We start from the raw sequence: 114283 nt of genomic DNA on the forward strand, positions 1-114283 counted from the left end.
TGGTTCGGCCTCCCGCCGGTCAGCGATCTGGCGAACTGGACCTATGGCGCCACGGACAACGTGGTGGGCTTCCACCTGCCCAGCTTCTCGTTCGCGGCCATCATCGTGGCGCTGCCCGTCGTGATCGCGCTCATCGCGGAGAACACGGGACACGTCAAGGCGGTCGCCGAGATGACCGGCGAGGACCTGGACCCCGTCATGGGCCGGGCCATCGCGGCAGACGGCGCGGGTTCGATGATCGCCACCCTCGTCGGCGCCGGCCCCACCACCACCTACGCGGAGAACATCGGCGTCATGGCCGCCACCCGCGTCTACTCCACAGCCGCCTACGTGGTGGCTGCCCTGGTGGCCATCCTGTTCGGCTTCTCCCCGAAGTTCGGCGCCGTCATCTCCGCCACCCCGAGCGCAGTGCTGGGCGGCATCACCGTCGTCCTCTACGGCATGATCGGCCTCCTCGGCGCGAAGATCTGGAAGGAGAACGGGGTCGACTTCGGCAACCCGCTCAACCTGATCCCTGCCGCGGCGGGCATCATCATCGGTGTCGGCGACGTGCAGCTGCCGTTGGGTGACGACTTCAGCATCGGAGGCATCGCACTCGGCACCATCGTGACGATCGGGATCTACCACCTGGCCCGGGTCATCGCGCCGCGAGAGATGCGTGAGAGCGCCGACGGCGCCTCGCTCATCTACGACGCCCCCGGCATCTACGTCGACGAGGACGACGACTCGCCCCGCTGAGGCTCGGACGGCCCCGCGGCCCTTTGCCGCGGGGCGATACCGTGGGGGCCGTGGATGACCTGCAGAGCACCTTCCGCGACGCCATGGCTCGCGTGGCGGCGCCCGTGACCGTGATCACCACCACAGTCGACGGCGTCCCCACCGGCACCACGGTCTCGGCATTCTCGTCGCTGTCCATCTCCCCGCCCATGGTGCTCCTCGCGTTGGACAACCGGGGCGGAATGATCGGGAGAGTGCGGGCGTCCGGGCGGATCGGCGTCAACGTGCTCGGCGAGGACCAGGCTGAGCTGGCTCTCCGGTTCGCCCGCAACGATCTCCCCGACCGGTTCTCAGGCCTCGTCTGGCACGACGACCACGGCCTCCCGCGCCTCGACGGCGCCGTCGCCTGGTTGCGCTGCGACGAACTGTCGTTCGAGCCGGGCGGTGACCACACCATCATCCTGGGCACCGTGGCAGCGGCATCGTTCCAGGGTGACGCGTCCCTGGCCTACCACATGCGCCAGTTCCAGGCCCTCGTCCCCACCCGGCACCCGTGACCGACGCTGAGGCGTCAGTGGTCTGAGACGTCCCGCGCGTCGCGGATCGGGGCGCTGTCCATGTCCGGAATGCCGTCCAGGTTCATGTCACGGGTGCGGAGCTTCTTGGCGTCCCAGCGGAGGAAGACCGCGGCCAGACCTGCCGCGAGGAACGAGGCGAGGAGGATCGCGAGCTTCGCCCCTGCAGTGTGTTCGGCATCCGGGAACGACAGTTCGGCGATGAGCAGGGACACGGTGAACCCGATGCCGGTGAGGAAGCCGACCGGCAGCAGGTCGCGCAGGCCGATGCTGTCCGGCAGCCGCAGCGGCGTGAACTTCGTGACCAGTGCCGTCACCCCGAGCACGCCGACCAGCTTGCCGACGATGAGTCCGAGGACGATCGCCAGCACCACCGGCTGCGCAAGCACGCTGGCGGGGCCGTCGCCGTCGACGAGCGAGACGCCCGCCGAGAAGAATGCGAAGAGGGGCAGTGCGATGCCGGACGAGAATGGCCGCACGGCGTGCTCGTAATGGTGGGTGCGCGTCTCCGTCTCGCCGTGCACGGCGATGGCCGGGACCACGAAACCGAGCAGCACGCCTGCGATGGTGGCGTGGACGCCGGAGGCGTGCATGAGGGCCCATGCGGTGAGCGCCAGGATGAGCAGCAGCCAGGGCGCCGGCTTGCGCGAGCGCACCACGAGCGCGAACAGAGCGATGACCGCCAGCGATGCGCCCAGCCAGAGGAGGTTGAGGCCTGAGGTGTAGAAGACGGCGATGACGATGATGGCCAGCAGGTCGTCGACGACGGCCAGCGTCAGGAGGAAGGTGCGCAGCGCGCGAGGCAGGCCCCGACCGAAGATGGCCAGCACCGCGATGGCGAACGCGATGTCGGTCGCGGTGGGGATGGCCCAGCCCTGGAGCGCCGTCGGGTCCTGGAGCAGCGTGACGACGGCCACGTAGATGAGGGCCGGCACCGCCATCCCGCCGATCGCGGCGAACACCGGCACGGCCGCCTCCTTCGGGCGGCGGAGGCTGCCGGCGACGATCTCGTGCTTGAGCTCAACTCCCACGATGAAGAAGAACACGGCCAGCAGGCCATCGGCGGCCCACTTGGACAGCGAGAGGTCCAGGTGGAGCGCCTTGGGGCCGACGACGAGCCCGGAGAGCGCCTGGTAGGCCTCGCGCCAGGGGGAGTTGGCCCAGATCAGGGCCACGACGGCGGCGATGAGAAGCAGCACACCGCTCGTGGTCTCCAGGGTCACCCAGTGCCGCAGCCGGCTTCGACGGTTCTGCTCTGTTGGGGGGGTCATGCGTCTCCTTCGGTAGGCCGTGATGACAGCGCGCCGATGACAGCGCGCCAGCCACGACGTCGACCAGACTTCCCGACACTCCGGGGCCCAAGACTAGCGAAGCACCCGCCTGAAACCCGCACGAGGTCCACGACGGATGTCCGCAGTATGAGACGAGAGGGTGGGGTGCCGAGCCGGGAGCGCCTCTCGGCGCGGGGCCGCTCAAAGCGGCTAAGTGTGGAGCCCGGGGCTACCGCAGCTCGGCACCCGTCTGGAGAATACCCGGCGCGGCTCCCAGGACAAACCTGCTACTCCAATTCGCCGCGACGCCATAGCCGGGCGCTGGCCGCAAGATCCTCCGCCAGGTGCATCAGGCGGTCGGCGTGCACGTCGTCGTGCGGCTGCAGGTTCCCCCGCCCGGCGGAGACGACGCGGGCGAACGCCCCGGCCCGCTCCAACGCGAGCGCCAGGTCACCCTCGAACACGCCGCGGAGAATGTCGTCCGCCACCCGCAGGACCTCGTCCGGTCCGGTGGGATCTGCGCCTGCGATGGCGTGGTTGGACTCTGAGAGGTGGGTGCCGGCGGAGTACTGGCGGGCGGCGATGTCCGCGTCGCGCCGCACCCACTCGCGCAGGACGTAGAGCCGGTACAGCGCCCCGGGAAGCGAGCGGGCCGGACGCGAGGCCCACAGGTCTGCCAGCGTGGTGATTCCCACCTCGTCGACCACACCGATGAGGCGCGCCGTGAGCTCCGGATCCCTGCCCTGGCGGCCCGCTCCGACGAGCGTGGCCGCGGTGGCGTGGGCGGCGTGCAGCTCGGCGACGGGGTCCACGCTCTCGCCCATCTCATCGAGCACCGATGGTGCGCGGAGGGCGGGACGGCGAGGCTTGCGGGGCTCGGACACCCCACCAGGCTACGCGACGGGGCAGCAGCGTCGGGCGCCCGCGGGAGGTGGCACTCTTGAGAGGGTCCCACTAGTCAGGAGCCCCCATGAACTGGATCCTCGAAGCCGCCATCGTCCTGATGCTCCTCAGCTACGGCGCGCGCGGCTGGCGCACCGGGCTGGTCGCGGGCGCCTTCTCCCTGGCGGGCACGGTGGCGGGCATCCTGGCCGGCCTGTGGGCGGGGCCGCGGCTGGTGGCGGCGTTCGGCTCCGACTGGCCGGTCCTGGGCCAGACGATGGCCCTTGTCGGGGCAGCCATGGCGGGCGCGGCGCTCGGCGACGCCGTGATCGGCTCGATCGGCCGCCGCTTCCGGGGGCCGGGCAGGCCGAACCCCGTCGACGCGATCCTCGGGGCCGGCGGGGCCGTGGTGGTCTCCGCCCTGGTGCTGGGCGTGCTCGCCGCAGCGATCAAGCCCATCGCCCCGCCCGCGTGGGTGCGCACCATCGACTCGTCGGTCAGCCTCGGTGTCATCGGGCGCGCGATGCCCGAGGAGGCGGCCCGGCAGGCATCGCGACTGACGGTGATGCTCGACGCCGCGGGCCTCCCGCGCGTCTTCAGCGGGCTCTTCCCCGAGCCCGAGCTGCCGGTCCCAGCCCCGGACGACGCCACGGCGCAATCCCCCGGGGTGCAGGCGGCAGCCGACAGCGTGCTGAAGATCGCGGCCGCAGTGCCCGAGTGTCGCGGCCCGCTGGCCGCCAACAGCGGCAGCGGGTGGGTGAGCGCCCCGGAACGGGTGGTCACCAACGCCCATGTGGTGGCCGGCTCCGACGCCGTGGCGGTCGAGGTGGGTGGACGCACACTCGCCGCCACCGTCGTCACGTTCGCCCCGGACATCGATATCGCTGTCCTCCACGTGCCGGGGCTGGAGGCCGAGCCGCTGACCCGGAGCGGCCCGCTGCCTGCCGAGACGCCGGTGGCGGTGGCCGGCTTCCCCGGAGGGGGCCCGTACACGGTCACCTCGGGGCGCGTCCGGGGCACGATCGACGCCCGCGGCGACGACATCTACGGCTCGACGGTGGTGTCGCGGGAGGTCCTGTCGCTTCGCGCCCACGCCGAGCAGGGAAACTCCGGGGGTCCGGTGCTCAACGAGAACGGCGAGGTGGCCGGGACGGTCTTCGCCATCTCGCTCGTCGATGCAGAGACCACCTATGCACTCACCAACGCTCAGACCAACGCCCTGATCGACGGGGCGGCCTCGGCCACGCAGGAGGTCAGCACCCAGGCGTGCACGCAGTGAACCACAAGGGGTGAAACCAGAAAGGCCGGTCCCGGGGGACCGACCTTGGTGGAGCTAGGGGGATTCGAACCCCCGGCCTTCTCATTGCGAACGAGACGCGCTACCAACTGCGCCATAGCCCCTTGAAGCATCACGAAGCCTAGCACCGAGCCGAGCGGGGCTCCAAGTCAGTCCCCGACCGCCCGTGGCCGGTAATCGGAGACCTCCCGGGCCTCGCCTGCCGGGTTGTCCGCCGTCGGAATCTGCGCCGGCTGTTGGCTCACCGGAGCCGACAGGTCGATGGTGCGCACCGTCCGGGGCAGCAGCGGCTGCTGCACGTAGGTGGCCGGAGCGACGGGGATGGGATCCCACAGCGCGCCGATGGTGGTGGGCATCGACAGATCGATCGAGATCTCGATGTTCTCGGTGGCCTCGCGGTCCGACAGGTCGATGACGACGGTGTCCTCGTCCTCATCGAACCCCGCCTTCACCGCGGCCGAGCGGGCGTCCAGGCTGCGGTGCATCGACACCACAGACACCCGCGCCACGGCGAAGAACGCCACCAGGAGCCCTGCGGGGATGAGCAGGCTCCACCAGTGGACGATACCCAGCCCGGCCAGCACCGCCAGCGTCACCAGCGCCGCACCCAGCACCGCCGCGACAATGAGCCGACGGCGGGCCGCCTGCCGGGCGATGAGGCGAAGCTCGAGAAGGTCGGTCCGGCGCGTCAACGGCGTCGACACCTGCGCCGCGTCGTCGTCCTCGACATGCTCGACGACGTCGCGGTGGAGAATCCGCACCGAGTCCGAGAACCGCTGCGAGGGATCCCCGTCGAGATCGGCGTCCAGTTCCCGGGCGTTCCTCACCCAGGGCAGCCCAAGGGCCAGACCGACGACGACGACGATGGCGATGAGGATTCCGGCGAGCACGCCGCCTACGTTAAACAACAACGCTGTGATTTGGTCCCCCGGCTGCGGCGAGTCGGCGGATCACCGTCGCTTATTTCGAGTTCTCACTCCTCGTCGAGCAACCAGACCTTGACGGCCTCGCCGGCGTTGACATGCTCGACGTGCTCATCCAACACGATCAGCGCGTTGGAATGAGCCAGCTCACCCAAGGCGTAGTTCTCCGTCACCTGCGCCACGTGGCGGATGCTGCCCTCGGTGGTGACCCGGCCCCGCAGGAGATGCATCTGCCCGCGGTGCGAGCGGAGCCCACCCGAGGCGATGGCGCGGACGCTCCGGTGTCCGGCGCGGGCGCCCATGAGCTGCCGGATCAGCGGGCGTGCGAAGGCGTGGAAGGACACGTAGGCGCTCACGGGGTTGCCCGGCAGCATCAGCATCGGCACATGGTCCTCGCCGATCAGCCCGAAGGTCTGGGTCCGTCCGGGCGACATGGCCACGTTGACCGAGTCCACCAGGCCGAGCCGCTCCATCACCGACGCCACCGCCTCGTAATCCTCGCGGCGTCCGCCGGTGGTGGAGATCACCAGGTCAGCCCGGATCAGTTGATCCGTGACCGCCTCTTCGATGGCGGAGGGATCGTTGGAGTGCACGGCCACCCTGAAGACGGTCGCGCCCGCCGCCTTGGCCGCCGCCGCGACCATGAACGAGTTGGCGTCTGTGACCTCGCCGTGTTGCACGCTGCTGGTGGGATCCACGAGGTGATCCCCGGAACTGACCACCACCACCCGGGGGCGGGGCCGGACCATCACCTTGTCGATGCCCGCGCTGGCGAGGAGGCCGATGCCCCGATCGTCGAGCAGGTCTCCCTCGCTGAGCAGGCGTGTGCCGAGCTTGAGGTGCTCGCCGGCGGCGCGCACGTACTCCCCCTCGCCGACGCGCTCGATGAGCCGGACCTTGCCGTCCTCGACGGTGCCGAAGGTGGCAGGCAGCACCGCCGTGGCGCCGCGGGGCAGCACGTCTCCGGGCGCCACCGAGGCGGCCGCCCGCTCGGGCAGCCTGGCGACGGTGAGGTCCACGATCTCCATCGGTGCGGCGAGGTGCCCCTCGTCGTCCAGCAACTCCTTGGCGCGGACGGCGTAGCCGGCCACCTTGGAGGTGCTGTTGGGTGGCACCGCGATCATCGAGTCGATGTCCTCGCAGAGGACCTGGTTCCACGCCTCCAGCAACGACATCCCGAACGGCCGCAGAGGCTCGACCAGGCGGAGCAGGTAGGCGGTGTGATCAGTCACGCTCCGCAGCCCGGAGGCGTCCAGGGTTGGCGGATCGGGGAGCCGCGGCTCCTCCTCGACCGACTCTTCCTCACCGGGGACGTCGTCCTGCTTCTTCCGGGCAAACCAAGCCATGCTGCCTACGATAGGCCAATGACCCTCTCGGCCCGGAAGGACGCGCTGCGCGCCCGGATCTCCGCGGCCCGCGCCCGGGTCTCAGCCCAACAATGGGCCGCTGACAACGCCGCACGCGCTCGTTTCCTCCTCGCCCTGGCGGAGGGGTTCCCCGTAGGCACCGTCGCCGCGTACGTATCCCGCGACGGTGAGCCGGGCACCGTCGAAGCCATCGACGCGCTTGCCGCCCGCGGCTGGGGCCTCCTGCTGCCGAGGATCACCGGCCGCGGGGTGGCGTGGGCGCGCTTCGAGGGGTGGGACGCGATGGCCACGGGGTGGGGAGGCATCGCGCAACCCACCGGGCCCGTCCTCCCTCCCGAGGCGCTGGCAGAGGCCGGCCTCGTGGTGGCGCCGTGCCTTGCCGTGGGGACCGACGGCGCGCGCCTCGGTACCGGCGGCGGTTGGTACGACCGGGCGCTGCCCCACCGCGACCCGCTGTCCTTCGTGGTTGCACTGGCGCGCCACGAGGAGATCCGCGACGATCTGGGGCCCCTCACGCTCCCCCACGACATCCCGGTCGACGGCTACGTCACAGAGCGCGAATCGGTCAGATTGACGCTCTGAACTACCATGGGTGGCGTCGTCTCCCACGGAGGATCCTGTATGCCCACCTACCAGTACCGTTGCACAGACTGCGGCACCGATCTCGAGGCCGTGCAGAAGTTCACGGACCCCGCCCTGACGGACTGCCCCGAGTGCGACGGCGGACTGCGGAAGGTGTTCAGCGCCGTCGGCGTGGTGTTCAAGGGCTCCGGCTTCTACGCCACGGATTCGCGCGCCGCGAAGAAGGCCGCCTCCTCCCCCGCCAAGTCCGGGGCCAAGACGGAGCCGGCCAAGTCCGAGCCGGCCAAGTCCGAGCCGGTCAAGGCCGCGTCGGCGCCCAAGGTGGAGGCCAAGTCCGCCTGAACCTGTGGACAGCGGGAAATCGGGCTCTCCACCTGCGATCAAGGGGGTATGAGACGCATCCTCACCCCCGTCGCCTCGTTCGTGTCCTGGCATCGCCGTGCCGTCGCCGCACTGCTGGCCGCGCTGTCGGTGCTGCTCGTGGCGCAGTGGCTCGCCGAGCCGGGTGGGCCGACGGTGTCGGCGCCGGTCCTCGCTGGGCCGCTGGCCGCGGGCCACACGCTGACCTCGGCGGACGTGACGCTCACTGACCTCCCTGCCCACCTCGTGTTCTCGGGCGCCCCGCCCGCCCTCGAGGACGTCATCGGTCAGGTGACAGCGGTGGATCTCGCCGCGGGCACCCTGCTCCAGGCCGGGCTCCTGGCCACAGGCCAGGGCGTTTCCCCAGGCCGCGCCGTCGTGCCCATCACCCTGCCGGACCAGGCTCTACGGTCCCTGCTGCGCCCAGGGGATCCCGTCACGCTCGTGGTCACCTCCGCGGAGTCCGCGGAGGTACTGAGCCGGGACGCCAGGGTCGCGGCGCTGCCGGCCGCGCCAGGCGGGTCCGCACTGGCGGTCGCGGGGGCCGGGGATGACGGCCTCGTACTCATGGACGTCCCGGCTGAGGAGGCCGCCATGGTGGCCGCCCTCGGACAGACCGGCCAGCTCAGCGTGGTGCTGGGCGCCTTGTGAGACGCGTGTAGCCGCGCCGGTTTGCCATCCTCGCGACATGCCCGCTAGCGTCATTGACGGCTCAACGCCCAGATCCGGACGGCCTCTCGTGTGGCCTCCCCCACGGATCGCCCCCGTCGCTGCATCGCGTGACGGGTCGTCTCCCGCTTCAGCGGAACACAGAAAAGAGACCTGATTCCCATGAAGGGCTTCAAGGAATTCCTCATGCGCGGCAACCTCGTCGAGCTTGCCGTCGCGTTCGTCGTCGGCGCCTCGTTCGCCACGGTCGTCACCGCGTTCACCGCCATGTTCATGGACCTGCTGGGCAAGCTCGGCGGCACCCCGGACTTCTCGTCCTACTCGCCGGGCGGGGTGTCGGTGGGCGCGTTCCTCACCGCACTGGTCGCGTTCATCATCGTGGCCTTCGTCGTGTACTTCGGCGTGGTGCTCCCCTACACCAAGGCCAAGGAGCGCTTCGCCAAGACCGAAGCCGAGGCCCCCTCGCTGACCAAGTCGGAGCAGCTGCTCGAAGAGATCCGCGACTCGCTGGTCAACAACCGCGTCTGAGCCCCGCTCGTCGTTCTCACAGGGGCGTCACCCACTGGGTGGCGTCCCTGTGGCGTCACCTCACCAGTGGGGTGGCCGGTCGTCAGCGAGGCGCTGCTCGTGGCGGTCAAGCGGCCGCGAAGCCGGCGCCGACGGCGTGAGGCCCGTGAGGCCCAGTTCCCGGCGGGCCTCCGCCAGCGCGGCGTCGAACCGTGCGAACCCGAGAGCGCGCCGTTCCTCCAGCGGCACAGGAAACGGCCACGGCTCGCGGGCGAGCTGGCGCTCCCTGCGGAGCGCCTGGAGCGCGTCGGGGTGGAACCCTTGCAGAGCGAGCTCCTCGGCCAGCGCGGACGAGGAGCACAGCTGCAGCCGGTCCCCCGTCAGCGCCAGACCGAGCGCGGCCCACAGGTCGCGGTCACCCACCGAGGGTGGCGCCGTCGGGGACCTGCTGAGGGGACCCCTCATCGCCGAGTTCCGCATCCCCCACCACGGTAACCCCCGCGCCGAAGGTCCAATCGCCGTCCACCTTCAGTGAGGTGGCCTGCCGCAGGGACGGCGCAACCGGGATCCGGGCCAGGAACTTGTCCACCTTCTTGTAGAACCGGGAGTCGAGGCTGATCTCCGGGGAACTCGAGGTGGTGGCCACCAGACGGCCCTCGTCGGTCAGGTCGTAGACGTCAGAGCGCAGCAGGAGCAGCTCGTTGGTGGTCTTGACCGGCAGGAAGCGGTCGCGGCCCACGCAGATGGCCGTGGCCCCCTCGAACACCTCGATGGCGGCCCCCATCGCGGACTCCACCTGGATGACGGGCGTGGAGTCGCCGTCGGACGGGTCGACGGTCTTCTCGTTGCGGATGAGGGGAAGGCCGAGGACGGAGTTGCGCTCGGTGAGGGTGTCGCGGAGGACCTGGAGGTCGAACCAGAGGTTGTTGGTGTGGAAGAACGGGTGGCGGTGCTCGTCGGTGAAGAAGTCCATCTCCTCCGGCGCGGTCTGGGCGGTGTCGCGCAGGATGAGCTGATTGTCCGCCTTCCGGACGGCCAGGTGTCCGCCCTTCTTGTCGTTGATGGTGCGGCGGCACACCTCGGCGGCGTACGGGGCGCCGGACCGGGCGAACCAGCCGGCGATGGTGGCGTTGGGCGCGGCGCCGAGGTTGTCCCCGTTGGAGACGCACGCGTAGCGGAAGCCGTGCTCGAGGAGCTGGTCCAGCACGCCGGAGCCCTCCAGCGCCGGGTAGAGGTCGCCGTGGCCGGGCGGGCACCATTCCAGGGAGGGATCCGCGGGCCACTCGACGGGGGTGAGGTCATCTGCGCGGAGCTTCGGCTCCTGGTTCTGCGTGAAGCTGAGCGGCAGCCCCTCCACCGGAAGCTCCTCGTAGCGCTCGAGGTGGGCCAACGTGTCGTCCTCGGTGCGGAACGAGTTCATCAGCAGCAGCGGAAGGCGGGCGTGGTAGCGGTCGCGGGCGGCCAGGACCTGCTGGGTGATGAGATCAAGGAAGTTGAGCCCGTCGCGCACCTCCAGCAGGGTCTTGGCCTTGTCCAGGCCCATCGACGTGCCGAGGCCGCCGTTGAGCTTGATGATGACGGTCTTGCCGATCGCCTCGCGGGCCTCCGCCTCGGAGATGTCCACATCGGTCAGCATCGGTGGATCGAGCAGCGGCTCGATGGTGTCCTCCCGGATCACCCCGGTGGCACCGGATTCGAGGAGCTCGTAGAAGCGGGAGAAGACCTCGATCGCGGGGGCCGCGACCCCGGCGTCGATCATCTTCTGGCGGGCGGCGTTGAGGCCGGCTTCGGACACAGCTGTTCCCTTCGTTGCGGTTCTCGACACCGATCCTAGGCCAGCGGTCGCCCGGGGCGCGCCCTCGCGATCAGGACACCGCGACAATCCCGTGCGCCCCGCGCTCGGCGTCCACCATCACGTGGCTGACGACGGGGTATCGCCCGGGCTCCGGGAACTCCAACTCCACGAACCCGCCCTCCGCCGGCGCCAGCGCCAGTGCCTGGGCGCCACCGCCGCTGCCGCCGAAGGCGTCCACGCCGTCCTTGAGCAGGTACCCGCCCTCCCGGTACACGGTGTCGAACTGCCCGCCCACGATGTGGAAGCTCGTGGCACGGTTCGGCCCGGCGTCGAGCACCCAGAAGCGCACCCGCTCCCCCACGCGTGCGACGAACGGCTCCTGGTCGTACTGGTTGGCCACGCCGTTGAACACCACCCGGTCCGGCTGCTCGGCGGAGACGGCATCCGCGTCCACCTCGGTGGCGGCCTCGGCGGTGGCGGCGTCGTCGGCGACGAAGACCTCGGACTGGACCACCACGTACTCGCGGTCCACCTCCGGCAGGCCACCCTCGGGTTCGATGATCACGGCGCCGTGCATGCCGGCGGCGATGTGCGCGCTCATGGGCATCGTCGAGCAGTGATACATCCAGACGCCGGCGCGCCCGGCCGTGAACCGGTAGACGAGCCGCTCGCCGGGCGCGATCGTGCGCATGGGCCCCTCGGGGTTCAGAGCGCCGGCGTGGAAGTCGATCGAGTGGCCCATGGAGCCGTCGTTGATGAGCGTGATCTCGAAGTTGTCGCCCACCCGTCCGCGCAGCGTTGGGCCCACGCTGCCGCCGTTGAAGGTCCACCGCCGCTGCCACACGCCCGGGGCCACCTCCAGGGGCACCTCGGTGACCCGGAACTCGTAGCGGCGGACGGTCTCGTCGGTCAGCGGCGGGGCCACGGGGTCGACCACGGCGCTGAGCGTCGCGTCCGGGTCCCCGGCCGCGTGACCGTGCTCTGGCTCGGCGGCCTCCTCGTCGGGGGCTGCGGCGGGCGCGCCCGCCACCACCACGTCGAACGTCATGCCCATCTGACGGTGCCCCACGACGGTGCACCAGCCCTCGATGGACCGGCCCACGATGCCGAGGTCGAGCTCGGCGCTCTCCCCCGGCGCGAGCCGTGGAGTGCGCAGAGTTCCGATGAGGAGGTCGTGCACGGTGGTGGGGTCCTCGTTGACCAGCTCGACGATGACGCGGTCGCCCGGCTGGGCCTCCACGCTGTCGGGCACGAACTCCATGTCGCGTGCCGCCACCTTCACCCGGACCGTCTCGCCGGTGGCCGCAACCGACGCGGCCGGGGCGGTGGTCGAGGCCACGCCGGCCGCCGCCGGATCCAGGCCGACGCCGACGCTGAGCGCGATCGCCAGCGCCGCGACGCCCGCGACCAGACCGTCGCCGGTGAAGACGCTGCGCCGTTCCTTCAACTCAGGGGCAGGTTCGCCGGCCGCGGCGCGGCGGCGCTCCGCCACGGAGGCTCGGATGCCGCGCACCATGAGCGGGAGAAATGTCACGAGCGCGGCGAGCACCAGCACGGACACGGTCACCTTGACCCAGCTGGGCAGTGGGGCCACCCAGGCCAGCAGCCCGCCGTTGATGACGACGAGCCGCACGGTGGCGAACCGGTCGAACTCGGCGGCGCCGGCGCGCACCACGCGCGGCCCGCCGCCGATCACCGACGGCAACAGGTAGGACAGCGCGCCGGTGACCAGCTGCAGCAGAAAGCCCACCACCCACAGCGAGGCCAGCATCGGGTATCCGGAGGCCAGCTCGAGGTCGTCGGAGCGTCCGACGTGGACGGCGGTGGCGAGGACCGCCACGCACGCCCACACGGCCCCGGCAAGGATCGACGCGGCGGCGAACTCGCGCGGCGGACGCTTCCTCAACGGCACGATGAGGCAGCGCCCCCACCATCCCAGCGCGGCGGCGTAGAGGACCAGCCCGGCCACCGAGACCGGCCGGAGGCCCGTGAGGGAACCCCCGATCACGACGGCGATGGCGGCCAGCAGCACCGGCAGCACCTGCTTGGCGAGGCGCTCGGACCGGTCGTCCATCCGGGTGCGCAGCACCGTGGGCCAGAAGGTCACGAAGGTGCCCACCACCGTGAGCCCGATCCAGCCGAGCAGCATGGTCATGGTGTGGGCCACGAGGAGGGCGGCGTGCCAGCGGTCGTCGAGCCCCCAGGCCAGCGTCGCGCCGAACCCGGCCCCCACGGGCAGGCAGGCCGCCGCCGCGATGTAGTAGCGGATGCAGATCCGGAACCGCCCCGGCAGGGCACGCCTGAGGTCGCGCACCAGGACGGCGCCGTGCCACAGCACGGCGGCTGATACGACGGTGGCGCCGGTGACCGCGAGCCACCACTGCGCCGTCGGGACGCCGAGGAAGACCAGCAGGGAGCCGGCCCCCAGCACGCCCAGCCGCACGTCTGCCAGGCGGCGGGTAGCGTCGTCGTCGCGGGTCTTGAGCAGCGCCGCGGTGAAGTGGGCGCTCCACACCATCACCGAGTGCGTCAGAGCGCCGAGCGCCACCAGGTGCACCATGAGCCAGGTGGACTCGGGGATCCAGCGATGCGCGAGAGCAACCACGACGGCGGCCGCCAGCCACACCACCAGCGCGAAGTCGCGGAGCCCGCGGCGGCGCCTCATCCCCTCACCGCCGAGGCGATCACGGTCAGGGCGAACACGAGCATCGCGATCACGGTCAGGGTTCCTCCGGTTCGATACAGGTCACCGACGGCGAGAAGGTCGCCGAGGATCCGCGCGGTCATGCCGGCGTGAAGCAGCCCGAGCGGGAGCCACATCGACCGACGATACGGCAGGGGGCGGCCGATGACGGCCGGGAAGATGGTGGGGGCGTGCGCCATGATCATGGACACACCGAAGCCGAGGAAGACGCCGTGGATGGTGGCATCGTGGTGGCCCGCGGCGACCGGCTGCCCGACCACGAGCCACACAGCGCCCGCCACGGCAAGCCATCCGTTGCCGGCCAGCAGCGCGGCGGCGTTGAAGCGGCGGAACCCGGTGCCGCGGATCATGCGGCGGCCCACGTCGTCGCGGAGCAGCCAGGCGGCCACGAGCAGGCAGCCCAACCCCAGCACCCGATAGCCGACGGCGGGGAGGGCGGTCGCGAGGGCGGCGCCGAGCGCCACCACGGTCGCCAGGGCGAGCAGCATGGGCACCGCACGGGCGCCCATGGTGAGCTGCGCCAATTCGGCGCGCTCCGCGGCGATGGTGATCACCACGAAGGCGGCAAGCAGCGGAAGGGCGGCCGGGATGTCGGCCAGCAGGATCGCGGCCGCCGCCAGCGGGACGAAGAGCGTGCCGAGCGCCTGGGCGGCCACCAGAGGCAGCGGGGCCCGGAGCCACAGGGCCACGGCCACGGCCAGGAATGCCAGCCCGCCGTCGAGGAGGAGAAGTTCGCCGAGCAGGGGCGGGGCGCCGGCGATCAACGCCAGCGACCCCGCGCCCAGCAGGGCGGGCGCCAGGTATGCGAGGGGGGAACGCAGTGCCTGGGCCCGTTCAAGGGAGATGAGGGTGCCCATGAAGCCGAGCGTCATGGCGGGGCCGTGGAGGTCCGCCAGCCGGTCGGAATCCACGGGCGCCCACATCCCGAGACGGAGCAACGCCGCGTTGAGGCCCGTCAGCAGCGAGACCCCGGCCAGCGCGATGAGCGCGACGCGGAGGGGGCGCGTGCGCGCCCCTGGGTCAGTGATGGTGCGGGGTGCCGGCAGCGTGGTCGTGCTCATGGGTGGTGGTATCGATCTCGGCCCATTCGTCGCCGTCGAGCCCGAGGGCAGCGGCCGGGAACAATCCGTTGTCTTCCTTGTCGATGTGGTCACGTAGGGCGTCCTCGAAGACGTCCATGAGCGAGTGGTCGCCTGCGGCGATGGCAGCCAGCAGTTCGTCGAGCGAGCGGTGCTCGCCGCACAGAATGCTGACGTGGTCAGCGAACTCGTCGCGGCGCTTCATCACCGTGAAGAGACCCACCTCCTCGGACTGCGTGTGCGGCCCGAGGAGGAGGGCGAGGGCGCGGGCATGCTCAGGCACGTCTCCACCGTCGACGACGGCGCGGCGCAACTGTCCGCACGCGTTGACGATCTCGACGTGCTCATTCATGAACCGACCGATCACCGTGATCGAGTCACACCCGCAGTAGCTGCACATCAGAGGCGCGCCAGCTTCAGCTTCCAGGCCTCGGGGCCCTCCTGCACGTAGCTGATTGCAATCGACTCGCCGTGGCGCTCTGTGATCTGGCGGAGCAGCGGCACCGGGTCATGCGGGGCCACCAGGACGAAGGCCGCGCCCGGCTGGAGGCCGTCGACGACGCCGTGAATGGCGGCGTGGCGAACGGCGTGCGGGATGATGCGCGCGTCGAGTTCGGGAAGGGACTCGTCATGACCGCCGCAACCGCAGCCTGACTTGGGGGTGAGGGAGATCTCTGTCATGCCCCACAGATTACTACAAGAAACTTGTATCTAATCTCCGGGGTAGCCCCCATGGACTCCGACGGATCAGCCGAGCTGACCCGCGCCCGCTCGGTAACGGTCGACAACCACCGAGACCAGGCCGGGATGCGCGCCGAGGGGTTGGGCGACCACGTCTCCACCGGCCCTGGAGAGCCTGCGCTGGAAGAAGCCGGGCCCGATCAGGTAGGACGCCACAGCAACTGGGCCAGATCCGCCCGCCTCCGCGACAGCCTCAGGGACCCTGGGCTCGGCCGCTGAGAGGAACCCCACCGTGACGGGCCCGGCCCACCGATCCTGCACGGCGCGCGCCACACCGCGACCCACCTCCGCCGCCTCCGGGCGCGACGAACCGGCCACGGCCACCACCACCGCCGACCCTTCAGGGGCGCCGGCCTCGCGAAGGCGTTCCACGAGAGCGTCCTCCAGCCGGGGATCCGGACCCAGCGGGCCCGTGGACACCACCCGCCCCGGGTGGCCGGCGATCGCCTCTGCCACGTCCACCTCCGTGTGGAAGCCCAGCGTCAACAGCACGGGGACCACCACCACGCGGTGCCCCGCGTCGACGAGCCGGTCCACGACCGTGTCGAGCTTGGGTTCCTGAACGTCGACGTAGGCCACCTCGACGGTGACGTCGGGGAGGCGCTCCGCAGCGGCCGCGGCGATCGCCAGGACGGCGGCCTGTCCGTCGGGATCGTCTGTGCCGTGTGCGCACACCACGAGTGCCGGCGTCATGGGCTCACCTCCAAGCGGTAGCCGCGCCGGGGCACGGTGCGCACCAGCGATCGGTCACCCATACTGTCACGCAGTCGCGCCACGGCGACCTCGGCCGCGTGCGGGTCGTTGGAGCTGCCGGGGAGCACGGCCAGGATCTCCTCCCGCGACACCACGCCGCCCTTGGCCTCGACGAGGGAGCGCAACACGGAGAACTGCACCTGGCTGAGCGGGAGCGCGCGCCCACCCAGGCTCGCGGCGGACCGCCGGAGCCACAGCACCCCCGCCGGTGTGGCGACCTCGGCCACGCCGCGGGCGGACAGCGCAGCGGTGAGCTCCCGCACCAGCGCGCCGAGCCGGAACCGGTCCGGAATCAACGGGTCCAGGCCCAGCTCGATGAGGGGCGCGGCGGTGACGGGCCCCACGGTCGCGGGAAGGACGGGCCCCGCCATCGCCGCGATCGCGGCATCCCTCAACCCCTCCCGCTCGCAGGCGGCGAGGAACTCCACCACGCCGTGCGCGGACGTGAAGGCCACCGAGTCGACCTCGGCGGCCGCCACCAGAGCGACGGCGCGGCTCACCGCCTCGGGGTCCGGGGAGGGCCCCCACCGGTACACCACCAGCGACGTCACTCGGGCGCCCAGATCGACGAGGAGCTCGTCGATGCCGTCGCTGCCCGCGCCGTGGTGCTGCACGGCCACGTGCAGGCCCGCGACGCCCTCGGTCTCGAAGAGTTCCTTGATCTCGGCGGCCGTCTCCGAGTCCGCCACCCAGTCGGCCGTGAGGCCCGCGCCGTGGACCGCGCCCTGCGCCTTGGGTCCGCGCGCGATGATCCGGGCTCCCCGCAGCACCTCCAGCAGCTCCCCGGCGCACCCTGCGGCGTCCGCGGCCTCCATCCAGCCGCGGAACCCCACACCGGTGGTGGCCACCACCGCGTCCGGGGGATCGGCGATCAGCGCCCTGGTGTGGGCGATCAGCTGCTCGTCGTCGGCGTGGGGCACGATCGAGAGGATGGGTGCCCGGATGATCTCCACCCCTCGGCGCTCGAGCGCCGAGGCCAGTTCGGAGGCCCGTCGTTTCGCCGTCAGCACGACGCGGCAGCCGGCGAGCGAGTGCGCGCCGGCTGCCGCGGTGGAGCCGATGGCGGTCACCGTCGCGTCCATTCAGCCCGCCCTGGCCAGGCCCTCGGCGGGCCGACGCAGCGGAGCCTCCTCGGTGACCTGAGACCCGACGAACACCCGGCCGTCGAGCACCGCCACCGCCCACGTGCCGAGCGCCTTCGCAGGGTCCGACAGGCACACGCCCGTGCGGAGGTCGAAGGCCTGCTTGTACATGGGAGAGAAGAGTACGGGCACATCCTCCCCGTCCACCAGGGACGAACCCACCAGCCCACGGGCCATCACGTTGGCGCGCGCGAAGGGGTCCCACATGCCCACGGCGACCACGCGGTCGTCGTGGAGCCTGACGATGGCCACCTGCCGGCCGTCGATCATGGCGGCGACAGGCCTCTCGGGCAGCAGGTCGTCAAGGCGGCAGACGGGTTCGGTGGTGGTGATCATCGCGCTCCTCCAATGGGGATGGTGGGTCCGGCGACCAGGACCGGCCGCCGCTCGGAATCGACCAGTTCGACGCCGGACTCGCGGTCGGCGTCGGTGGCGGGGCGGGCCTGGCCACGCTCGCCCACGTACTGGAGGTTGTCGTCGACGGCGTCGGCCGCGTTGACGAAGCCCGCGAACCGGGCCAGCTTGACCGGGTCCTCCAGCACGTCGCGCCACTCGTCGCGGTAGCCGTCGACGTGGCCGGCCATGGCGGCGTCGAGGTCCGCGGCGATGCCGAGGGAGTCCTCCATGATGACCGTGCGGACGTGGTCCAGGCCGCCCTCGATCGACTCCAGCCACACGGCGGTGCGCTGCAGCCGGTCCGCCGTCCTCACGTAGTACATGAGGAAGCGGTCGATGGTGCGCACGAGCTCCTCGGTGGTGAGGTCCTCGGCCAGCAGGACGGCGTGGCGGGGGGTGAAGCCGCCGTTGCCGCCCACGTAGACGTTCCATCCCTTGTCCGTGGCGATGATGCCGACGTCCTTGCCACGGGCCTCGGCGCACTCACGCGCGCAGCCGGAGACGCCCAGCTTGAGCTTGTGCGGCGAGCGGAGCCCGCGATAGCGCAGCTCCAGGTCGATCGCAAGGCCCACGGAGTCCTGGACGCCGTAGCGGCACCAGGTGGACCCGACGCAGGACTTCACGGTGCGCAGCGACTTGCCGTAGGCGTGTCCGGACTCGAACCCGGCGTCGACGAGCCGCCGCCAGATGTCGGGCAGCTGGTCGATCCGGGCGCCGAACATGTCGATCCGCTGGCCTCCGGTGATCTTGGTGTAGAGCCCGAAGTCGCGGGCGATCTGGCCGATCACGATGAGCCCGTCCGGGGTGATCTCGCCGCCGGGCACGCGGGGCACGACCGAGTAGGTGCCGTCCTTCTGGATGTTGGCCAGCACGTGGTCGTTGGTGTCCTGGATCGCGGCCTGTTCGCCGGCGAGGATGTGCCCGTTGCCCAGGCTGGCCAGGATCGAGGCGACGACGGGCTTGCAGATGTCGCACCCGCGGCCGCGGCCGTGCCGGCCGATGATCTCGGAGAAGGTGGTGAGCCCGGTGATCCGGACCACGTCGAACAGCTGGGCCCGGGAGAGCTCGAAGTGCTCGCACAGGGCGTTGCTGACCACAGTCCCGGACTTCTCGAGCTCGGCCACCATCAGCTTGCGCACCAGCGGCAGGCAGGAGCCACAGCTGGTGCCCGCCTTGGTGCAGGCCTTGACGCCCGCGAGGTCGGTGCATCCGCCCTCTGTGACAGAGCACCGGATGGCGCCGGCCGTCACGTTGTTGCAGGAGCAGACGGGGGCGTCGTCGGGCAGCTCGCCCTGGACGGGGGCGCCATCCGCGCCGGCGGGCACCAGGTAGGCGGCGGGGTCCACGCCCAGCGGCCGGCCCAGCAGGGGCCGGAGGCCGGCGTAGGCCGAGGCGTCGCCCACCAGGATGCCGCCCAGCAGGGTGCGGGCGTCGTCGGAGAGCACCAGCTTCTTGTAGACGCCGGCGATCGGGTCGGTGTAGACCACGGACAGGGCGCCCTCGGTGGCGCCGAAGGCGTCGCCGAAGCTGGCCACGTCCACGCCGAGCAGCTTCAGCTTGGTGGAGAGGTCGCCGCCGGTGAAGGTGCCGGAGCGGCCGAGCATCTGGTCCACCGCCACCTCCGCCATGGTGTAGCCGGGGCCGACGAGGCCCCAGACGCGGCCCTGGATGCAGGCCACCTCGCCGATGGCGAAGATGTCGGGGTCCGCGGTGCGGCAGGAGTCGTCGACGACGATGCCGCCGCGCTCCCCCACCTCGAGGCCGGCATCGCGGGCGAGCTCGTCGCGGGGACGGACGCCGGTGGCGAAGATCACCACGTCCACGTCGATGGAGGAGCCGTCGTTGAAGACCATCTTCTCCACGGCGATCCGGCCCTTGATGGCCGAGGTGGCGGTGCCGACGCGCACGTCGACGTCCATGGCCTCGATGAGGCGCTTGAGCGACTCGCCGCCGCCCTCGTCCACCTGGAGGGGCATCAGCCTGGGCGCGAACTCGACCACCGTGGTGTCGGCGCCGAGCTTCTTCAGCGCTCCGGCAGCCTCGAGGCCCAGCAGTCCGCCGCCGATGACGGCGCCACGGACGCGGCGCTTCGGGTTGCGCTCCTGCAGGGTCTCGACGTAGCCGCGCAGGGCCGCCACGTCGTCGATGGTGCGGTAGACGAAGCAGCCGGGCAGCTCACGGCCGGGCACAGGCGGCATGAACGCGTAGGAGCCGGTGGCCAGCACCAGGGAGTCGTAGGCGTGCGACATGCCGTTCTCGGTGATGACGGTGTGCGCCGCCGGGTCCACGGAGACCACCTTGGCGCCGCGGCGCAGCTTGACGTTCGGGTCCTGCCAGAGGTGCGCCTCGCCGAGGTTGAGCAGCTCGGGGTCGCGGTTCTCGAAGTAGCTGGTCAGGGCCACCCGGTCGTAGGGCGGGCGAGGCTCCTCGGCCAGCACGGTCACGCGCCACTCGCCGGCCTCGTCGCGCGAACGCAGCGCCTCGACGAATCGGTGGGCGACCATGCCACCCCCGACCACCACACACAGCTTGCTCATATCGGCCTCCAGGGGTCTTGTCGGTTGGGCTCCTCGGTATCTACGACGCTAGGCGGCGCAGTTTCCGGGGCTGGATCATTCACGTTTCGGCTGTGCAACAAGCCACTCACGCGACGGTGACCCGCTCGAGTGAGGTTCGCGGGCTGCCGGCTGCGCCGAGGGCGGCGACCAGGCTGCAGACGTCGGAGGTGCAGCTTCCGCATCCGGTGGAGGCGCGCGTCGCCGACGCGACGGCCTCAGGAGTGTCGGCGCCTGCCTTGACGGCATCGGTGATGGCCGCCTTGGTCACGGCGTTGCAGCGACACACGACAGCCGCGTCGGGCAGGTCGACCACCGACATCGCCGGGGCAGCGCCGGCGAGCGGGCGGGCCAACAGCGCGGCCGGGTCGTCGGGGACGGGCGTGCGGGAGTCGAAGGCCACCGTCAGGTCGGCCGCGACCTGGGCATCGCCTACGCAGGTGGCGCCCACGAGCAGGCCGTCGGCGACGGCGACGCGCACGCGTCGGCGGCCGACGGGGTCGGTGAGGCTGAGCACCCGCGGGGCGCCGGGCGCGAACTCGTCGTCAGGAAACTCGCCCATGGTGACGGCATCGAGACCCTCGGCCTTCACCCGGAACACGCCGGCGTCTGCGCCGAGCACGGGGCGGGGACCGGAGCGGCCGCTGATCTTCTCTGCGAGGTGGTGCGCCAGGACACGTGCCTGCTCCCAGCCGGGACCCACCAGCCCGGGACAGCCACGGGGGGTGCGGGCACAGTCGCCGATGGCGTAGATGGCCGGATCGTCGGTGCGGCAGGTGTCGCTGACGAGGATGCCGTTGCGGACCCAGATGTCGGCCGCCTCGGCGAGCCGGGTGCGGGGCCTGACCCCGATCGCCACCAGCAGCATGTCCGCGGGGATGTGCCGGTCGTTGGTGAGACGCACGGAGGTGAGGGCGCCGTCGCGACGACGCTCCACTCCCGCGACACGCACGTCGACGAGCGTGGTGATGCCCCGGTCGGCCAGCCCGGCCCGGACAACGGCGCCACTCGCGGGATCGAACTGCCTGTCCAGGGGCGCCGAGCCGCGATGGACGATGGTGACCGCGCTACCTGCCTCGGCGAGCGCGACGGCGGCCTCGATGCCCAGCACCCCGCCCCCCATGACCACCACCTTGGAGCCCTCGACGGCGGCCGCACGGACGCGGTCCGCGTCGTCCCAGGTGCGCAACGCGGCCACGCCCGGCATCGGGGAGCCGTCTGCCCGGACCACTCCGTCGAGGGTGGGGAAGACCGGATCGGCTCCGGTGGCCAGCACGAGCGTGTCGAAGGGGTGTTCCTCCCCCGTAGCGTCGACGACCGTGCGGTTGCGGCGGTCGATCCCGGTGGCCTTGCGGGCGCGCAGCATCCGCACGCCACGGCTCTCGGGCAGCGTGAGCCCCGGCAGGTCCGCCCGGCCGAGGATGACATCGGGTAGGAGGATCCGGTTGTAGGCGGCGTGCCCCTCCTCGCCCAGGACGGTGACCTCGACGTCGTCGAGGTGGTGGGAGGCCAGGTCGGCGAGGAAGCGGTGCCCCACCATGCCGTGGCCCACGACGACGATCCGGTGGCTCATGCAACTGCTCCGATCCGCGTCAGCCGCACGGCCGCGACCTTGAGCTCGGGCATGCCCGAGATGGGGTCGGTGGCGGCGTTGGTGACCCGGTTGACCGCGCCGGCGTCCGGGTAGTGGAAGGGCATGAAGACCGTGTCGTGGCGGATGCCCTCGGTGAGCCTGGCCACCGCCTCGCAGCTGCCTCGACGCGAATGCACCGCCACCCGGTCACCCGCCGCGACACCCAACCTCTGCGCGAGGAGAGGGTGCAGCTCGATATAGGCCTCGGGCTCCACGCTGTTGAGGGCCGGGACGCGCCGCGTCTGCGCGCCGGACTGGTAGTGCTGCAGGACCCGGCCGGTCACGAGGTAGAGCGGCAGCTCCGGGGTGAGCTCGTCGTCGGGTGGGGTCTGGTCGACGGGGTGGAGGACCGCGCGCCCGTCCGGGGTCTCGAACCGGTCCAGGAACACCCGCGGCGTGCCGGGGTGGTCTGGGGCGGGGCATGGCCAGTAGAGGGCGTCGCCGTCGCGGAGCCGCTGGTGGCTGAATCCGGCGTAGTCGGCCACTCCGCCAGCGCTGGCCCGGGCCAGCTCGTCGAACACGACGGCTGGGTCGGCGCTGAACGGGATGGGGCTTCCGAGGCGCTCGGCCAGGTCGCTCCACACCTCCAGCTCGGTCCGCACACCGACGGGGGGCAGGGTGGCGCGGGCGCGCAGCAGCAGGCGCCCCTCGAGGTTGGTCATGGTTCCGGTCTCCTCGGCCCACTGGGTGACGGGGAGGACGACGTCGGCCATGGCGGCGGTCTCGGACAGGAAGAAGTCGGCCACCACGAGGAGGTCGAGGGCCTGGATCCGCTCGGTGAGGCGCAGTACGTCGGGCAGGCTGACCACCGGGTTGGATCCGTGGATGAGCATCGCCCGCGGGCCGCCGGGGGTGGCGAGCGACTCGAACAGCGCGACAGCCGGCTTCCCGGGGCCTGGGAGGGAGTCGGGATTCACCCCCCAGACGGCGGCGACGTGCCCGCGGGCGGCGGGGTCGGTGATCGAGCGGTACCCGGGCAGTTGGTCCGCCTTGAGGCCGTGCTCGCGGCCGCCCTGGCCGTTGCCCTGGCCGGTGAGGCACCCGTAGCCGGAGCCCACCCGTCCGGGCAGGCCGAGGCACAGCGCGAGGTTCACGGCGGCGGTGACGGTGTCGGTGCCGTGGGCGTGCTGCTCGGCCCCGCGGCCGGTCAGCACGTAGGCGCCGCGGCCGCCGCGCGCCGGGCTGGCCTCGGCGAGCAGGCGGGCGGCCCTGCGGAGTTCGGTCACCGGGACGCCCGTGACGCGTTCCACCCGCTCCGGCCACCACGCGGCCAGGCTGGCGCGCAGCTCGTCGACGCCGTTGGCGCGCTCGGCCAGGTAGTCGCGGTCGATCAGGCCCTCGGTCCACAGGATCTGGGTGAGGCCGAGGAGAAGGACCAGGTCCGTGCCGGGCAGCGGGCTGAGGTGCAGGCCCCGGCCGTCGCCGGTGAGGGCCGCCGTCGGCGTGCGGCGGGGGTCGACGACGATCAGCCCGCCCGCCTCCTGCGCCCCAGACAGGTGGGTGCAGAACGGAGGCATCGTCTCGGCGGGGTTGGAGCCCACCAACAGGATCGCGCCGGCGCCGTCGAGATCGGTGAGCGGGAAGGGCAGCCCCCTGTCGAGCCCGAAGGCCCTCCGGCCGCCGGCCGCGGCCGACGACATGCAGAACCTGCCGTTGTAATCGATGTTGGGCGTCTGCAGCGCCACCCGGGCGAACTTGCCGAGCTGGTAGGCCTTCTCGTTGGTGAGCCCGCCGCCCCCGAACACCGCCACCGACTCCGGCCCGTGCTCCACCCGTAGGCGGATCAGCGTGTCGGCGACCAGCGTCAGCGCGGTGTCCCAGTCCGTGGGCACCAGCTCACCGTCGCGGCGCACCAGGGGGCTGGTGAGCCGGTCGGGGGTGGTGAGCACCTCGGCGGACGTCCACCCCTTCTGGCAGAGCCGGCCCCGGTTGGTGGGGAAGTCCAGCGGGGTCACCGTCGGGGTCACCACCGGGTCTGACGGCGCCACGTTCATCGCGCACTGGAGCGCGCAGTAGGGGCAGTGGGTGGCGGTCATGGGTCAGACCTTCAGCGCGGCCATGCGTGAGCCGCGGCGCAGGTAGGTGAACCAGGTGACACCCAGCATGAGGAGGTAGGCGCCCACCATGGCCCAGAGGGCCGCCTGCAGGTCCCCGGTCAGGGTCCTGGAGAGGGCGAATCCCTGCGGGATGAGGAAGCCGCCGAAGGCACCGATCGCGCCGGCGATGCCGATGCAGCCGGCGGCCGCGCGGCCAGCCGCCATCAAGGATCCGGTGCTGTTGTCGCGGACGGTGCCGGCGAAGACCGCAGGGATCATCCGGTAGACGGAGCCGTTTCCGATACCGGTGAAGACGAACAGCCAGAGAAAGGAGATGAAGAAGATCGCGAACGATTCGAGCCGAAGCCCGATGATCGCACCGACCGCCCCCACCGCCATCGCGACGAAGGATGCGCAGGTGACCAGCGCGCCGCCCACCCGGTCTGCGAGGAATCCACCGAAGGGGCGCGAGACCGAGCCCACCAGCGCGCCCATGAAGGCGAGCGAGAGGGTCACCGCCGGGAAGAGGTTCTTCAGCAGCGTCGGGAAGGTGGCGGAGTAGCCGATGAACGAGCCGAAGGTGCCGATGTAGATGAACGACAGGATCCAGGTGTGCGGGTTGCGCAGCGCGGCCGCGTAGGCGCGTGGGTCGGACTTGGCGTTGGACAGGTTGTCCATCCCGCGCCAGGCCAGCACTGCTGCCAGGAGTGCGAGCGGGATAAACATCAGGCCAGCCCGGTCCAGGCTGACCCCGGCCCCGATGGTGATGACGATCGGGACGGCGAGCTGCACGGCGGCGGTGCCGAGGTTTCCACCTGCGGCGTTCAGGCCGAGCGCGGCGCCCTTCTCCTTGGCTGGGAAGAAGAAGGAGATGTTGGCCATCGACGAGGCGAAGTTGCCGCCGCCGAAGCCCGCGAGGGCCGCGATCCCCATCAGCGCCATGAATGGCAGCTCGGGGTGGTTGACGGCCCACGCCAGCGCGCCAGCGGGGAGGAGTAGCAGGAGGGCCGAGACGACGGTCCAGTTGCGGCCGCCGAAGCGGGGCACTGCGAACGTGTAGGGAAGGCGGAGCGTGGCGCCGACAAGGGCCGGCGTCGAGACCAGCCAGAACATTTCGTTGATGCTGAGGTTGAAGCCCACGCCGTTGAGCTGCGGGACGACGATGCTCCACAGCGCCCAGACGGCGAAGCCGAGAAACTCGGCGAAGATCGACAGCGTGAGGTTGCGGCGCGCGATGGGCCGGCCCACACTCCCCCACTGTTCCGGGTTCTCGGGGTCCCAGCCGTCGATCCAGCGACCGGGACGGTACGTGAGGCCTCCAGCGGCGGGAAGCGCCCGGGCGGCGACCTGGTCAGCCGTCAGGGTGTCGTCGACCATCCCCTCCGGCTCGTTCGACGGATGTGTCTGGGTGGTAGTCATGGTCGCTCCTTCGGCTCTTTCTCGGTCACGGGATACCTGAGCGACGCTGCTCCCCACAGAAACTACGTAGAGGATGTGACGGGCGATGAGCCGCCCGGTAACGGGCCTGTGACCTCTTCCTCACGCGGATTCCCCGCCGAGCGTGAGGAGAACGCGGGGCCGATCAGGCCGAGAGCCCGCGTCAGGTGACCCTAATGGTGTCGTCGTCGACGAGGGGTCTGCAACTTGCGATCCATAGAGCGGCTTCTGCATATATGCGCAGATGCCGCTCTATGGATAGGAAGTTGCAGACACACAAACAGTGGGACCGTCTTTTCCTCGCAGGAGGGGTGGGTTCGACCGGGATCCCCCTCCGGCCTTGACGGAGCACCCGGGCTGAGCGCACGGACCTGCCGCTCCTGGTGTGATCTGGATGGCGAAGATCGACCGATGTAGGCTTGACGGTGGTACTGCTCGCGGTACCATATCTCTGTGGCGACCGTGGACAAGCTCGTGGCAGCGATGCGTAAGAATCCACGGAACGTGCGCTTCGACGACCTCCACCAGGTCTGCGAGCACTACTTCGGTCCGCCCCGCAGAACCGGCGGATCACACGCGGTGTTCAAGACCCCTTGGCCCGGTGATCCCCGGGTGAATATCCTCCAACAGCAACGGCCAGGCCAAGCCGTACCAGGTGCGGCAGGTGCTGGCCGCGATCGACGAGAAGGAGGCGAAGTGATGTCCCACACCGAAACGGCCGACGTGTCCCGTTATACCTACCGGGTGACGTGGTCGGTCGAAGACGACGAGTTCGTCGCCACCTGCGCCGAGTTCCCCTCGCTGTCGTGGCTCGCCGACTCCCAGCCGGCTGCCCTCCAGGGGCTGGTTGACCTGGTCGCCGACACCGTGGCCGACCTCTTGGCAGAGGGTGAGGCCGTCCGCGAACCGCTGTCGGAGCGGAGCTATTCGGGCAAGTTCAACCTCCGTGTCGGTGAAAGCCTGCACCGCCGCCTCGCGATCCAAGCTGCCGAAGAGCACCTCAGCCTCAACCAGTACGTCGTGCAACGCCTCTCAGAGGCCTCCTGAGCCACCTCTGGAACATCCGCAATTGCCGCAGCCAGCGCGTTCGATCCTGCCGAGAGTCGCGCTTTCGGCGCACAGCAACCGCGGGCGCTGAGTTGTACGTTTCAGCTGTTCCAGCGGCTATCATGGGTGGCATGACTGAGATGACTGTGAGCGACGCCCGGGCCCGCCTCGCTGATGTCGTGGACGCGGCCCGCGTGGGGCACGACCCGGTGTACCTGACCCGTCGGGGCCAGCGGGTGGCAGCCGTCATCGACGCCGACGACCTGGACCGGTTGATCGCGGCCGCGGAAGACCTGGCCGATCTCGAGGCTGGCCGTGTGGCACGTACCGAGATGGCCGATGGTGAGTCGGCGATCCCCTGGGAGCAGGTCAAGGCCGACCTCGGCCTGGCATGAGCTACCGGATCGAGGTCGCGCCCGCTGCGGTCCGACAGCTACGCAACCTGGACCGGGTCGCCCAGCGGCGGGTCCAGGCGGCGATCGAGTTGCTGGCGGGCGAACCGCGCCCGAGCGGGGCCACGAAGCTGGTTGGCGGCGACGGTGAGTGGCGTGTCCGGACCGGCGACTACAGGATCGTCTACGAGATCCACGACAACGTGCTGCTCGTCCTGGCGGGCTAGCAAGAGTGCATCCGCGGGACGCGGCAGCAGGATCGGCTCAATCTGCGAGGCATGCATGGGGGACGGATGTCGTGTTCGCTCCTCGCCACCAGAAGGGGATGTCCCGGTTCTGCGGTATAGAAGAAGCCCGGTATCCTGTCCGGGTTGACTCCGCCTCAGGGGTCGCGTGGCCCCGTAGCTCAGGGGATAGAGCAGAGGTTTCCTAAACCTTGTGTCGGAAGTTCGAATCTTCCCGGGGTCGCCAGCATCATCCCTGTCCCGTGTGCGGGTCGGTTTCGACGCAGCCGGTGGCGCTACGCCCACGGCTGGCTCAACCAGCGGGAGCTGGTCGGGATCGGCGAAGCTGGACCTCTTCCCACACCGTCACCGCGCCCACCACGAGCAGCAGCGGCAGCACGAACGCCACCATCACCAGCGAGAACCCGCGCAGCGCGTCGTGCTCCGCGGAGGCCAGCACCATGTAACCCAGGTACGCCGCGTACAGGGCGACGAACACGCCGCCCTCGAGCCGCACCACCCGATGCCCTGTGAACGCGACGGTGCCGAGCGCCAACGCGGCCGCGATCATCAGCGGCAGGTCCAGCGCCACGGACGACGCCGGCACCGGCAGTCCACCGGGCGAGAACAGTGCGGGAAGACCCAGGATGAGACCGATGTTGGCGATGTTGCTCCCCACGACGTTGCCCACCGCGATGTCGACCTCGCCGCGGCGCACGGCCGCGACCGTTGCGGCCAGCTCCGGCAGCGACGTCCCCAGGGCCACGATGGTCAGGCCGATAATCAGTTCCGAGACCCCCAGTCCGAAGGCGATGGACACCGCCCCCCGGACCAGCAGCTGTGCGCCGAACACCAGCGCCGCGACCCCCACCGCGACGAACGCCACCGACACCCACACCGGGGAGGGGGCCTCAACCTCCGCGTCGTCGCCGCCGGAGGCTGCCTCCCGGGCCACCGCCCTCCTGCCGAGGATGACGGTGGTCACCATGATGGTGACGAAGGCAGCCATCAGGATCACGCCGTCGATCAGGCCGAGGGAACCGTCGAGGCTGAGCAGCAGCAGCACGAAGGACAGGCCCACCATGGCGGGGAGGTCGAAGCGCAGCAGTTGGCGCTGCACGCTGAGCGCCGCCATCAGCGCGCCGACGCCGAGGATGAGCAGCACGTTGCCGGTGTTGCTGCCGATCACGTTGCCGACGGCCAGTTCCGGGGCGCCCGCCAGCACCGAGTCGACGGTGACCGCCAGCTCGGGCGCCGACGTCGCGACTGAGACCACGGTGAGACCGACCACCAGCGGCGACATTCCCAGGCGCCTGGCCAGCGACCCCGCTCCCCTGACCATCAGTTCGCCGCCGAGGACGAGCAGCACGAGACCGCCGAGGATGAGGAGGACGTCTGTCAGCACGCCCCTATCGTAGGGACGTCAGCGCAGCGAACCGTAGGTGTGCTGCGCCTTCTGCAGTGCCGACACGTAGCCCTCGCGCTCGTAGGCGTCCGGCGCGGCCTCCGCGGGCACCGCCAGGAGCCCGCGGGCCTTGGACAGCGTCAGGCCCTTAGCGGTCAGCCACTGGCCGAGGCCGTCGACGAGCACCTGCGCATAGGCAGGCCCGCGTCGGATGAGCGACGAGGTGGTCATCACGACGTCCGCGCCGGCGAGAATGTACTTGACCACGTCGTCGGCGGTGTCCACGCCGGTGGTGGCGGCCAGCGAGGCCTCCACCGTGCCGTGCAGCACCGAGATCCACGTGCGCGGCAGCCGCGCCTCCACCGGGGACGACAGCGTCACCCCGGACTCCACAGTCATGCGGTCCAGGTCGATGTCCGGCTGGAGGAACCGGTTGAACAGAACCAGCCCGTCCGCCCCCGCCGCGTCGAGGCGGACCGCCATGTTGCCCACCGAGGAGAAGTAGGGGCTGAGCTTCACCGCCACGGGAATGCCGACGGCGCCCTTGACCGCGGCGAGGATGGCCAGGTGCCGCTCCTCCACCGAGTGGCCCGACATCATCACGTCGCCGGGCACGAAGTAGATGTTGAGCTCGATGGCGGCGGCTCCGGCCTCCTCCAGCTGGCGCGCCGTCTGCGTCCAGCCGCCCACCGAGGCCCCGTTGAGCGAGGCGATGAGGGGTACGTCGACGGCCGCGGCCGCCTGTTCCACCAGGGTGAGGTAGGCGTGGCTGGCGTCGTGGGCCGCCCTCGGTACCGTCGGGAAGTAGGACAGCGCCTCCGCGTGTGAGTCCTCGTACATCTCCTCCAGCGCCGCGACCGCCTCAGCCTCGCGGCGCAGCTGCTCCTCGAACAGCGAGTACAGCACGACGGCACCGACGCCGCCGTCGGCCAGCGCCCTCACGCCGGCCACCGTCTGCGACAGCGGCCCTGCGGACGCGACGACCGGGTTGCGCAGGGTGAGCCCCAGGTAGGTGGTGGCGAGATCGGTCATCATCGGTTCCTCGGATCGGCTGCGAACTGGTGAGCGCCCCGGCCGGCGAGCTCTTCGTACTCGGACCACTTGCGGTCCACCTGCTCCTGCGCCAGGGCAAGGAGGCGGTCCGCCTCCACGGGATCCGCCGCGCGAAGCACCTTGTAGCGCAGCTCGGCGGACTGGTACTTCTGCAGCGACATCCGCGGCCGCGGCGAATCCAGCAGGAACGGGTTGCCGCCCGAGTCGCGGATGACGGGGTTGTAGCGCATCAGCGGCCAGTGTCCGGAGTTGACGGCCCGGTACTGCTGCTCGAGGCCCTTGCGGATGTCGTAGCCGTGCGCGATGCAGTGGCTGTAGGCGATGATCAGGCTGGGGCCGTCGTAGGCCTCGGCCTCCCTGAACGCCTTGAGCGTCTGCTGCGGGTCCGCGCCCATCGCCACGCGGGCCACGTAGACCGACCCGTAGGCCATCGCCTGCATGGCCAGGTCCTTCTTGTTGGTCAGCTTCCCGCCGGAGGCGAACTTCGCGACGGCGCCCAGCGGCGTGGACTTCGAGGCCTGGCCTCCGGTGTTGGAGTACACCTCGGTGTCCAGGACAAGGATGTTGACGTTGCGGCCGGAGGCCAGGACGTGGTCCACGCCACCCGAGCCGATGTCGTAGGCCCACCCGTCGCCGCCGACGATCCACACCGAGCGGCGCATCAGGTGATCCGCGACGCTGCGCAGGTCTTCCGCGGCGATCCCCTTGAGCCCGACGAGCTTCTCCTTGAGCCGGTTGACCCGCTCCAGCTGCGCGGTCAGTTCGGAGCCCTGGCGTTGGGGCGCGCCCAGGATTCCGTCGACCAGAGCGTCATCGCCGATCTCGTCGCGGAGCTCGGCAAGCCTCGTGCGGGCGAGGTTCTCGTGCAGGTCCGCGGCCAGGCGGATGCCCAGGCCGAACTCGGCGTTGTCCTCGAACAGGGAGTTGGACCAGGCCGGCCCGCGGCCCGCGGCGTTCTTGGCCCAGGGCGTCGTCGGCAGGTTGCCGCCATAGATCGAGGAGCAGCCGGTGGCGTTGGCGATGGTGGCGCGGTCGCCGAACAGTTGGCTGAGCAGCTTGAGGTAGGGCGTCTCACCGCAGCCGGAGCAGGCGCCCGAGAACTCGAACAGAGGCTCCAGGAACTGGGTGCCGCGGATGGTGCCGAAGTCCACCCGTGAGCGGTCGTTCTGCGGGATGGTCTCGAAGTACTCGACCGCCTCCTTCTCCTTCTCCCGTTCCAGCAGGGGAACCAGGTTGATCGCACGCCGCGACGGCTGGTCCACCGGCTTGACCGGACAGGCCTCCACGCACAGCCCGCAGCCGGTGCAGTCCTCCACGTAGACCTGAAGGGTGTAGCGGGTCTGCGGCAGGCCGGCGGCGTTCAGCGGCGCCGACTGGAACCCCTCCGGCGCGTCGCCGATGGCATCGGCCGGGTAGCTCTTGGCGCGCAACACCGAGTGGGGACAGACGAACGCGCAGTTGCCGCACTGGATGCAGGACTCGGCGTCCCACTCGGCCACGATCTCGGAGATGTTGCGCTTCTCGAACTTGGTGGTGCCCGACGGGTAGGTCCCGTCCACTGGGAGCGAGGAGACCGGCAGGTCGTCGCCGCGACCCGTCAGCATGGTCGCGGTGACGGTGCGCACGAACTTGGGCGCATTGGCGGGCACGGGCGGGATGAACCCGTGATCCGAGGAGGCGAAGTCCGGCACCACCACCTCGTGCAGCTCGGCCAGCGCCGCATCCACGGCCTCGTGGTTCTTGCGCACCACCTCGGCGGACTTGCGGGCGTAGGTCTTGGTGATCGCATCCTTGATCTTGTCGATGGCCTTGTCGCGTGGCAGGACGCCGGAGATGGCGAAGAAGCAGGTCTGCAGGATGGTGTTGGTGCGGCTGCCCAGCCCGGCGGCGCGCGCGACCTTCCCGGCGTCGATGACGTAGACCTTGATCCCCAGCTCGATGATCCGGCGCTGAACCGGGAGGGGAAGCTGATGCCAGGTCCCCTCCGGGCCGTAGGGGGCGTTGAGCAGCAGCACGGTGCCGGGCCTGGCGAACTCGAGCACGTCGACCCGCTCCAGGATGGACCAGTGGTGGCAGCCGATGAAGCCCGCCTGGTTGATCAGGTACGGCGCGTGGATGGGGTGAGGCCCGAAGCGCAGGTGCGACACCGTCCTCGACCCCGACTTCTTCGAGTCGTAGACGAAGTAGCCCTGCGCGAAGGTGTCCTCGGAGGAGCCGAGGATCTTGATGGTGTTCTTGTTGGCGCCGACGGTGCCGTCCGAGCCGAGGCCGTAGAAGACGGCGCGCAGGGTCTCGGGGTTCTCCAGGTCCAGCGTCGGGTCGTAGTCCAACGAGAGATGGGTGACGTCGTCGTGGATGCCGACGGTGAACCGCGGCCTGGGCGAATCGAGACCGAGCTCCTCGTAGATCGCCTGCACCATGGCGGGCGTGAACTCCTTCGACGACAGGCCGTAGCGGCCGCCGATGGTGATCGGCAGCTCGTCGCGCAGCCCGCCCGCGACAGCCTCCGCCAACAGCGAGGTCACGTCCAGGAACATCGGTTCGCCGGAGGCGCCCGACTCCTTGGTGCGGTCCAGCACCGCGACCCTCTTCGCGGTGGCCGGAAGGGCGGCCAGGAACGCGTCGGTGGGGAACGGCCGGTAGAGACGGATCTGGATGACGCCGACGCGCCCCCCTGCCTCGTTGATGCGGTCCACGACGGGGGTGACGGCCTCCACGCCGGAGCCCATGATCACCACGACGCGGTCCGCATCCGGCGCGCCGTGATACTCGACGAGCCCATAGCGGCGGCCGGTGAGTTCGGCGAACTTGTCCATCTCGTTGGCGATCACCTTCGGCGCCCACTGGTAGTACAGGTTGGCCGTCTCGCGGGACTGGAAGTAGGTGTCGGGGTTCTGCGCGGTGCCGCGGATGAACGGGTTGGCGGGGCTCAACGCACGGGCGCGGTGCTCCATCACCAGCTCGCGGGGGATGAACTGGCGCAGCTCGTCGTCGGTGAGCTTGGTCAGGGTGTTGAGTTCGTGGGAGGTGCGGAACCCGTCGAAGAAGTGCACGATCGGCAGCCGGGTGCGCAGCGTGGCCGAGTGCGCCACCGCGGCCATGTCGTGGGCCTCCTGCACGGAGGCCGAGCTCAGGAGGCACACCCCGGTCTGCCGGACGGCCATCACGTCCTGGTGGTCGCCGAAGATGGACAGGCCCTGCGTGGCCAGGGATCGCGCGGCCACGTGGAACACCGTCGAGGTGAGCTCGCCGGCGATCCGGTACATGTTGGGGATCATCAGGAGCAGGCCCTGCGACGCCGTGAACGTGGTGGACAGCGCACCGCCCTGGAGGGCGCCGTGCATGGCTCCGGCCGCGCCGCCCTCGGACTGCATCTCGATGACGGTGGGAACCTGGCCGTAGATGTTGGCCCGGCCGTGCGCGGACCACTCGTCGGCCAGCTCCGCCATCGTCGACGACGGGGTGATGGGGTAGATCGAGCACAGCTCGCTGACGCGGTAGGCGACGTCGGCCGCTGCCTCGTTGCCGTCAATGATGGCCTTGGTGCTCATCGGGGGCCCTCCTGGATCATCTCGATGGCGTGGACGGGGCACTGCTCGAAGCAGCTGGCACAGCCGGTGCACTTCTCGTAGTCGAAGCGGTACCGGTTGCCCTTGCCGAGCTTGATCACCGCGTCCTCGGGGCAGGCGCCCAGGCAGCCGTCGCATTCGAAACAGTTGCCGCAGCTCAGGCACCGGTCGGCCTCGTAGGCGGCCTCTGCGTCGGTGAGGCCCGCTACCACCTCGCCGAAGCCTTCGAGCCGCTCCTCGATGTCGGTCTCGGCCTGGACACGGCGCTCGTGGTCACCGAAATACCACAGGTTCATCATCGGGAGGGTGACCACCGGGTGCTTCTCCACCGGCACCCATTCCTCCTTGTTGAGCCAGGCGTCGATCCGCCGGGCCGCCTTCTTGCCGTGGCCCACGCCGATGGTGACGGTGCGGTCCGACGGCACGGCGTCGCCGCCGGCGAAGATGCCCGGCACCGCCGTCATCAGGCTGTGCGGGTCCACCTCCACCACGTCGTCGTTGAAGCTCATCCCGGGGATGGCGCGCAGGAAGTGGGTGTCGGCGCGCTGGCCGAGGGCGAGGATGACGGTGTCCGCCTCCAGCTTCTCGAACACCCCGGTGCCGCGGGCCTTGCCGTCCTCGTCGAGCTCCATGATCTCGACGGTGAGGTCCTCGTCGTTCATCGAGGTGATGGTGCGCAGCCAGTTCATCTGCACGCCCTCCGCCTGGGCCCCCTCCAACTCGTCGGCGTGGGCGGGCATCTGCGCCATGCTGCGGCGGTACACCACCACCGATTCCTCGGCGCCGAGCCGGCGCGCGACGCGGGCCACGTCCATCGCGGTGTTGCCGCCGCCGTAGATCGCCACCTTGCGCCCGATGATGGGGCGCTCGCCGGAGGCGACGTCGCGCAGGAAGCTGACGGCGTCCAGCACTCGGGTGGCGTCTGCTGCAGGGATGTCGACGCGCTTGGAGATGTGGGCACCCACTGCCACGAAGACCGCGTCGAACGCGCCATCGCGCTGGGTGGCGAGAAGATCCTTGATGGGGGTGTTCTGCCGGAACACCACGCCGAGCTCCACCAACCGCAGCAGCTCGGCGTCCAGCACGTCGCGCGGAAGCCGGTACTCGGGGATGCCGTAGCGCATCATCCCGCCGGGTTTGTCGCCCGCGTCGAAGATCTCCACGGCGTGGCCGAGCCGGGCAAGGTGGTAGGCGGCGGAGAGGCCGGCCGGGCCGGAGCCCACCACCATCACGCGCCTGCCGGAGCGGCGTCGGGGCTGCGGGACGCGCCAGCCTTTCTCAATCGCCAGGTCTCCGAGATAGCGCTCGACGGAGTGGATGGAGACCGCCTCGTCGAGGTCCTTGCGGTTGCAGTCCGTCTCGCACGGGTGGTAGCAGACGCGGCCGTGGATGGCCGGAAACGGGTTGTCGGCGACGAGCTGACGCCACGCCGCCTCCGCCTCGCCCGCTTTGATCAGCCGCAGCCACTCCTGGATGTTCTCCCCGGCAGGGCAGCCCGCGTTGCACGGCGGAAGCATGTCCAGATAGATCGGCTTCCGTGATCTCACCGGGGCCACCCGCCCCGCTGTGTGACTGAGATCCGGCTGGACTGTCATGTCCCTGCGCTCGGCGGCCATCGTTGCCCCTTTTCGTAGCTACTACCAAGCATCGTAGGGGGGCGGGGTATGCCGGGAGACCTGGGGGCAGACAAAGGCCCGCTTGTGAAAGCGGGCCTTTCGCGTCAGCTGTCGCTCACGCTCACGGCTTGGCTTGCGCCTCCTCGACGAGGGTGTCGATATCCAGGGCCTTGATCTGCTCGATGAGCGAATCCACCTGCTTGCCGTTGAGCAGGCCGGCCTGGCGGAAGACCAGGTTGCCGCGGCGGAAGGCCATGATGGTGGGAATGGACTGGATCTCCCACGCGGCGGCCACGTCACGGGCGTCCTCGGTGTCCACCTTGGCGAACACAACGTCGTCGTGACGGGCCGAGGCATCCTCATAGATCGGCGCGAAGCGCTTGCACGGGCCGCACCAGTCGGCCCAGAAGTCGATCAGCACGACCTCGTTCTCGTTGACGGTGTCGTTGAAGTTCTCTGCGGTCAGGGCTGTGGTCGCCATGGGCGATCCCCTTTCTTCCTTGTGTCGTTCGTCGCGGGGTACAACACGCGACTGCGGCGCGGTATTCCCGCAGTGGGACACCCCGTGGGGTATGGCCCAGCGTAGCCGACCTTCGGATCGGCTACTTGATGGCGATCAGCCGGCGCATGGGCAGCGGCACCCGGACCGGTCCTGATTGCTCGGCGCGGGCCGCGAGAAAGTCGACGGCGGCCATGGTGCGGTTCCGGGTCGTCGCCCCGCGGAGCCCTGCGAAGAGCCGCTCCGCGTCCTCGCGGTTCGCGATCTCCACGTAGTACTTCGCCCGACGGTCCTCGGCCTTGGTGAGGCCGGCGGCGAGGAGCGCGTCGCGCGCCCGGAACTCCGTGATCCCGGGCAGCAGCGGCGCCACCCGAAGGATCTGGGCCAGCCGGGTGACCAGCCGCAGGTCCTGGGTGTTGGCGGGGCGCAGCGACGGCGTCAGCGCGGCGAACACGCCGCCCGGGCGGAGCACCCGCGACACCTCGGACATCAGCCGCGGCCGGTCCGCCACGACGGCGATGCCCAGCGACGAGACCACGGCGTCGAAGCTGTTGTCCGAGAAGGGCAGGTACGACGCGTGGCCCAGCACCAGCGGTCCGCGGTGACGATGCGCCGCCTCGACCAGCTCCGCCTCCGAGCGGTCCAGCCCGATCACCGTCCGGCCGGGCCGCTGCAGCCGCTCGATCATCGCACCGGCGCCGCAGGCCAGGTCCAGCACCGTCGACGCCGAGGCCGACACCGAGCGCGCCAACCACTCGTAGGGCGTCCGATCACCGCCGTAGGCGCGGCTCAGCACGTCCTCCATGGCGCCCGGGCCGCTCGTCCCGAGCCACCTCAGCTCCTCATGGTTCTCACTCATCGCGACTCACGAACAGCAGTTCGGAGGCGAACAGGCCCACATCCGTGGTGACTCCGTCGATGTCCACCCGCACCACGTCCACATCGCGGTGGGCCAGGAGCGAGACGCCCGGCCTGAACCCGGCGGCAGCGAGCGCGGGCAGCATGCCGTGATCGGCCTGCAGATTCTCGCTCATCCGCTGCAGCACGAAGCGCTGCGGTTGATCGGTGACGAGGTCAGCAAGCGGGTCCGCGTGCTCCCGGAACGGCGTGTGCTCGACGTCCACGCCCAGTTCCTTGAGCCCCGGGATGGGGTTGCCGTAGGGCGAGCGGGTGGGCGAATCCAGGATGGCCACCAGCCGCTTCTCGACGTCGATGGAGATGACGTGCTCCCAGCGGCAGGCCTCGTCGTGCACCTTCTCCCACTCCAGCCCGATCACTTCGGTCAGCAGGCACTCGGCCAGGCGGTGCTTCCGCATCACGTCGCGGGCGAGCGTGGCCCCGGTGCGGGTGAGGCGGATCGTTCGGTCGGTGTCGACGTGCAGGAGGCCGTCGCGCTCCATGCGGGCGACGGTCTGGGACACGGTGGGGCCGGACTGGTGCAGCCGCTCGGCAATCCGGGCACGGAGGGGCTGCACCCCCTCTTCCAACAGCTCGTAGACGGTGCGGAGATACATCTCCGTGGTGTCGATCAGGTCGCTCATCCGGTTGCCCCCTTCGCCACCCATCCTAGTGTCGCGGGGTGGGTGCATCAGGGCCGAGGCGGGACCACCCATTCGCCGCGACGCATCACGGCGTGCAGGCGCCCATCGTCGTCGACGAGGCAGACGTCGGCCAGGCGGCCGGGCGCGAGGCGGCCCACGTCGTCGAGCCGGTGCCAGGCCGCGGGCGTGGTGGCCGCCATCAGGGCCGCGTCGGGGATACTCACCCCCACCTCCTGCACCACGAACTCGAACGCCTTGTCCATCGTCAAGGTCGAGCCCGCGATCGCGCCGGGTGCTCCGTCGGCGGTGACCAGCCGCGCGGTGCCGTCGGAGACCTCCACCTCGAGCTCACCCAGGATGTAGCGCCCGTCGCCCTTGCCGGTGGCGCTCATGGCGTCGGTGACCAGGGCGACGCGGCGGGGTGTCGCGGCGTCGATGCTCATCGCGGCGATCACGGGCTTGTGGTGGACACCGTCGCAGATCAGCTCCACCATCACGCGCTGGTCGGCCAGCAGGACCGGCACCGGGCCGGGGTCGCGGTGGTGGATCGAGCGCATCGCTGAGAACAGGTGGGTGGCGACGGTGGCGCCCCACTCGATGGACTCCGCGGTCCGGATGTCGTCCGCGTCGGAGTGCCCGAACGCCACCGCCACACCCGCCTCCGTGAAGCGACGGGTCGCGGCCTCGGCATGCTCGAGCTCCACGGCGAGGGTGATCATCCGCAGCGCCGGGCCGCCCGCGGCGATGAGCCGTTCGACCGAGGCCGGGTCCGGGACCCGCAGGAGCGCCTCGTCGTGGGCGCCCTTGCGCTCCGGGGCCAGGAACGGGCCCTCGAGGTGGATGCCCGCGAGATCGCCCGCATCATGCAGGGCGCGGAGGACCGCCAACTGCGCCTCCAGCTTCTCCAACGGCTCGGTGACGGTGCTGGCGAACATCGTGGTGGTGCCGTGCGTCCGGTGGTGCGCGATGGCCTCGAGGTTGCGGGCCGGGTCCGGGTCGCCGAAGCTGACGCCGACAGCGCCGTGGCAGTGGGTGTCGACGAACCCCGGCACCGCCCACAGCCGGCCCCCTCCCCCGCCTGGCTGGACGGACACGATGCGCCCGCCCTCGATCAGGATCGTGGCGTTCTCCACCACCCCTTCCGGAGTGACGGCATGGGCGACGGTGAGCTGATGGGCCATGGCCTCATCCAATCAGGTGCGGACGAGGAAGGTCACCGCGCCGGCGATCAGGGCGACGAGGCCGGCGAGCAGCAGCGCGATCGTCGTGCCGGTGCGCGCCGGGGCCGACTCCGGCCCGGGAACCTCCGCCTCGGCGCTGGCCGACGGCGACGCGGACGCCGAGGCGTCCGGCGAGGGGGATGCCGATGCCGATGGATCCACCGGGGGCGCGACCGTCGTGGTGACGTCCGACGACGGAACCTCGACCTCGCGGATCAGAGGGTTGCCGCCGACGAAGATCTGGTCATCCGGCCCCACTGCAAGCGACTCGCCCTCAGGGGCCCCGATGATGGTGTCGGTGGCCAACGGCTCCCACGTCAGCGCGTCGATGTACTCAATGCCCACGCCCGTTCGGAGCGCCAGGGTGGTGCCGTCGGAGAGGAACACCCCGTCCGTGACTCCCTCCGGAGCGTCGACGACGCGGGTCAAGGTGTTCATCTCCTGACGCGACGGTTCGAGCTCGGCGCGGTAGATGCCGGGGTCCGCCCCTGCGGTGGCGATGTAGATGCGGCCGCGGCCCGAGATCATCATGGCCTGCGCGTCGTGCGGTCCGTCCTCGTAGACGAAGTCGTAGGCGAAGTAGGTCAGCCGCGACTCGGTCAGCTCACTGAGCCGGAACACCACCACGAAGTCACGGGACGCGTCCGGATCACCGATGTCGCCCACCCACAACCGGTCTCCCCGCCAGGCGAGCGCCTGGACCGATTCAGGGTCACCCCCGAACGAGATCTCCCTGCCGTCCTCCGCGGACACGACCACCCCGTCGTCGGCCGACGGACCGGCCAGCCACAGCGTCGACGAGCCCGAGCCGTAGGCCATGCCCACCACCGGCGTGGAACCCTCCGGCGGCTCGACGTCCTCGGCCCAGGCAGGCAGGATGGCGCCGATCACCGCGATGAGAACAAGCGCCACCAGGACGCCCGTGACGATGATGCGGCGAGTTCTCGGATTCACTGTGCCGATGGTACGCCCACGGTTACCGTTGGATGCATGCAACAGCTCGTCGCGTGCGCCATCGCCATCGACGATGTGCGCGACATCTTCGGCGCCTCCCCCGCCCTCGCCGAACGGCTTCGGGCCTCGGCGGCCGCTTACTTTGCCCGCCCCGCCCCCGCACACCGCAGCTGGCTGCGTCCCCTCCTTCGCCGCGACCCCTCCACGGCCGTCGATCCCGCCGCGCCCTCGAGCGCGGACGTGGACGCGCTGCTCGACGGCGCCTACATCGCCCCGGACCGGGTGGCCCCGTCGTGGCGGGTGCTGATCGCGTGGCTGGAGGAGTTGGCCGCCGCCACCAGGAGGGTGGTCTGGGACGAGGCCGCCTTCGAGCGCACCGAATGGAACCTCGCCCGGGCCGGGCTCAACAGCGACTACTCGCTGCGCAGCCTCGCGGACCGCGACCTGGGCATCGCCCTGCGCATCCAGCCGGGACAGGTTGCCGGCTACGCCAAGCACGTGCACGCCGTCGAGACACTGGCCGGGTTGCGCGCGGCGTTCGACCACCCCGAGCTGACCGACGAGGACCGGAGGTTCCTCACCCCCCTCATCGAGGTACTCACCGTTGCCTCAGGGCAGCCGCACCTCGACGTGGTGGTGGTGGGAACCACCGCCTAGCCCCGCCGATCATTCGGGATCGATCACCAGCACCAGGTCGCCGCCCTCGAGCTGCGTGGTGCCGGTCAGGACGACTCGCTTGACCACGCCCGCGACGGGGGCGTTGATGGCGGCCTCCATCTTCATGGCCTCGATGGTGGCCACCTGATCCCCCACCGCGACCCTCGCGCCCTCATCGGCCGTCGGCGTGACTGCACCGCTGAACGGCGCCGCGACATGGCCCTTGTTCTTCGAATCGGCGCGCTCCGCCGTCGCCACCTCGGACTTGATCTTCAGGTCGCGCACCCGCACCGGGCGGATCTGTCCGTTGAGCAGGCACATCACGCTCCGCTTGCCGCGCTTGTCCGGCTCCGAGATCGCCTCGATGCCCACCAGCAGCGTGACGCCCTTCTCCAGCGTGATGGGGTACTCCTTGCCCCGCTCCATGCCGTACAGGTACGGCACGGTGGGCAGCACGGAGATGTCCCCGAAGTCCTCACGCTGCTGCTGGAACTCCTTCGTGGGGCCGGGGAACAGGAGCCGGTTGAGGGTCTCCTGACGGGTGCGGCCGGGCTGGGCGAGGAGGGCGAGGTCGTCGTCGGCCACCTCGGTCACGCGCGCTGGCGTGCGGCGGCCCTCGATTGCCTTGCTCCGGAACGGCTCGGGCCAGCCGCCGGCGGGCTCGCCCAGCTCGCCGTTGAGGAATCCGATCACCGAGTCCGGGATGTCGAAGCGTTGCGGGTCCGCCTCGAATGCGGCGGCCTCCGCGCCCACCGCCACCAGATGCAGGGCGAGGTCTCCCACCACCTTCGACGACGGGGTGACCTTCGTGGGCCGGCCGAGGATCTTGTCGGCCGCCTCGTACATGTCCTCGATGGCCTCGAACTTCTCCCCCAGGCCCAGCGCGATCGCCTGCTGGCGAAGGTTGGACAGCTGCCCCCCGGGGATCTCGTGGCTGTACACGCGGCCCGTCGGGGCGGGAAGCCCGGACTCGAACGGCCGGTACATCTTGCGCACCGCCTCCCAGTACGGCTCCAGGTCCAGCACAGCCTGTGGGTCCAGCTCGGACTGGCGCTCGGTCTGGTCCAGCGCCGCCACCAGTGCGGACATCGGGGGCTGCGACGTCGTCGAGCTCATCGCCGAGTTGGCCACGTCCACCGCGTCGACGCCGGCGTCGATGGCCGCCATCAGCGTGGCGAGCTGGCCGCCGGTGGTGTCGTGGGTGTGCAGGTGGACGGGCAGGTCGAACCGGTCACGCAGCGCTGTGACGAGCCGGCGGGCCGCCTCGGGACGCAGCAGGCCGGCCATGTCCTTGATGGCGATGATGTGCGCGCCGGCGTCGACGATCTGCTCGGCCAGCCGCAGGTAGTAGTCCAGCGTGTAGATCTTCTCGGCCGGGTCCAGGAGGTTGGAGGTGTAGCAGAGCGCCACCTCCGCCACCGACGGGGTGCCGCGCACGGCCTCGATCGCCGGGCGCATCTGCTCGACGTCGTTGAGGGCGTCGAAGATCCGGAAGATGTCCACGCCCGTGGCGGCCGCCTCCGCGACGAAGGCATTGGTCACCTCCGTGGGGTACGGGGTGTAGCCGACGGTGTTGCGGCCGCGCAGCAGCATCTGCAGGTTCTGGTTGGGCATGGCCTCGCGGAGCGTGGCGAGGCGCTCCCACGGGTCCTCACCGAGGAACCGCAGCGCCACATCGTAGGTGGCCCCACCCCAGCACTCCACCGAGAACATCTGCGGCAGCAGCCGCGCCTGGGTGGGGGCGACGGCGAGCAGGTCCCGCGTGCGCACCCGGGTGGCCAGCAGCGACTGGTGGGCGTCGCGGTAGGTGGTGTCGGTGATCCGCACGGGCACCGCCTCGCGCAGTTCCCGAGCGAAGCCCTCGGCGCCCAGCGCCAGCAACCGCTGGCGGGCGCCGTCGGGCGCGGGGGTGGCGAGGTCCACCTTCGGCAGCTTCGTCAGCGGCTCGAGCGTGGTGGGCGCCTCGCCGTTGGGCCGGTTGACCGTCACCTCGGCGAGGTGCCGCAGCAGCTTCGTGGCCCGGTCCGCCGGGGTGCGCGCGTGGAGGAGATAGGGCCGCTGGTCGATGAAAGCCGTCGTGACAGCGCCCTCTGCGAAGTCCGGATCATCCAGGACGGCGCGCAGGAAGGGGATGTTGGTGGCCACGCCACGGACGCGGAACTCCGCCAGCGCCCGGCGGGCGCGCGCGACGGCCATAGGGAAGTCGCGGCCCCGGGCGGTGAGCTTGACCAGCAGCGAATCGAAGTGGGGGCTGATCTCGACACCGGTCCCAGTGGTGCCGCCGTCGAGCCGGATGCCGGCCCCTGAAGCGGAGCGGTAGGCGGTGATGAGGCCGGTATCGGGGCGGAACGAGTTCTGCGGGTCCTCGGTGGTGATGCGGCACTGGAGCGCGGCCCCCCGGATCTGCAGCTCGTCCTGGCGTACGCCGATCTCATCCAGGGACTCGCCGGCGGCGATGCGCATCTGCGCCTGCACCAGATCGACGTCGGTGATCTCCTCGGTGACGGTGTGCTCCACCTGGATGCGTGGGTTCATCTCGATGAACACGTGACGCCCGGCGCGCTCGCCCTCGGTCTCCACGAGGAACTCGACGGTGCCGGCGCACGTGTAGTTGATGGCACGAGCGAACTTCACCGCGTCCGCAGTGAGAGCGTCGCGCAGCTCCTGCGAGATGTGGGGCGCGGGCGCGATCTCGATCACCTTCTGGTGCCGGCGCTGGATGGAGCAGTCCCGCTCGAAGAGGTGCACCACGTTGCCCTGGGTATCTGCCAGGATCTGGACCTCGATGTGTCGCGGTGCCGCGACGGCCTGCTCGATGAAGACGGTGGCGTCTCCGAACGCGGCCTCGGCCTCGCGCATGGCCGCGCCCAGTTCGTCGGCCAGCCTGGAGGGGTCGTCCACGCGGCGCATCCCGCGGCCCCCGCCGCCGGCGACCGCCTTGACGAAGACCGGGAATCCGATCTCCTCGGCGGCCTTGATCAGCTCGTCGGTGTCCGTGGACGGCGGGCAGGAGGCGAGGGTGGGGACGCCCACGCGGCGCGCCTCGGTGATGGCGCGCACCTTGTTGCCGGCCAGCGTCAATACGTCGGCGGAGGGGCCGATGAACGTGATGCCGTTGGCCGCGCAGGCCGAGGCGAGGTCCGGGTTCTCCGAGAGGAAGCCGTATCCGGGGTAGATGGCGTCCGAGCCGGACTCCTTGGCCGCGCGGATGATCTCGTCGATGTCCAGGTAGGCGCGGACCGGATGGCCCTCCTCCCCGATGAGGTAGGACTCCTGCGCCTTGATCCGGTGGTCCGCGTTGCGATCCTCGTACGGGAAGACGGCGACGGTGCGGAAGCCGAGTTCGTAGGCCGCGCGGAAGGCGCGGACGGCGATCTCGCCTCGATTGGCTACCAATACCTTCTGGAACATGGGCGACAGACTACCGGCCCACGCGGACGCGACACTGACGCTTCCATCGCCATCCGTGGTTGCTTGACGGATCCCGATGGGCTGTGTCGCGGCCGCGTGGGCCGGGAGGTTGGGCTCAGTTGATCAGGCCGATGAGGGCGCCTTGGATGAAGTAGATGACGAACAGCGCCGCCACCACGTACATCAGCGGGTGCACCTGCTTGGCGTGCCCCTTGACGAGCTTGATGAACACGTAGGCGAGGAAGCCGGCGCCGATGCCCGTGGTGATCGAGTAGGAGAACGGCATCAGGATGATGGTCAGGAACGCGGGGATGCCCACCTCGGCGTCGTTCCAGTCCACGTCCACCACCTGGGCGATCATGAGGAACCCGACGAAGACGAGGACCGGTGCGGCGGCCTCGGAGGGCACCATGTTGATCAGCGGCGCCAGGAAGATCGCCGCCAGGAAGGCAGCGCCGGTCACCACCGACGCGAGGCCCGTGCGGGCACCCTCGCCGACGCCAGCCGTCGACTCGATGTAGCAGGTGTTCGACGACACGGAGCCCAAGCCACCGGCCGCGGCGGCCACGGAGTCCACGAGCAGGATCTCGGTGGTGCGCGGCGGCATGCCGTGCTCGTCCAGCAGCCCACCCTCGCTGCCCACGGCCACGACGGTGCCCATGGTGTCGAAGAAGTCGGCCAGCAACAGGGAGAACACGAGGATGGCCAGCGCGAGGAAGTTGGTGATCGAGAACTCGCCCTCGGGGAAGAAGGCGCCGATCATGTCGACGCGGCCGATCAGGCCCAGGTCCGGCAGCAGGGCGAGGTTGGAGAGCTGCGGCACGTTGAGCGACCACCCGACGGGGTTGAGTCCGTCAGCGGTGAACTGCGGCCCGATCTTCGCGATGGCCTCGATGATCACCGCGGCGACCGTCGCCACGAGGATGGAGATGAGCATCGCGCCCTTGACGTTCAGCACGTGCAGCGCGATGAGCACCATGATGCCGAGGAAGAACACGGCGATGGGCCAGCCCATGAGCGAGCCGTTGATGCCTAGCTCGACGGGGGGCGCGCCGGCGGGCTTGCGCACGATGCCGGCGTTGATCAGGCCGACGAAGGCGATGAACAGGCCGATGCCGACGGAGATGGCCGTGCGCAGCGTCCGTGGGATGGCCTTGAAGACCGCCGTGCGGAAGCCGGTCAACACCAGGATGAAGATGAGGATGCCCTCCCACACCACCAGACCCATGGCCTGCGGCCAGGTCATCTGGGGCGCCAGGACGTAGGCGACCAGCGCATTGAGGCCCAGGCCGGTGGCCAGGCCCATCGGGAACCGGCCGATGACACCCATCGCGAGCGTGAGGAGGCCCGCGATCAGCGCCGTGGCCGCCGCGACCATGCCGATCGACTGGCCGACCGCCGCGTCGTTGACCACCGTCATGGCGGCGTCGGTGAACTTCGGCTGCCCCGAGATGAGGTTGCCGCTCTTGTCGACGGCGGTGCCGATGATGAGTGGGTTGAGGGCGATGATGTAGGCCATCGCGAAGAACGTCACCAGGCCGCCGCGGATCTCCCGACCGACGGTGGAGTGGCGCTTGGTGATCTCGAAGAATCCGTCGAGGCCGGATCGCGGGGGCTCGGTTTCTGGGTGCAGCCGTGCTGCCTTGGGAGTATTGGTAACCACGGACGGTTATCGTACGGCCTCGCGGCGCCGCGTCAGCACCAGCCCCGGGTTGTGGGCGGTGCCAGGCTCAGTCGAACAGGTTCTCGTCGATGGTGATGGTGTCGAACGACGGGGCCGGCAGCTCCCTGGCGCGCTCGGCGTCCACGACGTCCGAGTGCCCTCCGCAGCCGTGCTCCAACGACACCACGTGCGCGTCCCAGGGCGAGTACTGGTTGGTGCAGGCCCCGAACAGCGTGCCCAGTGAGCCTCGGAGCGCGACGAAGTAGCCGCAGGTCATGCACGGGGCGGGCGCCTCTCGGGAGCCCTCGTCGTCGGGCCCGGGCGGGCCTTCGAGCCAGCGTTCAGCCGCCTCGTCGCGGCCGAACCTGCTGAGCACCCGCGGGCGGCCCAGGCCGAGCTCGGCCACAGTGGTGCGCAGCTGCACCCATTCGGAGGTGTCCGCGTCCGCGGGCAGGTCCGTGGCAGCGAAGCCGGGCTCGAGCCTCGGATCATCGTCGGGGGTGGGCATCAGCGTGCCGGGGGTGATGTCCCCAGGCCCGATCCGATCGGCCCACGGCACCCACGCCGGCGCCTGGAGGGCACCGGGCAGCGGCAGCAGCACCACCTCGTTGACGGTGGCCTCCTTGGCGCGCGAGGCCCTCACAAGCGTGACCGCCCAATGCCAGTCCCGGTAGCCGGGGTGGAGGCTCTCGAACGAGTGGGTGACCACCCTGTCGCCGTCCTCCGCCAGCACGCCGAGGTGCTCGCCGACCGAGTCCCCGCCGCCCACCTCGACGGCGGCGGCGCGGGCCAGATCCACGGCCGAGGCCGCCACGACATCAAGCTTGGGCTTGGGCATCTGTCTTACAGCTCCAGTTCGTCGGCGACGCGGCGCAGCAGTTCGGCCACGCGCGTGGCGTGCTTGGTGTCCGGGTGCCTGCGATGGCGATAGTCGTTACCGATGCCGTCGAGCATCTTGATCAGGTCCTCGACGATCACCGCCATCTGCTCCGGGTCCTTGCGGGAGGCCTTGGACAGCGACGGCGGCAGCTCCAGCACCCGCAGGCTCAGCGCCTGCTCGCCCTTGCGGCCCTCGATCACGCCGAACTCGACGCGCTGCCCCGCCTTGAGCGCCTCGACGCCGGCGGGAAGCGCATTGGAGCGCACGTAGACATCGCCGCCGTCGTCCTTGGTGATGAACCCAAAGCCCTTCTCAGCGTCGAAGAATCGCACTTTACCGGTAGGCACGTCGCCCTCACTTGCACTAGGAGTAGTCAGAACGCGCAGTCTATCCGCTCCGGAGCGCCGAACCCCAATGGAGCCGCAGCCGCGTCAGCGCCCGCCGAGACCGGGGAGCGTGCGCTCTGTTTCGGCGATCTCCCGGAAGTACCCGGCGTTCCTCAGCCTGGACCCAGCCGCCTCGTCGACGATAATCACCGCCCGCGGATGGAACTGCAGGATCGAGGCCGGGCAGGAGGCCGCGACGGGGCCCTCGACCATCGCCGCGACAGCTGCCGCCTTGTGCTCTCCGGTGACCACCATGAGCGCCACGCGGGCCTCCATGATGGTACCCAGGCCCTGGGTGACGCAGTGCGACGGGACCTGTTCGGTGGCGTCGAAGAAGCGGGCATTGTCGCGGCGGGTCTCGGGAGTGAGCGTCTTGATCCGCGTGCGGGAGGCGAACGACGAGAAGGGCTCGTTGAAGCCGATGTGCCCGTTGGTGCCGATGCCGAGGATCTGGACGTCGACGCCCCCGACAGCCGCGATGGCCGCGTCGTAGCGGTCCGCCGCCGCCTGCAGGTCTGTCGCGGTGCCGTCGGGCACGCTCACCCTGGCGGGGTCCATCCGCAGAGGCTCGACGACGGTGCGGGTGATCACGCTGCGGTAGCTCTCGGGGTGCCCGGGGTCGATGCCCACGTACTCGTCCAGCGCGAACCCGAGGCCGTGCGACACGTCGAGCGTCCCGGCCTGGACGCGGCGGGCCAGCTCCTCGTAGAGGCGCAGCGGCGAGCTGCCCGTGGCCAGGCCGAGCACCGGGGTGGGGATTCCCTGCAGATACTGGGTCACCCGGTCCGCCGCCAGCTCACCCACGGCCTGCGCATCCGCGCACAGCACCACTTCCATCTTCCGGACCTCCGCCTCAACCGTGCGCAGCCAGGTCTGGCAGCGCGTCACGATGACAGTAGGCCCGGGCCAGCCAGAACGCGCGTTTTCTGATCACATGAGCGGAACATGAGCATCTTGAGTGCGCAGTCGCCTGCCCGCGTCAGGTGCCGGAGGCGTCGGTAGCATGGGGGCATGGCGAGTTGGAAGGACGGCGCGGCCTACGCGCCCACGGAGCGGCCCGAGGGCTTCGCCACCCCCCGCGTCGAGCCACTGCCCTCCGGGGACCAGTGGAAGTCCGCCACGCCCGGCCCGATCGCGGCGCCCTCGGGATTCGACGCGGCCCCCCAGGCTCCACTCGCACAACTGTCCAGCGGCCCGAAGCAGGCCAGGGACCCTCGGGACTCCTTCGCCGTCGCGGCGTCCGCGCTGACGCCGGGCCCGGGTGTCGCGGTGAAGCGGGACCCGCGCGACCCCATCGTCACCTCCGCACCCCAGCCCCTAGGGCGGGAATGGGCGAGCGCCATGGGGGACCAATTGCCGCCGCCCACCGGCCCAAGGCTCCCGCCGCCGGGCGAGTTGGCGCCCTCGCCGCCCCCGGCTGTTCCCCAACCCCTCGCGGAGGCGGCCCCCAGGCGCGCACAGCCACCCGCGCCATACCCGGCCCCGACGCCCACCGGCTACCCGACCCCCACTGGGTATCCGCCGCCCCCACCCGTCGGCCCGCCTCAACGCCCACTGGCCGCGCAGAAGCAGTTGGCCTTCATCGCCGGCGGGCTGTGCTTCCTCGGCTTCGTGCTGCCGTCGTTGTCGCCGTTCGTGCTGACGGCCGCCGGAGGACTCGGGATGCGCACCGAGGCGCTCACCGGCCGCGCGGGCCGCTCGGCGCTGGCGATCGGCCTGGCCACGCTTGGCTGGCAGCTGCTCATGGACACCCTCGGCAGAGACTCGCTGGTGGGAATGCTCGCCTCGCTGGTGTTCACGATCGTGTTCGTCGTCGGCGCCCTGCGCGCCTAGAGGTCCCCGGCTTCGATCGGCACCGTCGACTCCTCCACGTCACCCAGCTCCACGGGTTCCGGCCCGTCCCATCGCGCCAGGGCCGCGATCTGCGGCGGCCAGGTGTTCTCGGGCAGGTCGTCGAGGGGAAACCACCGCGTGGCCACGTGGCGGGAGCGTTCGCGCTCCGTGAGGCCCGCAGCCACCGGCTCGAACCACTGCGTGCGGTAGAGGAAGAACGTCTCGTCCTGAACCAGGATGCGGTCCGAGTAGCCACGGAACAGGCGCCGCACCGCGACGGGGCCGAGGAGCGCGCGCTCGTCGACGACCAGGCCGGTCTCCTCGTCGAGCTCACGCGCCGCAGCGGAACGGATCCTTTCGCGGGCCTCCACTCCCCCGCCCGGCGCCTGCCAGAATCGGGAGCCGGGAACCCCTGGGTCCACGTCGCCCATGAGGAGCACCTGATCCTCAGCGAGCACGATCACGCGCGCGGCCAGCCGGCGATGGACCGGGCGATCACCCATGGGGATGCCTGGTGTGGGCCACCTCGTCGTCAATGAGGTCGCGCCAGCTGGCCACCAGCTCCGAGTCGACGTATGCCTTGAAGGAGCGTCCCGGGCGGGCCGGGGAGCCGATGTGGAAGGATCTGACGCCGGCCCGGACCAGCCACGGCACGTGCTCGGGGGTCAGCCCGCCGCCGGCCATGATGAGGCGGGCCACGTCCGCATCAGCGCGGGCCCTGCGCACCAGGTCGTCGAGTCCGTGCTCGACACCGCGGGCGGACCCGGCGGTGAGGACCTGGTCCAGGCGGGCAAGCGTGCGCAGGTCGGCCCAGGCGCGATCGGGGTCCAGGCAGTGGTCGATGGCGCGATGAAAGGTCCACGGGAACGCGCCGTCGCCGACGAGCTCGCTGACCACTTCCTTGTCGATCCGGTTGAGGCCATTGAGGAAGCCCAGCACCACCCCGTCGGCGCCGGCGTCCAGGTAGCCGGCGATCAGGCCCTTCAGCCGGGTGACCTCGCCGCCGTCGGTGCCGAAGCCCGCGCGGAGACGCACCATGGGCCGGATCTGGATCGACGTGGCGCGGCGCACCTTCTCGACTGCTCGCGGCTCCGGGGAGAGCCCGTCGTCGTCCATGGTGCCGAGCAGCTCGATCCGGTCCGCACCGCCGGCCTCGGCCCGCTCGGCGTCTGCCGCGTGCAGTGCGATGACCTCCAGCAGATTCATGTGGCCATCTTGCCAACGCCGGGCCTCTGGCGTGCGGAGGCGCGCAGCGCGGAGCGCAGGGCGGCGTGGGCGTGCGCGCGCGGGATGCGCTCCTGTTCGAGGCGCAGGTCTCCGTCGCGGAGTGCGGAGAGCGTTCGGTGTTCGTCGGCGGTGAGGAAGCCGATCTCACCGCGGAACGGGCTGGGCTCGGTCCCCGCCCACTGGCCGTGCGCCTGCAGGGTCGCGGGGTCCATGAGGACCGAGCGGACGCTCGGCAGGGCAGCCCTCACCTGGCCGAGAATGAGCAGGCCGTAGGTGTCCACGTCACCCCAGTACCAGACCTCGTCCGCGCCACCGATCCACGGCACGTGGGCCAGTGACGGCGCCGAAAAGCCCATGCCGTGCACCGCGACGGTGCCTGGTAGGTCGGGCAGCGCCAGCAGCGAGGTGAGGTTCTCCACCAGCAGCACGCGGCCCGCGGCCGTCAGGGACGCCATCCCTGAGATTCCGACGGCGAACTCTCGCGGGCCGTCGGTGAGAGTGGAGTCCAGGTACCGGACGCGGAACACGGGTCTGTGCCTGCGGAGCCCGGCCGCGCCACCGACGATCCCCTCGTGGAGCGCGTCCACCAGCCCCCGATGCCGTTCGAGCCATTTGGAGTCGATGCCGGTCACCGGCAGTTCACGTTCCCACAGTCCTGATTCCGGGTGCGCCTCCAGCCAGCCGAGCACCGCCAGCAGCCTGGTCACATCCTCTTCGCCAAGCTTCCCAAGGCTCTTGGCGGCTTCCCGCACCGATGCCGTCAGGTCCCGGTCCGGCCACGCGCGGCGCAGCATGCCCACTGCCTCGGCTGCCCGCGCCCAGGTCTGGCGCTCACCGGCCAGCGACGCCATCGCTGCGGGCTCTGCCGTCACCCTGGCCGGGAGCCGTTGGCGCCCAAAAGTCCCCGACCGGCGCTCGACCCACTCCACGACCAGCCCCGGCGTCTGCTCGACGGCGGCCCAGTGGGCCACCTCGCGGGCGATCCCGTCGGGGTCCGCCGCGAGCTCGCGCTCAGTGGGCGGGTGCAGCGGCCACGACAACCGGGATGAGTCGGGGTTCGCGAGCCAGTCCGGCCAGTGTGTGCGCCATCGGCGGACCGCCCAGCCCTGGAGGTCCGTGACCGTTCTCACAGCAGGACCTCCTGGGCGCCCTCCGAGCCCGCGATCGGGGCGTCGACGTCGTAATGCAGCTCCTGCAGCGCGGAGCCTCGGCCCGGCTCGTTGGTGACCATGACGACGCCGCCGACATAGTCGTCGATGGTCTGCAGCATCTTCATCGGGGTGGCGAGGAGCAGCTGGAAGCCGAAGGAGCGGAACACCTCCAGGCCGGCCTGGGTGAAGGTGTGGTCCGCCTTGTCGAAGGCTTCGTCGATGACTACGAGCGCGTAGGTGGGCTCGGTCCTTCCCGGCGGGGCGAGCTGGAACCGCAGCGCGGCCGCGAGGCAGAAGGTGACGAGCTTCTGCCGTTCACCGCCGGACCTGCCGCCCGAGCCTGTGAACACGTCCAGCTGAACACCGTCGGCGTCCATCACCCGCGCCTGGAAGGCGACGTGCTGGCGCGTGTCCAGGCACCGCTCACGCCACGCCCTGTCAGCGGCATCGGCCGATCCCAGCCGCTGGAGCAGGCCCTGCATAAGGACGAACCGGGCCTCGGCCGCCTCTCGCTCCTGGGGTGAACCGGCGGCCACAGAGTCCATCACCGACCCGGACGTGATCGCGTTGAGCGTGGCCAGGAAGGTGTCCACATCCGGCAGGGACCTGTCCCGCACTTCGATCTGCAGAAACCCCGTGGGTGAGAACGCCGTCATCAGCAGCGACTTGTTCACCTCGTCAACGCGGCTGCGGATCTCCCGCCTGGCCCCCCTGATCATCATGGCCAGTTGGCTGACGTTGTTGCGCGCCTGGCTCTGCAGCAGCGAGAAGAACCGCTCCTCGAACTCGGGAAGCCGGTCCGACTCGAGGTCCTCGAGGCGCTGCAGGTACTCCGGGAGGTAGTCGACGGTGTCTCCCCAGTCCGCCGCCTGGTTCTGCCAGCCACGGCCGTACTCCGCCATGGCCGTGGCGGCCGCACGCTCCGCCTTCGCCGTGCGCCGCTGAATGGCCTCGGCCACGTCTCGGAACTCAGCCCGCATCGCGACCTCGGCCCTCTCCTCGGGCACCGCCAGGCGCAGGAGCCTCGAGTCCAGAGCCGCGGACACCCCCTCCGGCACCGTGGGGGCCCCGTCGATGTCGGCCTGCCAACGCTCGATGCTGCTGAGGAGCCGCGCCACGACCAAGGCCTTCTCGTCGTGCCGCCCAACCAGCCTCCGCCGGTCCTGCTCGGCCCGGCTGTGCGCGGCAAGGGCGCGGTCCCGCTCGGCCTCACGCTGGCGCAGATCGCTGTGCGACTCGCGCAACTGGTCCAGCTCCCGCTCGACACTCCTGAGCTGTGCCTCCACCGGTGCCGCGTCCACCGAGTCCCACGCGAAACCGGCCAACCGACCGAGCGCAGCCTCCAGACCGCGCAGCCGCCGCTCCCCCTCGTCGAGTTCCGTGAGGCGCTGCTCCACCTCGGCCAGCTCACGCTCTGCCACGCCAAGCCGCTCGACGAGCTCTGCCTCCTTCGCCTCCGTCGAGAATCCGAGCACCCAGCGGGAGCGGTCCTCGACTCTGCGGCGATCGTCCTTCTCGTGGAGAGCCGCGGAGTGCTTGACCTGGCCCTGGCGGGTGACCGCCCGCTCCACCCCGGCGAACCCTGCCGGGCTCGGCACGCACGCGTAGTCGTAGCGGCGCATCAGCCGATCCGCCAGCCAGCCCGCGAACGGACCCTCCGCGATGTCCACCTTCGCCACCAGCGATCCGCCGGGGGCGCTGACCTCCGCAGCAACCGGCTCCGCGGCCCGGACCCGCTCGTACACGAGCCGGGTACCGAGGAACTCGCCGTCGATGAACTCCGCGGCCGCGAGATAGTGCTGCTCGGGTATGACGAGGGTACGCGCCAGAGATCCCAGCACTCGCTCGATGGCCCCGGTCCACCCCGCCTCATCCGCCTTCACCTGGATCAGTTCGCCGACGAAGGGCAGCCGCGTCTCTTCGACGTGCAGTAGACCGGCGAGCCGCTCCCGCACGTGCAGGAGGCGGGCATCGAGGTTGGAGCGGTGGCGCCTGAGCGCGGTCAGCTCCTCGTCGAGACCGTCGCGCTTCCGCACCAGGTCTCCCTTGCGGGTCAGGACGTCGAACTGCCCGGCACGCTGGCGGGCGCGGTCTGCGGCGAGTCCGCTGGCGCGCTCCTGGAGCCGCCCACCGAAGGAGACGGCCTCGACGGCGTCGCCGGGGAACGCGAGTCCGAGCTCAGCGGCGGCGGCCGCATACTCCTCGGCGCGGGAGTTCCGCTGGTCGCGGCTGCTCTGCAGGGCCGTGCGCAGCTCCTCCAACGCCCCCACCCGGGCGCCGCCGGACTGCTCAACGGCGCGTTCGGTGCGGCGCACGTCGTCGGCTGCCTCATCGAGGGCGGTTTCGGCGATCCGCACCTCGGCAGCGAGCCTCTCCAGAACCGGCGCCTCGCGATCCAACTCAGCCCGGGCGCCCGTCAGCCTCCGCACCAGGACCCAGGTGCCCAGGTACTCCTCCTCAGCGGCCAGCGCCGTCCGCTCAGCATCCAACGCACGCAGCTGGGCGTCGACGGCCCGCAACGGGGTCAGTGTCTCCACCTGGCGGCGGGCATCCACCACCGAGGCGTGCGCGAGCCGAAGCTCCTCAAACTGTTCGACGGTGGCGTCGCTCAACTTGAACGTCTCGGGGAGGTCCAGCATGAAATCCCGGAAGAGGTTGTCCAGGTTGGTGAGGTTCTTCGCCGACTGGGTTTTGTGCAGCAGGATCTGAGCCTGCTGGCTGCCCATCCCCAGCACCCGCCTGAACTTCGTCGAGAAGGCGGTGTAGGCGTCTGCGCTGTAGCAGTCCCAGTGCGGGAACGCGGCGCTCACCCGACGGTTCTCGATCCCGTTCTCGACGTAGCTCTTGAGCGTGAGGACGTCCACCGGCTCGGGCGCCAGGATGTACATGCTCTTGAGGTCCCGTGCATCCGTGGATGAGGCGCGGATGTGAAACAGGCGCACCAGGGTGGAGACCGTGCCGGCCGAGTCCGCGTACGTGAGCGCGACAGCGCTCCAGGTGGGGCCCCTGCGGAGGAACGCCGTGCCCACTTCGCCGGTCTCCTCGTCCGTCTCGCGCTTGTGGGCGCCGCGGACGTAGGTGAGGAGGCTTCGCTCACGGTCCCCCGTGTCGGTGCCTTGGGCGGCGGCGTTGAACCGCATCCGGCCCGGCGGCACCAGCAGGGCGGCCATCGCGTCCAGCAGCGAGGACTTGCCCGCGCCCGACGGGCCAGTCAGCAGCATGCCCTTCCACGGCACAGCGAAACTCCATTCGCCGCCGAAGGTGCCCCAGTTGACCACCTGCACGCGCCGCAGGCGATGCTGACTCACGATTCCACCAGCCTGGAGAGGTCTGCGGTGACCGCGGCCACCTCGTCGGAGCCGAAGACCAGCGCCAGGACCGGAGAGATCTCCCACCGGTCCTCCGTGCCCGCTGTCAGGAGCACCGAGTTCTTCGTCATCTTGTTGATCGAGGCCGTGATGCGGTCCGCGAAGCCCTTCTTGTCCGTGGCGACGAGCCGCTGGTAGGAGCGCAGCTGGTCCTCGATCTCATCGCGCCCCACGAAGGTGCGGCTGGCCGAGCCCTGACCGGCGAGCAGCCGCCGGCGCAGAAACAGCACCAGGGCAGTGTCGAGAACGGTCAGTCGGTGTGCGCGCACCACCTTGGGCGCATCGTCGATCTCGAGGTTGCGCACAAACGCCACCCCGGCGTCCAGGTCCAGCACCAGATCAAGGTAGAGGTCCGCCAGCCGGGTCCGCACCACGGCCTCGTGACGCACCAGCGCGGACCACACCTTCGTCTGCTCATCTGCGCGCAGGTACGGGCCACGGATGAGGCTCAGCAGGACTCGGCGCGTGGCCGGATCCAGCTCGCCGTGATCCACGGGCGGCTCGACGGGAGCGTCATCGAACTCGTCGACAACCTCATCAGCGCGCCGCGGGGCCGGCTGCAACGTCATGGGCACTCCACTCTGGCGGTACTTGTGTGAAAACGTAGCGCGGAGCACTGACAGTTCGTGGGGAGCCCGCCTGCGAGGTCCACGTCCACGGCTCGGAACCAGGTGCCCTCGAGGCCTGCTGCTCGGCCAGCAGGAGGAGCCCGACGACGGTGGCCAGGCCCTGGGTCGCGGGGTGGCGGGCAAGCACGTCGCCGACGGTGGGCGCGGGGAGCGCGTCGAGGGTGTCGGCCACGTTGTGCTGGAGCTCTGAGAAGTCGATCTCGGTGAGCCTCACCAAGGCCTTCAGCCGCTCCAGGTCCAGCTCGAGCACCTCCCCGCGGAGGACATCTGCGGTGGCGCGCATGTCCGCCGGGTTCTCCAGTGTCCAGCTTCCGATGGACGAGAGGGACATCGAGGTGAGGTCCAGGTCTCGGCCGATCTCCGTGGTGGGGTGCACGCGCGCCATCACGCGCAGCACCACCTGCTCCGCGCGGGACAGCGCGTCAGCCAGCCGCTTGTGTTCGCGATACTCCTGGGTCTCGACGAATCGTCGAAGGCTCCGCGAGAAGTCGGTCAGGCTTTGGCGCACCTGGGCGCTCTCCCGCTGCAGGACGACGAGGAACTGGCGCAGGAAGGCCGCGTCGGCTGCCGGCAACTCCAGGGTGAAGGGGCGCTCGAGCACCGCGTCGACGGCGCGATGGAAGGTGTCCGACAACACAGGGTCCAGGAGGAGTTCGTGGAACGCGCCGAAGGTTCGCCCGGCCTCGGAATTCTCGATCAGGTCCACGCCCGCGAAAACCTCGTCGAGTACGCCGCCGCGGGCGCCCTCGTTGTTGATGATCTGCTCCCTCAGGGAGGAGTTGAGAGCCTCAAGATCGTCGGCCACCTTCGCGAAGTCACCGGGCACCTCACCGGCAAGGCGCAGGATCTCCTGAAGACGCTCCCGGGCCAGTGCGTCGTCGAGCACAGGGATCTCGCCGGACTCGATGCGGCGAATCTCGTCGTCCAGCTCAGCCCGCCTGGCGTGCAGCGCCTCGAGCCGGGTAGCCGGGTCTGTGTCCGACTCGGCCGCCAGCGCGCCCAGCAGCCCGGTCACGGTGCTGAGGCGCGACGACGTCACGGCCGAGTGAGGCTGCTCCACCGCCCCGACGAAACGCACCGCGTCCGCGGCGCCGCGGGACAGCTCGACGGACTCTTCGCGAGCCGCGGTGGGCCGCCGGATGAGGTACCCGTCGCGGATCCAGTCCCCCACATACTCCTGCGCGGTGCGAGGGAGGGTAAAGCCGATGTCGCGCAGTTCGTCGAGGTCCTCGGCCACCTGGGTGATGAACTCGCCGTAGGCGAGCGAGCGTCGATCGCCGAACCTGCTGACGAGGATGGCGACCACCACTGGCATGAGTTCAGCGCGCACAAGCTTCATGCTGGCGGTCTCCGCCGCCCGCCTGGCGCCGGTCGCGCCGGCCGCTACGCCCACCATCTCGATGCTCGTGATCACACGACGGGTCGGGCCGCCTTCTGCTCCGACCGCTCGGCCAGTACCTTCTTGAACAGCACCATGGGCAGCAGGATGGCTGCGAGAAGCACGGACACCCACACGATCAGCGGCGCCAGCACCCAGGTGGTCACCCCCTCGATCCGGAGACCGCCGGTGAACAGCGTGGTGAGGAACAGCCCGACGAAGGTGGTCACCAACGCGATACCGCCCCGCAGCGCGGGCATGTGCGTGACGGCCATCTTGAGGACGAAGGGTCCGAGGAGCACCTCGATGGCCGTGAAGAACACCACGCTGAAGACGAACCCGAGCGGCTGGAGGTGGAACCCCTCGAGGACGAGCGAGGCAACCAGGAGCCCCACGGCGTTGCCCAGCAGGTGCAGCGCCGTCGACGCGAGGAATCGAAGCATGATGGCCCTTCCGACAGGTCGCGGCGGACCCGCCGTCGACACGCCGACGAGTCTAGTGGGCAGCACAGGAGGGCGGCCCCGAAACGGGACCGCCCTCCTGGTATGTCTGTGCGACGGGTTGGCTCAGAAGCCGCCCATGCCGCCCATCTCGTCCATGCCGCCGCCGGCGCCGCCCGCGGGGGCCTTCTCCGGCTTGTCGGCGATGACCGCCTCGGTGGTGAGGAACAGCGCCGCGATGGACGCCGCGTTCTGCAGCGCCGAGCGGGTGACCTTGGCCGGGTCGATGATGCCGGCCGCGACCATGTCGACGTATTCGCCGGTGGCCGCGTCGAGGCCCTGACCCACGGGCAGGTGTGCGACCTTCTCAGCCACCACGCCGCCCTCGAGCCCGGCGTTGAACGCGATCTGCTTCAGTGGGGCCGAGGCCGCCTTGAAGACGATCTGCGCGCCGACAGCCTCGTCGCCCTCAAGGCCCTCGACCTTGGCGGACTTCGACGCCTGCAGCAGCGCGACGCCACCACCAGGCACGATGCCCTCCTCGACGGCGGCCTTCGCGTTGCGGACGGCGTCCTCGATGCGGTGCTTGCGCTCCTTGAGCTCCACCTCGGTGGCCGCGCCGACCTTGATGACGGCAACGCCGCCGGCCAGCTTGGCGAGGCGCTCCTGCAGCTTCTCACGGTCGTACTCGGAATCGGAGTTCTCGATCTCGCGACGGATCTGCGTGACGCGACCCTCGATCTGCGCGGACTCGCCGGCGCCCTCGATGATCGTGCACTCGTCCTTGGTGACCAGCACGGAACGCGCCGAGCCCAGGAGATCCAGGGTGACGGCGTCCAGGGACAGGCCGACCTCCTCGCTGATGACCTCGGCGCCGGTGAGGATGGCGATGTCGGTCAGCATGGCCTTGCGGCGGTCTCCGAAGCCGGGGGCCTTGACCGCGATGGACTTGAAGGTGCCGCGGATCTTGTTGACGATCAGGCCTGCGAGGGCCTCACCCTCGACGTCCTCGGCGATGACCAGCAGGGGCTTGCCGGACTGCATGACCTTCTCCAGGACCGGCAGGAGGTCCTTCAGCGAGGAGATCTTGGAGTTGGCGAGCAGGATGTAGGGATCATCCAGGGTGGCTTCCATGCGCTCGGCGTCGGTGACGAAGTAGGGCGAGATGTAGCCCTTGTCGAAGCGCATGCCCTCGGTGAGCTCAAGGTCCAGGCCGAAGGTGTTGGACTCCTCGACCGTGATCACGCCCTCCTTGCCGACCTTGTCCATCGCCTCGGCGATGATCTCGCCAACGGTGGCGTCGGCGGCGGAGATCGAGGCCGTTGCGGCGATCTGCTCCTTGGTCTCGACGTCGATGGCCATGTTGGCCAGCTCAGCGACGATGGCGGCCACAGCGGTCTCGATGCCCTTCTTCAGGCTCATCGGGTTCGCCCCGGCCGAGACGTTGCGGAGGCCCTCGCGGACCATCGCCTGTGCCACGACGGTGGCGGTGGTGGTGCCGTCGCCGGCGACGTCGTCAGTCTTCTTGGCGACCTCCTTGACCAGCTCGGCGCCGATGCGCTCGTACGGGTCCTCCAGCTCGATCTCCTTGGCGATGGACACGCCATCGTTGGTGATCGTGGGGGCGCCCCACTTCTTCTCCAGGACGACGTTGCGACCCTTGGGGCCGAGCGTCACCTTGACCGCGTCGGCCAGCGTGTTCATGCCACGCTCGAGGGCGCGGCGCGCTTCCTCATTGAACTCAATCAGCTTTGCCATGGTGTTTCGGGAGTCCTCCCGTCAAGTGGGGCCGGAGCCCCGAGTGTGCAGTGTCGGGTGAACCGCGGTGCCCGCGACGGACGGCTAAGCCTCACCACAGTTCGGTAGCACTCAAAGCGTGAGAGTGCTAACCCCATTATTAGCACTCGACACAAGAGAGTGCAAAGAATTTCGTGGCTGCGAGGCGCTCTCGTCGCCGGAAGTGGAGGTTAGGCTCGGCCTGTGACGCGCAGCTCTCGACGACAGCGGCGGCCGACGACTGATCTGCCGCGGCTCCTCCGCAACGCCGCCAACCTGGCCAACCTGTCCACCCCGCTCGGCCTCGTCGTCGCGCTGGCGGGTCGGTCCCGGCTCCGTCTCCGCGACCATCTGATCGTCGCGGACCGGGTGCGGCTGCCGATCACCAACGCCGGCGCCATGACGATCGGGTCGGTGGTGCTGGTGCCCCGTCGGAGCCTGGAGGAGGTGGAGGCCTCGACGCCCACGCTGATGGAGCACGAGGACGGCCACGCCTGGCAGTACGCCTACTGCCTGGGGCTGCCGTTCCTGCCGCTCTACGCGATGGCGGTGGCGTGGTCCATGGTGCGCACCGGAGACCGGGCCAGCGCCAATCACTTCGAGGTACAGGCGGACCTGCTCAAGGGTGGCTACCGCAGCAATCCGCCGATGCCGCTGAGGCTGGGGCTGCGGAGGCTGATCAGCCGTTGAGCCGGCGGGCCGAGCGGGCGGCGTGACGCTGGCCGCGCATCCGGCGCAGACGCTTCACCAGGAGCGGCCGATAGGCCAAGGCCTCGGGGGTGTCGATGAGCACGTTGAGGTGCTGGTAGTAGCGGGCCGACGACAGGTTGAAGTGCTCCATGATGGCCTGCTCCTTCGGCACCGCCGAGGTGAACCATCGGTCCTCGAAGTCCAGGATCGCGGCGTCACGGTCCGACAACTCGGCCGGTGCGCTGACGGTGAAGGCTTCAGACATGGCGCCCAGTCTAAACCCGAATCACATCAGTGTCATTAGCCGGCGACCGCTGGGCACCCCGTCGACCCAGCGTGCGCGGTACAGTCGAGGGCACCCTGGCCCCCACACCTCAAGGACTCCATCGCCATGCGCCGACTCACCGGCCACGTCCAGCACTTCGCCTGGGGAAGCCATACCGAGATCCCCGCGATCCTCCGTAGGGACCCGGATGGGCGCCCGTGGGCCGAGTACTGGCTGGGCACCCACCCGGGCGGGCACGCGTTCCTCGACGACGGGCGGGCGCTCGCGGATCTCGTCCAGGACGAGCCGCACGTCCTGGGGAGCGCCACCGAGACGCAGTTCGGGGCCCGCCTGCCGTTCCTGTTGAAGATCCTGTCCGCGTCCTCGCCGCTCAGCCTGCAGGCGCACCCGTCGCGCGAGCAGGCCGAGGTGGGCTACGCGCGCGAATCCCTCCAGGGTCTCCATCCCGCGGATCCGGTGCGCTCCTTCAAGGACGACTGGCCCAAGCCGGAGGCCATCGTGGCCCTCACCCCCTTCGAGGGCCTGCTGGGCTTCCGGGATCCCGTGGAAACCGCAGGCCTCTTCGAGGGCCTCGGGGTGGCCGACGAGCTCGCCTCAGTCATCGGGCCGTTGCGGGACCGCCGCGACGCACCGGCGCTGCAGGAGGTGTTCCTCGACGTGCTGTCGCTGGCCGAGCGGCGCTATCTCGTGGATGTGGTGCTCGCGGCCGCGGTCGAACGCCTGCACGCGCCGGCGAGCCTGGGCGAGTTCGCCCGCACCGCGGTCGAGCTGGACGAGCACTTCCCCGGTGATCCGGGCATCCTGGCGGCGCTGCTGATGAACCGCTTCGCGCTGCAGCCCGGCGAGGCCGTGGCCCTCGAGGCCGGCGTGATGCACGCCTACCTGCGCGGCACCGGCGTGGAGATCATGGCCAACTCGGACAACGTGATGCGCGGCGGCCTCACCGCCAAGCACATCGACGTCGATGGACTGCTGCAGGTGGTGGGCTTCGAGCCGATGGTCCCGGAGATCCTGGTGCCGGCCGGGGGCGACGGCATCTACCTCTACCCCACGTCGTTCCCTGAGTTCGAGCTGTGGCTGCTGGCCCCGTGTGACGAGGGCGCCCTGGCGCTCCCCCGTCCGGATTCGGGCCGGATCGCGCTGGCCACCTCAGGCGCGTTCACCCTCCACGGCGACGGGGAGCCGCAGCGCGTCGAGTCTGGAGACGCCGTGTTCATCCCCGCCGACGAACAGGTGACGGTCACCGGCAAGGGCCAGCTGTTCGTCGCCGCGTCGGGGGCCTAGCTTGCGCGGACACCCACCCCTCACGGCAGAATAGGGGCGCCTGCCTCCTTAGCTCAGCGGCCAGAGCTCTCGCCTTGTAAGCGAGTGGTCGAGGGTTCGACTCCCTCAGGAGGCTCCACTTTGTGACCCGGGGGCACTCGGGACAAGAATGACCCCATGACTGAACCCAGCAAGTGGGCGCGCATCATCGCGGCAGACCCTGATCACTCCCAGCGCTACATCGAGCGCTTCAAGATCATGGAAGCGGCCGGCCATGACCTGGCCGGGGAGGTCCGGACGGTCGACGCCATGGTGCCGCGCGGGTCCCGCATCCTGGATGCCGGCTGCGGCCCCGGGCGCGTCGGTGGCCGCCTGAGCGCGCTGGGCCACGTGGTGGTGGGCGTGGACGTGGACCCAGCCCTCATCGAGGCCGCGGAGACGGACCACCCCGGACCCACCTGGGTGGTCGGTGACCTCGCCGAGCTGGATCTCCCGGCCGCGGGCGTCGAGGCGGACTTCGACGTCATCATCGCCGCCGGCAACGTGATGGGCTTCCTGGCGCCGTCGACGCGCGTGGAGGTGCTCCGCCGCTTCGGCACGCACCTGGCACCGGAGGGACGCGCGATCATCGGCTTCGGCGGGGGCCGCGGCTACGAGTTCGCGGACTTCTTCGCCGACGTCGATGCCGCCGGGCTACGGCTGGACGTCGCGCTGTCCACGTGGGACCTGCGGCCCTTCACGGAGCGGTCGGACTTCCTCGTCGCGCTCTGCTCCAGGGCCTGACCCCACTCAGGCCGGATCGGCCAGCACCAGGCAGGACCAGGGGCCGAGTGCGAGGCTCTGGTCTGCGGCGTGCCTGGCCCCGCTGACCAGGTCAACCACCGGGGACGGGACTGTCGCGGCGGCGGGTTCGTCGCTCCAGTTGTGCAGGAACCAGATCCGCCGCCCGTCGGAGCGTCCGGACATGACGGAGACCGACGCGTCTCGCACCCAGGCTGCCGAGACGGGCGACGCGACGAGCAGCCGGAAGACGTCCGCGGCGAGGGCCGGGTTGGGCACCGTGCCCACGCACACCACCTGTCCCTCGCCGTGCCGACGGCGGGTCACGGCCGCGAACTCGCCGAACCGGCGGTGGTCGTAGCGTGCGAGCACCTCGGCGTCAGTGGGCAGGTAGCCGTCCAGCCACAGCGTGCCGCTGGCACCCTCGGACAGCGCCATCCCCTCGGCTACCAGCGGAAGCGGCGCGTCGAGGTTCGAGAACTCCTCATAGGTGAGGCCCGCGGCCTCTCGAAGCCGGTACGGCGCCACGGCCAGCCGGGCGCGGGCCTCCAGGTCTCCGTAGCCGGTACGCGGCCCGACGACGAGCGCGCCGCCCATCTCCGCGTAACGCGCCATCCGCGCCAGGTCATGACCGCTCGCCACGAACTGCGACGCGGCCACCAGCACCGGGTACTGCTCCACCAGGTCCGCCGCCGACATGGCCCGGAACTGCTCGGTGTTGAGGAACCGCACCTGGGCCCCGGCGACGACGGCGCCGCGTTGGAACGCGCCGACGATGTCGTGGTAGGCCGTCCGGCGCGGCGTGCCACCGTCGTCGTTCAGCGGCGGCGTGAACTCGTAGTGCTGCTTGGTGGCCGTGTCCCACAGGATGGCCACCTCGGCGTCCGGCACGTAACTGTCGAGGTGCTCCCCCACCACCGACAGGATGCCGCCCAGCTCCGCCACCTCGCGGTAGACGCGTCCGGGCACCTGCGAGTGGGGCAGGACGCCGCCCCAGTAGGTCTCGGTGCCGAAGTGGAGGGTGTGCCAGTGCCAGTACTCCACCATCGCCGCGCCGCGGGCCACGAGCGCGAGCCCGGCCTGGATGAGCTGGCCCGGGTAGGCGGGATAGTTGGCCGAGGCCCACTGGATCGCCTGGGCGTTGGTCTCGGTGACGAGGAACCGGCGCTGCTGCAGCCCGTAGGAGCGGTCCGCCAGCTCGAGCAGCCCGTGCACGCCGGTGCGCACCCACGGCTCGGGGCGCTCAAGCTCCGAGTCCCACGCCAGGTGGTCCTGCATCGCGTAGTATGCGTTGGCCGCCGCGACATCCAGGCCCGCGCTCACCTGGGCCTCGTCGATGGTGGGCCTGTCGAAGGCCACGCAGGTGGTGACGAACTGGTCCTCCCGCGCGTACTCGCGCACGATGTCGCGCTGCCACGCGATGAACTCGGTGGTGCACTCGTTCTGGAACGTGCGCCAGGCGAGGTCGTACTGCGGCTGGGCGTTGCCGTCGGGCCGCCACAGCTCGACCCAGTGGTTGATGCGGTGAGACCAGTAGGTGAGGCCCCACTCCTCGTTGAGCCGTTCGACGTTGTGGTAGCGCTTCTTGAGCCAGTCCAGGAACCGCACGAACGTGCCGTGGTTGTGCAGGGGGATGACGCCAGGCTCGTTGTCCACCTGGTAGCCGATCACCGCGGGGTGGTCCGCGTAGCGGGCGACGACCTTCCGGATGACCCGCTCCGCGTGGAACAGGAACGCGGGGTGCGTGATGTCGATCTCCTGGCGGGCGCCCCAGGGCTGGCGCTGCCCGGTGCGCGGCTCGCCGGCGATCTCGGGGTAGGCGTGCGCCAGCCACGGTGGGGCCGCATAGGTGGGGGTGCCGAGGATGACCCCGATGCCACGCGCGTGCGCGCCGTCGAGGACGGGCTGTAGCCAGTCCAGATTGAACTCGCCGTTGCGCGGCTCCCAGGTGCTCCAGGTCGACTCCCCCACTCGGATGACCGTGAAGTGGGCGGCCTGCATGAGGTCCAGGTCACGGGTCGGGTCGTCGGTGGGCTGGTACTCGAGGTAGTAGGCGGCCCCGAAGCGGACGCCGGTGGGCCGGAACGGCTGCGTTGTCATGACGTACGTACCTTTCGTCGCTGCTTGAGGTAGGTGGTCACGAAGATGAAGATGATCAGCCCGATCGCCACGTAGCCCGCGAACCTGGCGTAGGCGTTGAGCACCGCGACCGCGGCGTCACCCAAGCGCCAGCCCGTCAGGAAGAACGCGATCAGCCACAGCGTCGAGGCGATGTAGTCGTAGATGAGGAACCGTCGGAGGCTCATCCCCGATGCACCGGCCAGCACGAACACCACCTGCATCAGAGGCAGCGGCATCGGAAAATACGCGATGAGGAAACCCACCGGACCCAGCTTCTCGGCCCAGCGCTCGGCGCGTGCGTAGCCGCGTGCGGCGCGCTTGGACTGCCCGGCCCAGACTTCGATCATGCCGCGCCCCCACAGCTTGCCGGCCCACCAGTAGATCCAGTCGAACTTCAGGCTGAGGATCGAGGCGACGATCAGGACCACAGGCCAGTGCGCCATCCCGCCCGTCGACGCGATCGCCCCGCTGGCCGCCACGGACGTGCGGCCGCCGGTGATCATCGCCAACCAGTCCGGCGCGGTGGCCAACAGCCAGGCCCGGGTGGGGAGCAGGATCAACCCGAAGACGCCCACCACGCCGAACCAGGCGAGGCAGGCGATGTCGTCGCGGCCGGGCTCCTTGCGCCACGGCATGCCGTCGGCCTCCCACCAGGCCTGCTCTGCGTCCTCCGGCGCGGGCTGGTCCGGGCCGGCGGGGCCGCCCGGTTCAACCGCGGCGTCATCGCGGCGCTGCTCATCAGTCACGCGTTGAATGGTACGTGGACAGGCGCCGATGCCCTCACCACACATCGCGGCACCGGATGCGGAACCCTCGGGTGCGGGTTCCAGTTCTGCACCCCGGCTTCGAAATCCCGGGGGGTGGGGTGTAAAGTCTCGCCTCAGGAACACCTGAAAACAGGTTCCTATCCACAACGGATCGTCGGGCACGTACCTGCCCGTGGAAAGGAATATGGCTATGGCCACAGTTAGCTACCGGGACGCGTCCCGTGTCTACCCCGGGACCGATCGTCCCGCCGTCAACAAGCTGAACCTCGAGATCGAGGACGGCGAATTCATGGTCCTTGTCGGCCCTTCGGGCTGCGGCAAGTCGACCTCCCTGCGCATGCTGGCCGGCCTCGAAGAGGTCAACTCCGGCTCCATCTACATCGGCGACCGCGACGTGACTGACCTTCCCCCGAAGGACCGCGACATCGCCATGGTCTTCCAGAACTACGCCCTGTACCCGCACATGACCGTCGCTGACAACATGGGCTTCGCGCTCAAGATGCAGAACGTGCCCAAGGCGGACCGCGAAAAGCGAGTCCAGGAAGCCGCCAAGCTCCTGGGCCTCGAGGACTTCCTCTCCCGCAAGCCGAAGGCCCTCTCCGGTGGCCAGCGTCAGCGCGTCGCCATGGGCCGCGCCATCGTGCGTCAGCCGCAGGTCTTCCTCATGGACGAGCCGCTGTCGAACCTCGACGCCAAGCTCCGCGTCTCCACCCGCACCCAGATCGCCGCCCTGCAGCAGCGCCTCGGCGTCACCACCGTCTACGTCACCCACGACCAGGTCGAGGCCATGACGATGGGCGATCGCGTCGCGGTGATGAAGGACGGCAACCTGCAGCAGGTCGACACCCCGCTGGCCCTGTACGACACGCCGAAGAACCTCTTCGTCGCCGGCTTCATCGGCTCGCCGGCCATGAACCTGATCTCCGGCAAGCGCGTCGAAGACGGCGTGCAGGTTGGCGACTACGTCGTCCGCGTGCCCCGCGAGACCCTGGCCAAGGCCGCCAACGGCGAGGACACCCTCACCATCGGCATCCGCCCCGAGGCGTTCCGCGTCGCGGAGGAGGGCATCGGCCTCCACATCGCCGTCGTCGAGGAGCTGGGCGCTGACTCGTTCCTCTACGGCACCCTCGCCTCCTCGCACGAGGACGAGATCGTCAGCGAGCAGCAGTTCGTCGCCCGCGTCGGCGCCCGCACCGCACCCCACAAGGGTGAGGTCGTCCGCCTCGCGGCGGCTCCTGAGGCCGTCCACGTGTTCAGCAACAAGACGGAGGAGCGCCTCTCCTGAGCGCGCGATCGCTCTCCTGAGAGCGAAATCCTTCTGTAGTGGAGCCCCGGTTCGCCGGGGCTCCACTATTTTGCAGGGGTCTGTACAGAGGAGCGATTGATGGCTGAGCTTGGACGCTGGACCCGGGGCATGCGGGCGGGGCTGGGTGCCGACGGCGCCTATGGTGCCGTCGTGCCCCCGCTGTACCTGAGCACGAACTTCACCTTCCACGGCTTCGACGAGCCCCGCGAGTACGACTACACTCGCTCCGGCAATCCCACCCGGGACCTTCTCAACGAGGCGCTGACGTCCCTGGAGGGCGGCGCCGGAGCCACCAGCGTCGCCACCGGGCTGGCCGCCATCACGCTGGTGGCCGAAGCGTTCGTGCCCGCCGGCGGCCGCGTCGTCGTCCAGCACGACGCCTACGGCGGGACGTGGCGGCTGTTCACGTTCCTGGCCTCGCAGGGCCGCTTCGAGGTGGAGTTCGTGGACTTCAACGATGCGCACGCCTTCGATGCGGCGCTCGACCGCTCCCCCTCCCTGGTGTGGATCGAGACACCGTCGAACCCCCTCCTGCGGATCACCGACATCGCGGCGACGGCCGCCAGCGCGCACGCCGTCGGGGCTCTGGTGGCGGCGGACAACACGTTCCTGTCGCCGTTGTTCCAGCGGCCGCTCGAGAACGGCGTGGACATCGTGGTGCACTCCACCACGAAGTTCATCAACGGCCACTCCGATGTGGTGGGGGGCGTGGCTGTCGCGGCGGACCCGGAGGTGCACGCCAAGCTGCGCCTGTGGGCCAACGCGCTGGGCCTCACGTCGAGCCCGTTCGACGCCTACCTGACGCTGCGCGGGCTCCGCACGCTCGACGCCCGCATGCGGGTGCACGCCGCCAACGCGGAGGCGCTCGTGCGGCTGCTCGACGGTCACCCTGCTGTCGCGGCGCTGCACTACCCCGGGCTCGCGTCGCATCCGGGCCACGAGGTCGCGGCCCGGCAGCAGAGCGGCTTCGGCTCCTTGATCTCGCTGGAGCTGGCCGGCGGAGTGGCCGCGGTGCACCGTTTCCTGGACGGGCTGCAGATCTTCCACCTGGCGGAGTCCCTGGGCGGGGTCGAATCGCTGGTGTGCCATCCGGAGACCATGACGCACGCTGGCATGACCGCCGAGGCGCGCGAGACCGCGGGGATCGACGGCGGTCTGCTGCGGTTGAGCGTCGGCATCGAGGCCGAGGAGGACCTGGTGGCCGTCGTCGCGGAAGCGTTGCAGCGCGCCGAGGGCTCGGGCAGCGACAGCCGCCGCGGCGGGCATTAGACTCGGCCCGTGCCCCGGTTCCTCGCTGCCAAGCCCGACGCGGACCTCCTCCAGTTGCCCTGGCAGGTCCCGCTGGTGGAGTGGCCTGCGCGCCACCTCGTCGCCCTCCCTCGAGGCATCTCGCGCCATGTGGTGCGGTTCCTCACTGTCGGGGAGGAGATCTTCGCGGCCAAGGAGATCCTGGAGGAGGTGGCAGTGCAGGAGTACCGCATGCTCACCGAGCTCAAGCGCCTCGGAGTGCCGTCGGTGGATCCCGTCGGCGTGGTCCTGGGCCGGGTGGACTCCGACGGTGACCCGTTGGACCCCATCCTGCTGACGCGGCACCTTCCCTTCTCGCTGCCGTACCGCTCGCTGTTCTATCCGGGCGTCAAGCACGAGACGGTCAACCGGCTGCTGGATGCCATGGTGGCGCTGTTCGCCCGCCTCCACCTCACCGGCTTCTACTGGGGCGACGTGTCGCTGTCCAACATCCTCTTCCGCCGAGACGCAGGCGAGTTCGCCGCCTACCTCGTCGACGCCGAGACCGGCGAGCTGCACGACACACTCACCGACGGTCAGCGCGCCCACGACCTGCAGATCGCCCGCACCAACCTCTTCGGCGAGTTCCTGGACCTTGAGGCCGGCGGCATCCTCGATGCCTCCCTGGACCCGCAGTGGCTGGTGGCCACCATCGAGGAGCGCTACCAGCAGCTCTGGGCCGAGCTGACGGGCGAGGAGGAGTTCGCCGGCTCGGAGCTCTACCGCCTGGAGGGTCGCGTCCGTCGCCTCAACGCACTCGGCTTCGACGTGGCCGAGATCGATGTCGACGCCTCGCCGGACGGGCAGACCATCCGGATGCGCCCGAAGGTGGTAGAGGCCGGGCATCACACCCGTCGGCTCATGCGGTTGACGGGGCTCGACGCCGAGGAACACCAGGCCAGGCGCCTCCTGAACGACATGGACACCTTCCGCGCCAAGAACGCCCCGCACGCCCCCGAGTCGGTAGCCGCCCACAAGTGGCTCGTCGAGGTCTTCGAGCCGGCAGTCACCCGCATCCCCGCGGACCTGCGCGCTAAGCGCGACGCGGCCCAGTTCTTCCACGAGGTGCTGGATTACCGGTGGTACCAGTCGCAGCGCGAGAACCGTGAGGTGCCCACCACCGAGGCGGCCTCCGGGTACATCCAGGAGGTGCTGACCCAGCTGCCTGACGAGCAGATGGCCAACATCGACCCGGTGGGCGGCGAGCTGGCCAACAAGTACGACCCCTCACACGGCTACGTCGACGACAACGACGAGAAGCCCTACGACCCCTGGGAGGACGGCGCCAACGACCCGGACGTCCCAGTGGTGGCGGGGTTCGACATCAATGCGCTCCGCGCCAAGGCCGCCAAGAAGCCCAAGGGCGGTTAGCGCTTGCGGGCGTGGACCCGCTCGATGACGCCGTGATGCAACCGGTCTGCGGCCACCACCTCCAGGCCCAGCGCCTCGACGACCAGGCGCGGGCGGCGCGTGAAGTACTCGCCCTGCAGCGGGATCGTCACGGCTTCGAGCAGCCACTGCCCCGCGCGGAGGACGGGGTTGGTGGAGCCCACGTGGTCAGCGAGCAGGAGGCTGCCTCCGGGGCGGAGCACCCGCACCATCTCCTCGACACCGCGCCTATGGTCCGCGAAGCCGCACAGTGAGTAGGTGCACACGACGGCGTCGAAGGAGCCTCCGTCGAAAGGCAGGTCCTGGCCATCCCCCACCTGCGCCTCGACGGTGAGCCCGAGGCGGTCGATCCTGCGCTCGGCCACCGCCAGCATGCCGGGGCTCAACTCGATCGCGGAGAGTGTGATGTCGCGGCTGTAGTAGGGCAGATTGAGGCCAGTCCCCACCGCCACCTCCAGCACCCGGCCGCCTGCACGCTCCGCCACCCAGGCGCGGCTCGCTGCCAGGAACCGGCGCTCGAGGGGCGCGATCTTGTCATCGAAGTGCTCGGCTCCCTCGTCCCAATGGTGACGGAGCCGTTCCTCGCGCGCTTTCGACATGGGTCAAGTAGACCACCGGCGTCGAGCGGCCGTCACGCGCAGCCGTCAGGACCGCAGGCCTCTCCGGAGCCGTCGATCGTGATCAACCCGGGCACCCGCTCAGACCATGACACCTCGAGCGCCTGGAGGAACACTTCAGGAGGCTGTGCGCCGGAGACCCCGTACTTGTCGTCGAAGACGAAGAACGGCACTCCGCGCACGCCGATGGCGGCCGCCTCTGCGATGTCGCGGTCCACCGCGGCGTCGAGATCCATGGAGTCGACGGCGGCGCGCGCCTCCTCCTCGGCCAGCCCCGCCGCGGCGGCCAGCCCGCCCAGCACCTCGGTGTCCCCGATGTTTACGCCCCCCTCGAAGTGGGCGGACAGCAGCGACTCCTTCAAGCGGTCGGTGCGGGCGCCACCGTCGACGGCGTCGGCCCGCTTGGCGGCCTGCAGCACGCGGTGCGCCCGGCGGGAGTTCGCGACGACGAGGTTGTCGAAGTCGTAGGTGAGCCCCTCGCCGGCAGCCTGCTCGGAGACGTGGGCGATCATCGCCTCCACGCTGCTGGCGGGCAGGCCCTTCGATGCCACGAGGTACTCCACCTCGGTGCGATGGTCGTGCTCGGGGAGGCCCGGATCGAGCTGGTAGCTGCGCCACTGGACCACCACCTGATCGCGCTGCGGAAACCGGCCCAGCGCGGTTTCGAAGCGGCGCTTGCCGATATAGCACCAGGGGCAGGCGATGTCTGACCAGATCGATACGTTGAGAGTCACCAGCCCAGGATAGTACATGTTTCAATCACCTCTGAGCGGCGAATCCGCGGGCTGCCCAGTAGACTCTGCTCCTGTGACCCTCAAGCTCTATGACACCGCGACCCGCTCAGTGCGCGCGTTCGTTCCCCTCGCCGAGGGCAAGGTGTCGATCTACCACTGCGGGCTCACCGTCCAGGCGTCGCCGCACCTGGGGCACATCCGCAAGGAGGTCGTCTTCGACGTCCTGCGCCGATGGCTGGAACATACGGGCCTCGAGGTCTCTGTTGTGGCCAACGTCACGGACATCGACGACAAGATCCTCGCCAAGTCCGCCGAGGCCGGCGTGGAGTGGTTCGCCCACGCCTACCACTTCGAGCGCGAACTCCACGACGCCTACGCCTCACTGGGCTGCAAACCCCCCACGTACGAGCCCCGCGCCACCGGCCACATTCCGGAGATGATCGAGCTCACCGAGACCCTCATCGAGCGCGGCCACGCCTACGCGGCGCCGGACGGGTCCGGCGACGTCTACTTCGACGTGAAGTCCTGGCCCCGCTACGGCGAGCTGTCCGGGATGAAGGTCGACGAGATGGAGCCCGCGGCAGACGCGGATCCGCGCGGCAAGCGCGACCCGCGAGACTTCGCCCTCTGGAAGGGACACAAGGAGGGCGAGCCGGCGACGGCGTCCTGGCCCTCGCCCTGGGGTCGCGGCCGTCCCGGATGGCACCTCGAATGCTCGGCGATGGCCGGGAAGTACCTCGGCGACACCTTCGACATCCACGGCGGCGGCGTCGACCTCCGCTTCCCGCACCACGAGAACGAGCTGGCGCAGTCCGCCGCGGCGGGCAAGGGCTTCGCCCGCTATTGGATGCACAACGCCTGGGTCACCATGGCCGGCGAGAAGATGAGCAAGTCGCTCGGCAACACCGCGCTGGTCTCCGAGGTGACCAGGATCTACAACCCGCGCGCCGTGCGCTTCTTCCTGCTCGCCCCGCACTACCGCTCCACCATCGAGTTCTCGCCCGCCGACGAGGGCACCCGCGGGTCGCTGACGGAGGCGGAGAAGGCCATCGCGCGTATCGACTCCTTCGTCGGGCGCGTCAAGCCCCTCCGCGACGTCGGATTCTTCGCCTACGCACCACTGCAGGTCCCCCAGTACGAAGCGTTCGACAGGGCGATGGACGACGACCTCGGCACGCCGGCCGCTACCGCCGCCCTGTTCGAGGCCATCCGTGTCGGCAACCAGGCGATCGCCGACGGGGATCACGAGAAGGCGCGGCTGTACGCCGCCGTCGTCGATTCGATGCTGAACGTCTTCGGGATCCACCCCGACGCCGACGAATGGGCGGGCCAGACGTCACACGACGACCTCACCCCAGTCGTCGACGGCCTCGTCGCGGCCCTCCTCGGGCAGCGCGCGCAGGCCCGGGCGGACAAGAACTGGGCCGCCGCGGACGCCATCCGCGACACCCTCGCAGGCCTCGGCCTCGTGATCACAGACACCCCCACCGGCCCCCGGTGGAGCTTGGAGAAGAAGTAGATGGCAGGCAACTCATCGCGCCGCGGCGCGACCAGCAAGGGCAAGAACAAGACCGCCGGATCGGGTGGGCGCGTCCGGCGCGGCCTCGAGGGTCGCGGGCCCACACCGAAGGCCGAGGACCGGCCCTACCACAAGGCCTACAAGTCCAAGCAGGCCGCGCAGCGCGCCGGGCAGGGACGTCCCCAGACCACGAAGAACCCCGTCGGGGCGGACTGGGTGGTGGGGCGCAACCCCGTCTTCGAGGCTCTCACGGCCGGCCTGCCGGTGAAGCAGGCCTTCGTCGCGGAGGGCGCGGAGCGCGACGACCGTCTCCGCGACATCCTCAAGTTCACCGCTGAGCACGGCCTGCCCCTGCTTCAGGTCACCCGAGCCGAGCTGGACCGGGTCACCGGCGGTCTGGTGCACCAGGGCGTCGCGGTGCAGCTGCCCGCCTACGAGTACGCCGACGCCGAGGATGTGCTGGCGGACGCGCTGGAGCTGGACGGCATCGTCGTGGCTCTCGACGGCATCACGGATCCGCGCAACCTCGGGGCGATCGTGCGATCCGCGGCGGCGTTCGGCGCGCAGGGAATCATCATCCCCTCGCGACGCTCTGCCTCCATGACGGCCGCGGCGTGGAAGACCTCCGCCGGGGCCGCCGCAAGGCTGCCGATCGCAATGGCCACCAACCTCAACCGAGCCCTGCAGCAGGCGTCCAAGATGGGCTTCACCATCATCGGGCTCGCCGGCGAGGGTGAGGTGCCCGTCTCCGGCGCGCCCGGCCTCGACGGGCCCGTGGTGATCGTGGTGGGCTCCGAGGACGAGGGCTTGGCGCGCCTGGTGCGCGAGAACTGCGACGCACTGGTCTCCATCCCGATCGCAGGCTCGGTGGAGTCGCTCAACGCCTCCGTCGCCGCCTCCATCGCGCTGTACGAGGTGACCCAGCAGCGCTCCGGGATCACCCCGTCGGAGTGATGTCCAGCCGCCAACGGTGAAAAATGCCCCCAGGCGACGGGGCGACTAGATTGGTACCCACACCGCACACTCAAGGAGAACTGTGAGCGATCTCGAGTCGATCTCTTCGGCCTACCAGACCCTGTTGGGCATGATCGAGCAGGTGGAGCCCCGCATCGCGCAGGCGACGCGGCAGGAGCTCACCGACCAGCGCGCGTCGCTGAAGCTCATCGCGTCGGAGAACTACGCCAGTCTTCCGGTGCTCGCCACCATGGGCACCTGGCTGAGCGACAAGTACGCCGAGGGCACCGTCGGGCACCGCTTCTACGCCGGCTGCCAGAACGTGGACACGGTTGAGGCCGTTGCGGCCGAGCACGCCCGCGAGCTGTTCGGCGCCGAATACGCCTACGTGCAGCCGCACTCGGGCATCGACGCGAACCTGGTGGCCTACTGGGCCATCCTGGCCAACAAGGTCGAGGCCCCGGGCCTGGCCGAGTTCGGCGCCAAGGGCGTGGCCGACCTGTCCGAGGCGGACTGGGAGACGCTGCGGCGCCGCTTCGGCGACCAGCGACTGCTCGGCATGTCGCTCGACGCCGGCGGCCACCTCACGCACGGCTTCCGCCCCAACGTGTCGGGCAAGATGTTCCACCAGCGCTCCTACGGGACGGATCCCGAGACGCAGCTGCTGGACTACGACGCCCTCGCCGCCCAGGCCCGCGAGTTCAAGCCCCTGATCCTGGTGGCCGGCTACTCCGCCTACCCGCGGCGCGTGAACTTCGCCACAATGCGCGAGATCGCCGACGAGGTGGGTGCCGTGCTGATGGTGGACATGGCCCACTTCGCGGGTCTGGTGGCCGGCAAGGTGTTCACCGGCGACGAGGATCCGGTGCCGCACGCGCATGTGGTGACCACCACTACGCACAAGTCCCTGCGCGGCCCGCGCGGCGGTATGGTGCTGGCCACCAAGGAGTTCGCCCCGTCGGTGGACCGCGGCTGCCCGCTCGTCCTCGGCGGCCCGCTGTCCCACGTCATGGCTGCGAAGGCGGTGGCGCTGGCCGAGGCCCGCACCGCGGAGTTCCAGACCTATGCGCAGAACGTCGCCGACAACGCCAAGGCGCTGGCCGAGGGCCTGCTCCGGCGCGGCGTGACCCTGGTCACGGGAGGCACGGACAACCACATCGTGCTGATGGACGTGCGCTCCTTCGGGCTGACCGGCCGCCAGGCGGAGTCCGCGCTGCTGGAGAGCGGCATCGTCACCAACCGCAACGCGGTGCCCAACGATCCCAACGGCGCCTGGTACACCACCGGCGTCCGGCTCGGCACCCCCGCGCTGACGTCGCGCGGCTTCACCGCCTCGGACATGGATGCGGTGGCGGACATGATCTCCGGCGTCCTGAAGTCCACCACGCCGACCACCACCGCCGCGGGCGACCCGAGCAAGGCGAAGTACGTCCTCACCGACGACGCCCGCAGTACGTCGTTGGCCGAGGCCGAGCGCCTGCTGTCGATGCGGCCGCTGTACCCGGGCTTCGAGCTCTGAGGCGCACGCCTCAGCGTGAGTACAACGCGCCCTGCACCGTGTGGATGAACTGCGTCATGGATGCGGGGAGGTCCTGGAGGTGCCAGGTGCCGGGCGCGTGGTACCAGCTGAGCACGGCAGGATCCGGGACGGTGTCGTCGTCGTCGGCGGCCACCATGGCCTCGAGCCAGCGCTCCTTGCCGCCCAGCACGACGGTGTAGCCGAGCAGCCGCGAGATCTCCTGGAGCTCGCGGCCGCGCGGCATCTCGGCGGTGGTGTGCGTGGCCAACAGCGCGGACAGGGCCCCGAGACCGTCGAGGAGGGCGGTGCCCGCAGCGGTGCGGCGCGGCATCCGGTCCGCCACCCACACCACCGCGGCCCCCACCGACACCAGCACCAGCGCCATCAGGCCGAGGGTCGTGAACGCCACCAGCACCACGGCGGCCAGGAAGGCCAGCCCGAGCACGACGTACCCGCGGGTGCGCCACGACGACCGGGTGGAGTCCGGCCTCTGCTCGAACCAGCCCCGTGCCACCACGTCGTCGTACAGTGCGTCCTGGATGCCGACGATCCGATCGGCGAGGCGTCCGCTCAGCCGCGACACCAGGGTCTGCTCGCCTTCGGGCGCGACGGCGTCGAGCAGCTCCTGCTCGAACCGGGCCAGCTCGTCGACGGGGGCCTCGGTGCGCTCGATCGCCCAGTCCAGCAGCCCGTGGCTGGGCCGCGGCAGCTCCGTGATGAGCAAGTGCCCGCGGACGGCGAGGTCAACGAGGGTGGCCGTGACGTCGATCGGGTCCACCCGCTCGTCGGCGACCGTGCCCACGTGCCCGGGGCGCACGCCCTCCGCCACCCGGAACACTGACTCGCCGGGCCCGACCGGCGCGAACGATCCGATGGCGTGGGCCGCGGAAGGGGCGAGGTCGCGGCCGGCGCGGCGATGCAGCAGGAGCAGCAGCGCGCCCCCGAGAAGGGCGGCGCCGAGGGCCGCGAGCACCGTCGGCCAGGAGACGGTGAACGCGCGATCCAGGCTCCACCGCTCCTGGAGGTCCGCCGTAGCTGCCACCTCATCCGCGGGGTAGGCGACGCTGAGCACCACCTCGTCGCCCGCGTCTCGGGGACCGTCCTGGAACGCCGCATCCGGCTGGGCGAACGTGCCGCCGCCGAGCGCCGCGCACCGGCCGACGCTGCCGCGGGGGCCGGCCTCGCAGCCGATCATGTCCGGGAGCGCCGGCCCCTCGACCACTCCTGCCACCTGGCTGAGCGCCACCGGAAGGCCCTGAATCAGGGGCCATTGGAGCATCGTGAGGGCGCCGTCCTGGCCCTGCTCGGTGCGGGTGGCGCCGTGGACGTCGTAGGCGAGGATGAGAGGGCCGGCACCGTCGACGGCCATCCGGATCTCCACCTGGGTGGCGGTGGTGGTGGTGGCGAGGTCCACCGCCTCGCCCGCGACAGTGGCCGAGATGTTGCTGATGCGGTACCGGTGGAAGTGGGAGGAGTCGATGCTTCGGGTGAGCGCCAGCACCTGGGTGAGCTCGTCGAGGGGCGCGTCGAAGGTGAGGGTCTGCGTGACGCGCAGAGTCCCGTCGGCAGCAACCACGCCCGCGACCTCGGCGGCCGCCTCACCGTCCTGCGCGAGGGCGGCTGAGGGCCACCACAGCATCGTCGCGACGGCGGCGATCAGCATCCAGCAACGCGCACGACGGCTCATCGCAGCCCTTCCTCTTCAGGTAGCAGCAACCTAGCGCACCCGCGACGTCAGTCCTCCGCGACGACCGTGGCCACCGCGATGGCCGCGACACCCTCGCCCCGGCCGGTGAGGCCGAGCCCGTCGGTGGTGGTGGCGCTGACGGTCACCGGGGCTCCGACGGCGGCGCTGAGCACGCGCTCCGCCTCCGCACGGCGCGGTGCGAGCTTGGGCCGGTTGCCGATCACCTGGACGGCCACGTTTCCGATGGCGTAGCCGGCCGCGCGGACGCGCCGGGCGGTCTCGGTGAGGAAGGCTACGCCGCTGGCGCCCGCCCACTCCGGCTCGGCGGTGCCGTAGTTGCTTCCGAGGTCGCCCATCCCGGCGGCGCTGAGCAGCGCGTCGCACGCCGCGTGGGCGGCGACGTCGCCGTCGGAGTGACCGGCCAGGCCGGAGGCTTCGTCGGGGAAGTGCACGCCGGCCACCCAGAGGGGCACCCCCGGCTCCAGCCGGTGCACGTCCGTGCCGATCCCCACTCGATTCATCGTTGCTGCCCCTTAGTGTGAGTGATCCCGAGCGGCCAGGATGGCTCGGGCCAGCACCAGGTCCACGGGTTCGGTGATCTTCAACGCGTCCCGGTGCCCGTCGACGAGCGTGACGCTGAGGCCGGCGTGTTCGCAGGCGGCGGCGTCGTCGGTGACCTCGAGCGCCTCGGCCAGCAGGAGGTCGTGGGCCCGCCGCAGCGCGCCGAACCGCGCCCCCTGGGGTGTCTGCACCGCTCGCAGCGGGGCCCGGTCCACCACCTGCGACGAGGCCCCGTCGATCCGGCGGATGGAGTCCACCACAGGCAGCACGGGGATGGCCACCTCCGCGCCGCCGGCCACGGCCGACGCCACGGCCCGCACGACGGTGGGCGGGATGAGGGCGCGGGCCGCGTCGTGGACGAGGACGACGGCCCGGTCCGGCGCGGTGATGGCGGCCAGCCCGATCCGTACGGAGTCCTGCCGGGTTGAGCCCCCCTCGACGCAGGTGGTGGGCACGGCGGCCCCGTCCAGCGCGGTACGGAACTCCGGTTCGAGGCCGTGGGGGACGGTGACGACGACCTGCTCGACTCCCCCTGCTGCCAGGGCGTCCACGGAACGGCGGACCAGGGTGACGCCCTCCAGCTCTACGAGGGCCTTCGGCTGGGCTGCGCCCAGCCGGGAACCAGAACCGGCCGCCACCACAACGGCGACGACCGGCGTATCAAGATGTGACACTTCTGGATTCAGGAGGCGAGGACCTCATCGAGCATGACCTCGGCCCTGTCCTCGTTGACCTGCTCGGCGAGCGCGAGCTCGGCGATCAGGATGGAGCGGGCCTTCGCCAGCATCCGCTTCTCGCCGGCGGAGAGACCCTTGTCGCGGTCTCGACGCCACAGATCCCGGACAACCTCGGAGACCTTGATCACGTTGCCGGAGTGCAGCTTCTCCATGTTGGCCTTGAAGCGGCGGGACCAGTTGGACGGCTCCTCGGTGTGCTCGGCGCGAAGCACCGCGAACACCTTTTCCAAACCATCAGCGTCGACCACGTCCCGCACACCAACCAGATCCAGGTTGCACGCCGGCACGCTGATCACCAGGTCGTTTTGTCCGATGACGCGGAGGACCAAGTACAACTTGTCCTCGCCTTTGATGGTCTTGTTCTCGATGTCTTCAATGACAGCAGTCCCATGATTTGGGTAGACCACCGTTTCACCGATCGAAAAAGTCATTCAATGACCCCTTTCCCAGAACTCAATTCTAGCAGGGCCGCCGCCACCCACCCAGACGGCGATTCTTACCCCACCCCGGGGCCCCGCGCTGGATGCTTCGTGGTACACGCAGCCCGGATCCGGTTAGGATGTGCCTAGCCACGCCCCACAGCCGGAGGACACATGAGCAAGACCCTGCGCCGCACCGCGGCCCTCGTCGCCACCGTCGCGCTCGCCGTCTCGGTGAGCGGGTGCACCGCGGGCCAATGGGAGTACGCCGCACCGCCGGCGGCCGGGGTCCAGGTGGATGAGGGCGGGCTCAAGTTGCGCAACTTCATGGTGGTCACCGACGGCGACGGCACGGGAATGATCCTGGGCGGGATCGCTTCGCGCGACGAGGCAGCCAGCGTCGCCGGCCTCGGATACGCCGCCGAGCTGGAGGATGGCTCGTTCGGTGAGCTCAACGCCGTGCCTTTCACGGCGGACATCCCCAAGGGCAAGACCATCATCCTCGACGGCGCGGACACCACGTTCAACACCTCCGAGCTGCTGGTGGGGCGCCTCGCACGGGTCGCGGTGCAGTTCGACGGCGGGCAGAGCGTCACCCTGAGCGTCCCCGTCGTGTCCGCGGAGCACCCGGACTTCGTCGAGGCGTGGGAGCAGGCCGGCGCCTGAGCGTCAGCCGTCGTACTTGTAGCCGAGGCCCCGCACCGTCACCAGCCGCACCGGGTTGGACGGATCGCGTTCGATCTTGGAGCGCAACCGCTTGATGTGCACGTCGAGGGTCTTGGTGTCGCCCACGTAGTCGCTGCCCCAGATGCGGTCGATCAGCTGGCCCCGGGTCATCACCCGGCCGGCGTTGCGCAGCAGGAGCTCCAGCAGCTCGAACTCGCGCAGCGCGAAGCGGACGTCCACGCCGTCGACGTTGACCTGGTGGCGCTCCACGTCGATCCGCACGCCGCTGACCTCCACCACCTCGGGGAGCAGCACCTGGTCCTGCCCTCTCCGCAGCACGGCCCGGATCCGGGCGACGAGCTCGCGGTGGCTGAACGGCTTGGTGACATAGTCGTCGGCGCCGAGCTCAAGGCCCACCACCTTGTCCACCTCTGAATCGCGGGCGGTCACCATGACGATCGCGACGTTGCCCCTCGCCCGCAGCTGGCGGCACACCTCCACGCCGGGGATGCCCGGCATCATCAGATCCAGCAGCACCAGATCCGCGCCGTTCCTGTCGTACTCCGCCAGCCCTTCGGCGCCATCGGCGGCTGTCACCACGTCGTAGCCCTCCTTGCGGAGCATGAAGCTGGTGGCGTCTCGGTAGGAATCCTCGTCCTCGATGATCAGGATGCGGGTCATCTAGGCCTCCTCGTCGGTGTCGTGGTCTGTGTCTGCGGGATCTGGCCCCAGGTAGGCGGGTAGCCGCAGCGTGAACGTGGAGCCCTGCCCGGGCCTGGACCACACCCTCACGGTGCCGCCGTGGGCGTTGGCGATGTGGCGCACGATGGACAGGCCGAGGCCCGTGCCGCCGCTCTGCCGCGACCGGCCGTAGTCAACCCGGTAGAAGCGCTCGAAGACGCGTTCCTGCTCCTCGGGCCTGATGCCGATGCCGTTGTCCGAGACCTTGATCTCCACGAACTGGTCCCCGTCTGCGGTGACGGGCAGGATGCTGAGCGTGACGCGGGCCTTCTCGTCGGAGTAGTTGATGGCGTTCTGCACGAGGTTGGTGACGGCATCGGCGAGCTGCCACCTGTCTCCCATCACCTTCGCGTGCGTGGTGCGGGCCAGGATGAGGGAGACGTCCCGCTGCGTGGCGCGCTCCTGCGAGCGGGCGATCGCCTCACCCACCACCTCGGCCACGTCCACCACCTCCCGGCTGAGCAGGGGGTCCGTGGACTGCAGCCTGGACAGATCGATGATCTGATTGACCAGCTCGGCGAGCCGGGCCGTCTCCAGCTGCATCCGGTGTACGAAGCGCTGGACCGCCTCGGGGTCGTCCTTGGCCGCCTCGACGGCCTCCGCCAGCACCGAGATGGCGCCGATGGGGGTCTTCAATTCGTGGGAGATGTTGGCGACGAAGTCGCGCCGCACCGCCTCCACCCGCTTCTGGGCTGACTCGTCCTCCGCGATGACGAGCACGTTCTCGTCCACCATGGGGGCGATCCGGGTGGCGAGCTCCAGCCTCTCGGAGCCGGGGTGGAGCTCCCGGACCACCGGCCCGCGGTAGGGCGCCTGGGACGAGCGCACCTCCCGGACGCGCTCGAGCAGCTCGGGGAAGCCGACCCTGCTGCCCCGGGCGAGGTTGAGCGCCACGCCGGGCTCGTTGACCATGAGGATCTCGTCGTGAGGGCCAACGAGGACGGCGCCGGAGGCGATGGTGTCCAGCACGTCGTGCAGTTCCCGTGACGCCTTGTCCGCCATGCGTTGGGCCTCCAGCTGGCGCCAGCTCTGCTTGCCCTGGACGAGCAGGTACGCGAACAGGACACCGAGCAGGGCTACCCCCGCCCCGATGAGTCCGGCGAGGGCTGGGTGCATGCCGCCATCATATGGCTCGACCGCCAGGGGCCCGGGCCCGAAAGCCCTCTGAGCAGCGACGGCGGCGCCGAGTCTTCACCGTCCGTTCACCCGCGATTCACCCAGAGGAAATGCCCCGCTACCCGGGGTGCCTATCGTTCGGGATGGCCCTCCCCCGGCTAGACTGGCCGTTGGCTTTGACACACAAGGAGCACTGCACATGCGCACCAGCTACCACGAGGAGCTCGATTCGATCCTCGACAGCCTCGTCAACATGGCCGGACTCGTCGAAGTGGCGATCCGCGAAGGCTCCGAGTCGCTGCTGACGGCAGACCTGACCAAGGCCGAGTCCGTCATCAGCAACGACGTGCAGCTGGACAAGATGCACGAGGAGATGGAGTACAAGTGCCTCTCCCTGCTGGCGCTGCAGGCCCCCGTCGCCGGCGAGCTCCGCACCATCGTCTCGGCCATCCGCGTCGTGTTCGAGCTCGCCCGCATGGGCGACCTCGCCGCCCACGTGGCCAAGATCGCGCGCCTGCGCTACCCGGTCAGCGCCGTCCCGGAGCAGTTCGATGCGAGCTTCCGCGAGATGGCTGACATCGCCATCGAGATCGTCACCCTCGCCAGGCAGTCGCTGCAGGATCGCGACGCCAAGGGCGCCCACCGTCTGGTGGAGATCGACGAGCGGATGGACGTCCTGCGCCGCGAACAGTTCTCGATGATGCTGGCCGAAGGGACGGACATCTCCATCGAGGGCGCCGTCGACGTCGCGCTGCTGGGCCGCTACTACGAGCGCTTCGCAGACCACGCTGTCGCGGTGGGCCGGCGAGTGATCTACATCATCACCGGCGATGTGCCCGAGGGCGAGGACTGGCCCAACGCCTGACGGCGGCGGCCCCGCCTGTAGTGTTGCGCGCATGACCGCGAAGTTGATTTTGCTCCGCCACGGCGAGAGCGAGTGGAACGCCAAGAACCTGTTCACCGGCTGGGTGGACGTGGACATCAACGAGAAGGGCATCGGGGAGGCCAAGGCCGCCGCCGGACTGCTCCAGGCGGAGGACCTCCTCCCAGATATCCTGCACACCTCGCTGCTGCGCCGCGCCATCCACACCGCCTACCTGGCGCTGGACGGCTGCGACCGTCACTGGATCCCCGTGAAGCGCAGCTGGCGCCTCAACGAGCGCCACTACGGTGCGCTGCAGGGAAAGAACAAGGCCCAGACGCTGGAGCAGTACGGCGAGGAGCAGTTCATGCTCTGGCGCCGCAGCTACGACACGCCGCCGCCGCTCATCGACGTCGACGACGAGTTCTCGCAGCACCACGATCCCCGGTACGCGGACATCCCCGAGGCGGACCGCCCGCGGACCGAATGCCTCAAGGACGTCGTGGCGCGCATGCTGCCCTACTGGGAAGCGCACATCGTGCCGGACCTGGCCGAGGGCAAGACCGTGCTGGTGACGGCCCACGGTAACTCCCTGCGCGCGCTGGTCAAGCACCTGGACGGCATCTCGGACGAGGACATCGCCGGACTGAACATCCCCACCGGCATCCCGCTCTACTACGAGCTGGACGAGGACTACAAGCCGGTCACCCCGGGTGGTCGCTACCTGGACCCCGAGGCGGCTGCCGCCTCCATCGAGGCAGTGAAGAACCAAGGAAAGAAGTAGACCCGGCATCGCGCCTGGCGTAGGTGCAGGACTTGTGAGGCGATGACCGGGCGGCCCGTTGCGGTTGGCCTTGGTGCCTCTCCCAAGTTCGGAGATGCCCGGGTGGCTTGAGGGCCGCCCGGGCATCTCTTCACAACTCCTGCACTGGTCTCACCGTGGCGTGGTCGGGTCCGGGCGATGGCCGACGGGGCGGCCCTGGTGCGGCCCTGCTGAGGCGGGACGCCAGTCATGTGATCGTCGGGTTGGGCATCACTGCGCCGAGCCGCCCAGTCACCCAGCACCCTCATGCGCCTCCACAAGCCAGGTTGAGTAAGGGCGAGCCGCCAGACGAGCACTCCTGGAAACCATCCCTGATGGATCAGGCGCGGTGTGTGCCGGGGCCGCCGAACCGCTCCCTGAGGAGGGCCGCCCGCGAAGCGGCGTGGCCCGTCTCGAAGGGTCGTGACTATCACCTTCACGCGGATCTCATCGTCGTCCTAGAGTGGCCCCCATGAAGACAGCTGTGGTGACAGGGGCAAGTTCTGGGATCGGGGCAGCGACTGCGCGCCTCCTGGCGCGGGAGGGGTTTCGCGTGATCTGCGCGGCCCGCCGGTCAGACCGGATCGAGGCGCTGGCCGCCGAGATCGGCGGGGTCGCCGTCGAGTGCGACATCACCAGTGACGACGACGTGGCCCGCCTCGCCGAGGCGGCGGGCGGAGCCCTCGATGTGCTGGTCAACAACGCCGGCGGCGCGCTCGGGCTGGAGCCGGTGAGCGACGCGGACCTGGACGCGTGGACGGCCATGCTGCAGACCAACCTGATCGGCACCACCCGCGTCACCAAGGCGCTGCTCCCCGCGCTGATCGCGGCCCAGGGTGTGTTCGTGTTCGTGACCTCCACTGCCGCCGATTCCGGCTACGAGGGCGGCGCGGGCTATTGCGCAGCGAAGGCCGGGGAGCGCGCCGTCGTCGAATCCATGCGGCTTGAGCTCTTCGACGTCCCGGTCCGCATCACCGAGATCTGCCCCGGCATGGTGCGCACGGAGGGATTCTCCGTCACCCGCTTCGGGGGCGACGAGGACCGCGCCGCGGCCGTGTATCGGGGTGTCGCGGAGCCGCTCAGCGCCGAGGACGTGGCGGACGCGATCACCTGGATGGCCACCCGCCCGTCGCATGTGAACATCGACAGGCTGACCATCCGCCCGCGGGCGCAGGCCGCCCAGCACAAGGTGTACCGCGAAGGTCAGTGACTGCGGCGACGCATCCGATCGAGCCAGGACCGGTGGCTCTCATCACCGTGCTCATCCTCCGCTAGGACGCCTTCATCGGCTACCTCGACCTCCGGGCGCCTCGTGCGGCGCAGCCGCACCAAGGCGCTGAAGAACTGGGCGGAGCGCTCGGACTCGCTCGCCACCACCCGACCGTCGGCCGTGGCCCACTCGACCTCGTCAGCTGACCGCTCCCCCGTCCTGATGTCGATCAGGTCTCCGAGGTAGCGCAGGACGACGGCGATGGCTGCAGCCACGGGAACGGCCAGGAAGGCGCCGATGATGCCGAACCAGACGCTGCCGAGCACCACAGCGAGCAGCACGACCACGGGGTGAAGCTTCATCACCTTGGACTGCAACAGTGGCTGCAGGATGTTGCCCTCCAGCTGCTGCACTAGGAGGATCAGGCCCAACACCAGGGCGGCGGTGGTGAACCCGTTGGAGACGAGCGCCACCAGGACTGCGAAGGCGCCGGCGGTCACTGCTCCCACCATGGGGATGAAGCCCGCGATGAAGGTGATCACGGCCAGCGGGAAGGCAAGGGGGACGCCGAGCAGTGCCAGGCCGAGCCCGATGAAAAGAGCGTCAACGAAGCTGACGATGGCCTGAGTGCGGATGTAACCGGAGACGGTGCCCCAGAGCCTGGTCAGGAGCTCGGTGGCATGGAATCCTGCTCGCCGACCCACCACCCTCCGGGTCCAGCCCAGGAAGCTCGCGCCGTCCTTGAGGAAGAAGAAGGTCAGCACCATCATCAGCAGGAGCGTGATGACGACGTTGCCGACGCTGCCGCCGATGCTGAGCGCCTGAGAGAAGATCTCACCGGCTCGGGACTGCAGGTAGTCCAGCCCCTGCGTGATCCAGGTGTCGAGCTGCTCGTCCCGCAGGTTGAGCGGCGGCCCCGCCGCCCACTCCTGAAGGCGCCGGACGCCCTGCACCGCCTGCGAGGACAACTCGGGCCACTGCTTGGCCACGCTCGGCGCGATGCTGGCGATCAGCCCGGCGATGATCCCCACGCCTCCGAGCAGCGAGATCGCCGCCCCGAGCGCATAGGGCACCCCGACGCGCTTGAGCGCCGCGGTGGCCGGCCACAGCACCGAGGTGAGCAGGAGCGCGAGCACCAGCGGGAGCACACCGTCCCAGAACTGGGCGAAGACCCAGCCGAACGCGGCGAGCGCGAGCGCGATGAGGAGGAACCGGCCCGCCCACAGGGCGAGCCAGCGTCCGCCCTGGCCGATCACGTCAGCGCGGTCCACGGGCTCCGCCGGATCAGGTGTGAGCAGCGCGTCACTCGGATGTCCAGGCCGCGGGTCCGGGACGGAATCGGCCGTCAGGTCCGGGTGCGGCGCGTCGTGTCCCTTCTGGTCCGCTGTGCTGTTCTGGGGCGCCGAGGCGCCACCTTCCCTCTGATCCTCGTGGTGGGTCACCCATCCTCCTTGCGTTCGCGGGCCGGTGTGACTGGCGCCGGTCTGCCGCTCAGCGTACCGGGCACGCCGGAGGTGGCGGATCAGGCGGCTTCGCGCAGGATCTGTGCCAGCTCGTCGCGGGTCAGGGTGATCGGATTGCCCTTCATGGAGCTGCCCTTCATGGCCGCCTCGACCACGGCGTCGTGATCCCCCTCGGCGAGGCCAAGCTCGGCCAGCCCGGGGAGGCGCAACTGATCCTCCAAAGCGATGAGCCAGGCATCGAGCCGCTCGCCGACGAGGGCTGTGGGCGCTCCGTCGAACCGCTCACCGGTGAGCGCTTCGGCCGCGACCGCGTACTTCGCCAACGCCGGGTTGTCCGGCTCGCGCTCCGCCATGGCGCGGATGTTGGTGCGGGTGGTGACCCGGAGGAGGGCCGCGCAGATGGCGCCGTGGGGCGCGCCGGTGGTGCCGCCCAGCGGACCGGCGAAGCCGTGGACGGCTCCCAGCTTCGCGTTGGCCAGCGAGAGGCCGCCCATGAGGGAGCAGAAGGCCATGTCGGTGCGCGCCTCCAGGTCCTCGCTCTCCGCGACGGCGCGGGCCAGGCCTCGCGCTGCGGCCCGCAGACCCGCGGTCGCCAGCGCGTCGACCATCGGGTTGGCGAACCGGGACGTGAGCGGCTCCAGGCATTGGGTCAGGGCGTCCATGCCGGACTGCGCCGTCACCAGCGGGGGGCAGGTGAGCGTGAGGGCGGGGTCGACGATGGCCACCGTCGCCAGCATCGACGGTCCCCGCAGCGACACCTTCACCCGGTGCTCGACGGAGGTGAGGACGGCGTTGGCCGTCACCTCGGAGCCGGTGCCCGACGTGGTGGGCAGAGCGATGAACGGAAGAGACAGGTGCGGGAGCGGCTGGCCGCCACCGATCACCTCGGCGTGGTCCATCGGGTCGGTGTCGCCGGCCGCCAGGGCCGCGACGGCCTTCGCCAGATCCAGTACCGCTCCCCCGCCGATGCCGATGATGTGGTCCGCCTTGGCGGCACGTGCGGCGGCGACCGCGGCGCGGGCGTCGTCGAAGCTGGGCTCACCGGTGAGCGCGAAGGAGCCGACGTCAGAAATGTCGCGGAGGACCTCGGCGTGTCGGTGGGTGTTGCGGCCGGTGATGACGAAGGGACGCTCTCCGAGCCGTCGGCTGTGCTGAGGGAGTTCGGCCGCCACCCCCGCCCCGAACCGGATCGACGTGGCGGTGGCGAAGGTGAACTCGGTCATGCCTCCAGCGTGCCAGACCGACGGCAGACGAAGGCCCCGTCGCCCGGAAGAAGTCCGGAGCGACGGGGCCAGCGGGTGTCGTTAGCCGGTGACGAACCCGGCGCCTTCGATGGCGTCCGCGTCCCGCTTGCCGGGCAGTGGAACCGGGCGGCGTTCCTCGCCTCCTCTGGGGCCACGATCGACGAAGTGCTCATGAAGCAGGTCCCGAAGGTGCCGGAGTCGGCGAACCAAATCACGCTGACCGTGGGCGGTAACGACGTCGGCTTCATGACGGTCGCGCAAGCCTGCGCTGAGGCTCCTTCCCGCTGCCAGGGTGCGATCCTCGCGGCTGCGGACAAGCTGGGGGACATGGGCGCCGACCTCGGCTTGCTGATCACGGCGCTCAAAACCCAAGCACCGAAGGCCACCATCTTCGTGACCGGGTACCCGCAGATCTTCCAGCCGTCCCTTACCGAAGGGTGCCCCGCGCTGCCGCTCATCCCTCTGGACGCCCTGTATGCAGCCGACAGCGCTGGTGACGGAGCGCTCCGACGGTCGATCTGGCCCACGCACGCCGTCGTGCCGGCCGCCTTAAGGTCCCCCGCGACGCATCCCCGTGATGCGAACCCTACGCCTCAATGCGGCGCCCCGTGACCGTGGGTGTGCACGACTCGCCGTCGGACCCGCACCCCACCGTCGCTGGTGCACACGCACCCACATTCCGACGGCGTGTCGTGCCCACAAGCCGTCCCCTGGGTGTGCACGAAACGCCGGTCGAGCGTCACCGCGTCGTCGCTGGTGCACACGCACCCTGCTTCCGACGGCGTTTCGTGCACGCTCAACCGGAGCGCCATCAACGCCGGATCACCACTCCCCCAGCACCGCTCCTCCCGCCGGGAGTCAGGTGCGCACGAAACGCCGGCCGAGTGCCACCCCGTCGTCGCTGGTGCACACGCACCCACATTCAGACGGCGTGTCGTGCACACGGATGCACCCGACCGCAGCACCACACCCCCCGCAGGCACCCTCCTTACCGGCCGTGCACGACTCGCCGTCGGACCCGCACCCCACCGTCGCTGGTGCACACGCACCCACATTCAGACGGCGTGTCGTGCACCTGAGAGGCGCGCCAGGGAACAGCGACGGGCCCCGGAGTGCTCGCGCACCCGGGGCCCGTCGTGAGTTGAAGCGGTTGTCAGAGCTCGATGAGCGCCTGACCACCCTGGACCGCGTCGCCGGGGGCGACGAGGATGGCAGAGACGACGCCCGCCGCGGGGGCGGTGATCTCCGTCTCCATCTTCATGGCCTCGAGAAGCAGCAGGACCTGCCCGGCCTCGATCTCCTCGCCGACGGTGACCAGCACCCGCGCGACCGACCCCGCCAGGGGCGCCACGACGGCGTTGGAGCTGACGGCGGACACGGAGGCCTTCGTCGGAATGGGGTTGGCACCGGCGTTGACGCCGATGATGACCGGCCCCATCCCCTGGCGCTCCTCTTCCTCGACCTCGACATCGATCTCGTATTCCGTCTCGTTGACGGTGACCTTGAGTTTCATTGGTTCTCCTGTGGCTGTGTCAGCGGACGTGGGGGACGGACCGGTCATGGACGCGGGCGCGGCTGGCCGCGGCCCACCTGGTCTGCGACCCGTAACGGATGGCGCGCACCTTGGCCTTGTGGCCGAAGTACGCGGCCACCGCGGCGCCGATGGCGATGATGTCCGCCTCGGGGATTTGGCGGCAGTCCTCGAGGGACTCAACCCGTGCCTCGAGTACGGCAACCTTGTCCGTGAGAGCCGCGACAGCGTCGCGCAACTCCTGCAGTGTGGTGTCTTCCATCGCTATCCCCGATCAGGCCGGGCCGAGGCCGTGCTTCTTGGCGGGGCGCACTTCGCGCTTACCGACGAGCAGCTCGAGGGCCATGGCGATCTCGCGACGGGTGTCGGCGGGATCGATGATGTCGTCCACCAGGCCACGGCTCGCCGCCATGTAGGGGGTGGAGAACGTCTCGCGGTACTCCTCGACCAGCTCGGCGCGACGCGCCTCCTTGTCCTCGGCCGCGTCGATCTCGCGACGGAACACGACGTTGGCCGCGCCGGCAGCGCCCATCACGGCGATCTCCGCCGTCGGCCATGCGAACACCTTGTCCGCGCCGAGGTCCTTCGAACACATCGCCAGGTATGCGCCGCCGTAGGCCTTGCGCATCACGACGGTGATCTTCGGGACGGTGGCCGCGGAGTAGGCGTAGAGCATCTTCGCGCCGTGGCGGATGATGCCGTTGTGCTCCTGGGCGACGCCGGGCAGGAAGCCGGGGACGTCGACGAGGTTCACCACGGGGATGTTGAACGCGTTGCAGAAGCGGACGAACTTGCTGGCCTTGTCCGAGGAGTCGATGTCCAGCACGCCGGACATGACGCTCGGCTGGTTCGCGATGATGCCGATGGTGCGGCCCACGATCCGGCCGAAGCCCACCACGATGTTCTTCGCCCAGCCGGCCTGAACCTCGAGGAAGTCCGCGTGGTCCACGATCTCGGCGATGACCTCGCGCACGTCGTAGCCCTTGTTGGACTGCACGGGCAGGATGTTCCGGAGCTTCTCGTTGGGCTCCACCACGTCGTCGGGATCGACGATGGGGGCATCCTCGGTGTTGTTCTGCGGGAGGAAGCTGAGCAGCTTCTTGGCGATCAGGATGGCCTGCTCGTCGTCGTCGGCCACGAAGTGCACCACGCCGGAGCGTGCCATGTGCGCATCCGCGCCGCCGAGTTCGTCCTGCGAGACGTCCTCACCGGTGACCTGCTTGATCACGCCGGGGCCCGTGATGAACATGTGGGCCTTGCGCGTCTGGATGATGAAGTCCGTCAACGCGGGCGAGTAGGCCGCGCCACCGGCGCACGGGCCGGCGATGATCGAAATCTGGGGCACCGCGCCGGAGAGCAGGACGTTGGCGTAGAACACCTTGCCGTAGCCGGAGAGCGAGTCGATGCCCTCCTGGACGCGGGCGCCGCCCGAGTCGTTGATGAAGATGAACGGCGTTCCGGTGGTCAGCGACGCCTTCAGGGTCTCAGTGACCTTGATGGAGTGCGCCTCGCCGGCGGAGCCGCCCATGACGGTGAAGTCCTGGCTGGCCAGGTGGACCGGGCGCCCCAGCACGTAGCCGGCGCCGGTGACCACGCCGTCGGCCGGCATGTCGGCCTTGTCCATCCCGAAGGTGGTGGTGCGGTTGCGGCGGAAGGCGCCGGTCTCCTGGAAGGAGCCGTCGTCGACGAGGGAGTCGATGCGCTCGCGCGCCGTCATCTTCCCCTTGTCGCGGTGCTTCTGCAGCTTGTCCTCGCCGCCACCGGCGTGGACGTGGGCGCGCTTCTCGGTGAGCTGATCGAGGCGCTCAGCCATGGTGTATTCCTTGGGCATCTGCTTGCTCCTCAGACTGGCTCGACGGCGACGTGGTGCTCGCGACCGGCGAGCGTCACCTTGTACTTGATGGGACCGGTGATGCCCTGGTGGCTGGCAGCGGCCTTCTCGGTGTTCAACTGCTCAGGCGTCTTCGCCACACTCTTGGGCCCCTCAGCGCGAGTCTTGAAGAACGCAGGCGCAACCCCCGGGAACATGGCGTTGGTGAGCACATCCTCCTCGGAGCCGTCGAAGCCCTCAAGCGCCTCGGCCTGCGTGTGCAGGCTGTCCCACTCGGGCTTGAGGTAATCAGCGGGTCGCCCGGTGATGATGTCCTTCTTGGTCTGCTTCTGGGCCAGCTCGATGACCTCAGGGTTGCGGTCGCCGAGGCACTCGCCGTAGTAGCCGAGCATGAGGTCCGCGAACTCGCCAGTCATCACCTTGTAGCGGCCCATGAGGACGTTGAACACAGCCTGGCTGCCCACGATCTGCGACGACGGGGTGACCAGCGGCGGGTGGCCGGCGTCTGCCTTGACCCGCGGGACCTCCTCCATGACCTCGCGGATGCGGTCTCCCGCGCCCTGGGCCCGCAGCTGCGACTCCATGTTGGAGAGCATGCCGCCGGGAATCTGGGACAGGAAGATGTCGGTGTCCACCAGGGTGGCCGACTCGAATTCCTTGTACTTGGGGCGCACGCCCGCGAAGTGGTCGCGGATCTTGAGGAGGCGCTCCATGTCCAGGTCCGTGGTGTATTCGGTGCCATCGAGCATCGCGACGAGCGACTCGGTGGGGTTGTGGCCGGGGCCGAGCGACATCGACGAGATGGCCGCATCCACAACGTCCGCGCCGGCCTCGATGGCCTTCATCAGCGACACGAGGGTGACGCCGGTGGTGGCGTGGCAGTGCACGTTGATCTGCACGTCGCCGTAGGTTTCCTTGATGCCGCGGATGATGTCGTAGGCGGGCTGCGGCTGCAGCAGGGCGGCCATGTCCTTCAGGGCGATGGACTCGGCGCCCATGTCCAGCAGCTGGCCGGCGAGCTTGATGTAGCCCTCGACGGTGTGGACCGGGGAGATTGTGTAGCAGATGGTGCCCTGGGCGTGCTTGCCCACCTTCTTGACCGCGGCCATGGCGTGGGCCATGTTGCGGGGGTCGTTGAGGGCGTCGAAGACCCGGAAGACGTCCATGCCGTTCTCGGCGGACTTCTCCACGAACTTCTCGACGACCATGTCCTCGTAGTGGCGGTAACCGAGGAGGTTCTGGCCGCGCAGCAGCATCTGCAGCCGGGAGTTGGGCATCAACTCGCGGAACGTGCGCAGGCGCTTCCAGGGGTCCTCGTTCAGGAATCGGATGCACGCGTCAAACGTCGCGCCACCCCAGCATTCGACTGACCAGTAACCAGCCTGGTCGATGTCTTCGCAGGCGCCGACCATGTCCTCCATGGCCATGCGGGTCGCCATCAAACTCTGATGCGCGTCTCGGAGTACAAGCTCCGTCACGCCGATCTTTCGGGCTGTCATGGAGTAATCCAATCATGGACATCGCCCGCCCGGGACGGCACCCCCGAGATACTCGGTCCGACCAACCCCTGTACGCTGGGGAACTATTCCTCTGCCGCCGTCGCCCCTAGTCGAGCGGGCACTGGGGCGGTCAGCGGGAGGACCGCCAGCACGTACCCACCGGCCTGTGTGGGGCCAGCCTCGAAGGATCCTCCCAGCTCCTCGGCCCGCTCGCGCATGGACCCCAGACCCACGCCTGGGCGCCACGCCTTGACCGTGTCCTCAGCCGTCCTTCCTTCGGCCTGCCCGTCGCGCACCTCGATGAGGAGCGCCCGCCCACCAGGGTGGTCGGAGGGCTCGAGCCGCACGATGGCCCGCGTCGACCCTGCGTGACGCGCCACGTTCGACAACGCCTCGGTGACGATCCGGTAGGCCGCCACCTCGACGGCTGCGGGGAGCCCGCTCGGCACATTTGCGTCCAGCTCGACGGCCAGCGGCTGCCCCGACGCGCTGCGCAGCAACTGCAGCTGCAGCCGGAGGGCGCCGACCAGCCCCAACTCGTCCAACGACGGGGGCCGCAGTCCGTCCACCAGGCCTCGGATCTCGATGATCGCCGCAGCGGCCTCGGCGCGCAGGTCGGAGAGCAGCGCAACGGTGGCCCCGCCGTCGGAGCGGAGGGTGTTGATCGCCGCGTCTGCGGTGAACGCGATGCCCGTCAGCCTGGGGCCGAGGCCGTCGTGGAGGTCGCGGCGCAGCCGTCGACGCTCGTCCTCGACCCCGGAGATGACCGTGACCCGCGAGGCCCGCACCTCGGCCGCGAGCTCGTGGGCGCGCAGCGTCTGGGCGAGCAGGGGGCCGACGAGCGACAACACCTGTTCGTCGTCGCGGCTCAACCGCAGCTCTCCGCTGCGTAGGCACACGACCAGCTGCCGGGTCCCCGGCGACCCCGGCTCGAGGGGGCGAACCGCCTCCGTCCCCACCCGACTTCCCGACTCGGCGAGGGTCACGCCGCCCGCGACGACCGCGGCGTAGGGCAGCCCGAGCGCGTCCCGGATGGCCTCGAGCGCAGACTCGGGCTCGTCGCCGACCGACCCAGCCACCCGAGCAGCGGCGTCGAGAGGATCGCGGCGGCGCCCGAACAAGAGCTCCTCTACGACGCCTCGCAGGACGTGACGCAACGGGTGCACCCCCAGGGCCAGGGCCGCCGCCAGCAGCCCCTGGACGCCGACGGTGGGGGGGCTCCCCAGGAGGAGCTCGACCATCGCCGCCACAAGGCCGAACGCCGCCATGTACCCGGCCACGGTCGTGAAGGTGACTGTCACCCAGACCAGCGCCCCGCGCGGGCTTGTCGTCGGGGCCCTGACCCCGACCACCATGGCCGGGCCGATCAGCGCCAAAGACAACATGGCGGCCACGGTCCCGACAAGCCCCAGCCCGCCGAACGCGCCTACGAAGGACACGCAGAGCGCGACAAGGAGGGCCAGGGCGACCCAGGCCAGAGGCGCACGCTCCCCCACCTCCCCCCGCTCGAACGCCCACCACGTCCTGATCACCACCACGCTCAACGCGGCGGTGGCGAGAACCGCGATGGCCTCCGAAGCGGGGTAGGCGACGGCGGCTGCTCCGATGGCGACGCTCACCGTCACCGCCAGAAGATCGGGCGTGCTGCGCCTCACCCGCGGGTATGTGATGAGGCTGAGCGGCAGGAAGAGCACGCCTGCGGCGGTCCAGGGCCTGGCCGGGTCGAGCCCGAGCCTCCCCATCGCGACACCCGTGACCCCGAATGCGCCGGCCAGGATGAGTAGCGCGGCCGAGGGGCGGCTGCCTCGCGTGGCGAGTAACGCTACGCCCGATCCGATCAGGGCCAGGCACATCACCACGAGCGCGGAGGACTCGGCCACGTCGTTCACGTTCCCAGCCCCTCGTCGCGCGCCCGGATGATAGCCGCGGACCGGTCGGCGACCCGCAGCTTCGCGAAGATCGCCGTCAGATTGTTGCTGACGGTCTTGGGAGAGAGGAAAAGCTGCCTGGCGATCGCGGCGTTGCGCAGCCCCGAGGCCAGGAGGGTGAGGATCTCGCGTTCCCGCCCGGTGAGCTCCGGGAAGGGGACCGTCGACACCGCCGGCGCCGCGAACAGGCTGAGCATGCGCGCGGCGACCCCCGGCCCGTAGATGACCTGCCCGGCGGCGACCGCCCGGATGGCCGCGACAATCTCGTCCTGCTCAGCCCCCTTGAGCAGGTATCCGCGGGCGCCGGCCCGCATCGCGGTCAGGACGGTGGCATCATCGTCGTACATCGTCAGCACCAGGACCGCAACCTCCGGCACGGCCGCGCTGATCCGCCGGGTGGCCTCCACGCCGTCGAGAATGGGCATCCTGATGTCCATGAGGATCACGTCCGGGTGGAGCAGCTGAGCCTCGCGCACCGCGGCCTCGCCGTCGGCGGCCTCCCCGACGACCTCCACCTCGTCGATCGTGTCGAGCAGGGCGCGCAGGCCCCGTCGCACCACCGGGTGGTCATCGACGAGGACAAGCCGAACGGTCATGGCCCAAGAATGGCAGCCAGCCGCCTGGGTGGGCACCGGGAGAATGTTCCCGACCAGGCGGGACCCACTCCCGGGGCGAGGGGAGACGCGACTGTCGCGGTGGGATACGCGCGCGGCGCACGCTGGAGGGACACCAGACGAAAGGATCTCACCATGAACACCAGCGCCACCTCACTCGACCGGCCCAAGCTCGGCGCCAAGAGGATCACCGGCCTCGTCCTCGCCGGCCTCTACTCCCTGACCAACATCCCCTCAGCCCTCATCCCCGTCACCGGCGAGGTGGGCCCACCCTTCATCGTGCTGGTGCTGGGCTCGGTGCTCGGCGTGATCGGGCTGATGGCGGTCATCATCGGCTGGCGGACGGACCATCCGGCGGCGCACCGCATCGCCACCGGAGCCGTTGCGATCTCTGCTCTGACGGCCCTCCCTGCCTTCTTCGTCGCCGGGGTTCCGGTCCTGCTGCGCGTGATGGCCGGGAGCTCGATTCTGCTGGCGATCGTGATCGCGGTCCTGCTGCTGGCCCCGACACAGCGGAGCCGTGTGCCGCAGCCCGCCTGACAACACACGCTCCGCCGGTTCTCCAGGGCCCCGTCTCGCAAGGACGGGGCCCTGCGCTGTCGTCGGGCGGGACGCGACAGATCGTGCCGGTGATCGTGCCGGTTGTGCATGTGCGACGGGAGACACCCCCGGGCGGCGTGCTGGAATCAGTCCTACGGCGGAACGACCCGCCAGCCACCAAGCCCATCATCGGAGATGCCCCATGATCGAGAAGCTGACGACGCTGGAGAAGGCCGCCCTGTTGAGCGGCAAGAACGTCTGGGAATCGCGAGACCTGCCGCGACACCGCATCCCCTCGTTCTTCATGGCCGACGGCCCCCACGGCATCCGCAAGCAGGTCGGCTCGGGGGACCATCTCGGCCTGAACGCCTCGGAGCCGGCCACCTGCTTCCCGACCTCGGCGACGGTGGCCAACAGCTGGGATGTCGACCTGGCGAACCAGGTGGGCCACGCCCTCGGGCGCGAGGCACGCGCCCTCGACGTCGACGTGCTTCTCGGCCCCGGCCTCAACCTCAAGCGCAGCCCCCTGGGTGGACGCAACTTCGAGTACTTCTCCGAGGACCCGTACCTGAGTGGCAAGCTCGCCGCGGCCTACGTCCGCGGCGTCCAGGCCGAAGGCGTGGCCGCGACACCCAAGCACTTCGCGGTCAACAGCCAGGAGCTGCGCCGCATGGCGTCGGACTCCGTCATCGACGAGCGGACGCTGCGCGAGCTCTACCTCACCGCCTTCGAGATCGTGGTCCGCGAGTCCGCACCCAAGGCGCTGATGAGCTCGTACAACCGCGTCAACGGCACCTACGCCCACGAGCACCGCCACCTGCTCACCGACATCCTCCGTGACGAGTGGGGCTTCGACGGCGTGGTGATCAGCGACTGGGGAGGCAGCAACGACGCCGTCGCCGCCGTCGCCGCCGGGGCCAATCTCGAGATGCCCGCCCCCGGTTTCGACTCGGTGCGCCAACTCGTCGAGGCTGTCCGCGACGGCCGCCTCTCCGAGGAGGCCCTGACCGCCAGGGCCGCCGAGGTGGTGGCGCTCGCACTCGGCGCCCGCAAGTCCCCGCGCCCGCAGGTTGACCGCAACGCCCACCACGACATCGCCCGCCGCGCTGCCGAGGAGTCGATGGTGCTGCTCCGCAACGAGGGCGCGATCCTCCCGCTGCCCGCCGGCACCACCGTCGCGCTCATCGGCGACATGGCCGACACCCCCCGCTACCAGGGCGCCGGCTCCTCCGCCGTCAACCCCACCCGCCTGACCAGCGCCCGCGAGGCCATCGCGGGCAGCGGGCTGGAACTGGCCGCGTTCGCGCAGGGCTACCGTCGGCACTCTCCCGCCGACGGGGACCTGGAGCGCGAGGCTGTCGCGGCCGCGGGGTCGGCCGACGTGGCGCTGCTCTACCTGGGTCTTGACGAGATCAGCGAATCCGAAGGTGTGGACCGTCGGCACATCGACCTACCCGACGCGCAGCTCTCCCTGCTGCGGGCCGTGGCCGCCGCCAACCCGAACGTAGTCGTGGTGCTCAGCGCCGGCTCAGTGGTGGACATGGGCTGGACTGACCAGACCCGGGCCGTGCTGCACGGCTACCTCTCGGGCCAGGCCGGCGCCGAAGCCGCGATGCGCGTCCTGACGGGAGCCGTCACGCCGTCGGGCAAGCTCGCCGAGACCTACCCGATGGCCCTGACCGACACCCCGACCTTCGGGCGCTTCCCCGCCGAGGGCCGCTCGAGCGTGTACCGCGAGGGCCTGTTCGTCGGCTACCGCCACGCTGAGGCCGCAGGGCGCGCCGTCCGCTACCCGTTCGGCCACGGCCTCAGCTACACCAGCTTCAGCTATTCCGACCTCCGCCTGAGCGAGGCCGGCGCCGAGTTCACCCTCAGCAACACGGGCCCGGTGGCCGGCTCCGAGATCGCGCAGCTGTACGTCGCGACGTCGGGCAGCGCCGTCGTGCGCCCGGAGAAGGAGCTCAAGGGCTTCGTCAAGGTGCGCCTCGCGCCGGGCGAGTCGCGCCGCGTCACGATCGCCTTCGACAGCTACACCTGGCGCCACTTCGACACCACCACCGGTGGATGGGTGGTTGAGGACGCCACCCGCCGCGTCCTGGTGGGCGCCAGCTCGGCCGACGTGCGGCTCAGCGGGGAACTGCACATCCCCGGGGTGAGCGTCACCAGCGCCGTCGCACCCGCGACGATGCGCACCGCCATGCTGCGCGGTCTCAACGACGACGAGTTCCGGGACCTCCTGGGCGTCACCGTCCATCCGGAGAACGCCGATGGCACGGTGGACCGCAACGACCCGCTCGGCGATCTCCGCCTGGGGCGGAGCCCGCTCGGCCGTGCCGCGCACTGGGTCCTGAACACGCTGCGCCTCCGCAGCGAGGCCAAGGGCGAGCCCGACCTCAACGTCCAGTTCCTCTACAACATGCCCTTCCGCGCCCTGGGCAAGATGACCAACGGCATGGTCAGCGATGAGATGGTCGACGGCGTTGTCACCCTCGTCAACGGTCACCACATCCGAGGGCTGCGGATGATCATCGGCGGCTTCATCCGGGCCCGCCGCACGACCAAGACCCTGACGCGCCAGCTCACCGCGACCCGCTGAACCACAAGGAGATTCACACGATGTTGACCAAGATCCGCGCCATGTGGGCGGGATACAGCGAACGCCACCCCGAACTGTCCAAGTTCCTCATGTTCTTCATCCTCAGTAACGGCATCACCGTCCTGCAGATCGTGATCATGCCCGTGTTCCGGGGGATCTTCGGCCGCACGTCGCTGATCGACACTGACTTCCAGGTGTGGCCCATCGGCTCCAACGTCGACGGCTCCCAGTACTTCGTCTTCGACTACGCAGCCGGGGCTCTCCCGGAGGGTGGCGGCGGCCTGGCCTACTTCCTCGCCGTCCAGCTGGCTATCCTCATCGCCCAGGTGCTCAACTTCTTCGCTCAGCGCAACATCACGTTCAAGTCCAACACCAGCATCTGGCGGGCGGCCTTCTGGTACTTCATCGCCTACCTCGTCATCACGCTGGTGGCCGCGGCAGCCCAGGGCTTCTACAAGGCGCCGATCTACACCTTCTTCATCGACACGCTCGGCTGGGGCCAGACCGGCGAGACCACCGCCGACGTCATCACGATGATCATCAACTCGGCCATCTCGTTCTGGGTCTTCTACCCGATCTTCAAGTTGATCTTCAAGCAGGAGTCCGCGGCCGACGAAGCACCTGCCGAGCAGCACCCGGCCTGAAAGGATCACCCGCTGTGACGACGCTGTCCCTGGTGGTGCCAAGCTACAACTCGGCCGCCTACCTGCACCGCTGCCTGGATTCGATGCTGCCGCTCGATGACGACGTCGAGGTGATCGTCATCAACGACGGCTCAACCGACGACACGTCCGCGATCGCGCACGGCTACGCCGCCGCGCATCCCGGGCGGGTCAGCGTCGTCGACAAGCGCAACGGTGGGCATGGGTCGGGCGTGAACGCCGGCCTCGACGCAGCCACGGGCAGGTACTTCAAGGTGGTCGACAGCGACGACTGGCTGGACCGCGGGGCACTCGCCTCGCTGCTGGGAGTCCTCCGCACCCAGGGCGACGAGCCCGTTGATCTGGTGGTGAGCAACTTCGTCTACGAGAAGGAGGGGCGGAGTCGCCAGCACGCGATGCGCTACCGCAACGTCCTTCCCCAGGGCCGCGAATTCTCCTGGCGGGAGGTGGGACACTTCCGCCCCAACCAGGGGCTCCTGATGCACTCGCTGACCTACCGCACCGCCGTCCTGCGCGCGTCAGACGTGCGGCTGCCGGAACACACGTTCTACGTGGACAACCTGTTCGCCTTCGTCCCGCTGCCCTTCGTGCGGCGGCTCCAGTACCTCGACGTGGACCTGTACCGCTACCACATCGGCCGCGCGGACCAGTCGGTCAACGAATCTGTCATGCTGCGGCGGCTGGATCAGCAGTTACGCGTCAACCGGTTGATGATCGATGCACTGCCCGACGCGGCGTCCACCGACCCCGCCCTGCACCGCTACCTGGTGCACTACCTCGGGTTGATCTGCGCGGTGTCGTCGATCATGCTGATCCGCGCAGGGCAGCCTGAGCACCTCAGGCAGAAGCGGGATCTGTGGCTCGACCTCCGGGAAGCTCACGCGGCTGCCCACCGGCGGCTGCGGCGCAGCGGTGTCGGCGCGCTGGTGAACCTGCCAGGCAGGGCGGGTCGGAGGGTATCCGTGTGGGCCTACCTCGCGGCGAAGCGCGCTGTGGGCTTCAACTGAGCGGCAGCAGCACTGTGAGCGTGAACCAGTTGTCCTTGTCCGCGACGGTGGCCTGACCGCCGTACTTCTCGGCGGTGAAGCGGATGCTCTTCAGCCCGAGCCCGTGGGTGCCGCCGATCTTCCTCGTGGCCAGCTCTCCCTCCAGGTAGCGCAGTTCCCCGTCGAAGTAGTTCTCGAACTTCATGACCACGAAGCGGGCCTGGTTGAACACCGCCACGCGGATGATGCGGTGCTCAGGATCCTCCAGTCGCGACACCGACTCGATGGCATTGTCTAAAGCGTTGCCGAGGATGCTGGCCAGATCGATCACCTCGATGAAACCCAGCGCCGTCCCGTCCGCCACGCAGGTGAAGTTGATCCCGCGTGAACGGCAGAGTCGTGCCTTGGAAGTGAGCATCGTGTCGAGGACGGGGTTGCCGGTGTCGAACGCCGCGACGAACTGATCCAGTGATTCCTGAAGCGCGTCGAGGTGGCGGCCCCGACGCGCCGGGTCCAACTCGGCGCGGATGACCGTGAGTTGGTGTTTCAGGTCATGGGAGGCCCGGCTGATCATCTCGATGTCACGTCTGGCCGCCAGATACTGGTCGTGCTGCGTGCGGAGGATGCCGTCCATGGCCACCAGCTCAAGGTCCGCGCGCTGCTTGCGCAGCTGCTCGTGCTGGGCGTACAACGCGATGTAGCCGGCCAGGTCCACGAGAGTCCGGATGTAGAACACCTCGATCGAGATCTGACCACTGAACGGGGTATTGGGAGTGATGAAGCTGAGGTTGCTCAGCGCGAACGTGGTGAGCGCCATGGCGACGGCGATGCTGAGCATGCGAGGGCCGACGGCGGGTGAAGTCCCGTCGAAGTGACGGCGCTCAAGGACATAGGCCACCCCGAAGCCCACCGCGTAGAGGATCAGCAGCACCATCATCGGAACCAGGCCCGTCACACCGGGCTCGGGGTGGAAGTAGAACGCGTGGATCTGCCATTCGAGCGAGGCCACGAGCTCGGCCAACACGAACGCGCGTGCGGTGACGTAGCCGACGTCGCGGGGGCCCACCGTGGTGGCCGTCGCGATCAACGCCACCATGCCCGCCACCGCTAACGCCATCCCCACGGTCCACAGGTTCAGCGGGAGCGTCCCGGCGAACAGCTGGATCCCCACCAGCGCGGCCAGGCCGACCGCCAGGGTGATCGCGGTGCCGATCACCCCCCAACGTCGCGGCAGCACCAGGATGTAGACCGCACACGCCAGCCACTCGGCCAGACCGGTGACCACCCGGGGGATGTCGGGGAGGACCTCCGTCACGCCTGATGCCCGCCGAAGTAGCCGGTGAGCGCCTCGAGGAACGGCTTCTTCCGGGCGCGGCTGACGGGCAGCGAAACGCCGCCGGTGTGCTTGGACTCGCCGTCGCTGAAACCCTCCACGTGCCGGAGGTTGACCAGCAGAAAGCTGTTGGAGCGGAAGAATCCGCGGGGCTCGAGCTGGGCGGCCATCTCCTTGAGCGTGCCGATCATCGACAGCTTGTCCTCGCCCATGTGGAAGACGAGCCGGTGCTTGATGCTCTCGATGTAGACCACGTCCGCCAGGTTGACGCGCAGCACCTCGCCGCCGACGCTGAGCACGATGTGGTCGTCGCGGGAGCGGTCGAGGCGCTCGAGGGAGCGTTTGAGCTCCTGGGAAAACGCGAAGTAGGGCACCGGCTTGAGAAGGTAGCTCATCGCGTCCACCTCGTAGCCCTTGATGGCGAACTGCGCCATGTTGGTGACGAAGATGAGGATCACCCCGGGGTCCACCTCGCGGATCAGGCGGGCGGTGGCGAACCCGTCGAGGTTCTCCATCTGGACATCGAGGAAGATGATGTCGAAGCGGGGGCGGTAGACGGCAGTCAGCTCGGACCCATCGGCGAATTCCTCGACGGCGAACTGGGAACCGTGCTCGAACTCATAGCGCGCCAGGTAGGTCTGCAGCAGTTGCCGGCTCTCCTCATGGTCGTCGACCACCCCGATGCGGATCATGTGTGCACTGTGCCGGTCTTCCGCCTCCATTTCAACCGAATCGTCTGGCGCACCGATTGTGATGCTGCATGGACCGATCGTGCTCCGACACGGGAACGCGGCAGGAGTACTGGCGAATCTGGACCCAACGGGCTCACCACCCGTGAAGACAACTACCGGTCGCCAGTTCGGCGGCACACTTGACCCCAATGAAGTGGAGGGACCCTCGATGGTCAACTTCGAGATGGCGGATCTCATCGCCGTCCTGCAACTAGTGGCTCCGTACCTGATCGCCGCCGGCATCGTGATTGTCGCCTGCGTCGTCGCGCTCGTGGCGCTCAGGAAGCGCCCACGCCCCCAGCGCATCCTGTGGCGTGGCGGCACAGTCATCGGCTCCCTGCTGGCGCTGCTCCTCATCGCCAACCTGATTGCCTTCGGCCCCATGTCGACGCTGATCGGCCTTGCCACCGGCAGCGGCCAGGTGACCGACGAGACGGTGGCCGAAGCGCTTCCCGCCGCCGAGGAGGTGGCAGCTGAGGGAATCGTGCTCCTGCAGAACGACGGACTCCTGCCTCTGGCCGACGGAGGCGAGCTCAACCTGTTCGGGTGGGCGTCCAGCAATCCCGTCTACGGTGGCGCCGGATCCGGCGGCATCAACGACCTCTTCGAGACGGTCAGCCTCGTCGACGGGCTCAAGAACAGCGGCTTCTCCGTCAACGAGGACCTGCTGGAGTTCTACCAGGGCTACACCTCCGACCGTCCCGAGATGAGCATCCAGAAGCAGAGCTGGACCCTGCCCGAGCCCCCCGCATCCACCTACGGAGAGGACCTCCTCGCCGGCGCGAAGGAATTCTCGGACACCGCCGTCATCGTCGTGAGCCGCATGGCCGGCGAGGGACACAACGACATGCCCACCGATGTGTCGCAGGGCAACCATGACGACAACTCGACCGAGTACGCCGACTTCGAGGCCGGCGAGCACTACCTCCAGCTCTCCCAGACCGAGGAGGACCTCGTCGAGCTGGTCACATCCAACTTCGACGACGTCGTCGTGGTCTACAACGGTGCCAACCCGCTGGAGATGGGCTTCGTCGACGAGCACCCGGAGATCCGTTCGGTGGTGTGGGCGCCCGGTCCCGGCAACGTCGGCTTCAACGCGCTCGGCGGCATCCTCGCCGGCGAGATCAACCCGTCCGGTAAGACTCCCGACACGTTCGTGTACGACTACAAGGCCGCGCCGTGGTGGAACAACCAGGTGATGCGCAACTACGAGAACCTCGAAAATTTCGCAGTTGAGGGAATGAACTTTGGCAAGCCCCAGATGTTCTACCCCTCCTTCATCAACTACGTCGAGGGCATCTACGTGGGCTACAAGTTCTACGAGACCGCTGCCGCGGAGGGCCTGATCGACTATGACGCCACCGTGCAGTATCCCTTCGGCCACGGTCTGAGCTACACCACCTTCACGCAGGAGATGGGCGAGCTCCAGGAGTCCGGCGGCACGCTTTCGGTTGATGTCACCGTCACCAACACCGGTGACACCGCCGGTAAGGACGTCGTGCAGCTGTACTCCAACCCGCCGTACACCGAGGGCGGCATCGAGAAGGCCACCGCCAACCTCATCACGTTCGCCAAGACCGGTCTCCTTGAGCCCGGCGCGTCCGAGACTGTGACGCTCTCCGTGGACGCTGAGGACCTGGCTTCGTATGACATGTCAGGCGAGGGCGGCTACGTCCTGGAGGCCGGGGACTACGAGCTGTCGGTCAATTCGAACTCCCATGACGTGCTCGACTCCCAGACATTCACGGTCTCCTCGGAGGAATCGTTCACCGGCGACCAGAAGCGTGAGAGCGACGACATCACTGCGGCCAACCTCTTCGGTGACGCCGCTGGCGATGTGACCTACCTGTCGCGTGCCGGTGGCTTCGCGAACTACGCCCAGGCCACCGCGGCGCCGACCGACATGAATCTCGCCGAGCCGTTCGCGTCCGAGTACCACGTCAACGCCAACTACGACCCCACCGCGTACCTCGACCCTGCCGACGACATGCCGACCACTGGGGCCGACGGAGACCTGCGTCTCCAGGAGCTGCGCGGGGCCGACTATGACGATCCCCGCTGGGACGAGCTGCTCGACCAGGTGACCGTCGACGAGATGGGTAACCTCATCGCGCTGGCCGGGTATCAGACGGCCGCCGTGGACTCCGTGGGCAAGCGCGCCACTGTGGACTCGGACGGCCCTGCTGCGATCAACAACAACTTCACCGGTAAGGGGTCCCCCGGCTTCCCGGTGGCCGTCATGATTGCCTCAACCTGGAATGTTGAGCTGGCCGAGGTCTATGGCCAGATGATGGGCAAGATGTCTCGGGACCTCGGCTCCGCCGGTTGGTACGCCCCCGCGATGAACACCCACCGCATCGCGTTCGGTGCCCGCAACTACGAGTACTACTCCGAGGATGGGATGCTGGCCGGGCTCATCGCGGCGGGCGCTGTGCGCGGAGCCGAGTCCGAGGGCGTCTACTCGTACATCAAGCACTTCGCCATGTACGACTTCAACGGAAAGATGGTCTCGGTCTGGTCCAACGAACAGGCCATGCGTGAGATCTACCTCAAGCCCTTCGAGCTGTCCGTCAAGGACGGCGGGGCCGACGCCGTGATGGTCTCGTGGAACTACCTCGGTCACCGTTGGGTGGGCGAATGGCGCGAGCTGAACGAGACGGTCCTGCGGGACGAGTGGGGCTTCCGTGGCCTGGTCATCACCGACTTCTTCCGCAACAACGGACACGGCTTCATGACGGCGGACATGGCGCTGTCCGGAGGAGTGGACGGGATGCTGTCCACGTTCGAGGGTGGCCCCAACAACGTCGCAGACCCCACCGCCGCAACGACGGTGCAGGAGATGCGACGCGCCACCAAGAACTTCATGTACACCGTGGCGAACAGCTGGGTGCACGATGAAGAGCGGGCCAGGCAGGGGCTTCTGCCCTGGCAGCAGGCGGCGATCGCCATCAACGTCGCCGCAGTCGCCCTCCTCGGGGCGTCCGCAGCGTGGACGTGGAAGAGGTACCGCAAGGCATCTGCTGACAGCTGACACTCAGCCTGGGCGAATCGGCCGGGTCCACCCCCTCGGGTGGGCCCGGCCACTACCGTGTGGGCAGGAACCAGCGAAGGTGGCGAGGCGGGCGTGGATCTCATTGTCGTCGGGTCAGGGCTGTTCGGGCTGACCATCGCGGAGCGGGCCGCCACCGAACTCGGGCTGCGGGTCACCGTCGTCGAATCGCGGGACCACATCGGCGGAAACGCCTGGAGCACGGTGGACGAGGCCACCGGCATCGAGGAGCACCGCTACGGAGCGCACATCTTTCACACCTCCAACGACGCGGTGTGGGGATACGTCAACCGTTTCACCGAATTCACGCCCTACGAGCACCGCGTCTACGCCCGGCACCGCGGCGAAGTGTTCCCGCTCCCCATCAACCTCGGCACGATCAACCAGTTCTTCAGAGGCGGAATGGGCCCGGACGAGGCGCGCACGCTCATCGACGAGCAGGCCGGCGAGCTGACAGGCCGCGAGCCCGGCAACCTCGAGGACAAGGCGATCTCGCTGATCGGCCGCCCCCTGTACGAGGCGTTCATCCGGGGATACACCGCCAAGCAGTGGCAGACCGATCCCCGCGACCTCCCCGCCGGCATCATCACACGGCTGCCGGTGCGGTTCACCTACGACAACCGGTACTTTTCGGACACCCACCAGGGCATGCCGCGGCACGGCTACGCGGCGTGGCTGCAGCGGATGGCTGACCATCCGCGGATTGATATCCGGTTAGGCGTGGACTTCCTCGATGCCGACCATCCCCTCAGCCGGAGTGCTGTGGCCGGCCAGGTGCCTGTGGTCTACACCGGCCCCGTGGACCGCTATTTCGGCCATCGGTTCGGAGCGCTGGGATGGCGGACCCTCGACTTCGATCGCAAGGTGATGGATGTGCCGGATCACCAGGGCACAGCCGTGATCAACGAGTGCGACGAGGACGTGCCCTACACACGGACGTTGGAGTTCAAGCACTTCCATCCGGAGCGGACCTATCGCGACGGCACTATCGTGGTGCGCGAGTTCTCGCGCTTCGCCGAGGGCGAAGACGAGCCCTTCTACCCGGTGTCCACTCCGGAGGACCGGGCGCGGTTGGAGCAGTACCGCCGAGCGGCGTCCGCCGAGCCGCGAGTCCTCTTCGGAGGCCGGCTGGGTACGTACCAGTACCTGGACATGCACATGGCAATAGGTTCCGCACTCAGCCGATTCGACAGCATCGTCCGGAGCTGGTTCTAGGACCCTGACGCGGAGACGGGGCCGCCCGAAGGCGACCCCGTCTTGCTAGTAGTAAAGCCTGGCTAGCGGCCGTCTGAGACGTCCCGCTTGAAGTCCTCAACCTTGTCAGCCACGTTGCCGGTGGCGTCGGTGAACTTCTCGTTCACTTCATCGCCCACCTGCTTGGCGCTGGCTTCGATGCGGTCCTTCTGGCCCTCTCGGCGAAGCTCGTCGTTGTCGATCAAGTCGCCCAGGCCTTCCTTGGCCTTACCGATGGTCTCTTGAATCTTGTCTCCGAAGCCCATACTTTGCCTCCCGAAAGGTTGATAACAGGACCCCACCCACGGTACCCCTCCCGTTCAATCCACGGAAGGGATCTCCGAAACCTGGGGTCTGGATCAGCTCTGGGAGATGTCCTCCACCACATCGCCGGTGGTTCGGGCGTCGAGGTCGCGGGCCACGTCCGCCTGCGCGATGACGCCGACGAGCTTCCCGCCGTCGAGCACGGGAACTCGACGCACCTGTCGCTCGCCCATGATGCGGGCGACCTTCTCGGCATCGTCGTCGACGTCCACGGTCACGACGGCGCCCGTCGCAACCTCCGCGACGGTGGCGTTCGACGGGTCAAGGCCTTCGGCGATGCCTCGGACCACGATGTCGCGGTCGGTGACCACACCAAGCAGGTGGTCGCCGTCGAGGATGGGCAACGAGCCGACGTTGAGGTCCCGGAGCTGTTGGGCGGCCTCGGTGAGTGTCGCGGTGGGCGCGAGCGTCTCCGCCGGCGTGGTCATGATGTCTCGTGCTGTCTTCATCGTTCCTCCTACGGTCAGGTCAGTCCGAGCGGCTGCCCACTTACCCGTTACCCGGTTCTGGCGGATCCAAACGGCCGTCCCGCAGTCAGCTGCGTCAATGGTGCGGACGCAAGGGGTGCAGATCTGGGCGTTCCCCCCACCACCAGAGACGCCGCCCAACGATCGACGGCAGGAGTGGATCTGCAAGTTCCTACGCAGAGAGCGGTATCTGCGTATATACACAGTTACCGCTCTCTAGGAAGAATCCTGCAGGCCGCGATGGCCAAGCGTCGAAGGGATCAGCTGCTCAGCATGACCTGGCCGCCGGTGACGGGGACGGCCTGGCCGGTCTCGTACGCCTGCTCGATGATGTAATACACCGCCCGCATGACGTCGGCTCCCGTGGTGCCACGACGCAGCGGCACCTTGGCCTCGTAGAACTCACGCACCTCGTCGACGGTGGTGGCGCCCGGAACCTTCCCGGAGCGCAGGTACTGCACGAACAACCCCTTGTCCGGATCCGACCACAGCGGGCCGTCGTAGAAGTTGCCTGGGCAGATCGCGTTGACCTTCACGCCGTGCTCGACGAGCTCCAGCGCGAAGCTCTGCACCAGGCCGATTCCGCCGAACTTCGAGCCGGCGTAGGCGCCGTTCTTGTTCGAGCCCACCAGGCCGGACTTCGAGTTGATCTGGATGATGTCGGTCATCCAGCCCGGCGCCGCCGAGTGCTGCGCGGCCAGGATACGGCCCAGGTGCTTGGTGACGAGGAAGAAGGCGGTGTAGTTGATGTCCGTGGTCAGCGCGAACGCGGACAGGTCCTGCTCCAGCACTCCCCCGGCGCGGACGATGCCCGCGTTGGAGATCACCAGGTCGAGCCCGCCCGTGGTGGCTGCGATCTGCTCCGCCATCGCCGCGACCGAGGCCTCGTCCGCCACGTTGACGGTGATCGCCGCGGAACGGTCGCCCAGCTCGGCGGCCAGCGCCGAGGCGCCGTCGGCGTTGAGGTCCGCGATGTAGACGAAGGCGCCCGAATCGACGAGCCCGCGGACGATCTCCGCGCCGAAGCCCTGCGCGCCGCCGGTGACCACGGCCACCTTGCCCGCGACGACGGCGGATCGGGAGGCCGCGCTACGCGCCTCCGGGGAGCGTGCGCCTGGGAGGGGGGTGACGTCGCCGAGGGTGCTCACCGAGAAGGCGTGGCGCTCCCCCGCCACCTCGACGACGAGGTCGCCGGGCAGGGGGAGGTCGGCGTCGGCCAGGGCCGTGGCCAAGTCGGCGGCCGTGGCCACTTCCATAGGCTTCGAGGCCGACTGCGTCGGCACCTCAGCCAGCGGGAGGGGCTTCGAGGCCGACTGCGTCGGCACCTCAGCCAGCGATGCCAGCGGGGAGAGGATGACCGGGATGCCGTACTTCGCCAGGTAGGCGCCCCGGAGCACCGGGGCGATGTCGACGATGCTCATGACAGAGCCCTCCTCAACTGACTGACACTTTCCTCGACGGTGGTCTCACCGGCCACGAGGGCCCGGCCGAGCGCGCCGTAGCGCGCCACCCGATCCGTCAAACGCAGGACCGCCAGCGGCGAATCCGGCGAGAAGAGGCCCAGCGAGGCGCTCTCGTTGGCCAACTGCTCGTGCGCGACCATCGCCCAGGTGGCGTCGTTGAGGTGCGCCAGCTCGGGGCGCTGAAGCTCCGGGCAGTTGAACACCTGACGGGGCGTGTTGATGTCCACGCCAGACACCTCAAGCATCCGGTGCTCGGCGGCCAGCTCAGCCACCCGCGCCATCTGCTCGGCGGTGTTGCGCGGAGGCATGTAGGTGATAGCCGGCATGCCGATCCGCTCCAGTTCGTCGACGAGCTCCTCCAGGAAGTCGTCCTCGAACTTCTCCGCCTTCTTGTCCCCCGTCGGCGACGCGGTCACGTCGCCCAGGTAGGCATAGGCAGGGATGGCGCCGACGTATTTGGCGAACGCGATGACCTCGGCCATGCTCGGGCACTCGCCGCCGTCCTCGAGCCGGCCCGGGATCACGTAGATCTGATCCAGGAACTCGGCCTTCATGACGCCGAGGAGGTCGAAGACGAGGTAGGGGTTGTCCGGGTCGGCGAGCTGGTCGCGCACCTTGCCGGCCAGGTTCAGTCCCATCTCGGCCAGCCCGTCGACGAGCGACTGGCCGGGGCCGAACCGCTCGATCAGCTTCGACGCCATCGCGGCGAGCAAGTGGCGCTCGGTGACGGTGCCGCCGCGGAGGAACTGCGACCGCTCGACGATGTCCTCCTCCACGTCGATCAGCGGTGCGCCGAGACGGCCGAGGATCTCGTTGGCCCGCTCCACCATCTGCCCGGTGCGCTTCAGGCGCGCCTCGCGGATCGGCGCCAGGTACTCGGCGACGGCGTCGCGCGCCCCCGCCGGGATGCCCTGGACCGTCATGTAGGCGATGCCTGCTGTGTCCGGATTGTTGAGCTTGCGGGCGTGCATCGGCGCGTTGCCGGAGGCCACCTCGTCGGCGGTGTGCACGTAGACGCGGCACTCAAAGCCGGTCACGGCCCCCATCCCCAGCAAGGACGCCGCCTCGGCCATCTCCTCAGCGGCGGCGGCGGAGTCGTGGTCCACGGAGCCCACCACCATCAGCCCGGCCTCACGCGCCCGCAGCGCGGCCATGGCCGGCGTGTAGGGGCTGAAGCTGTAGATGGTGTGGACGTGGTTGTTGGATTCGGTGACGAACTCCGGGAACTCCGGGCCGCCCTGCAGGTACTCCCGCAGGGCAGCCAGGCGCTCGGTCGGGAGCGCCGTCGGATCGTTGATCACGTCGCGGGACATGGCTCAGAGCCCCATCCGGGAGCGACGCGCAAGCTCGGCGTTGGTCTGGTTGGTGGTGGGCACGTGACCCTTGAGCGGGAGGATCCGCTCGTGGATGGCGTCGATCAGCCAGTCGGGCTGGGGGAAGAACTCCTTCTCCAGCTCGGCTGCCGGGGTGATCGCGTTGCGCGAGCCCACCACGGTGACGGGGGCGTCGAGGTGGTCGAACGCCAGCGTCTGGATGGACGAGGCCACGTTGTGCAGGAAGGACCCGCGGTCCACCGCGTCCGAGGTGAGCACGAGGCGTCCGGTCTTCTTCACGGACTCGACGATCGGGTCCAGGTTGAGCGGCGCGACGAAGCGGAGATCGATCACCTCGGTGGAGATGCCGTACTTCTCCTGAAGCAGGTCGGCGGCCTCCATCACGCGGTACAGCGTGGGGCCGATCACCGCGATGGTGAGGTCGGTGCCCTCGCGACGCACCACCGGCTCGCCCTCGGGGACCTCGTAGTAGCCCTCCGGCACGCCGTCGGCCGCGAACTGCTCGGCCACGTCGTAGAGCAGCTGGGACTCGAAGAACATCACCGGATCCGTGCCGCGCAGCGCCAGGTTCATCATGCCCTTGGCGTCGTACGGGGTGGAGGGGTAGTAGACCTTGAGCCCGGGCATGTGGGCCACGAGCGCGGACCAGTCCTGGGAGTGCTGAGCGCCGTACTTGGAGCCCACGGACACGCGCATGACCAGGGGCATCGTGAGGAGGCCGGCGGACATGGACTGCCACTTGGCGGCCTGGTTGAAGATCTCGTCGCCCGCGCGGCCCAGGAAGTCGCAGTACATGAGTTCGACGATGGCGCGGCCACCCGAGAGGGCGTAGCCGACGCCGGCGCCGATGATGGCGGCCTCCGAGATGGGCGAGTTGAACAGGCGGTGGTACGGCAGCATCTCGGTGAGCCCGCGGTAGACGGCGAACGCGCCGCCCCAGTCACGGTTCTCCTCGCCCCAGCCGGCCATCGTCGGGTCGGTGGCGAAGCGGTGCGCCACGGCCTCGAACAGAGCGTCGCGGTAGGAGTAGGCCTTGGCCTTGGAGACGGGCTTGCCGTTCTCGTCGGTGGCCTTGCGCACCTTGTTCTTCAGCGACTTGACGCGGGCGTTCTCCTCCAGCGGCTCGAGCAGCTCGGGCTCGCCCTCGGCCATGGCCTCCACGTTGCCGTTGGAGAACATGACGGTCTCGATGAAGTCCATGCCGACGCGGGGGCTGGACTCCTCGTCCTTGGTCGCGATGGCGATGATCTTGGTGAGGCGCTCGTCGAACTTCGCCTGGATGTCGTCGACCTCGGTCTGGCTGAGCACCTTGTTCTCGACGAGGTAGGCCGCGTAGTTCTTGAGGCCGTCGTGGGTCTCCCACAGCTCCACCTCCTCGCGGGTGCGGTAGCTGGAGGCGTCCGACGGCGAGTGGCCGGAGAAGCGGTAGGTGATGGTGTCGGTGAGGACCGGGCCCTTGCCGGACTCGAGGATCTGGCGCTTGCGGGCGACGGCGTCGGCCACGGCGAGCGGGTTGAGCCCGTCGACGCGCTCCGAGTGCATCGCCTCGGGGTTCACGCCGGCGCCCACGCGGGCCAGGATGTCGTAGCCCATGGTCTCGCCGGAGGTCTGGCCGCCCATGCCGTAGAAGTTGTTGAAGAAGTTGAACCAGATCGGCGGGTTGCCGTCGACGCCGTGCTTCCACAGGGTGCGGTACTGGTCCATGGCGGCCATCATCATGGCCTCCCAGACCGGGCCACAGCCCATCGAGGCGTCGCCGATGTTGGCGATCACGATGCCGGGCTGGCGGTTGATCCGCTTGAACAGCGCCGAGCCGGTGGCGATGTCGGCCGAGCCGCCGACGATGGCGTTGTTGGGCATGGAACCGAAGGGCGCGAAGAAGGCGTGCATGGAGCCGCCGAGGCCGCGGTTGAACCCGGCCTTGCGGGCGAAGGTCTCCGCCACGGTGCCGTAGAGGATGAAGTTCTCGGCCAGGTCCAGCAGGCCGTCGTGGCCCACCTTCTCCGCGAAGCCGAGGGTCTCGCCGTCGAGGAAGGTCTTCATGATGTTCTCGAGCTCGGCCGGGTCGAGCTTGCGGGCCGCGGAGTAGCACTTGGCGAGGATCTCGCCGTGGCTGCGGTGCGAGCCGAAGAGGAAGTCGGTGGGGTCAAGCTGCGAGGCCTGGCCGACGACGGCAGACTCCTGCCCGATGGAGAGGTGCGCCGGGCCGCGGTGGTTGTACTCCACCCCGTTCCAGGCGCCGGTGGTCTTGATCGAGTTCAGCATGGTCTCGAACTGACGCACGGCGATCATGTCGTGGAGGATGTCCACCAGACCGTCCTTGCCGTGGGTCTCGAGCTCAGCGGCGAAGTTGGGCTTGTACTGGTTGACGGGGATGTCGGGCGTGGTGATGAACGACGCCGAGCGGACGTTGCTCGGATCGACGACGAGGGTGCGTGGCATGTGTGACTGCTCCTAGCTTTCTGGTGGTCGCTCAGGCCTTGGCAGCCCAAGCCGCCTCTCGGATGAGTTCGCTGACGGTGGGGTGGGGGAAGACGACCTGGCGCAGGTCAGTGATGTTGAGTTCGGTCTCGAGCACCACGGAGGCGCCCCAGATCATCTCGGAGGCGTAGCTGCCCACGACGTGGACGCCGAGCACCTGCAGGGTGTCGCCGTCGTAGACCAGCTTGGCGGCGCCGGGGGCCTTGACGCCGTTCTCGGCGACGAAGCGGCCCGACATGGCGCCTGGGACGGTGACGGTCTGCACGTTGCCGCCCTGGGCCTTGGCCTGGGCCTCGGTGAGCCCGATGCCCGCCGCCTCCGGGATGGAGTAGACGGCCCACGGGATGGTGGACCAGCGCATGACCTCGCCCTTGCGGTGGGCCTCGGGGTCGAGGATGTTCGCCGCGACGATCTCGCCCATGCGGTAGGCCGCGTGGGCCAGGAGGGAGCGTCCGGTGACGTCGCCGATGGCCCAGACGTTCGGGAGGTTGGTGCGCATGCGGTCGTCCACCACCACGCCCTTGCCGGAGACCTCCAGGCCGGAGTTCTCCGCGCCCCAGCCCTGCACGGCGGGGCGGCGGCCCACGGCCATGAGCACGACGTCGGCCTCCACGGCCTCGTCGGCGCCGTCGGCGGTGGTGTAGCGGACGGTCCCGCCGTCGAGGGCGGTGACCTTGCAGGACAGCTTGAAGTTCACGTTGCTGAGCGCCTTGCGGAGCATGGGCGCGAGCTCGGCGTCCATGAACGGCACGATCTCGGGCAGCATCTCCACGACGGTGACCTCAGAGCCGAGCGTGGCGAACAGGCTGGCGAACTCCAGCCCGATCACCCCGCCGCCGATCACGGCCAGGCGCGACGGGATGGACTCGACGGCCAGCATGCCGGTGGAGTCCACCACGTGCGGGTTGTCCTTGGCGCCCGGGATGGGGGGCATCACGGGGACGGAGCCGGTGGCGAGGATCACGTGGTCGCCGGTGTAGCTCTCCGCTCGTTGAGCCGGACCGGAGCCGGAGGCGCCGTCCGCGTCGAAACGCACGGTGACCTTGCCGGGGCCATCGAACGTGCCGTAGCCCTTGACGACGGTGACGCCGGCCTTCTTCTCCGCGAAGCCCACGCCCTTGACGAGCGTGGTGACCGTCTGGGCCTTCCACTTCTGCAGCTCGGTCCAGTCCACCGAGATGTCGGAGGTGTGGATGCCGAGGTTGGTGCCGTGCTTGGCGTGCTCGTAGGTCTTGGCCGCGTTGAGCAGTGCCTTGGTGGGGATGCACCCCACGTTGAGGCAGGTGCCGCCGAGGGCGTCGGCCTCGATGAGGAGGACCTTCTTCCCGGCGTGGCCGAGGCGCTCGGCGGCGATGTAGCCGCCGGGTCCCCCGCCCAGGACGATGACGTCGTAGTCACTCATGGATTGTCAGTTCCTCTCAGCCGAGCACGGTGATGTCGATGGCCTCGATGAACGTCACGAGGTCCTGCAGGAAGCGGGCAGCATCGGCGCCGTCGATGGCGCGGTGGTCGGCGGTGAGCGACAGGCCGATGCGCTGCTCGGCGCCGATGGAGCCGTCGGCGTTGATGGTGACGCGCGGGAAGATCGCGTCGACGCCGAGGATGGCCGTCTGCGGCACGTTGAGCAGCGGGGTGAAGGACTCGATCCCGAAGCCGCCCAGGTTGGTCACCGTGAAGGTGGCGCCGGAGAGCAGGTCGGGGTTGATCGTCCCGCCGATGGCCTCGTTCGCGAGCTGCTTGCTCACTGTGGAGAACTCGCGCAGGCTCATCAGCGACGCGTTGCGCACCGTCGGGACAAGGAGGCCGCGGGGGGTGTCGCACGCGAAGCCCATGTGGACCCGCTCGAAGGTGGTGAGCACGCCGTCGCTGAGGTGCGAGTTGTGCGAGGGGTTCTTCGCGGCGGCGCGGACGGCGGCGTAGCCGACCAGGTCGCCGATGGTGACGCCGTTCATGCCCAGCGACGGGTCCGAGTTCTTCAGCTTCTTGCGCAGGTCGAGCAGGCCCTGGGCGTTCGCGGTGGTGGTGTAGGTGAGCTGCGCGGAGGTGGCCAGCGAGTTCATCATCCGGTCCGAGATGACCTTGCGGACACCCTTGACCTTGGTGGCCTCCGACGGGCCGGGGAAGTCGGCGTCGACGGCGCTCGCCGGACGTGGCGCCGCGGGGGGGGCCGCGGCGGCCGGCTCGGCCGGGGCGGCGAGATCGGCGGTGGTCACGCGGCCGCCGAGGCCGGTACCTTCGGCGCCAGCGGCGTGGGCCCCTGCGCGGGCGGCGCCCGTGGTGGCCGAGGTGAGGGCCTCCTTGACGTCACGCACGATGACTCGTCCGCCGGGGCCGGAACCCTCGGCGACGGCGCCGAGGTCGAGGGAGTTGGCTGCGGCGAGGCTGCGGGCGCGGGGGCTCGAAGCGCCGGTGGCCGCGGTGCGCTCCGTCTGGGGGGCCTCACCGGGTTCGGGCGCGACGGCGGGTGCAGCTGCCTCGGTGGGGGGCGTGGCCTCGGCCTCGCCGTCGCCCTTCCATCCGGCCGCGTCGAGCGCGGGCTTGGGATCCTCGCCCGCGGCGCCCACAACCAGCAGCGGCTCCTTGACCGGGACATCGTCGCCCTCGGCCCAGAGCAGGGCCAGCACGGTGCCGGCCGCGGAGGAGGGGACCTCCATGGAGGCCTTGTCTGTCTCGACCTCGCAGACGATGGCGTTCTCGGCGATCTCGTCGCCCACCTTCACCTGCCACGACACGATCAGGCACGACTCGACACTGTTGCCGAGCTGCGGCATGACTACGACGGTTGCCATGGTGTTGTCCTTCTTCTTCGTTGATTGACTAGACGACGCGGACTTGGGTGTGTTCCCGGAGCGCCTCGACGGCGCCCGCGGGGAGGCCGTCGTCGGTGATGACTCCGGTGATGCCCGCCAGGGGCAGGAAGGTGACGAAGCCGGCCTGCCCGAACTTCGACGAATCGGCCAGCAGCCAGGTCTCCTCCGCCCGCTCGCGCATGAGGGAGGCCACCTGGCCGCCCTCCACGAACCGCGTGGTGAGTCCCCGCTCAGGAGAGAACCCGTCCGTGCCGACGAAGGCCAGGCGGGTGTTGAAGTCCGCGATGGCGCGCTCGGCGAGCGGGCCGACGAAGGACTCCGACTCGGCGCGGAACACGCCCCCGGTGAGGATGACCCCGAGCGCGGGGTTGATCCGGGCCGTGGAGAAGGCCAGCGCCGAGTTGGTGACGATCTGGACGCCGCGACGCCCGGTGAGGTTGCGCACCAGCATGGCGGTGGTGGTGCCGGCCTCGATCATGATGGTGTCGTCGTCGAGAACCATCGCGGCGGCCGCGGCGGCGATGCGCTGCTTGGCCTCCACGTTGAGCTTCTCGCGCTGCAGGATGGACTTCAGCGTGGTGGGGCGGGCCCCGCCGCGGGTGCGGACCAGGAGGCCGCGCTCCTCGAGGTTCCTGAGGTCTCCCCGGATGGTGACCTCGGAGACGCCGAGCTCGACGGCGAGGGCGGAGACCGAGAGGGTGCCATCATCGGTGAGACGCGTCATGATCTCGCTCGCCCGCTCTGCGCGCTCGACGGTCATTGTCGGTCCCATCACTTGCCATTGACTTCCGAAGTGGTTTCGATGCGACCACCCTAAGCCCTTCGAAGCGGTTTCGATGCGCGGGCCCCGGAATGCTGAGCATCTGCTCACGACATCACGATCCGGTCACGTCGGCACCCTCGCGAGGATGCGGATCTACGCTGGAGGGAAGGAGGCCAGCGATGCCCACCCGTCGATCACTCTTGGCCGCCGCGGGACTCGCGGCCCTTGCCATCCCACTGTCGTCCTGCGCCACGGCCAGCCCTGGGGAACTGCGAGGGACCATCGCCCCGGAGGAGTTCCCCCTGGACACCTCCGGCGTGCCGACTGCGTCAGCGGCCACCGAGGCGCTGGCCTGGACGCTGTTGGCAGGGAAGACCGGCAACCGGGTGCTGGGCCCCAGTTCGCTCATGTCCGCCATCGCCATGTTGGGCGAGGGCGCCGCCGGGGCGAGCGCCGCGTCGCTCGACTCGACGATCGGCCTGGCCGGGGACGAGCGGTCCGCGGCAGTCGCGGCGCTGCGACAGGCACTCGCCGGGTACGACACGCTTCCGGACAGCGTGGACAAGAAGGAGCCGCCGGAGGAGATCGTCGTCCATCAGGCGTCACAGGTGGTGATCCTGGACGAGGCGATCGTCGAGGAGGCCTTCCTGGACCGGCTGTCGAGGTTCTACGACTCGGGCGTGGAGCGAGTGGACCGCGACGGGGCGAAGGCGGTGCTGGACGCGTGGGCGAACAAGCACACCGCCGGGCTGATCGAGAAGTCCGCCATCGAGGTGACGCCGGAGCTGCAGCTCGTGCTGCAGGACGCCGTCCTGTTCGCGGCCAGATGGCGCACGCCGTTCACCAGCGAGTGGCCGGTGCCGTTCACCCCCGCCGGTGGCGCGCCGACGGAGGTGCCCGGCATGACGGAGATCGTTCCTGCCAGGTTCGCGGAGGGGTCGCGGTGGGCTACCGTGCGTCTGCCGTACGACGACGTCCTCGCGATGGACGTGATCCTGCCGGCGCCGGGAGTCGCTCCCGGAACCCTGACGACCAAGGACCTGGCCGAGGTGGCCGAAGCGCTGGATGCGGCCAGGGAGCTGCAGGTGTCGGTGGTGATGCCCACCTCGGATCAGAAGCAGACCTGGGACCTGCTGCAGCCCGTCAAGGAGGCCGGGATCGACCTGTCCGACCTGAGCAGGATCGTGCCCGGCGGGACCCTGGGCCAGCTCGTGCAGCAGGTGACGTTGACGGTGAGCCCGAAGGGCACCGTCGGGGCGGTGCTGACCGAGGGTGCGGTGGGCACGGGGATGCCGGCCTACGACGCCGAACTCTGGGTGGACCGGCCCTACATCATGCGGGTCCTGGACACGCGGACGAGGTGACCGATCTTCCTCGCCGTCGTCGAGGACCCCGCCGCCCCCTCCGAATAGCGCAGACATGGCTCGGCGCCCGCCCCCAAGCAGGGCGGGCGCCGAGTGTTCGGGGTCAGCTGCAGCCAGGCAGACTGATCGAGGTCCACGCCTCTTCGCCGGCCGGTAGGGTCACCGAGGCCACCGCAAGCGACCCCGCCGCCTTCCCGACGCCGTCGGCCAGCGTCACGACCTTGGTCTTCCCGGCCGCCAGCGGGAACTTCTTCCGCTTGCCGT

102 protein-coding genes, 3 tRNA genes and 1 pseudogene (2 of these 106 running past the window's edge) are annotated in these 114283 nt (G+C 69.6%); 36 read left to right on the plus strand and 70 right to left on the minus strand.

From position 1 onward, the window contains the following. A protein-coding gene (locus H5398_RS00565; RefSeq protein WP_182798610.1) for a uracil-xanthine permease family protein crosses the window boundary here: on the plus strand, nt 1-738 show its 3' portion. The gene continues 696 nt to the left of window position 1, outside the view; the window shows 738 of its 1434 coding nt (coding positions 697-1434); its start codon lies beyond the left edge, outside the window; it ends in the stop codon at nt 736-738. 50 nt (nt 739-788) lie between these two features. Then, on the plus strand, nt 789-1274 hold the full coding sequence (locus tag H5398_RS00570) for a flavin reductase family protein (RefSeq protein ID WP_182798611.1): 486 nt from the start codon (nt 789-791) through the stop codon (nt 1272-1274). 14 nt (nt 1275-1288) lie between these two features. Here H5398_RS00570 and nhaA read toward each other — a convergent pair whose 3' ends face one another. Together nhaA and H5398_RS00580 are read right to left on the minus strand one after the other, a co-directional pair. Further along, nucleotides 1289-2563, minus strand: coding sequence for a Na+/H+ antiporter NhaA (gene nhaA, locus H5398_RS00575; RefSeq protein WP_182798612.1), 1275 nt, complete (start codon nt 2561-2563; stop codon nt 1289-1291). A gap of 287 nt (nt 2564-2850) precedes the next feature. After that, nucleotides 2851-3447 carry a hypothetical protein gene (locus H5398_RS00580; RefSeq protein WP_182798613.1) on the minus strand — a complete coding sequence of 199 codons (597 nt, stop codon included), beginning with the start codon at nt 3445-3447 and terminating at the stop codon, nt 2851-2853. Between the two features lie 86 nt (nt 3448-3533). Between H5398_RS00580 and H5398_RS00585 the strand changes: the two genes are divergently transcribed. After that, nucleotides 3534-4724 (plus strand): MarP family serine protease, encoded by a 1191-nt coding sequence (locus H5398_RS00585; protein ID WP_182798614.1) that lies wholly within the window; start codon nt 3534-3536, stop codon nt 4722-4724. A 46-nt stretch (nt 4725-4770) separates the two neighbouring features. On the opposite strand, the gene H5398_RS00590 is transcribed toward H5398_RS00585, so the two are convergent. The 3 genes from H5398_RS00590 to glp all read right to left on the minus strand — a co-directional run bounded on the left by H5398_RS00590 (nt 4771) and on the right by glp (nt 7011). Then, nucleotides 4771-4846: transfer RNA gene (locus tag H5398_RS00590), tRNA-Ala, on the minus strand. A gap of 45 nt (nt 4847-4891) precedes the next feature. Further along, the gene (locus tag H5398_RS00595) at nt 4892-5632 is read right to left on the minus strand and encodes a hypothetical protein (RefSeq protein WP_182798615.1); all 741 of its coding nucleotides are present in this window, start codon (nt 5630-5632) and stop codon (nt 4892-4894) included. 83 nt (nt 5633-5715) lie between these two features. Continuing rightward, the gene (gene glp, locus H5398_RS00600) at nt 5716-7011 is read right to left on the minus strand and encodes a gephyrin-like molybdotransferase Glp (RefSeq protein ID WP_182781762.1); all 1296 of its coding nucleotides are present in this window, start codon (nt 7009-7011) and stop codon (nt 5716-5718) included. Between the two features lie 18 nt (nt 7012-7029). Here glp and H5398_RS00605 point away from each other — a divergent pair, with 18 nt between their 5' ends. The 4 genes from H5398_RS00605 to mscL all read left to right on the plus strand — a co-directional run bounded on the left by H5398_RS00605 (nt 7030) and on the right by mscL (nt 9171). Next, nucleotides 7030-7614, plus strand: coding sequence for a 5-formyltetrahydrofolate cyclo-ligase (locus H5398_RS00605; RefSeq protein ID WP_182781761.1), 585 nt, complete (start codon nt 7030-7032; stop codon nt 7612-7614). 39 nt (nt 7615-7653) lie between these two features. Beyond that, complete coding sequence (locus H5398_RS00610) at nt 7654-7956, plus strand: FmdB family zinc ribbon protein (RefSeq protein WP_182798616.1); 303 nt, start codon at nt 7654-7656, stop codon at nt 7954-7956. 48 nt (nt 7957-8004) lie between these two features. Then, a complete protein-coding gene (locus tag H5398_RS00615) occupies nt 8005-8625 on the plus strand; it encodes an SAF domain-containing protein (RefSeq protein WP_182781759.1) in 621 nt (206 codons plus the stop codon). Nucleotides 8626-8805: 180 nt separating this feature from the next. After that, a complete protein-coding gene (mscL, locus tag H5398_RS00620; RefSeq protein ID WP_182798617.1) occupies nt 8806-9171 on the plus strand; it encodes a large conductance mechanosensitive channel protein MscL in 366 nt (121 codons plus the stop codon). A 60-nt stretch (nt 9172-9231) separates the two neighbouring features. Here the strand turns inward: mscL and H5398_RS00625 are convergent, their stop codons facing one another. From H5398_RS00625 to H5398_RS00685, 13 genes are all read right to left on the minus strand, one after another. Then, complete coding sequence (locus H5398_RS00625; RefSeq protein WP_182798618.1) at nt 9232-9573, minus strand: hypothetical protein; 342 nt, start codon at nt 9571-9573, stop codon at nt 9232-9234. Continuing rightward, nucleotides 9566-10945 (minus strand): UTP--glucose-1-phosphate uridylyltransferase, encoded by a 1380-nt coding sequence (locus tag H5398_RS00630; RefSeq protein WP_182798619.1) that lies wholly within the window; start codon nt 10943-10945, stop codon nt 9566-9568. Before H5398_RS00630 ends, H5398_RS00625 begins: the two co-directional genes overlap by 8 nt. Before the next feature lie 70 nt (nt 10946-11015). Continuing rightward, on the minus strand, nt 11016-13610 hold the full coding sequence (locus tag H5398_RS00635) for a multicopper oxidase domain-containing protein (protein WP_182798620.1): 2595 nt from the start codon (nt 13608-13610) through the stop codon (nt 11016-11018). After that, the gene (locus H5398_RS00640) at nt 13607-14710 is read right to left on the minus strand and encodes a hypothetical protein (RefSeq protein WP_255421953.1); all 1104 of its coding nucleotides are present in this window, start codon (nt 14708-14710) and stop codon (nt 13607-13609) included. Before H5398_RS00640 ends, H5398_RS00635 begins: the two co-directional genes overlap by 4 nt. After that, complete coding sequence (locus H5398_RS00645) at nt 14670-15128, minus strand: hemerythrin domain-containing protein (RefSeq protein ID WP_182781754.1); 459 nt, start codon at nt 15126-15128, stop codon at nt 14670-14672. Before H5398_RS00645 ends, H5398_RS00640 begins: the two co-directional genes overlap by 41 nt. Further along, a complete protein-coding gene (locus tag H5398_RS00650) occupies nt 15128-15409 on the minus strand; it encodes a DUF2249 domain-containing protein (protein WP_182781753.1) in 282 nt (93 codons plus the stop codon). Before H5398_RS00650 ends, H5398_RS00645 begins: the two co-directional genes overlap by 1 nt. Before the next feature lie 66 nt (nt 15410-15475). Then, nucleotides 15476-16162, minus strand: coding sequence for a sirohydrochlorin chelatase (locus tag H5398_RS17580; protein ID WP_182798621.1), 687 nt, complete (start codon nt 16160-16162; stop codon nt 15476-15478). Then, complete coding sequence (locus tag H5398_RS00660; RefSeq protein WP_182798622.1) at nt 16159-17304, minus strand: uroporphyrinogen-III synthase; 1146 nt, start codon at nt 17302-17304, stop codon at nt 16159-16161. Before H5398_RS00660 ends, H5398_RS17580 begins: the two co-directional genes overlap by 4 nt. After that, nucleotides 17305-17700: a nitrite reductase small subunit NirD gene (gene nirD / locus H5398_RS00665; RefSeq protein WP_182798623.1), complete on the minus strand. Its 396-nt coding sequence runs from the start codon at nt 17698-17700 to the stop codon at nt 17305-17307. Next, entirely contained in the window at nt 17697-20297 is a 2601-nt protein-coding gene (nirB, locus tag H5398_RS00670) for a nitrite reductase large subunit NirB (RefSeq protein WP_182798624.1), read from the minus strand. The genes nirD and nirB overlap by 4 nt, the downstream gene beginning before the upstream one ends. 106 nt (nt 20298-20403) lie before the next feature. Continuing rightward, nucleotides 20404-21888 (minus strand): FAD-dependent oxidoreductase, encoded by a 1485-nt coding sequence (locus H5398_RS00675; protein WP_182798625.1) that lies wholly within the window; start codon nt 21886-21888, stop codon nt 20404-20406. Further along, on the minus strand, nt 21885-23984 hold the full coding sequence (locus H5398_RS00680) for a molybdopterin oxidoreductase family protein (protein ID WP_182798626.1): 2100 nt from the start codon (nt 23982-23984) through the stop codon (nt 21885-21887). The genes H5398_RS00675 and H5398_RS00680 overlap by 4 nt, the downstream gene beginning before the upstream one ends. A gap of 3 nt (nt 23985-23987) precedes the next feature. Then, nucleotides 23988-25403, minus strand: a complete 1416-nt coding sequence (locus tag H5398_RS00685; protein WP_182798627.1) for an MFS transporter — start codon at nt 25401-25403, stop codon at nt 23988-23990. 501 nt (nt 25404-25904) lie between these two features. Here H5398_RS00685 and H5398_RS17615 point away from each other — a divergent pair. From H5398_RS17615 to H5398_RS00705, 5 genes and pseudogenes are all read left to right on the plus strand, one after another. Next, nucleotides 25905-26121, plus strand: a pseudogene (locus H5398_RS17615) (toxin HicA). Continuing rightward, on the plus strand, nt 26121-26468 hold the full coding sequence (locus H5398_RS00690; RefSeq protein WP_182798628.1) for a type II toxin-antitoxin system HicB family antitoxin: 348 nt from the start codon (nt 26121-26123) through the stop codon (nt 26466-26468). The pseudogene H5398_RS17615 and the gene H5398_RS00690 overlap by 1 nt, the downstream one beginning before the upstream one ends. 131 nt (nt 26469-26599) lie before the next feature. Next, nucleotides 26600-26863 (plus strand): type II toxin-antitoxin system Phd/YefM family antitoxin, encoded by a 264-nt coding sequence (locus H5398_RS00695; protein ID WP_220489031.1) that lies wholly within the window; start codon nt 26600-26602, stop codon nt 26861-26863. Next, complete coding sequence (locus H5398_RS00700) at nt 26860-27087, plus strand: type II toxin-antitoxin system RelE/ParE family toxin (protein ID WP_182798630.1); 228 nt, start codon at nt 26860-26862, stop codon at nt 27085-27087. The genes H5398_RS00695 and H5398_RS00700 overlap by 4 nt, the downstream gene beginning before the upstream one ends. 168 nt (nt 27088-27255) lie before the next feature. Continuing rightward, nucleotides 27256-27331, plus strand: a tRNA-Arg gene (locus tag H5398_RS00705). Nucleotides 27332-27397: 66 nt separating this feature from the next. Here the strand turns inward: H5398_RS00705 and H5398_RS00710 are convergent. The 9 genes from H5398_RS00710 to H5398_RS00750 all read right to left on the minus strand — a co-directional run bounded on the left by H5398_RS00710 (nt 27398) and on the right by H5398_RS00750 (nt 38941). Further along, the gene (locus H5398_RS00710; RefSeq protein ID WP_182798631.1) at nt 27398-28489 is read right to left on the minus strand and encodes a calcium/sodium antiporter; all 1092 of its coding nucleotides are present in this window, start codon (nt 28487-28489) and stop codon (nt 27398-27400) included. 18 nt (nt 28490-28507) lie between these two features. Further along, nucleotides 28508-29521 (minus strand): dihydroorotate dehydrogenase-like protein, encoded by a 1014-nt coding sequence (locus H5398_RS00715; protein WP_182798632.1) that lies wholly within the window; start codon nt 29519-29521, stop codon nt 28508-28510. After that, the gene (gene nifJ, locus H5398_RS00720) at nt 29521-33093 is read right to left on the minus strand and encodes a pyruvate:ferredoxin (flavodoxin) oxidoreductase (protein ID WP_182798633.1); all 3573 of its coding nucleotides are present in this window, start codon (nt 33091-33093) and stop codon (nt 29521-29523) included. The genes H5398_RS00715 and nifJ overlap by 1 nt, the downstream gene beginning before the upstream one ends. Beyond that, on the minus strand, nt 33090-34727 hold the full coding sequence (locus tag H5398_RS00725) for an NAD(P)-binding protein (RefSeq protein WP_182798634.1): 1638 nt from the start codon (nt 34725-34727) through the stop codon (nt 33090-33092). The genes nifJ and H5398_RS00725 overlap by 4 nt, the downstream gene beginning before the upstream one ends. Before the next feature lie 121 nt (nt 34728-34848). Next, nucleotides 34849-35208, minus strand: a complete 360-nt coding sequence (gene trxA / locus H5398_RS00730) for a thioredoxin (RefSeq protein WP_182798635.1) — start codon at nt 35206-35208, stop codon at nt 34849-34851. A 121-nt stretch (nt 35209-35329) separates the two neighbouring features. Further along, entirely contained in the window at nt 35330-36085 is a 756-nt protein-coding gene (locus H5398_RS00735) for a class I SAM-dependent methyltransferase (RefSeq protein ID WP_182798636.1), read from the minus strand. Further along, nucleotides 36078-36767: a metal-dependent transcriptional regulator gene (locus H5398_RS17585; RefSeq protein WP_182781731.1), complete on the minus strand. Its 690-nt coding sequence runs from the start codon at nt 36765-36767 to the stop codon at nt 36078-36080. Before H5398_RS17585 ends, H5398_RS00735 begins: the two co-directional genes overlap by 8 nt. 47 nt (nt 36768-36814) lie before the next feature. Beyond that, nucleotides 36815-37948 carry an N-acetylglucosamine-6-phosphate deacetylase gene (locus H5398_RS00745; RefSeq protein WP_182798637.1) on the minus strand — a complete coding sequence of 378 codons (1134 nt, stop codon included), beginning with the start codon at nt 37946-37948 and terminating at the stop codon, nt 36815-36817. A 12-nt stretch (nt 37949-37960) separates the two neighbouring features. Then, nucleotides 37961-38941: a hypothetical protein gene (locus H5398_RS00750; RefSeq protein WP_182798638.1), complete on the minus strand. Its 981-nt coding sequence runs from the start codon at nt 38939-38941 to the stop codon at nt 37961-37963. 36 nt (nt 38942-38977) lie between these two features. Here H5398_RS00750 and H5398_RS00755 point away from each other — a divergent pair, with 36 nt between their 5' ends. Continuing rightward, nucleotides 38978-39598, plus strand: a complete 621-nt coding sequence (locus H5398_RS00755) for a hypothetical protein (RefSeq protein WP_182798639.1) — start codon at nt 38978-38980, stop codon at nt 39596-39598. A 9-nt stretch (nt 39599-39607) separates the two neighbouring features. Here the strand turns inward: H5398_RS00755 and H5398_RS00760 are convergent, their stop codons facing one another. The 5 genes from H5398_RS00760 to nagB all read right to left on the minus strand — a co-directional run bounded on the left by H5398_RS00760 (nt 39608) and on the right by nagB (nt 46775). After that, the gene (locus H5398_RS00760; RefSeq protein WP_182798640.1) at nt 39608-43009 is read right to left on the minus strand and encodes a pyruvate carboxylase; all 3402 of its coding nucleotides are present in this window, start codon (nt 43007-43009) and stop codon (nt 39608-39610) included. 115 nt (nt 43010-43124) lie between these two features. Then, nucleotides 43125-44672 (minus strand): NCS2 family permease, encoded by a 1548-nt coding sequence (locus tag H5398_RS00765; RefSeq protein ID WP_370585677.1) that lies wholly within the window; start codon nt 44670-44672, stop codon nt 43125-43127. Between the two features lie 67 nt (nt 44673-44739). Then, a complete protein-coding gene (locus H5398_RS00770; RefSeq protein ID WP_182781726.1) occupies nt 44740-45510 on the minus strand; it encodes a DUF3027 domain-containing protein in 771 nt (256 codons plus the stop codon). 5 nt (nt 45511-45515) lie between these two features. Continuing rightward, nucleotides 45516-45899, minus strand: a complete 384-nt coding sequence (locus tag H5398_RS00775) for a cold-shock protein (protein WP_182781725.1) — start codon at nt 45897-45899, stop codon at nt 45516-45518. Between the two features lie 84 nt (nt 45900-45983). Beyond that, on the minus strand, nt 45984-46775 hold the full coding sequence (gene nagB, locus H5398_RS00780) for a glucosamine-6-phosphate deaminase (protein ID WP_182781724.1): 792 nt from the start codon (nt 46773-46775) through the stop codon (nt 45984-45986). Nucleotides 46776-46949: 174 nt separating this feature from the next. On the opposite strand from nagB, the gene H5398_RS00785 reads away from it, so the two are divergent. Continuing rightward, nucleotides 46950-47771 (plus strand): hypothetical protein, encoded by an 822-nt coding sequence (locus tag H5398_RS00785; protein WP_182798641.1) that lies wholly within the window; start codon nt 46950-46952, stop codon nt 47769-47771. Here the strand turns inward: H5398_RS00785 and H5398_RS00790 are convergent. The 8 genes from H5398_RS00790 to groL all read right to left on the minus strand — a co-directional run bounded on the left by H5398_RS00790 (nt 47768) and on the right by groL (nt 57722). Next, entirely contained in the window at nt 47768-48274 is a 507-nt protein-coding gene (locus tag H5398_RS00790) for an NUDIX hydrolase (protein WP_182798642.1), read from the minus strand. The two genes, H5398_RS00785 and H5398_RS00790, sit on opposite strands and share 4 nt — an antisense overlap. Further along, the gene (locus tag H5398_RS00795; protein WP_182798643.1) at nt 48267-48977 is read right to left on the minus strand and encodes a copper homeostasis protein CutC; all 711 of its coding nucleotides are present in this window, start codon (nt 48975-48977) and stop codon (nt 48267-48269) included. The genes H5398_RS00790 and H5398_RS00795 overlap by 8 nt, the downstream gene beginning before the upstream one ends. Next, the gene (locus tag H5398_RS17620; RefSeq protein WP_182798644.1) at nt 48974-50128 is read right to left on the minus strand and encodes a DUF3322 domain-containing protein; all 1155 of its coding nucleotides are present in this window, start codon (nt 50126-50128) and stop codon (nt 48974-48976) included. Before H5398_RS17620 ends, H5398_RS00795 begins: the two co-directional genes overlap by 4 nt. Next, the gene (locus H5398_RS00805; protein ID WP_182798645.1) at nt 50125-53457 is read right to left on the minus strand and encodes an SbcC/MukB-like Walker B domain-containing protein; all 3333 of its coding nucleotides are present in this window, start codon (nt 53455-53457) and stop codon (nt 50125-50127) included. Before H5398_RS00805 ends, H5398_RS17620 begins: the two co-directional genes overlap by 4 nt. Further along, the gene (locus H5398_RS00810; protein ID WP_182781718.1) at nt 53454-54086 is read right to left on the minus strand and encodes a DUF4194 domain-containing protein; all 633 of its coding nucleotides are present in this window, start codon (nt 54084-54086) and stop codon (nt 53454-53456) included. Before H5398_RS00810 ends, H5398_RS00805 begins: the two co-directional genes overlap by 4 nt. Beyond that, nucleotides 54055-55560 (minus strand): DUF3375 domain-containing protein, encoded by a 1506-nt coding sequence (locus tag H5398_RS00815; RefSeq protein ID WP_182781717.1) that lies wholly within the window; start codon nt 55558-55560, stop codon nt 54055-54057. The genes H5398_RS00810 and H5398_RS00815 overlap by 32 nt, the downstream gene beginning before the upstream one ends. Continuing rightward, entirely contained in the window at nt 55557-55967 is a 411-nt protein-coding gene (locus H5398_RS00820) for a phage holin family protein (RefSeq protein WP_182781716.1), read from the minus strand. Before H5398_RS00820 ends, H5398_RS00815 begins: the two co-directional genes overlap by 4 nt. 123 nt (nt 55968-56090) lie before the next feature. Continuing rightward, nucleotides 56091-57722 carry a chaperonin GroEL gene (gene groL, locus H5398_RS00825; RefSeq protein ID WP_182781715.1) on the minus strand — a complete coding sequence of 544 codons (1632 nt, stop codon included), beginning with the start codon at nt 57720-57722 and terminating at the stop codon, nt 56091-56093. A 222-nt stretch (nt 57723-57944) separates the two neighbouring features. Here groL and H5398_RS00830 point away from each other — a divergent pair, with 222 nt between their 5' ends. After that, the gene (locus H5398_RS00830) at nt 57945-58430 is read left to right on the plus strand and encodes a hypothetical protein (protein WP_220489032.1); all 486 of its coding nucleotides are present in this window, start codon (nt 57945-57947) and stop codon (nt 58428-58430) included. Here the strand turns inward: H5398_RS00830 and H5398_RS00835 are convergent. Continuing rightward, the gene (locus H5398_RS00835) at nt 58420-58695 is read right to left on the minus strand and encodes a DUF3263 domain-containing protein (RefSeq protein ID WP_182781714.1); all 276 of its coding nucleotides are present in this window, start codon (nt 58693-58695) and stop codon (nt 58420-58422) included. The two genes, H5398_RS00830 and H5398_RS00835, sit on opposite strands and share 11 nt — an antisense overlap. A 126-nt stretch (nt 58696-58821) precedes the next feature. On the opposite strand from H5398_RS00835, the gene manA reads away from it, so the two are divergent. The 3 genes from manA (at nt 58822) to H5398_RS00850 (ending at nt 60762) form a co-directional block, all read left to right on the plus strand. Continuing rightward, a complete protein-coding gene (gene manA / locus H5398_RS00840; RefSeq protein WP_182781713.1) occupies nt 58822-60000 on the plus strand; it encodes a mannose-6-phosphate isomerase, class I in 1179 nt (392 codons plus the stop codon). A 42-nt stretch (nt 60001-60042) separates the two neighbouring features. Further along, nucleotides 60043-60118, plus strand: a tRNA-Thr gene (locus H5398_RS00845). 38 nt (nt 60119-60156) lie between these two features. Beyond that, nucleotides 60157-60762, plus strand: a complete 606-nt coding sequence (locus tag H5398_RS00850; protein ID WP_182781712.1) for a trans-aconitate 2-methyltransferase — start codon at nt 60157-60159, stop codon at nt 60760-60762. Between the two features lie 6 nt (nt 60763-60768). On the opposite strand, the gene H5398_RS00855 is transcribed toward H5398_RS00850, so the two are convergent. Then, complete coding sequence (locus H5398_RS00855) at nt 60769-62859, minus strand: beta-galactosidase (RefSeq protein ID WP_182798646.1); 2091 nt, start codon at nt 62857-62859, stop codon at nt 60769-60771. Then, entirely contained in the window at nt 62856-63626 is a 771-nt protein-coding gene (locus H5398_RS17040; protein WP_370586019.1) for a DedA family protein, read from the minus strand. Before H5398_RS17040 ends, H5398_RS00855 begins: the two co-directional genes overlap by 4 nt. A 211-nt stretch (nt 63627-63837) precedes the next feature. On the opposite strand from H5398_RS17040, the gene H5398_RS00865 reads away from it, so the two are divergent. The 3 genes from H5398_RS00865 (at nt 63838) to H5398_RS00875 (ending at nt 67611) form a co-directional block, all read left to right on the plus strand. Then, the gene (locus H5398_RS00865) at nt 63838-64932 is read left to right on the plus strand and encodes an ABC transporter ATP-binding protein (protein WP_182798648.1); all 1095 of its coding nucleotides are present in this window, start codon (nt 63838-63840) and stop codon (nt 64930-64932) included. Between the two features lie 99 nt (nt 64933-65031). Further along, nucleotides 65032-66222 carry a cystathionine gamma-synthase gene (metB, locus tag H5398_RS00870; protein ID WP_220489033.1) on the plus strand — a complete coding sequence of 397 codons (1191 nt, stop codon included), beginning with the start codon at nt 65032-65034 and terminating at the stop codon, nt 66220-66222. Between the two features lie 9 nt (nt 66223-66231). Further along, nucleotides 66232-67611: a DUF4032 domain-containing protein gene (locus H5398_RS00875; protein WP_182798649.1), complete on the plus strand. Its 1380-nt coding sequence runs from the start codon at nt 66232-66234 to the stop codon at nt 67609-67611. Here H5398_RS00875 and H5398_RS00880 read toward each other — a convergent pair. Continuing rightward, nucleotides 67608-68228 carry a class I SAM-dependent methyltransferase gene (locus H5398_RS00880; RefSeq protein WP_182798650.1) on the minus strand — a complete coding sequence of 207 codons (621 nt, stop codon included), beginning with the start codon at nt 68226-68228 and terminating at the stop codon, nt 67608-67610. The two genes, H5398_RS00875 and H5398_RS00880, sit on opposite strands and share 4 nt — an antisense overlap. 32 nt (nt 68229-68260) lie before the next feature. Next, the gene (locus H5398_RS00885) at nt 68261-68980 is read right to left on the minus strand and encodes a DsbA family oxidoreductase (protein ID WP_220489034.1); all 720 of its coding nucleotides are present in this window, start codon (nt 68978-68980) and stop codon (nt 68261-68263) included. A gap of 31 nt (nt 68981-69011) precedes the next feature. On the opposite strand from H5398_RS00885, the gene cysS reads away from it, so the two are divergent. From cysS to H5398_RS00900, 3 genes are all read left to right on the plus strand, one after another. After that, entirely contained in the window at nt 69012-70499 is a 1488-nt protein-coding gene (cysS, locus tag H5398_RS00890) for a cysteine--tRNA ligase (RefSeq protein ID WP_370585685.1), read from the plus strand. After that, entirely contained in the window at nt 70500-71453 is a 954-nt protein-coding gene (rlmB, locus tag H5398_RS00895; RefSeq protein ID WP_182781703.1) for a 23S rRNA (guanosine(2251)-2'-O)-methyltransferase RlmB, read from the plus strand. Nucleotides 71454-71535: 82 nt separating this feature from the next. After that, a complete protein-coding gene (locus H5398_RS00900; RefSeq protein ID WP_370585675.1) occupies nt 71536-72972 on the plus strand; it encodes a glycine hydroxymethyltransferase in 1437 nt (478 codons plus the stop codon). Between the two features lie 10 nt (nt 72973-72982). On the opposite strand, the gene H5398_RS00905 is transcribed toward H5398_RS00900, so the two are convergent. The 4 genes from H5398_RS00905 to H5398_RS00920 are packed head-to-tail and all read right to left on the minus strand — an operon-like array spanning nt 72983 to nt 76388. After that, the gene (locus H5398_RS00905; protein WP_182798652.1) at nt 72983-74659 is read right to left on the minus strand and encodes a DUF2207 domain-containing protein; all 1677 of its coding nucleotides are present in this window, start codon (nt 74657-74659) and stop codon (nt 72983-72985) included. Between the two features lie 47 nt (nt 74660-74706). Continuing rightward, nucleotides 74707-75180, minus strand: a complete 474-nt coding sequence (gene ispF / locus H5398_RS00910) for a 2-C-methyl-D-erythritol 2,4-cyclodiphosphate synthase (protein ID WP_182781701.1) — start codon at nt 75178-75180, stop codon at nt 74707-74709. A gap of 12 nt (nt 75181-75192) precedes the next feature. Beyond that, complete coding sequence (ispD, locus tag H5398_RS00915; protein WP_220489035.1) at nt 75193-75894, minus strand: 2-C-methyl-D-erythritol 4-phosphate cytidylyltransferase; 702 nt, start codon at nt 75892-75894, stop codon at nt 75193-75195. Nucleotides 75895-75902: 8 nt separating this feature from the next. Beyond that, nucleotides 75903-76388 (minus strand): CarD family transcriptional regulator, encoded by a 486-nt coding sequence (locus tag H5398_RS00920; protein ID WP_182781700.1) that lies wholly within the window; start codon nt 76386-76388, stop codon nt 75903-75905. Nucleotides 76389-76550: 162 nt separating this feature from the next. On the opposite strand from H5398_RS00920, the gene H5398_RS00925 reads away from it, so the two are divergent. Continuing rightward, nucleotides 76551-77042 (plus strand): hypothetical protein, encoded by a 492-nt coding sequence (locus H5398_RS00925; protein ID WP_182781699.1) that lies wholly within the window; start codon nt 76551-76553, stop codon nt 77040-77042. 3 nt (nt 77043-77045) lie between these two features. Here H5398_RS00925 and H5398_RS00930 read toward each other — a convergent pair whose 3' ends face one another. After that, nucleotides 77046-77723 carry a response regulator transcription factor gene (locus H5398_RS00930; protein ID WP_182798653.1) on the minus strand — a complete coding sequence of 226 codons (678 nt, stop codon included), beginning with the start codon at nt 77721-77723 and terminating at the stop codon, nt 77046-77048. After that, nucleotides 77724-78899, minus strand: a complete 1176-nt coding sequence (locus H5398_RS00935; protein ID WP_182798654.1) for a cell wall metabolism sensor histidine kinase WalK — start codon at nt 78897-78899, stop codon at nt 77724-77726. It abuts the gene before it with no gap. A 199-nt stretch (nt 78900-79098) separates the two neighbouring features. Here H5398_RS00935 and phoU point away from each other — a divergent pair, with 199 nt between their 5' ends. The 3 genes from phoU to H5398_RS00950 all read left to right on the plus strand — a co-directional run bounded on the left by phoU (nt 79099) and on the right by H5398_RS00950 (nt 81773). Then, complete coding sequence (gene phoU, locus H5398_RS00940) at nt 79099-79764, plus strand: phosphate signaling complex protein PhoU (RefSeq protein WP_182781696.1); 666 nt, start codon at nt 79099-79101, stop codon at nt 79762-79764. Between the two features lie 31 nt (nt 79765-79795). After that, nucleotides 79796-80545, plus strand: a complete 750-nt coding sequence (locus H5398_RS00945) for a phosphoglyceromutase (RefSeq protein ID WP_182781695.1) — start codon at nt 79796-79798, stop codon at nt 80543-80545. Nucleotides 80546-81035: 490 nt separating this feature from the next. Further along, nucleotides 81036-81773: an SDR family oxidoreductase gene (locus tag H5398_RS00950; RefSeq protein WP_182798655.1), complete on the plus strand. Its 738-nt coding sequence runs from the start codon at nt 81036-81038 to the stop codon at nt 81771-81773. On the opposite strand, the gene H5398_RS00955 is transcribed toward H5398_RS00950, so the two are convergent. Together H5398_RS00955 and H5398_RS00960 are read right to left on the minus strand one after the other, a co-directional pair. Next, complete coding sequence (locus H5398_RS00955) at nt 81767-83215, minus strand: AI-2E family transporter (protein WP_182781693.1); 1449 nt, start codon at nt 83213-83215, stop codon at nt 81767-81769. The two genes, H5398_RS00950 and H5398_RS00955, sit on opposite strands and share 7 nt — an antisense overlap. An 80-nt stretch (nt 83216-83295) precedes the next feature. Further along, nucleotides 83296-84459: an iron-containing alcohol dehydrogenase gene (locus tag H5398_RS00960; RefSeq protein ID WP_182798656.1), complete on the minus strand. Its 1164-nt coding sequence runs from the start codon at nt 84457-84459 to the stop codon at nt 83296-83298. Nucleotides 84460-84534: 75 nt separating this feature from the next. Here H5398_RS00960 and H5398_RS00965 point away from each other — a divergent pair, with 75 nt between their 5' ends. Then, a complete protein-coding gene (locus H5398_RS00965) occupies nt 84535-85092 on the plus strand; it encodes a hypothetical protein (RefSeq protein WP_182798657.1) in 558 nt (185 codons plus the stop codon). Nucleotides 85093-85633: 541 nt separating this feature from the next. On the opposite strand, the gene H5398_RS00970 is transcribed toward H5398_RS00965, so the two are convergent. The 6 genes from H5398_RS00970 to H5398_RS00995 all read right to left on the minus strand — a co-directional run bounded on the left by H5398_RS00970 (nt 85634) and on the right by H5398_RS00995 (nt 91865). After that, the gene (locus H5398_RS00970) at nt 85634-85993 is read right to left on the minus strand and encodes a biotin/lipoyl-containing protein (RefSeq protein WP_182781690.1); all 360 of its coding nucleotides are present in this window, start codon (nt 85991-85993) and stop codon (nt 85634-85636) included. Nucleotides 85994-86012: 19 nt separating this feature from the next. After that, nucleotides 86013-86273 carry a hypothetical protein gene (locus tag H5398_RS00975; protein WP_182798658.1) on the minus strand — a complete coding sequence of 87 codons (261 nt, stop codon included), beginning with the start codon at nt 86271-86273 and terminating at the stop codon, nt 86013-86015. 12 nt (nt 86274-86285) lie between these two features. Further along, nucleotides 86286-87842 (minus strand): acyl-CoA carboxylase subunit beta, encoded by a 1557-nt coding sequence (locus tag H5398_RS00980; protein ID WP_182798659.1) that lies wholly within the window; start codon nt 87840-87842, stop codon nt 86286-86288. Between the two features lie 11 nt (nt 87843-87853). After that, nucleotides 87854-89341 (minus strand): methylmalonyl-CoA carboxytransferase subunit 5S, encoded by a 1488-nt coding sequence (locus tag H5398_RS00985; protein WP_182798660.1) that lies wholly within the window; start codon nt 89339-89341, stop codon nt 87854-87856. A gap of 83 nt (nt 89342-89424) precedes the next feature. Beyond that, nucleotides 89425-91230 carry a histidine kinase gene (locus tag H5398_RS17625; protein ID WP_182798661.1) on the minus strand — a complete coding sequence of 602 codons (1806 nt, stop codon included), beginning with the start codon at nt 91228-91230 and terminating at the stop codon, nt 89425-89427. Further along, nucleotides 91227-91865 (minus strand): response regulator transcription factor, encoded by a 639-nt coding sequence (locus tag H5398_RS00995; protein ID WP_182798662.1) that lies wholly within the window; start codon nt 91863-91865, stop codon nt 91227-91229. Before H5398_RS00995 ends, H5398_RS17625 begins: the two co-directional genes overlap by 4 nt. 153 nt (nt 91866-92018) lie before the next feature. Here H5398_RS00995 and H5398_RS01000 point away from each other — a divergent pair, with 153 nt between their 5' ends. From H5398_RS01000 to H5398_RS01015, 4 genes are all read left to right on the plus strand, one after another. Then, a complete protein-coding gene (locus tag H5398_RS01000; protein ID WP_182798663.1) occupies nt 92019-92423 on the plus strand; it encodes a hypothetical protein in 405 nt (134 codons plus the stop codon). Nucleotides 92424-92625: 202 nt separating this feature from the next. Continuing rightward, nucleotides 92626-95019 carry a glycoside hydrolase family 3 C-terminal domain-containing protein gene (locus H5398_RS01005; RefSeq protein ID WP_182798664.1) on the plus strand — a complete coding sequence of 798 codons (2394 nt, stop codon included), beginning with the start codon at nt 92626-92628 and terminating at the stop codon, nt 95017-95019. A 20-nt stretch (nt 95020-95039) separates the two neighbouring features. Further along, entirely contained in the window at nt 95040-95663 is a 624-nt protein-coding gene (locus H5398_RS01010) for a hypothetical protein (RefSeq protein ID WP_182798665.1), read from the plus strand. A 14-nt stretch (nt 95664-95677) separates the two neighbouring features. Next, entirely contained in the window at nt 95678-96688 is a 1011-nt protein-coding gene (locus H5398_RS01015; RefSeq protein WP_182798666.1) for a glycosyltransferase family 2 protein, read from the plus strand. Here H5398_RS01015 and H5398_RS17630 read toward each other — a convergent pair. Together H5398_RS17630 and H5398_RS01025 are read right to left on the minus strand one after the other, a co-directional pair. After that, on the minus strand, nt 96681-97982 hold the full coding sequence (locus tag H5398_RS17630; protein WP_182798667.1) for an ATP-binding protein: 1302 nt from the start codon (nt 97980-97982) through the stop codon (nt 96681-96683). The genes H5398_RS01015 and H5398_RS17630 overlap by 8 nt on opposite strands. Then, nucleotides 97979-98692 (minus strand): LytTR family DNA-binding domain-containing protein, encoded by a 714-nt coding sequence (locus tag H5398_RS01025; RefSeq protein ID WP_182798668.1) that lies wholly within the window; start codon nt 98690-98692, stop codon nt 97979-97981. The genes H5398_RS17630 and H5398_RS01025 overlap by 4 nt, the downstream gene beginning before the upstream one ends. Nucleotides 98693-98834: 142 nt before the next feature. Here H5398_RS01025 and H5398_RS01030 point away from each other — a divergent pair, with 142 nt between their 5' ends. Then, the gene (locus tag H5398_RS01030; RefSeq protein WP_220489036.1) at nt 98835-101762 is read left to right on the plus strand and encodes a glycoside hydrolase family 3 C-terminal domain-containing protein; all 2928 of its coding nucleotides are present in this window, start codon (nt 98835-98837) and stop codon (nt 101760-101762) included. A gap of 93 nt (nt 101763-101855) precedes the next feature. After that, nucleotides 101856-102995, plus strand: a complete 1140-nt coding sequence (gene glf / locus H5398_RS01035) for a UDP-galactopyranose mutase (RefSeq protein WP_182798669.1) — start codon at nt 101856-101858, stop codon at nt 102993-102995. 62 nt (nt 102996-103057) lie between these two features. Here the strand turns inward: glf and H5398_RS01040 are convergent, their stop codons facing one another. From H5398_RS01040 to H5398_RS01075, 8 genes are all read right to left on the minus strand, one after another. Next, nucleotides 103058-103279, minus strand: coding sequence for a CsbD family protein (locus H5398_RS01040; protein WP_182798670.1), 222 nt, complete (start codon nt 103277-103279; stop codon nt 103058-103060). Between the two features lie 93 nt (nt 103280-103372). Continuing rightward, entirely contained in the window at nt 103373-103786 is a 414-nt protein-coding gene (locus H5398_RS01045) for a CBS domain-containing protein (RefSeq protein WP_182798671.1), read from the minus strand. A gap of 278 nt (nt 103787-104064) precedes the next feature. Then, on the minus strand, nt 104065-105225 hold the full coding sequence (locus tag H5398_RS01050) for an SDR family NAD(P)-dependent oxidoreductase (RefSeq protein ID WP_255443433.1): 1161 nt from the start codon (nt 105223-105225) through the stop codon (nt 104065-104067). Then, nucleotides 105222-106580 (minus strand): PHP domain-containing protein, encoded by a 1359-nt coding sequence (locus H5398_RS01055; protein WP_182798672.1) that lies wholly within the window; start codon nt 106578-106580, stop codon nt 105222-105224. Before H5398_RS01055 ends, H5398_RS01050 begins: the two co-directional genes overlap by 4 nt. 3 nt (nt 106581-106583) lie before the next feature. Next, complete coding sequence (locus tag H5398_RS01060) at nt 106584-109043, minus strand: thiamine pyrophosphate-dependent enzyme (RefSeq protein WP_182798673.1); 2460 nt, start codon at nt 109041-109043, stop codon at nt 106584-106586. 31 nt (nt 109044-109074) lie between these two features. Further along, nucleotides 109075-110484 (minus strand): dihydrolipoyl dehydrogenase, encoded by a 1410-nt coding sequence (lpdA, locus tag H5398_RS01065; RefSeq protein WP_182798674.1) that lies wholly within the window; start codon nt 110482-110484, stop codon nt 109075-109077. 16 nt (nt 110485-110500) lie between these two features. Continuing rightward, nucleotides 110501-111871: a dihydrolipoamide acetyltransferase family protein gene (locus H5398_RS01070; RefSeq protein ID WP_182798675.1), complete on the minus strand. Its 1371-nt coding sequence runs from the start codon at nt 111869-111871 to the stop codon at nt 110501-110503. Nucleotides 111872-111899: 28 nt separating this feature from the next. Beyond that, the gene (locus H5398_RS01075) at nt 111900-112652 is read right to left on the minus strand and encodes a DeoR/GlpR family DNA-binding transcription regulator (protein ID WP_182798676.1); all 753 of its coding nucleotides are present in this window, start codon (nt 112650-112652) and stop codon (nt 111900-111902) included. Nucleotides 112653-112834: 182 nt separating this feature from the next. Between H5398_RS01075 and H5398_RS01080 the strand changes: the two genes are divergently transcribed. Next, nucleotides 112835-114019: a serpin family protein gene (locus tag H5398_RS01080; RefSeq protein ID WP_182798677.1), complete on the plus strand. Its 1185-nt coding sequence runs from the start codon at nt 112835-112837 to the stop codon at nt 114017-114019. A gap of 103 nt (nt 114020-114122) precedes the next feature. Here the strand turns inward: H5398_RS01080 and H5398_RS01085 are convergent, their stop codons facing one another. Beyond that, a protein-coding gene (locus tag H5398_RS01085; protein ID WP_182798678.1) for a glycoside hydrolase family 32 protein crosses the window boundary here: on the minus strand, nt 114123-114283 show its 3' portion. 2704 nt of this gene lie beyond the right edge of the window; the window shows 161 of its 2865 coding nt (coding positions 2705-2865); its start codon lies beyond the right edge, outside the window; the stop codon is at nt 114123-114125.

Source organism: Tessaracoccus sp. MC1679, from assembly GCF_014164775.1.
Classification (GTDB): Bacteria; Actinomycetota; Actinomycetes; order Propionibacteriales; family Propionibacteriaceae; genus Arachnia.

Coding starts and splice junctions, on each gene's coding strand:
- nhaA (WP_182798612.1), bottom strand. CDS start 2,563: ATGACCCCCCCAACAGAGCAGAACCGTCGAAGCCGGCTGCGGCACTGG.
- H5398_RS00585 (WP_182798614.1), top strand. CDS start 3,534: ATGAACTGGATCCTCGAAGCCGCCATCGTCCTGATGCTCCTCAGCTAC.
- glp (WP_182781762.1), bottom strand. CDS start 7,011: ATGGCTTGGTTTGCCCGGAAGAAGCAGGACGACGTCCCCGGTGAGGAA.
- H5398_RS00605 (WP_182781761.1), top strand. CDS start 7,030: ATGACCCTCTCGGCCCGGAAGGACGCGCTGCGCGCCCGGATCTCCGCG.
- H5398_RS00610 (WP_182798616.1), top strand. CDS start 7,654: ATGCCCACCTACCAGTACCGTTGCACAGACTGCGGCACCGATCTCGAG.
- H5398_RS00615 (WP_182781759.1), top strand. CDS start 8,005: ATGAGACGCATCCTCACCCCCGTCGCCTCGTTCGTGTCCTGGCATCGC.
- mscL (WP_182798617.1), top strand. CDS start 8,806: ATGAAGGGCTTCAAGGAATTCCTCATGCGCGGCAACCTCGTCGAGCTT.
- H5398_RS00635 (WP_182798620.1), bottom strand. CDS start 13,610: ATGAGGCGCCGCCGCGGGCTCCGCGACTTCGCGCTGGTGGTGTGGCTG.
- H5398_RS00640 (WP_255421953.1), bottom strand. CDS start 14,710: ATGAGCACGACCACGCTGCCGGCACCCCGCACCATCACTGACCCAGGG.
- H5398_RS00645 (WP_182781754.1), bottom strand. CDS start 15,128: ATGTGCAGCTACTGCGGGTGTGACTCGATCACGGTGATCGGTCGGTTC.
- H5398_RS00650 (WP_182781753.1), bottom strand. CDS start 15,409: ATGACAGAGATCTCCCTCACCCCCAAGTCAGGCTGCGGTTGCGGCGGT.
- H5398_RS17580 (WP_182798621.1), bottom strand. CDS start 16,162: ATGACGCCGGCACTCGTGGTGTGCGCACACGGCACAGACGATCCCGAC.
- H5398_RS00660 (WP_182798622.1), bottom strand. CDS start 17,304: ATGGACGCGACGGTGACCGCCATCGGCTCCACCGCGGCAGCCGGCGCG.
- nirD (WP_182798623.1), bottom strand. CDS start 17,700: ATGATCACCACCACCGAACCCGTCTGCCGCCTTGACGACCTGCTGCCC.
- nirB (WP_182798624.1), bottom strand. CDS start 20,297: ATGAGCAAGCTGTGTGTGGTGGTCGGGGGTGGCATGGTCGCCCACCGA.
- H5398_RS00675 (WP_182798625.1), bottom strand. CDS start 21,888: ATGAGCCACCGGATCGTCGTCGTGGGCCACGGCATGGTGGGGCACCGC.
- H5398_RS00680 (WP_182798626.1), bottom strand. CDS start 23,984: ATGACCGCCACCCACTGCCCCTACTGCGCGCTCCAGTGCGCGATGAAC.
- H5398_RS00685 (WP_182798627.1), bottom strand. CDS start 25,403: ATGACTACCACCCAGACACATCCGTCGAACGAGCCGGAGGGGATGGTC.
- H5398_RS00690 (WP_182798628.1), top strand. CDS start 26,121: ATGTCCCACACCGAAACGGCCGACGTGTCCCGTTATACCTACCGGGTG.
- H5398_RS00695 (WP_220489031.1), top strand. CDS start 26,600: ATGACTGAGATGACTGTGAGCGACGCCCGGGCCCGCCTCGCTGATGTC.
- H5398_RS00700 (WP_182798630.1), top strand. CDS start 26,860: ATGAGCTACCGGATCGAGGTCGCGCCCGCTGCGGTCCGACAGCTACGC.
- H5398_RS00715 (WP_182798632.1), bottom strand. CDS start 29,521: ATGACCGATCTCGCCACCACCTACCTGGGGCTCACCCTGCGCAACCCG.
- nifJ (WP_182798633.1), bottom strand. CDS start 33,093: ATGAGCACCAAGGCCATCATTGACGGCAACGAGGCAGCGGCCGACGTC.
- H5398_RS00725 (WP_182798634.1), bottom strand. CDS start 34,727: ATGGCCGCCGAGCGCAGGGACATGACAGTCCAGCCGGATCTCAGTCAC.
- trxA (WP_182798635.1), bottom strand. CDS start 35,208: ATGGCGACCACAGCCCTGACCGCAGAGAACTTCAACGACACCGTCAAC.
- H5398_RS00735 (WP_182798636.1), bottom strand. CDS start 36,085: ATGAGTGAGAACCATGAGGAGCTGAGGTGGCTCGGGACGAGCGGCCCG.
- H5398_RS17585 (WP_182781731.1), bottom strand. CDS start 36,767: ATGAGCGACCTGATCGACACCACGGAGATGTATCTCCGCACCGTCTAC.
- H5398_RS00745 (WP_182798637.1), bottom strand. CDS start 37,948: ATGGCCCATCAGCTCACCGTCGCCCATGCCGTCACTCCGGAAGGGGTG.
- H5398_RS00755 (WP_182798639.1), top strand. CDS start 38,978: ATGCAACAGCTCGTCGCGTGCGCCATCGCCATCGACGATGTGCGCGAC.
- H5398_RS00760 (WP_182798640.1), bottom strand. CDS start 43,009: ATGTTCCAGAAGGTATTGGTAGCCAATCGAGGCGAGATCGCCGTCCGC.
- H5398_RS00770 (WP_182781726.1), bottom strand. CDS start 45,510: ATGCCCAAGCCCAAGCTTGATGTCGTGGCGGCCTCGGCCGTGGATCTG.
- nagB (WP_182781724.1), bottom strand. CDS start 46,775: ATGGAAGTGGTGCTGTGCGCGGATGCGCAGGCCGTGGGTGAGCTGGCG.
- H5398_RS00785 (WP_182798641.1), top strand. CDS start 46,950: ATGGCGAGTTGGAAGGACGGCGCGGCCTACGCGCCCACGGAGCGGCCC.
- H5398_RS00790 (WP_182798642.1), bottom strand. CDS start 48,274: ATGGGTGATCGCCCGGTCCATCGCCGGCTGGCCGCGCGCGTGATCGTG.
- H5398_RS00795 (WP_182798643.1), bottom strand. CDS start 48,977: ATGAATCTGCTGGAGGTCATCGCACTGCACGCGGCAGACGCCGAGCGG.
- H5398_RS00810 (WP_182781718.1), bottom strand. CDS start 54,086: ATGACGTTGCAGCCGGCCCCGCGGCGCGCTGATGAGGTTGTCGACGAG.
- H5398_RS00820 (WP_182781716.1), bottom strand. CDS start 55,967: ATGCTTCGATTCCTCGCGTCGACGGCGCTGCACCTGCTGGGCAACGCC.
- groL (WP_182781715.1), bottom strand. CDS start 57,722: ATGGCAAAGCTGATTGAGTTCAATGAGGAAGCGCGCCGCGCCCTCGAG.
- H5398_RS00835 (WP_182781714.1), bottom strand. CDS start 58,695: ATGTCTGAAGCCTTCACCGTCAGCGCACCGGCCGAGTTGTCGGACCGT.
- manA (WP_182781713.1), top strand. CDS start 58,822: ATGCGCCGACTCACCGGCCACGTCCAGCACTTCGCCTGGGGAAGCCAT.
- H5398_RS00850 (WP_182781712.1), top strand. CDS start 60,157: ATGACTGAACCCAGCAAGTGGGCGCGCATCATCGCGGCAGACCCTGAT.
- H5398_RS00855 (WP_182798646.1), bottom strand. CDS start 62,859: ATGACAACGCAGCCGTTCCGGCCCACCGGCGTCCGCTTCGGGGCCGCC.
- H5398_RS00865 (WP_182798648.1), top strand. CDS start 63,838: ATGGCCACAGTTAGCTACCGGGACGCGTCCCGTGTCTACCCCGGGACC.
- metB (WP_220489033.1), top strand. CDS start 65,032: ATGGCTGAGCTTGGACGCTGGACCCGGGGCATGCGGGCGGGGCTGGGT.
- H5398_RS00880 (WP_182798650.1), bottom strand. CDS start 68,228: ATGTCGAAAGCGCGCGAGGAACGGCTCCGTCACCATTGGGACGAGGGA.
- rlmB (WP_182781703.1), top strand. CDS start 70,500: ATGGCAGGCAACTCATCGCGCCGCGGCGCGACCAGCAAGGGCAAGAAC.
- H5398_RS00905 (WP_182798652.1), bottom strand. CDS start 74,659: ATGAGCCGTCGTGCGCGTTGCTGGATGCTGATCGCCGCCGTCGCGACG.
- ispF (WP_182781701.1), bottom strand. CDS start 75,180: ATGAATCGAGTGGGGATCGGCACGGACGTGCACCGGCTGGAGCCGGGG.
- H5398_RS00920 (WP_182781700.1), bottom strand. CDS start 76,388: ATGACTTTTTCGATCGGTGAAACGGTGGTCTACCCAAATCATGGGACT.
- H5398_RS00925 (WP_182781699.1), top strand. CDS start 76,551: ATGAGCAAGACCCTGCGCCGCACCGCGGCCCTCGTCGCCACCGTCGCG.
- H5398_RS00930 (WP_182798653.1), bottom strand. CDS start 77,723: ATGACCCGCATCCTGATCATCGAGGACGAGGATTCCTACCGAGACGCC.
- H5398_RS00935 (WP_182798654.1), bottom strand. CDS start 78,899: ATGCACCCAGCCCTCGCCGGACTCATCGGGGCGGGGGTAGCCCTGCTC.
- phoU (WP_182781696.1), top strand. CDS start 79,099: ATGCGCACCAGCTACCACGAGGAGCTCGATTCGATCCTCGACAGCCTC.
- H5398_RS00945 (WP_182781695.1), top strand. CDS start 79,796: ATGACCGCGAAGTTGATTTTGCTCCGCCACGGCGAGAGCGAGTGGAAC.
- H5398_RS00950 (WP_182798655.1), top strand. CDS start 81,036: ATGAAGACAGCTGTGGTGACAGGGGCAAGTTCTGGGATCGGGGCAGCG.
- H5398_RS00960 (WP_182798656.1), bottom strand. CDS start 84,459: ATGACCGAGTTCACCTTCGCCACCGCCACGTCGATCCGGTTCGGGGCG.
- H5398_RS00970 (WP_182781690.1), bottom strand. CDS start 85,993: ATGAAACTCAAGGTCACCGTCAACGAGACGGAATACGAGATCGATGTC.
- H5398_RS00975 (WP_182798658.1), bottom strand. CDS start 86,273: ATGGAAGACACCACACTGCAGGAGTTGCGCGACGCTGTCGCGGCTCTC.
- H5398_RS00980 (WP_182798659.1), bottom strand. CDS start 87,842: ATGCCCAAGGAATACACCATGGCTGAGCGCCTCGATCAGCTCACCGAG.
- H5398_RS00985 (WP_182798660.1), bottom strand. CDS start 89,341: ATGACAGCCCGAAAGATCGGCGTGACGGAGCTTGTACTCCGAGACGCG.
- H5398_RS00995 (WP_182798662.1), bottom strand. CDS start 91,865: ATGACCGTTCGGCTTGTCCTCGTCGATGACCACCCGGTGGTGCGACGG.
- H5398_RS01000 (WP_182798663.1), top strand. CDS start 92,019: ATGAACACCAGCGCCACCTCACTCGACCGGCCCAAGCTCGGCGCCAAG.
- H5398_RS01005 (WP_182798664.1), top strand. CDS start 92,626: ATGATCGAGAAGCTGACGACGCTGGAGAAGGCCGCCCTGTTGAGCGGC.
- H5398_RS01010 (WP_182798665.1), top strand. CDS start 95,040: ATGTTGACCAAGATCCGCGCCATGTGGGCGGGATACAGCGAACGCCAC.
- H5398_RS01025 (WP_182798668.1), bottom strand. CDS start 98,692: ATGATCCGCATCGGGGTGGTCGACGACCATGAGGAGAGCCGGCAACTG.
- H5398_RS01040 (WP_182798670.1), bottom strand. CDS start 103,279: ATGGGCTTCGGAGACAAGATTCAAGAGACCATCGGTAAGGCCAAGGAA.
- H5398_RS01045 (WP_182798671.1), bottom strand. CDS start 103,786: ATGAAGACAGCACGAGACATCATGACCACGCCGGCGGAGACGCTCGCG.
- H5398_RS01050 (WP_255443433.1), bottom strand. CDS start 105,225: ATGAGCATCGTCGACATCGCCCCGGTGCTCCGGGGCGCCTACCTGGCG.
- H5398_RS01055 (WP_182798672.1), bottom strand. CDS start 106,580: ATGTCCCGCGACGTGATCAACGATCCGACGGCGCTCCCGACCGAGCGC.
- H5398_RS01060 (WP_182798673.1), bottom strand. CDS start 109,043: ATGCCACGCACCCTCGTCGTCGATCCGAGCAACGTCCGCTCGGCGTCG.
- lpdA (WP_182798674.1), bottom strand. CDS start 110,484: ATGAGTGACTACGACGTCATCGTCCTGGGCGGGGGACCCGGCGGCTAC.
- H5398_RS01070 (WP_182798675.1), bottom strand. CDS start 111,871: ATGGCAACCGTCGTAGTCATGCCGCAGCTCGGCAACAGTGTCGAGTCG.
- H5398_RS01075 (WP_182798676.1), bottom strand. CDS start 112,652: ATGACCGTCGAGCGCGCAGAGCGGGCGAGCGAGATCATGACGCGTCTC.
- H5398_RS01080 (WP_182798677.1), top strand. CDS start 112,835: ATGCCCACCCGTCGATCACTCTTGGCCGCCGCGGGACTCGCGGCCCTT.